Here is a 97,947-nt window from a genome sequence, read left to right as displayed (position 1 = left end):
AATCAAGGATGAGGTCACCTTGGTCAAAAATGACAAAAATTTATACTGGTCATCGGCGGCGAATAGAGGTGCCGAGGCGGCCAGTAAAGCATCTAAATATTTAATTTTCTTGCATTGTGATACTGTTGTTCTCAATCCTGGTTGGATAGATTTATTGGTGAGTGTTTCACAGGCTCGTAATTCAGGATTGGTTGGTATTGACCAAGCATCTTATTACCTACAGGGGCAGAAAATGGATTTTGTGCCTGAATGGTGCATGCTTACCACCCGAGATTGCTGGAAAGCATGTGGTGGTTTTCCCGATGAGTTGCCTATGATTGGGCATTCTTTTATTTATAGTTTTAATGCCAACCGATTGGGGTATTCACCTCAAATAATGAAAAATCCAATTGTTCACCATTATCATATCTTCTCTTTGGAGGACGTGAGCGTGTGGGAAAAAATGTTGGAAGGGGCTAGTGGTAATATTCCCAAAATACTTCGTGGTCTTCAAAGCGAAAGTTTAGGAAAATGAAAAGCTCTAGTTCATTAGAAAAATGCCAGTGTTCCAACCCGATTCCTGTAAATTGGAATGGGAGCGATGGACACTATGGCATATTTTGCAATCGTTGCGGCTTAGTCGCAGAATGCCCAGTTGTTGGTGGCTCATCTGGCTCGATTGGTTCTGGTGGTAGTGGAATGTCTCATGTCGATATTGCAGAACATCAGAATTTTATCAAAAAACAATATAGCTCAAGTAGTGCCAAAAATCACTAATGTCTTGTATAAATAAGGCATGAGAACATTTAAAGATTTCATGCGGGAAAATATGTCTGTTTTTGTTGGTCCGAGTGATCCCCGCACCAGTATTGCCCAGATGTATAACTTATTGACTGGTTTAGAACCAAAAGAAGTTGCAGATTCTCAGGATTTGTTGATTCAGTTGCGTGATTTAGTTGATGATATTCTAAGCGGGAAAAGATATTGATGGGTTATTTTTTGACTTCCACAAAGCATTTCAAGTTCCGGGTTGGATATATAAGGGATGATGTGTACACATCAGCCTTATAGCGAAAAAAGGAGTTCGTGAGGGGTGAAGTTGTATTTCTTGGCGGAAATCAAATAAGCCTTTGGTGCGAATCAGTATTAGTAAACTATGGGGTAAAGGATACGCCTGTTAAGCAAAAATGGGCGTATCCATTTTTTTTTGTTATTTTTGGAAGAACTATTATATATAATAATAGAAATAGTTCTTCAAGGAGAAAATTTATGAGGTGTAATACATGTTCTAATGGTGCCGCTTTTGGCAATAAGAGTTGTTTGAAATGTTTAGCCAAGGCAAGGGAAAGATCGAATGAACGATATAAAAAAATGAAGCAAGAGAGAAAGTGCAAAACTTGTTTCGGCTCTATGCAGGAGGAAAAAGGAATATATTGCAAAAAATGCAAACAAGAAAAAAAAGACACATATACAAGAAGAAAACAACAAGGATTGTGTGTGACATGCGGAAGCAACAAGGCAACTACAACACAAAAATGCGACGAGTGCCATCAGGCGTATCTTGTAAATGTTAATGCAAAAAAACAAAAAAGACTGTCGGAGGGGCGATGTGCTTATTGTGAAAACAAAAGAATAAATGGTCAAACTTGTTTAAAACATTATTTACAAATAACATCTCAATCGCATTTTAAAAACATCAGCAAAGCAAATGATTTGTATAATCTGTTTTTGAAACAAAATGGCATATGTCCGTATACTGGCAAAAAACTAACATTAGGAGTGGATGCTTCATTGGATCATATTGTTCCAAAATCTCGGGGCGGTTCTGAAGATGTTTCCAATTTGCAATGGGTATATAATCAAGTGAATTTTATGAAAATAGATATGTTTGAAAATGAGTTTTTGAACCTTGTTGAATTGATTCACGAGAATTTGGCTAAGAAAGCTTCTTGATAAATTTTTCCCATTCGGGATGAGTAAACATTACATGCTTGTGTTTAGCATATTGGTTGGCAAATCCGTGGCAAAATAATTCCTCGGGGTTCTGACGATCTTTGTGTGTCATCTTGGTTTGTTTTACCATTTTCGCCCACTCGTTTTTCAACTCTGAAGGCAATGTTTCCCATAATCGATGCCCCAATTCATGCAGGAAAGTGAATTCTCTTCCATAATTCCAGGGTGCTGCTATAGTAATTGTTTTCTTCTTTTCATCCATAACACCGATGTGATCGTTATCGCCGCTAAGAGTATTTCCAGATTGGAACTTGAATTTATAGCCATGTATCAATTTTTGATATTTTTTAGGCAATTTGCCTAATGTTTCTTTGATGTCTTTTTCGTAATTTTCTACAAATTGCCTGAATTCCATGTTGTAATATCTATGTTTTCTATCTATAATATTTGTATGCAAGACATTGAATATATGCGTAAATGTTACAATTCTAGACCTGTGGCACAAGTTCCCTATCCGGTGTGGGCACTAAATCCATGCATGGTGTAATACTGGTTTCACAATTGTATATTTTTGCTAAAATTCAAGCTTGTGTTCATAATTCACACTAAACTTTGGAATTATCTGGGGTAAAAATCACTTGTGTAAGCATAGGTTCCCAGTTCTTCCCGATGCGTGGGGGTAGCGAACTGCAAACAAGCCATAATTTCGAGAGTGTGTCCTGCATTTTGGCCCTGTTGAGGATTTCTTCTTTGACAGGGCTTTCTTTATTTGCAGACGGAGTATAAATATCATTATGAGTAAAATTAAGAAAAATGTGGGGAAATTCCATATTGAATTTCTCAATGCCGCACAAAAACTGGCATGGGCTGGATTTCAACAACATGATGTAATGTTTATGATAGGTCCAGCAGGTACTGGCAAAACATATCTTGCGATGGCTTTTGCCATTCATGAACTGCTACAAGGCAGTCATAAAAAAATAATTCTCACCAGACCTATTGTAGAAGCTGGTGAATCTTTGGGCTATTTGCCTGGAGATTTGCATGAAAAAACTGGGCCTTATATGCTTCCTTTGGTTGACTCCATGAAGAAGCTTGCTCCAAATCCTCTCCAACACGATACAGTAGCTGCTGCTATTGAGGTTGCTCCCCTAGCATATCTCAGAGGTCGCACATTTGATAACGCTATTGCTATTTTTGATGAAGCCCAAAATGCCAGTCGTATGCAATTAAAATTGTTTTTAACTCGTCTGGGAGAAAATAGCAAAATTATCATTACAGGTGACCCCAGTCAAAGCGATATCGGAGAAAGCTCGGGATTGATGGATGTTGTAAGTCGTTTAGATGTAGTTCCTGGTATTTGTGTCGTGCGATTCAAAGAGGACTCTATTGTGAGGCATCCATTAGTATCAGCGATGTTGGCCAAATTGGAGAGTTAATGTTCGATTCAGTTTTAAGCAAAATGATGTTTACAAGCTCAAGCTCAAGCTCAAGCTCAAGCTCAAGCTCAAGCTCAAGCTCAAGCTCAAGCTCCGAAACATCAGATTATTCCTATGTGGCAACAGGTGCAATATACATTAAAACAAACCCCTTTGATCCAACAGGATTAGAGGCTGTGTATTTTCCAACTTTGCAGGTTTATTGGGATGTGCCCGGTATTGCATCTCGATCCATAGACTTTTATTGGGATGGTTATGGAAAGAATGTTCACAACAATGATCCAGTGCTTTTTTGGTGGCGAGTAGAAAGCGAAGTAGTTGAGAATTTAGAAACTGTTTATATAGATAATTGTGGCCCATCTGTCACATGTTGTGACGGCACAGTGCCATCCACAAGCTCTGGAGGACATTCTAGCTCTACTTCGGGCTCTTCTTCAAGCCGTAGCAGTAGTAGCTCTTCAAGTTCATCACAGTCTTATGTAAATCTATATTATTATAGACATGCATTTTCCATATCTGATTGGGTTTCGAGTGGGGGCATGTATGAAATTACATTTGTTCACAATCTTCACTCTAATGGGGTTGTTGTCGAGATTTGGGATGAAACTACTTCGCCAGCAACATTAGTGGATGTTCAAAGTGTTGAGCATATTGATTCTGACACCATAAGGATTAAGATTCCTCTTGCTCCTCCTGACTATAGATTTAATGGTTTTATTGTTATTTTAGGAGGGGTAGAAAGCCCACATTTATTATTTGCCGAAGAGTTGCCTCTTGATGTGGATGTATCTTTCGTAGATTCAAATATTTCTAAAGAAACAACTGATGGTGAGGTTGTGAATTTAGGATTGATACCACCAGAGGCTCTTAGATCATTCCTTTACGGACCAGATGGACAAGAGTGTAGTGGTTTAAATCCTTACGAGCATATTAGAGTATTGGGAGCCAGTGGACATGTAAGCCCTCAGCCAAATTGCATGGGTGATTATTATTGTTCTGGTAAGTATGGCAAGGGACTGACATACACACGAGATGATGGGGCGTTTGTATTTTGGTATGATCCCGAAATTTGTAAATGGAATCTTAGCACACAAGTTGGTATACATGCAAATCCAGAGTGGCGTGACCCAGGTTATGGCATTGGAATTTGTGATTCCACACAACCACCCTATTTTCCGTGGATACCCTTTGGGAATTATTATGACCCTATGCCAGGGACTATAGGAAATCCACTTCCTACGATAGTGGCGGATTATCCACCAATTCCAAGTTCAAGTAGTTCAAAGTTAAGTTCAAGTAGCAGTTCAAGTAGTTCAAGTTCAAAAAATTCAAGTTCAAGTTCGAACTACTTGAGCTTGAACTTTTTACAATCAAGTTCAAGTAGCTCAAAATCAAGTTCAAGTAGCTCAACGTCAAGTTCAGGTGGTGGTGGTGGTGGTGGTTTTCCAGGGACAGTGTGGGGACCAGTTTGTACTGGCACTTGTGGCATGTATTATATTAGGTATTTGACCGCCGCAAACATTCAGGATGTATGCACCAAATTAAAGAAAATACAGGCAGATCGTCCATTGTTGTATTGGCGTGTTAAATCTATTAAAAAATATTTAAAGCCGCTGGATTCAAAAAATGATGTAATATTGGGGCAAACTGGACCCTGGATAGTTTGCGAAGATCAAGTCGGATGGCAAACAGTGCCCGAATGTTTAGAGTTCACACTTTCTACCGGATTAGGGGCAGGAACAGTAACCACCACTACAAGTGTCGATACTGCTGTTGCACCTATTTTTCATCGACCTGTTGGTTACACAATACCCCCAGCATCAATTACTACTACTTCAATAGCTGTTGCTCCTAATGTTAGCGGTGGTATAAAAACATTTTTCTTAACTGTCGATATTGTTGAGAGTGTTGTCAAAATTGAAATAGGCGGCACTTCACCTGCACAGTGGTGTTTGCCTCCTGGGGCTTTTTCAAATGCATTCAGTTTAGAATTTGACAGCAGTGGCGTATGTGAGCTAATTGGTGGTATTTTAATTACTGGGACTTCACCTGTGATTAGCAGCCACTATGATTGTGTGGCTTCTGGGTCTTTAAGCATAGATGGCTTATCTCTGTTGGCGTGTAGTGCATGGGAAGCAGTGGCCAATGGAACGGTTTTGATTACAGGAATGTCGAGTGTAGTGTCACCCGTGTGGGAGTGGGAAGCCTCAGGTGGTTTAGGGCTAAGTGGCGTATCTTCTGAAAAAGCAACATATATTCATCTTGCTGAAGGAGTGGTCGCTTTAATTGGCTCTGCAAATTCCAACATTGTCACAATGGATTATTTATACACATCTTCTGGCGAGTTGGAAATAAAAGGCACTTCTCTTGCTTATCCTGTGCCGTATGTGGTTGTTCCAACACCTTTCTCCTTGGGCGGGAGTGCTATAGTAGTTTCTTCTGCTTGGGCAGCTACTGCAAGTGGAACAATAACATTAGAGGGGGGATATTTTGGTACATTTACTCATGTGTCTGCTGGAAGTTTAGTGATTGGCGGAAATTCATTATTGGATATTAGGGCAGAAGGTGGCATAACAATAGGTGGAACATCCCTTGTGATAAGTTCAGCATATACATGGCATGCTTTGGGGGAGATAGATGTTGAAGGTTTGTCCGAAACAGATTGTAGCTACAAGGGTGAGTTTGATACTTTCGGCGGTGCAGACGTTGCAATTGTAGAAGCTCCAAAGTACCCTGATTCAGATTTGTACAATTCACAGCCAATTATTTGGTTGCCGCAAGAGAATGTATCCACTTCTTGTGAGTGCCAGCCAATTCCACAGATTTTGTATATGCAGCACGATTTTAATAGATTGTCTAAATTAAAGTTTTTCTTGCTTAAAAATAATTTAGTGTTTCCTAATGTTGTCAATTTATTGTATGGTGGGAATTTTGATCCCTATTGGCGGGGAACAAGTCATTTTGCTGGCGTAGGATTGGAAGAACACACCACTGAAAAATGGACATTGCAATATGAGTGGAATTGCACAAGTGTCATAGGAGATGTCAGCATAGCTGATTGGACTTGGCAATATGTGCTAACAGCACACAGGTTGCAGAATTTGCTTGGTACAACCAAGAACACATCAGCGAAATTGAGAGTAAATTTTGCGATCAATCCGTATTGCAACAAAACATTACAATTTGGAATAAAGTTTGAATTCTTCTATTATGGTGGTGGAACAGCCATCAATCCTATTACCGGAGAAGCAGCAGTAGACGCACAACTAGTAGATAATATAGGCTTGTTTGATGCTTCTGCTTGGGAGGGTAATACCGCCCTTAGGATTTATATTGGTAGCCAAATAGTCAATCTATCGATTCCGTCAATTCCAGTTTCTATTTTTACGGCTTAAATGCTATAATGTATTCGGAGGCACATATGGTTATTTTATTGGTTGTTATTCTTGTTTTGGTGTTGATAACATTGGCTCTTTTAGTTGCGGCATGCTTTTTGTTGGTCAAGCTCTCTAACGAATTGGGCGAATTGTGGGAAGTTGTGCAAGCCCAAAGATCGAACGTTAGTCGATTGATGAATTGGGTTGGTGGCGTGGGCGATGAAAACAGGGATCAATCTTGACTTTTGTCTGAGTTTTATGCTATCCTATAATCATGCTCATAGAATACAAAAAATTTAATAGCAAGCGTCGTTTTGGTATTGAATTAGAAGTCAGCAGCGTAAAAAATCAAGTTATCCGTGGTTCTTCCAAAGAATCAGTGTGGACCGATCAGTTTGGCTATCGTCATCCATGTATTAGCAAACAATACATTAGAGATATTATTGCCAAAAAATCTTCTCGGCACATTGTGGTAACAGATGGTATTTTTGGTGACGATTGCCCAGGATGGGCACAAACCAGCCAAAATGATTATTGGCATGTCAAGTATGACAGCACCTGTGGTCCGCTCGGCAAGAAAAAAGACAATGGTGGATGGGAAGTTGCTTCGTTTATCGCCCAGGGCCAGCGTGATCTTTTGCACATAGGTAATGTGGCAGATGCTTTGCGAAAAGCTGGTGTAGAAGTCAACAATAATTGTGGGCTTCATATTCACGCAGAAGTTAAAGATTTTGCCCCAGAGCAAGTTGCCGTTCTTGTTGCTCGATGGATTAAAATAGAGCCGTGGATATGCCAAATGCTTCCACCACATCGCCGCACAAATAAATATTGCAAATTATTGGGAAAACATTTTAAGTATGAAGGAGTATTTGAAACTCCAGAAGATTATTGGCGTTATATTAAGCCTTCAAATCTCAATGTACATGAGAATCCTCAAAAAAAATTGGCAATAAATTTGGTGAACTATGCGGCTGCCATAAGGGGTGAAGCAGGGCATGGGGGATATGATACGAGTCGTAAAACAGTAGAATTACGGATGCCAGAGGGCACATTAACCAGTTCGGAAATTATTAATTGGACATATTTATATTTGTGGTTTGTGGATTTTTCAAAAAACAAAATTATGCCGACTGATTTTTCCCAAGTACCTACTTTGGAGGAATTTTTGAGGTATTTGGGACTAGAAAAAGATAAAGGTGTTTATTTATTGTCGGATGAGTTATTTGAATTAAAAAAGTGGATATTGAATCGTATGGTTCAATGGGGTAATTTGAAGCACAAAAAAGAAGCACAAAAGAAGTTGAAATTTATGGAGCTATGAACACAAGAGGTTTGCCACTTGTGAATCATATATAATTAAAAAGGGAGGTGAGTTATGCTTTGGTTGATTGGATTTTTATTTTATGCTATAATTGTGGGATTGATTGCGAAAGCTATCATGCCTGCGGCTGCCCCTGTAGGGCTATTATCAACAATTGTGGTTGGTGTTGTTGGCTCTTATGTTGGAGGGCTTATTAATTTCCTGATTGGTAGAGGTGAATTTGGACAAACTTCTGGCATCATTCTTGGCATCGTTGGCGGCATTGTTGCCCTGTGGATATGGCGATGGTGGAACACGCAACAAGCTGGTGTTAGTTTTTGGAATGGCAAATGAATCAGGAAGTGATTGATAAGCTAAGAGAAAGATATGTTGATTTGCATCCTTTGATTTTTTTGAGATCAGTGGAGCATGCCAAAGACACAGGAGAGCTTTTTGAAATTTTAGAAAGTTTTCCTAAAAAATACCCTGTGGCTTGGGACGAACAAACTCGTTGCTGGGCTGTGGCTGATCCTATTCGATTAAATGAATTGAAAAAAATTGTAGAAAAGTAATGTATCTCTGCGAAGAATATCTTAAACGGCACGGTATCGATATACCTTATGTTAAACACATCCGATCAGGATGTGCTTTTTTCAAGCCCGCCGACAACAATTGGTATTTATTGACCATTAATTGGCAAGAGCCAACATGGCGTCCGGGGGTATATTATATAAAAACTTACGAGCCAATACATAACGGATACAGAGATGGTGTTTTGTTTGAACAATTAACTGAAAATAAATTGTTTTTGGATGAATATGAAGATTTTTTTCTCGAATGGAGAAAAAATGTTGTAAGACTGCCTTGGCAAAAAGAATTACGATTAATTACATGGGAAATTTGCCTCTATTGTTATGATGGTTTGTTGGCAAGTTATGTGTCAAAACAGGACTTTCTTTCCACTATAGACCCGAGTTTGTCTGTTGAATCCCGACTAGAATCTTTAGATAAAATTTTGATATATTTTCAAAATAAGTTGCCGTTGTTTGTAGAGGCGTTAAACATGGATATGAGAAGATATTCAAAGGAATATGCCAATTGGTTAGCGGAGTTAGTACATGGAAATACTAAAAATTCGCAATCCTAAGTCGAGCTTTTCCTACATTAAAATAAAGCCGCATCAGGAATTTTTCCTCCATTTTTCCTCCATATTTGGCAATAATCCAGCAGAGCAGATTCTGGATTTTACTTGGAATAGTGAATATTTGGAGTGTGAGGAAAATTTAAACAAAGATCGTCCCGATGGACCAGTTGATATGCGTTTTCGTCAATTATATCCAGATATCATGGATGATTGGGCGAAATATTCTTCGGTCGTGTTGGGCGAAATATGTGTTGTGCGACAGCACGGACAATCTAACATGGTGGTTGTTTTAGAACAATCTACACCCAAGGTCAATGATATACTTACAATTATCGACCCAGACAATATCACCCTCACATTACGTCCAAAACAAATTTTAGAAATAGTTTTATCGGGCAATAAGGGAACTTGTCATTATTGTGCAACTGGACTCTCAAGCTCGCAGTGTTTTTATCATAAAGTTGCTTGTGCCTCAATGGAAATAAATGAAGAGTGCATGAAATGCAATGGCACTAAAGAGGCAGAGGGAATCTATACGGTCAACATTGGCAGCGATCAAGAGCCGGTGCGAGTGATGCCTAAGGTAACAGGATGTGCAATGCATTCTTGGTATAGAAATTTTCTTGCTGGTGCTAATTGGCCCGCTGGTGCCTATAATGCTGGAAGGATTTATTGCGAAGGAGTAGAAAATGAAGGGCAAATTAATTTAAATCTCAAATTGCGAAGAAAAGACACAAAAAACAAAGGACTATCTATTCCATCTGTTCAAAATACAGTTGTTCCATATTGTAAAAATGTTATACTAGAAGAAATAGGTGGTGAATTTGAAGATTGTGAAACTGTAGAATATGTTGGCGAAAACAAAATTATTAAAACTGTAGATAATCGAATAATAGTTTGCAATTCACACGAAAGGAACGCTCGTTGCTCTGCCCATGCTAACTCGTATAATTAAAGAATCTTTAAAACGCCCAAATCCTGGTCAATTTGCCATTGAACCACAAGCCAACCACGCATTGGTTTGGATAGCATGCAGAGATCGTTTTAATACGTGTTATTTCACAGAAGATACAGAAGGTTTTTACGTGTCTCATTTGGCTGGCGATGCTGTAAAAGTTTCTGCTTTTATGTATAAAACGGAAGTAATATTGGGTGTTTCATATTCTGAGTTTGCCCCCACTAATCGAGATTATATTACTTGGATTGCTCCATCTTTATTCTGGAAAGATAATTTTATTCGACGGTCTTTGCTTACTTTGTTGCTGCGGGCTGGAACTGCCTATGATCCAAAAACTGATAATTATGAGGAAGCCTTGTATTCCAACAAATACCTTAAAGACAGCAAACCGGCTGTTATGCGGTTTCTTTTCGGTTTTACAGAATTTCCAAGTGCTGGCCCCGATTGGAGCACAGGATGGTGGGCTACTTTTGTGAATAAATCAACAGAAGAAGTCAGAAGGGCGTTGGTTTCAAAGAAGGTCAGCGAACCTTCTGTAGTAGGCCAAGGCAGCCTTTGGAGATAAACAATACTATCAGCAAAATTATGTCGCTCGGATGGAAGCCTCAATTTAATCTTGAAGAGGGGCTACAAAAGACGGTAGAATACTACCTTTCTTAGGTTTACAAAAATCCCTTCTGAAGTATAATAGGGGCATGGACTATTTCACAGCAGATACTCATTTTGGACACGGCAATATTCTGAAATATTGCCACCGGCTGCAATTCATGACAGATTCCGAACGGGCTGTTATGGCAAGCGGCGATCATAAAGCTATATCCCAGTTGAGGATAAGCCAAGAAAGCATTAGCCGAATGGATCGGGGAATGCTTGACCACATTAACTCTGTGGTGGGGGAAAAGGATCGACTTATTCATGTGGGAGACTTCTGTTGGGTGCGTGGCGACCCCCACCGAATAGCTGGTGCTTTCATCTATTACAGAAAGCAGATTAAATGTCGCAATGTTGTTTTGGTTTGGGGAAACCATGATCCTAAGCAATTTTCTGCGGGCAGAGAGGCAATTGATGCGTCCGGGTATTTTCGAACGCATGCCGATATGTTGTCTTTGAGAATTGGGGACAAAAATTATGTAGCGTCCCATTATGCTTATGCGATTTGGGATCGTCGCCACCACGGAGCAAGAAACCTATACGGACATTCTCATGCCCGTGCTGAGGCTTGGCTTGATTCCATTATGCCCGGTCGATTTTCAATGGATGTGGGCATAGACAATGCATTCAAACTTCTGGGTGAATATCGACCTTTTTCCCTTGATGAAATTGAATCCATAATGTCCACCCGATCTGGGTTTGGATTGTTGAGAAAAGGAGAAGATGATGAACGTGGGTGAGCAAACTGCACCAGTAGGTCAGTGTCCATGTATTATTGCTCTGCAAAGCAATGTTGATTTGATCTTGTGCAAGGATAAGGCGACGGCTCGAAAGCAAGCTCTAGCCTATATGGCAGAGTGGTATCAAGATGATTTGGATTGGTCCTATATGCCAGAATTTATCAAAGCATTCAATGATGCTGTGGATGATCTGGAAGATGAAAATAAATTCCAAATAGTTTGGAATATTTGGGAAGAGCATGCCAATGGTGAGTTTGAATTTATCAAAATTATTGATAAGATTCACACAGCAGAAGATATAGCGTTGGAGAAGTTGGCCGAAGACGAGGAACAAAATGACACCCAAGCAGAAGAAGTTTCTGACGGATTTGTGGTTTGATGAATTTATAGGGCAAAATAATTTATGCGGATTGTGTGGCAACACAGGTCGTATCGATACTGTGGGAAAAGTAACCTCACCAGCGGGTTTTCCTGCGGGCGGTGAGTTTTTTTGTATTTGTCCAAATGGCAGAGCAATGAAGGAAGCAAATGATGTCAAGCAAGCCAAAAAAAATTAGTGGCACCTTGGAGTGGGCAGTGGCAAATGTGAATTGCATCAAAGGCTGTAGCCACAATTGCCGCTATTGCTACGCACGCTCCCGAGCTATGCGGTTCAAGCAAATCAACACTCCCGAGGATTGGACTAAGCCGGAAGTCCGAGAGCATGATGTCAAAAAGAATCGAAAAAAAGAAGATGGAACAGTGATGTTCCCCACCACGCATGACATTGTTCCAGAAATGATTGAGCCTTGCGTCATTGTGTTGCGAAAACTTCTGGAAGCTGGCAACGATATTCTCATTGTGTCCAAGCCTCATTTGGAGTGCATTAAACGACTTTGCCATGAGTTTGAAGAGTATAAGGATCACATTCTTTTCCGATTTACTATTGGGGCATTTGACGATGCAATCCTAAAATATTGGGAACCAGGAGCCCCGAATTTCTTTGAGCGTATGGCTGCCCTGAAATACGCATTTGTAGCTGGGTTCAAAACAAGCGTAAGTTGTGAGCCCATGTTGGATGCTCCCAATATGGTTGAATTATTCAACACGTTGGAGTTGTTTGTCACCGATAGCATTTGGATCGGGAAGATGAACAAAGTCAGACAGAGAGTAATCATTGAAACAGAGGAAGACGAGCGGCAGGTCGCCCGTATTGAGGCTGGACAGACCGATGATAAAATATGGGAAATTTATGAAGCCTTGCAGGATCGCAAGGTTGTTAAATGGAAAGAGTCCGTAAAAGAGATTGTGGGACTTACTTTAGCAATTGAGCCGGGGACAGACGAATGAGTGGCATTGCTAAAATAACGGTGTATTTAATAGTGCTTATTCCGGCTACGCCGATTGGACTGTTGCTTTATATAGGTCTGGTCAAGTTATTTGAGCCACATAATGCGTTTTTGTGTTTGCTTTGTGCTTTCGGAGCAGCGTTTGTAGCATCGATTTTAGTTCTTTATTCCATCATTGGTGTGATGGTTTTATTGGCACTTCGCAAAAAGAAACAGACAAATGAATAGCGTTAAAATTAAAGAATTTTTGGACATTAGAAAACGTTGCAAAGCAGCAGGTGTTGCTGAACCACCGGAAGTATCAAATGCTTTAAAAGGTTGTGCGTTGATGCCTTCCGTGGTCGAATTGTCGGCAATGAGAAAAGAGTACAAGTTTTTAAGCAAAGGAATACAACAGAAGGTTGATTTTCCTGCGTTAAAACTAAGATTGCATCTGCACATTTATTGGGAAGAAGACGACTACGCCAGTTTTGAAATTGAGGGCGTGAACATCATTGATCCAACATTTTTGGAAAAAACGTTTTTTCAGGAACAGCAGCAAGCATTTGATGATATGGTTGGGCACAACGGTACGGTCGAGGATGCAATATGGCAATTAAAATTATTCAAGGATTTTAACAAGAGAGTCAAAGATTGTTGCCAAAAGGCAAAAAAGTTTGAAAGTAAATATCCTGGGTTTGATTGGTATAGAGACATAGTTGAAATTGTCGAACAATAGAGGAGGTAGTGATGCAAAGCTTAAAACAAGAGCTAGACAACATACTTTCTGGGCAACGCAAGCACCTACGTGTGGATGCAGAATTGATTGCAAAATCCAATGCCAGCCAATCACCCCAGGATGTATCCCAGCGTAATTGTCGTGCCTTGGATAGATTTGTGCCATTGGTCAACTGTCTCTCGGATGTGGCAAAATTCGTAGATTGGTTTTGGGGATATTATTATGGTGAAAAGAAATCAAAAGACGAAAAAGCACTGTTGGCCGAAAACGAAAAGCTGAAGGCCCAAGTGAAAAGGCAAGCGGAGGAATTAAAGCATTTGCAGGAAGTGGCAGCAGCAAGAAAAAAGAAATTAGAGAATTGGCTTGTGGTCATGCGTCGTTTGAACGACAAGGTTGAGTTGTTGAATAGAAAACAAAAAGTGCGGGAATACTTGACAAAGGTGGGCTAAAATGAAGATTTTTGAAATTATCACCACCCAAGAGCCGTGCAAACTGCAACATCCCATTATTGGGATTGTTGAATGGATAAACGATCCAACGCAAGGGTGGGTGTTGGTGTTTTCCGAAGGGCCAGAAAAAGGACAGTGTTTGGTTGTGGATGAGAGCGTGATTCTCGATGATACATGGCAAACAGCATGAACGCAAAAGAAATTCACAAATTGTTGTCGGATCAAGGTGTTCGCATTTTTTCTGTGCGGATACAAAGCAGCTATGGATTGGAAACGGAGTATTGGATACATCCCAGCCAGACCGTGCAGGAATGGCGTCTGGATGTTGCTGCATTTTTTGAAAGTAAATTTATTTCCGAAGACGATTTGCTCAATGAATTTCACACATACATGCGAGGTTTGGGATACATTGAAATGATGGATGTAGTTGCCGATACATTTGAAGGCGAAGTGCGAATTGTGCATGAGGGAGAACATCTTACGGCAAAAATGGTGCCCGATCCCGACCACCGAGAGGATGTGACTGGGTTTGGGCACCACGGGTGGGAATCAAAGTGAAAAGTTTTTCTGAAAGATGTAGAATAATGGATTGGTTAAAACACGTTGATGACCTGAAGGCTGGAAAAAGAGTCCAGATTCGACCCAAAGGTAATTCAATGGAGCCAAAGATCAGCAGCGGTGATTTGGTGACTATCGAGCCAATCAAAGAAAAAGACCACCGTATTGCAATTGTTGAAAAAGGTGATATAGTATTCTGCAAGGTGAAGGGGCATTATTATATTCACTTGGTAGAAGCTGTTAAACAAAAAATGGGTTGTGTGCTTTATCAAATCGGCAATAACAAAAAACACACCAATGGCACCATTGGTGCCGATAACATTTTTGGGAAGATAACAAAGGTGGAAAAATGAATATTGAAACCAGAAAAGAGCCCAAAGAGCCAGAGAATGCCGCTGAGGTTATGGCAAGGGCAGTCGAGTTTGCCAAAAAACGTACCGAATGTTTGGTGCTGGGCGGCAGCGAAGAAGCTGCATTGGAGGCACAACTTGCGTTGGTATGGGATGAATTTAAAGACACATCCTTGTCCAAAAATATTGGTCTTTTTTTTCCTGAGCCAATCAAGGATGATGCGACCGATCAACTCAGGCTCTGTATAAGGCTTATTTGTTGGGGCAACTTTCTGTTATCAAACTCCAAAGGTCATGATGAACGATACAGAAAAAACACAGTGCGAACAGTTGAGGGCAATTATTGACTGGCTTTATATGCAGTCAGCCGATTTGTTTCTCTGCGGAGAAATTATAGAGATTCACGAAGCCCGTGAGTTTCTTAGGGCAATAAAAAATGACCCCCAACATGGCTACGGAAACGATACCCTTGCTCAACATTTTTCCATGATTTGTCTCAATATCAAGCCTGCCATCGAAATTAGAATAGACAGGATGAACAATGCTCTTGAGAAAATCGAAGAAGCCCAGAAAAAGCCGGGAACATAGTTTTCCTGTACATTGGGAAGATGAAAGGACAAAATCATGAATTACCCGAAATTGAATGCCAGTCAGTGCGATGAGTTGGAAGCCATTATTGCTGAGTTGGATACTCGATTTGATGACGGCGAAGATTGCCTAATCCCCGCCGATACATCGGATGATATGTTGAAACTCTTGGGGTTGGATGCTGCAACCCCCGTATCCGACCCAAAATACGATATGCTCAAGGGCACCCTCCAGGCTAATCGTTCTGACTCCAAAATCTTCAAAACTGTTACGGCTTCAAAGCGGGTAATTTCCACAAAGAAGGTAAAACACGTCCCATTGCTGACCTCCATCGACAAAGCAAGCCATGAGGATTTGGAAATCCAAAAAGCACAACTTTGGAAGTGGATTTCAGATTGCACAGAGAAAGCCCCCAAGTCGGTTCGGGAAGGCAAGTTTTATGTTCTGGATGGAGAGAAATACAAGGGCAGCAACGTAACTTATCCCCGTGGCTATTTTTATCAGCAATGGAAATTGGATGGAGTTTCTATTCAATTCTATTATGAGAAGGGGGAATTGGTTTCGGCTGGTTTGCGTCCACGGGATGGAGAATATGGGGAAGATGTCACAGAGCAAGCCAAATATGTGAAGGGCATTCCCACAAAGCTCAAAGTTCCGATCACATGTGCCATTCGGGGTGAATTGATTGTTTTGACTTCCGATTTCCCCAAGGTTCAAGATTGGAAGCGACAACAGGGGGAAAAAGAATTTTCTAACCAACGATCAGCGGCAGTCGGTGGTATCCGACAATTCAATGATCCCGAGAAAACCAAATATCATTTGGTAACTTGCATTGCTCATGGGATTACGTGGAATGATAGTTCCCCTATTCCTTACAGTACCGAAACCGAAAAGGCTATTTGGGTCAATAAAAATCTGGGCTACGATTCAGCACATCCGAATGAGCCATGCATTCGATTTGTGCAAAGCAGAAGCTTTAATTTCTTTGATTTGGCAAAGATGGAGGCAGAAGTCCCCTCTCTGGATTATCGGGTTGACGGGATTGTGATTGGTGTAGAAAGCTTGGATGAACAGAGTCACTTGGGCACCCACGGTGATAAACCCGATGGTAATCCACGGGGCAAGATTGCTTGGAAATTCGCTGAGGAACGTGAGCCTGCAATCATTAAAGCCATTGAGTGGAATGTGGGTCGCACTGGGGTCATTAAACCCGTTGCTATTTTTGCTCCCATTCGCTTGGCCGACACGAATGTAGCCCGTGCCACGCTCCATAATCTCGGATTTATGATTCGTAAGAAAATTGGCCTGGGCACAGAAATACTTGTCCAAAAAGCCGGGAACATTATCCCCAAGGTGGTGGGTGTCAAATCTAATTCGTGTGACCCAACCTATCCCAAAACTTGCCCATCGTGTGGCAAGCCTACGGCCAGTATTCACACCCCCGCCAAAGGTAATAGGGAGGAAATGTGGGAACTTCGATGTGAGAATTCCGACTGTCCAGCGAAGCAATTGAGCAATTATTGTCATTGGTTTAAGGTCTTGGGTTGCCTGGGATTGGGAGAGGCAACTGTTGAAATGCTCATGTCCAGTGGTAAAATTACCACCAGAGCCGATTTTTATTCTCTTTCCGCCGCAGATTGCATGGCGGCAGGGCTTTCGGAGCGAGAATCACTGTTGACCGTGGCTGCCATTCATATGATTCACGATCCCGAACATATTGATGATAAAGAGCTTGCGACACAAATAACAGCAGCAATTAAAACCCCCAAGAAGGTGGATGCCTGGAAGTTCTTTGCTGCCCTGGGTATTCCCACAGCAGGGGAGGATTCGGGAAAATCTTTAATTTCTCACTTTCGGGGTATTGACAAGATACAGGCAGCTAGCGTTAATGAACTTGAGGGCACGGATGGGGTTGGTAAAAAGACAGCCGAAATCATTTATTCTTACCTGCAATTGCATTCGCAAGAAATCAACCGGCTGCTGCAACATTTTGACTTGCAACTTCCCAAAATCGGAAAACTAACAGGCGTGACCTTCTGCCTCAGTGGTAGTTTGCCGCAAGGTAAAACATTCTGGAAAGCAAAGATCGAAGAATTGGGTGGCAAGTGTGCTGGAAGTGTATCCAAAAAAGTAAAATATCTGGTGGCTGGAGATGGTAGTGGTGATAAGTCGGCTGAGGCAACGGCGTTAGGAATTCCCATCATTGATGTTGACACCTTGAAGAATTTGTTGTAATGTCTATTAAATCATCAACGCAGGTTGGTCCGAAGTGCTTGTCGTGTAAGCAAGTTGGTCCGAAGTGCAAAAACACTTTGGTCTGCGAGGGCTTTATGACAATTGCTTTGAAGAAAAAATCGTTCACTCTTCCGTCCCCTATTTCTACATCGGGACTGCAAGACGACCAAAGCACACAAGAGCTAAGGTTCGTCAAGCCAACCGTCGAGGCCAATTTGAAGCTGGCTCGCTCTTCGGCTTTAACTTTTCTCAAGTCTAATGAAGATGTAGAAAATAGCGAAGAATATTCCGATGCTTTGATGGGCTTGTGGAGAGCCGTGGAAAGCTGGACACCAGACTTAGCCCAGCAACATGAATGCACATGGTCTAGTTATGCTATTCGCTGTATGCGAAATGCCATTCTTGATGGATATAAACAAAGAAAAATAAAATATCATGAAGAGTTGGTAGACTTCACTGAAATGCAAATTGTTGATCCACGGTCTTCAAACGCAGACTTGGTAGATGAATTGTTCACCATGCATTCTGGCGATACATTTTTTACAACAAGAGCAAAACAAATTCTTCACGAACATTATATTGAAAGAAAAACACTGAAAGAGATTGCCAAGCAATTGGGGGTATCAAGTCCGTATATCCATCAATTGCTTCAAAAAGCAAAGCTGTTGATGCGAGAGAAGTTTGGTATTGCATTGCAGGGCTGATTTAGTTATAGTTTTGTCATGGAGGAACAAATATGAGAATTGGTTTAGAAAAAGAATTTTTTCTTTTAACAAAAGACGGCGAGCCTGTTTCTCTGGCTGCTGTAAATCCGACCGGGACTGGCGGGCATTCCTTACTTCGTTTACCACACGATGATTGCGGCTGGTTGGTTGAAGCAAGGGGCGAACCTTTTAGCAACCCTGTTGATGCCGTGTTTAGCTTAAAGGCAGAAATTTACAAGATTGAGCAGACGCTGGCAGAAATTAACGCCGAAACCTTCTTTGCTGGATTACCATTCAGATTGTCAGATGTGCCAATCATGAAGGTTCCTAAGACCGTAAGGTTGCAATCCGCAAGATATTTCACTAAGCCGTTGGTGAAGTATCAAAACTTTTATGGATACGAAACACACAAAAATGCAATGCTGGAAGGCACAGCGGGCGTACATGTCAGCTTCACCCAAGAGACCAGTTTTACAGAAGATGCTTGTGAGTCATGCGGACATTGCAAAGAACGTATCTACAACGTCAATTTTGATTGGCCACAAATTTTCTTGAAGTTGGATGCTGCATTTGCCGAAGAAATCAAAGAAGCTAAGCGACGACCGGGTTTCTACGAGATCAAGCACGATGGGCGGGTGGAATATCGTTCGTTGCCCGCAGATGTGGATATGGAAAAGCTGATTAAAATTCTGAAAACGGTGGTTTACACTTGATTGATTCTGAAGTATAATGGGAACATGAAACGAACATTATTGATTTTGCTGGCAATGTCGATCTGCAATTGTGCGTCTGCTGATATCATTCCTGCTGTCGTTGATTATCAATATCATGGCGAATTGAATGGATCGATGTGGACGTGGACAAAAATTACTGATCCTGGTTATGGAATGCCCGAGTGGTTTACAATTCCTTCCAACCAAGATAAGTGGCTTTTTATTCCGAATAACGAACAGTTGGACAGAGTAAAGCATTTGTGGTTGCAAGTAGAGTGGCAGAGTGATTCCAATGTAGTCGATCCTATTGTGTGGGTGCCTCAAGGATTTACTGTTACGGGTAGTGATTCTGTTCATTTTGCTAATACTTATGTCTGGGAGTGGATTATCACACCCCAGTCGGGTGCAGAGATTATTCAATTCCCCAACTCGTTTTCGTGGGCTGGTGTCACTGGAATTGATGTTGCCACGGATTGTCCCGAACCATCTACTATCGTTCTGCTTGGCATTGGTGCAATTTTCCTAATTTGCAGAAACAAATCATGTGTGAACCGGCTCCTTCCTGTGGGAGCCGCATAGGAGGTTTCCCTTTCTCCTTAAAAGGGGGTTACTGCTATCCCTTAAAGCGGGGTTAGTCTTTTTAACTTAAAAGGCGGTCTTCCCTCGACTATAAAGTGGGGGTTTTCATCTGGTTTTCTCCACATAAACCCGAGGCTTTTATCTGATTGCCTATAAATCAGAGGTTTCAGCAGGTGTCACCACAACACCTGGGCATTACTGGTTTCGCCTACCTAGCCAGAGGTTTTGTCAGGTGTCTCCACAACATCTGGGATTTGTCAGTTGTTCCTCAACACACTGGGACGCATCTGGTCGTCCTAACCACCAGAGGTTTTTGCCGGATTATCCATAAAATCCGGCATTTTTTTTTGGTTTACAAGGCAAGTTTCTGGAGTATAATGTAACAGGAGCCACTGACCGGATGCGGTTTAATAACATCATCTAGGCAGAAGAGGGCACGGTCAGTGGTTCTTTTGCACTCTTAAAAGGAGTAGACCATGAATAAGACAATTATTTTGACATTGCTGTGCTTTTGTGGTTGTGCCCCAGACTTGCACAAGGGGGTCTATGTCAGCGACAAGCATACCATCGAAGTTGCCAGCGATGCCACTTTGCAGGTTGATGGAAAGGATTGCATTCATTATACCACGCATCCAGAACAGACTTTGAAAGCTACTGTGGATGGAGTAGAAGTCGTCTATTATGTGGAAGTGCCGAGTTCCACTAAATTTGTTTTAACAGCCAAAACAAATATCGGCCACAATGATCTTTCGGGGGTTTATATCAAGGACGATAACAGCACAAAGCCGGTGCCAATAGATGAATTAAAACAATTAAAAATCAAAAGAAAAGTGTGTGCGGGGAAACTGGAGAAATTGGATACGGTGTTGTTGACGATGAGTACCCAAATTGCAACTAAAACACAAAAACTAAAAAGTTTGGGCATTAAATCCTCCGCAGATATAAAAGACACCGAAACCAGACAGCTTGCTCAAGATTTGGTCGCTATGACAAAGGATCGGGACAATCTTGACAAAGCAAAAAAAATTATTTCCACGAAGCTTGATGAAATAGACCGTGGGATAGAGCAGTTGGAAACCAATACATCGGAGATTTCCGACAAAGAATTGGAAGAATTATTAGCGAGTATCGCTGATAAAAGGGGTGGGCAACCTAAGACGCCGGTTGAGAGCATTGAATCAAATGACATTTTGACAAAAGCCCTGGGGAAATAATGCCAACCACAATTGACGGTGTTGAATTTGGTCGTGGAGATACCGTTTGGGTTTTACGTGGAGACTGTGCTGCCATAGATAAGCAGCCAGCAAAAGCAACCGTTGAAATGCTGTTTCCCAGCCCTGACGGCATATGTAGAAAAGGAACTTTGAGGTTTGAGAACGAGGAAAGGGAGGATTGGCGACTGAGTGTGTTTAGCACAAAAGAAGCCGCCGAGGCCGCATTGGCAGAAACGATTGTGATGTTGAAGCTGGACAAGGACGATGCTCATTTTATTTGGCATCATCTTGCTGAGGGTTTCGCAAAAGTAAAACAAGAGTTGGAGATTTTGCGTATTACGAAAGATCGGGAGTTGACAAAACTTGAAAAGTCGATGTTGCCCTCAACGTTGGTAAGATATTCAAGAGAGCAACTGCAAGAACAAATCGACCCGTGGATCAGCTATCTGCAACACTTCATTTGGTTGATGCGTATGATGAAGGTGGAGGACATTTCCAGAGAACAGGAAATGGTGTGGTGCTATGGAGAAAAGCGGGCACATGAGTTGATGGATGGCTTTGGGCGGGAATCTTGTTTTGGCAAACGAATTCGTGCTGAGGATGTCAAGCACATTGATGGACCATTGGGATAATTTGTCAATTTGTCAATCAACAATATGAGGGTTTTGCTACGCACGGCACGCCTCTTAACCATGTGCGGATTCTTCGGAATCAGAAGGGTTGTTGATTGACAAATTTAATGGAAGAGCAAGCTGGCAACCTCCGAGAAACGGCGACAGCAAACCCCGATAAGCTAATGTCTCCATTGGAGCGGGAATAGTGGCAAGGCGACTCGGAGCCATTTTTGGTTTACGCCGAAAAAAATCCGAAAAATAGGGATTGACAGAAAAAAATTTCAAGCTATACTCATATATATGAACATGACGCAGGGGGTAGGTACGGTTATCTTATTTGGCTCATAACCAAATGAAAGCGGGATCATCCCCCGCCCCTGCCACTTAATTTTTGAAAACATGATGCGGGGTGGAGCAGTCTGGTAGCTCGCAAGGCTCATAACCTTGAGGCCGTAGGTTCAAATCCTACTCCCGCCACTGAAGGAAAAAGAATAATGTCGAAGCAACAAAAACAACAGAAACAAAAGTGGCAGCATTGCTGCATTACTGGCGATCTGTTCTGAGTTGCACCGTGGCTCAGGACAAATGCCTGAGCCGGGTTGGTATTGAAAAGCCCCGTTCAGGTAAAAAACTGGACAGGGCTTTTTTTATTGGCTTTAGGAGCATTATGATGGACACAATTCCAAGGATTGATAATTTGCCACCCGATGATCCTGTTGCTTTGCAAGGACGGAGGGTAATGAAGTTGCTTCAACATTTGTTTGATAAATTTAATACTATACCACTCGATGCTTTGAAGGAATTGTCACAATTTAGTTCAAAATTGATGCTTTCAGGTGTGACTCCTGTGGCTTTGGGTGATTTTTCCTTTGTTTGCGTTGTGGCAACAGAAGGTAACATGCTTCTGGGTGTGCCATTGGATTTTGGAAAAAAAAGTTATTTGTTGGTGCTTATGGAAGCTATCAGGCTTCTAAGTTATGCAAAAGATTTGTATAACGACAAGATGGATGATGGCTTGGTTCCAAGAGCAAGAGCTTACATGGCAGAGTTTGCAAAAGAGTCTCTTGCCAACAACTGGACCTGGGGCGATGCTGTAGGTTGTTTGACAGTTTTGGAGGGTTATCCCAGGGGACTGGGGTCTCTTGATGAAAAGTATAAGTATGAATCAAAACCATTGAAAGAAAGGAAAAGTTCGTTCTTTGATATGTTTCCAAAGTGCGATCCGAGTTTGAATTGAAAATACGTGGCTGACGGGCCGGTTTGCCCTGGAATCCCTGATAAGGATTCCGTGTTGAGTTCGACTCTCAAAGCCACGACTTGAAAAAAATAGAACTTTGCTATTATATATAGGTAGAAAGGCAAGGTTCTATTATGAAAAAAGAGTTAAAAGAAAAAGCCAAACAATTGAGGAAAGAAGGTAAGTCGCTTGGTGAAATAGTGAATTTGTTGGGTGTGTCTAAATCAACAGCAAGTGTATGGACACGCCCCATAAAAATGTCGCAAACGAAACGCAAGAATTTAGATGGAAGAATAGGGTTTGCTGGCAAAGAAGGAACAAGAAAAAAATATTTGGCAATTAGGAAACAATATCAGCAAGAGGGGAGGGAGCAGGCGAAAAAGGGAGAGTTGCAGCATTTGTTGGGTTGTACGCTGTATTGGGCAGAAGGAACAAAAAGTAGAAATGTGGCAAGCTTGGCGAATACGGATGCGAATGTCATTTGTGCATTTAAAAAATTTGTGGATACCTACTTCCCAAAACAAAAGTATACAATATGCATCAATTGTTATTTAAACAATGGTCTATCAAAAAAAGAGATTGAAGATTATTGGCTTGGAATTTTGAAATTAGACCATAGCAGTTTGCGAAAGGGAGTTTTCAAAGAGGGAGAAGGTGGCGGGTATAAAAAGAATAAGCATAAGTTTGGAGTTTGTTCTTTAAGGGTGTGCGACACTCATATGGTGCAACACATTTATGGAGCAATTCAAGAATATTGTGGTTTTGTGAATGAAGAGTGGTTGTAGGGTTCGTAATTCAATGGCAGAATAACTGGCTTTTACCCAGTTTATCGGGGTTCGATTCCCCGTGGACCCACTTGTGATCTTTGACAATTTGGTTTATCCTTTGGGTCCATAGTTCAGCGGCTAGAATAGAACACTCTTAATGTTTTGACCTCGGTTCGATTCCGAGTGGACCCACTCAAGGTTTGTGGCCATAAAATCCTTTTCCCAGGGTTTCCTGCAAAGGTTGTGCTGCTGTAATAAAGATTGGCAATCTTTTCCTTATATGGGATCGTAGCTCAATTAGTAGAGCAACGGCCTTTTAAGCCGTAGGTTTTGGGTGCGAATCCCAACGGTCTCACTTGCAACTATAGTTTAAGGGGTCGTAATAACTAATTCAATTCTAGAACAAGGGTTGGCAAAAAGCGGCCTAAGGCAAAACGTTCCCGACACCGGAGAAATATTGGTTCGATTCCAGTTGGTTGCAAACATGGGGGTATTGGGGTTGTTGGCAGACCCCGGCAGTCTTTGAAGCTGCATGCGAAAGCACTCGGAGGTTCAATTCCTTCTGCCCCTGCTAAATGTCCCAAGTTGGCGATACGGTGGCCGATAACCTCGGTGAGGATGGACAGCCTCTAACCTCGGCAGTTTAAGCTGTGGAACACCGAAATATTTACCAAATTTTTGGGCTGTGAGGTAACGGTTAGCCTGACAGACTTTGAATCTGTTCGTGAAGGTTCGAATCCTTCCAGCCCAGCTATTTTGCCCCGTGGTGTAGTGGCCGCACGTCTCGCTCTGAACGAGAAAGATAAGGTTCGATTCCTTACGGGGCAGCTAAAGGAGAATGATATGAGCATCGAATGTAGCGAATGCGAAAGGGATTTGAGAGGTGGTCACGACCCCTCTTGCAGTCGATATAAGAAAATGATATGTTCCTGTGGGCATCTTTCAGAAGCACATGACGAAGAAGGCTGCTGCTGGGAATGTGATTGTGTAAATTTTGATGCAAAGGATGAAACATGCAATATCTTGTAAAGTTCAAGAAAAACATCAAGGAAAAGGTTAAGACACCAAAGATCAGTGTAGCCGCCGCTTGTGTGAGCGAAGCTTGGGATGAGGCACAAAAATATATGCCTCCTGGTTTTGAAATCATAGATGTTGTTCAAGCTCCGTCAAAAATCCATGATGTTGTGAGAGGGTAAAATGATAACCTTTGAAGAACGCTGTCAAACTGATCCACAGGGTGTAATACAAGACCTTGTGAAACAAACGACAAGGCAAGGTTTGGAGATTCATGGATTGAATGAGTTGATAACTAAACTTGCGGAAAATGCTGAGGTAAAAGTTTTGATTGAAAGTTTGAAATCAGCACCAAAAGAAAAGAAGAAAAAGGGAAAGAAAGATGAAGTCGGAAAAGATTAGAGCATATATTGCTCAATTAAGGGAAAAAGCAAGTCATACGCCTACCGGCAGCACATGGACTTGGGCCGTAGAACAAGAGCGTTGTGATGTTTATGATGAAGTGGCTGATGCTCTTGAGGAAATGTTGCGAGAGGAAGGATTGAACACGCCAATTGATGCTGAATTTACATATAAATACAGGGATGATTGGCAAGGTCCAAAAAGATAAGGGGCTACAAAGCGAGTCTAACGTAAAACCTACAATGGGTACGTTGGTAACTGAGGGTGCGACTCCCTCTAGCTCCACTGAATTGTCGGCAGAAACTAATCTCCGAAGGCTGGGGGTCTGATTGCAAATCAGATGTTAAGTGGTTCGATTCCGCCTGCCGACTCTTGAATGCTGTGGTGTTCCGAGGAAACGCCGTTGCCTAGCAATGCCACGCCCACACGACCCACAGCATTCAAATACAGCACCGTGGTCCAAATGGCTTAGGGCACTCGATTCCAAATCGAGGCGATCCGGGTTCGAGTCCTGGCGGTGCTGCTGCGAAGGAGTGTGGTGCAATGGTAGCATAACGGTCTCCAAAACCGTCGATCTTGGTCCGAATCCTAGCACTCCTGCTTATGAAAAAATTACTTGAAATTGGCGATAGGGTTAAGGTGTTGTGTCCCAAACGGGCGGGTGATGGTGTTATAATCAAAATCACTAAAACTGGCTATAACATCGATTTAGATCATGGAGGTGTGACATGGACTTGGCATTGTTATGTGGAAAAAATATAACCAGAGTACAAATAAGACGATTGCTTTTGTCAATTCAGAGAATTGCTTTCCAATCAGCAGCTTTTTGGGAAGATTTAGGATTGTATGTTGAGGACATTATATCGGAATTTTCGTTATATTGCGATGATTCCGTTGTTGATTGGAAAATGGACAACGTGCTTCAGGTTGGTATTCTTCCAAGAGGAGAGTCAGAGTGGGTGTCGATTAGGATTACGAAATATGGTGGCTAATCCCGAACGGTTAGGGGCCTGACTGTGGATCAGGTTTTAGCGGGTTCGACTCCCGTTAGTCACCCTGGAGAATAATCATGACTATTGGTGAAAAAGCACTGACAGAAGTTGCTGAAATGCTGACAGATAGTTGGCAAAGGCGTGCAAAGTTGAGGGCCAATGGATGGAAAAGGATATTAAATCCGCCATTGGTGAATAACGAGTGGTTTTGGGAGCATCCACTGTTTGGACGCTGGACAGAATCACTTGCTATAGCAAATTGGGGACATGTAAAATGAGTAATTGGAATTTAGCCAACGAAGCCAGAGATGGATTTCCTTGTGAGTCGTGCGGAATATTTGTTGGTTGTCGATTATATCACGATGGTCAAGAACATGTGGTAATTTGTAAAACATGTGCAGAAGACGGAAGTATTGATAAATTATCCAAAGAACGAAATATGGATTTTAGTCCTTGTGGTTGTGGAGGATGAGATGCAACTAACAAGAGAGCAGAAACTTGAAGTTGTTGAGCGTTTGTTTGATTTTAGTCCGAAGGGGATGATGGAGTGTTCTGATGTTTTGTGGCAGGAAGGGGATGATTTCAGGGAGGTTGAGGCAGCTATTGAAGAGTTTGGCGATCAAATGAAAGCCGTGGTAATGAATTGGTTTACAACGTCAATTTCTGAAGTATAATGAGGGCAATATGGAATCCAAATCTCCAATACAAATTTTGTTGGATGGGGTGGAGTGGGAGTCTCTTCCTGCCGAACCGCCAGAATTGGATGGTGAAGTTCCATTCGCCACACACAGAGGCGTTTTGGATTTAGGTGGCGTGAAGCTGAAAGTCTATCAACTGAGCGATGGACAGCGAGTGATTGACGCTGAAGATTTGGAAGCGTTATTTGGAGGAGGTGAATCGTGAAAACAGTAAGATTTGGTACTCCGCACCCAAGCACTGGTGAATTTGTTGAGGAATTTTCTGTTGAACAATTTGTTGAGCATTTTGTCATGGAAGGAAAGGATGACTTCTACGACAGGCACAATGGAATCGAAGATAGGATCAAAAGACTTGCCGAAGTGCTCGGCAATTTAGTTTCTACTTTGTCGGACAAGGGAATTCTTTCTGATAAAGAAATGTTGGAAGTTGTGTTGGGAAAATATCACTCTGATCGTCGTTGTCAGATTGTGGATTTTGAATGATTTTTGGGACCAAGGTGTTAGCGGCAGCATTCTTCCCTCTTAAGGAAGTAGGTGACGGTTCAAGTCCGTCTGGTCTCACTGTGGCCGTGTCCGAATGGCTTAGGAACTGGACTGTGAATCCGGGTATACGAGTTCGATTCTCGTCGGCCACCCTATGAAAACAACGCTACAGATTGTGATTGTTTTAACTATTCTCATCATTCTGCCATTGTTGTTGATGTTCAGCAACCATTCTGAGTGGGTTGCCTATATTTATGGGGTTGGGTGGCTTGCGATGTTGTGGAAGTATTTCTTCTACATTTCCGTAGGCGGCTGGGTAAAACACAGGGGTTTTTATTGGTTTAAACGAAAAGAGTTTACAACCTCTGTTTCTGAAGTATAATAGGAGCAGCCCAGGGAGAAATATGAAAGCAACTACCCCCCAAAGAGTGCATAAGCTTGGTGTCAAAGAGGCTGTTAAAGCAATTAACAAGGAATTGCGGCAGCAAAAGTGTCTCATCAAGATTTCGGGCTCTGAAAACAGGGCTATAAGCAATTTGCAGGATGCTAAATTGCTTACAAGGGTGGTGAGGAAGTTTGAGAAAGCTGGGTGGTTTGTTGATGTGAGGGAAACCAAGGGCATGACAACCTATTTGCGTTTTCGCACAGAGCCGACACAGCCGACACAGGAACGCAAGTGTGATTTTGGTGAAGTTGTGGCAAGTGGACCTGATGATTTTCGATAAAGGACAATAAAATGGATAATCCTACAACATTTTTGTCGTGGTTGCAGCATGAGCTAGACAGCATTGGCCCTGAAGATTTCAATGATCCCGTTGCCGAAGTGGACCCTAGCGACATAGAAATCGGAGTTGCCAATGATGAGGCAAAGAAAATGTATACTTTGCGAGACCTTTGTCATCGCAACGCTGACGAATTGATGTTGTCGGCAAAATACGAAAGAGATAAAGAGAAAGCAATTTGCTTGTGCCACAAAGCAGGAAACTATAAAACTATGGCGAATCTCTGGGATGGGATGCTTTGGCAGGCTATATACAAGCAGTATCCCGAAGCGGTGAACAAGGCCCGAGTGGGGATTAGAAAAGGCTTCATGGTTGTTGCTTCTGATAAATCAGCAGAGCCCAACGACATGTTGCGACAGCTTTTCGGCGGGCTTTTTGGTGGTTTCTCGCCTGGGTAAGGGTAAACCAAATGAGTAAAGTAGGCAAAAAGATCATCAAGGGGTTGAAGGAATTCAACGAAGCCTTAAAGAATGGCGACGATTTGACAAAAAAGTTTCGTTGCACTACATTGAGGCGAAAGAACGGGAAGATAGAGGTAACAAAGCATGGGACTGGCAGAACAGGCTGATGGATATTCTGGAAAAGTTAAAACTGCTTTGAAGAAGCTCAAAGTACGCACTGAAAGACGCCGTGCCAAGAAAAAACCAGACGTGTTGCCAGCTTACGGCAAATATAGTGGATATCAACTATGAATGGTGTGATTTGTGGGCCGGTTGGGTGGGGCGAATCTTCTAATCAGATGTTCAGAACCTTGAGTAATCCTTATTGCAAATTGACGATTGATGCTGGGGTTTCCGACATAGAGATATGGATCGGGGATGATAAGGGAAATTTTGTGCAGAAAGGGGTAGGGTTCTTGGAAACCAGTTTGTTGCCGGGGAAGTACACCGTGGAGTTTGGGCTTGGAAATCCGAAACATTGTTGAATTAACCAAGGACACAGTGGTGCGTTATGATAACCGACAAACAACGGGTGGGGTCATTCTTACGGAAACTTGACCGCCTATGTAAGGAACACGCAGTAAACATTCGGGGACACGTAGCTTTTTTTGATGAGGAGTGGGGTGATTGGTTGGAGTTGGTGTGTAATGGCGAGCGATCTGTTGTAAAAGCTGGGGAAGAAGTGCAAGAGTTTAACACAGAAGAAAAACTAGAGGAAATGCACAGAGATATGCTTCTGATGCGGTCTGATTTGTTGGAGTTTACAGAATTAGTGCTGAAAAAAAAGGTACAACAAAAGAAAAAACCAACATAGGTTGCTACATACCAAGGATTTATTTTTAAAGGAGATTATCCATGAGTATTCGATTGAAAGTATTCGACAGTGGCTTGTCGGAAGAAGCCCGGCGAGAAGTTCGACGGGTGGCTGCTTGTGCGTGGGAACGAGTCCAATCCAATCAAGCAAATTGCTCTATGGCAGATGACGATGAGGATTTCGATGATGAGGATGAGGATTTCGATGACGACGATGACGATGACGACGACGAATATGACGATTTAGACGACGATGACGATGAAGAGGAGTGGGAAGACGACGATGACGATGATGACGACGAAGAGGATTGGGAAGACGATGACGATGATGACGACGACGAAGAGGATTGGGAAGACGATGACGATGAATAACTAAACAAACTGAATAAAAAAAAGGAGAGGCAAAATTGCCTCTCCTTTTTTTATTGATTCATATTGCAATTTAATTTATTTTACGCTATATTTAAAATATAAACATTTATGAGGTATTATTATGATTTCAGCTTTATTATTAAGCGTAGTGCTTGTATCCGCCCAGCCACCGAGCATGGGTTTTACACCAACTCCACAGATGAGGATCGATCAAGTATATGGAGATATGGAAAGAAATAGGGCTGTGAGAACGCCCAGGACGCTTTATGATTATTATCCAGGCTTAGCTCGACAAAGTTATGCAAGGCCCTTTGATAATTATCCACCAATGTTCTGGTCTCGCCCAGTGTATCAGCCATATTATTATCGATATTATCAACCATATCCATCCTATTATTATCGTCCATCATATCAACCACATCACTTTCATAGGTAAATAATTATGAGTGTTAGAAACAGTCCATGTCCGTGCGGAAGCAATATAAAGTTCAAAAAATGTTGTTTGCCCAAACAACTGGCAGAGCAATTGCAAAAAGAAAGGTATGCTAAAATGTATACTGAGCCCTGCAAGTGTGGTTCGGGCAAGAAATTTGGCAAATGTTGTATGAGCAAACCAATAGTCATAGAGGGCTCTGGACCCGCCAATTCTGTTTCCGAAAGCAATGCTACAGGTCAGACTGGACCGCAAGGCTAAAATGGAATCAATAGCTGAATTGCAATATTTGCGTGCTTGGAAAAAGAGGCAGGAATTAGCTTGGCAGCCTTGTGGGTGTTCACATAGTTTGGCCACGAATCCAACGGCTTGTTGGCGATATAATATCACTTGTCAGAGATGTCGTGATATTGTGGAATTGGAAAAAATAATTTATTTATATGAAGCTGGACAGTCTTAAAGCCATATCAATGCAGTCATCCATGTTTAAATAACTATGGGTGCCCAATCTTCCTCCAAATAGAATATCTGGACTTTGCATAGCCTTGTAGAGTCCAGATATTTTTTTATTTTTATCATCAATCACAGGATAATCTGGAGCACTTGTGTTTGTTGCGGCTTGCGAAAACTCGTAGGTGATGACTGTTTTTGGTGAATTTATAAAATAAAAATGTTTGTGTTCTATGGTTCTTGTATAAACTGGTAATTCACCAGTGTGATTCATTTGAGCTACGCCTTGAAAATTGCCATCTAAAACGGTAGTTTGGAAATCTATAGTCCTATAATCCAATTCTCCATAACAAAAATCAAAGAATTCGTCTATTTTTCCGCTGTATACAAGTTTTTTTCCTATTTTCCTCCAATCATTTTTTATTTCTTTAAAATCAGTTCCCAACTGCACGGCTATACCATCTAACATTTTTTCCACTAGTGGCGTATAACCATGTATGGGCATGCCCTGATAGGGATCATCGAAGTATGATTCATCATACGACATACGAATTGGCAGCCTTTTAATAATAGAGGCAGGAAGTGTCTTGGGATCACGATTCCATTGTTTTTTGGTATAGTGATATATTAATGTATGGTAAATTTCCTCTCCCAATTGGCTTAAACACCATTCTTCCATATTTTGTGGGTTGTCGATAGGAATTTGACGTTTTGCTAATTCAGCCTCAACATCAGCAGGTGTGATACACCCCCATAATTGGTGGAATGTCATCATATTAAATGGCAAAGAAATAATTTTTCCATTGTAATTAGCTTTGACTTGATGACGATAATGATTAAATTCACTAAATTTGTTGACGAAATCCCACACATGTTTGTGTTTGGTGTGAAAAATGTGGGGTCCGAATAGTGAGACTATGATTCCATCCATAATTTCTGTGCGTACATGCCCGCCAACATGTTTTTCTTTCTCGATTACAAGCACAGATTGTCCTGCATCCTTGGCTTTTCTGGCAAAAGTGCTTCCAAACAAACCACTTCCCACTATTAAATAATCGTACATTCTTTTTTATCATAGTTGCATTTTTTTATAAAAGTTGCTATATTAAAAACATGAAAGACAAAGAGCCAGTAACGCCGTTGATTGGTGTTGGTACTACTTTGGAGGTTTCTGGACACCCGGCTGTAGTAACAGCTATTACTAAGGAAGGTGTGGAATGCAAAGTAGCCAAGCATATTGTTGTTTTAGATTTTGACAAAATAGTTTTGGCTTTACAACAACTAAATAATGTATGACACAACGAACACCTACAGTTGCTGATCGTACTACTAAATGGGGATTGTTCCGCCAAGATGCCAGCACATATGACGATGATACGGTATTGCAGGGTAATTGGTATGGTACAGAATTGGATGCTTTGACGGCATTGGAGATATTAAATGGTTCTTTGCCGATGTTGTTGAAAAACACAGTGATGGTCAAAGAGGTTCGAATAAATCCAGCCGATCAGAAGAAATTTCACGATTATGCTTCGCCTACTTAAATGAAATTATTTTGCAAACTTATTGGTCATAGTTGGGTTATGATGAGCCCTACTAGAAAGCAGTGTCATCGTTGCGGCAGGGAAGAGAGTTTGTATCTGTCTTTTAGCCGAGAACATGGATGTAGTCTTCCTGAGTGGAAAGCATCCCCAGATGAGGAATTAAAAACCGTCTGGAAATTCTGGAAATGATGGTTTACAAACAAAGAATCTGGAGTATAATAAGGGCATGAACACTACGGCATTATCCAAAAAATTTGAAGCGATGGGGGCACGGGTCAAGGTTGCGACTTTGGGCGACGACCCCCGCTTGCGGGCTGGTCAGCGATTCACCGCAGGATTGCCACGCAATCAGTCGGTAAGAGTCGATGTTCGCAAGGACAAAGAAGGTACTTACTTCGATCTCCAAGTGGGGAACGATGTCGAATTGCAGGTTCTGGATGTTCGTCCCAAGGACCGCCACCTGCTTCTGCTCACGAAGATTGACGACGGCAAAGGCCACGATACGAAGAGCAAATTCCTCTGTGGTCACGATGAGCGGGATTGGTTCACCGCTGCCATTCCCGAGACCTCCGGTGCGTCGAGTGTCCCCCAAGCGATGGAGGCCCTGAAACCCGCACAGGTTTTGCAGGCTCAATCGACCAAGAAAATGAAGGCCAGGGACAAGAAACGTCGCAAGACCGAAGCTTATATTCGTCAAGGTGAATGGTTTTTTATGCCCGCCAAAAACTTGAAGGTAGACAAAAGCCTCATTTTGAAAAACGAACCCTTGCAGCGTGGACGTGGCAAGCCGCACATGGCTGAGGAGTTGTATCGCATCGGTGGCACCACCGTTTATGTCAATGGCAGTCACCCCAATGGAATTACCGCAAAGGCTTACGCTGCTCTGCCGCTGGATCAACGCAAGGGTGTGTTGTGGAGAACGATGGTGCGTGACCCCGAGGTTTATGTGCGGGGCAAAATCCGCCACAGTGACCACAAAACCGTTCTCTTGGATGGTTGGTATCGAGTTTTGCCGAATGAGGAAACCAAAGCCAGAGCAATGCGACACGTTGCTTTCTTGGACTAGGAAACTACCAGATGAAAGTCAAAGAATTTACTGCCGCTCTTCATCAATTTGCAGAAGTGATGCGTGACGTTCAATGCAATGGTTTTGAGGACGACAAATGGACAGAACCACTGGCATCAGAGAGTTTTGATGCTGTTTTTATTCCTCTCGGTGATTCTGTCGAAGCAATGCTGCTTGTAGTCGAATAGCCTGCTCTGCCATGCGTAGAGACAGATCGAGAGCCGTCCCAAAAGGGCGGCTCTTGCATTAAATTTCTTCTATCTTTTTTCGCAATCTGTCTTTAGCCGCAGCTATTCGACTTTTGACGGTTCCTGGCGGAATGTGTAGCGTCTGAGCTATATCATCATACTTCATGCCATTTTGATAAAACATTATCAAAACCTCTTGATGGATTGGGTCCAAAGAAGCGATGGCACTTCGCACTTTTTCCGCAGTTTCCATGCGACTCATAACGTCGTGTGGATTTGGTTCCGAAGATTTTGGATGATCGTCATCAAAGTCTAAGGTAAGACTTTTGGTTTTTTTGTTTTTAATTGTTTTTCTTTGTCGATCTATAATGGCATTTTTCAAAATGGTGACCAACCATCCTCTTGTGTTTCTTCCAATTTCCATTGCTTGGCCGAATGAGCCTCTAAGGTTACGAGTGAGTTGCATTAGGACGTTTTGCATAACCTCTTCTTTTTCCTGATGGTTTAAGCCAGCTTGGAAGCCAAATTTATTCAAATAGCCTTCCAAGAAAGCTTTTACTAAAATTGGCCAATATTCACTGGCTTCTGGATCGCCGCTCTGGGCCTTAGAGAGAATTTTTTCTAATTCGCCAACATCGACACGAACAGCCTCCAGAAGCTCGACTGCTTCGGTCAATAACTGTTCGTTCGCTTTCCAGTTTTGGTATGATTGCATGATTGATAGATATGCAGCGACTTGTCCTTATTTTAAAACAATCTAATGCCTTATTAGAGCAAGAATTGCAGTTTTTTGGGGTTACATTCTGGCATTTCTGGAGTATAATGAGGGAGATAGTCTATTGGAGGAAAAATCATGAACGGCAAACAGCTTGTTAAACTTGGATGTCCTGAGGATTGTGCCCGTCTTGCGGTCGATGCTATTCGTGTAGCCCGAGAGGGCGGCGATGATCGCAATATCAAGGCTATCATGAAGACTTTCTTCACCAACCCTCAGGAATATGTCGGAGATAAACACTTCGGAGATTTAGCCAATCTTCTAATTCAAGAGCAACAGTTTGTTCGATCTGCTGCTATCCCCTACAAGGTATGGGGGTCGTTGGAAGAGGGTTGTGACGGACAAATGCAGCAAGCTTGTTCATTGCCGATGGCGGTTACTGCCGCCGTTATGCCAGATTGTCATGTTGGTTACGGACTGCCCATTGGTGGGGTTTTGGCTTTGCAAGGAGCCGTATGTCCGAATGCGGTCGGCGTCGATATTGCTTGCCGTATGAGCTTGTCAATCCTAGATATGCCAGTCAATTCCTTGGAAAAGAAATTTAATTTGTACAGGGAAGCGATTGCCAAGAGCACTCGTTTTGGTATTGGCGACGGCGGAAATGCGGTCTTCGATCAGCCCAAAAATCATCCGGTTATGGATGAGGATTGGGGAATTACCAGAGTCACCAAACAGCAAAAAGACAAAGCCTGGAAGCAGCTAGGAACTTCGGGTAGCGGAAATCATTTTATTGATGTCGGCATTCTGCAAATACAAAATTCGCCATCGCTTGCAGATATTGCTGGGCTGCTCCCTGGTGAGTATGTGGCAATTATGACTCATTCAGGTTCTCGGGGACCGGGGGCAGCAGTATGCCAAATGTATCACGGGGTTGCTCAATCCAAGTTGCCGAAGAAATATGACGATTTGAAAAATCTGGCATGGTTGGATTTGGCATCCAATGATGGGCAGGAATATTGGCTCGCAATGCAATTGATGGGTCGATTCGCTCAAGCCAATCATCAATTGATTCACAAGGCTATGGCTCAGAATTTGGGAGCCAAAGTTTTATTTAATGTAGAGAATCATCACAATTTCGCTTTCCTTGAAACGCATGATCCGAATCAAGGCGAGGTAGTGGTGCATCGTAAGGGAGCAACCCCTGCAAGCCATCGTATGCTGGGTGTAATTCCTGGTTCGATGGGCACGCCTGCTTATATTGTGGTGGGCAAAGGTAATCCGGCGAGTCTTTGTTCTGCTTCTCACGGGGCGGGGCGATTGATGTCTCGTAAAAAAGCCAAAGAAAAATATGTTTGGAAAGCTGTCCAAGGTAACTTGGATCGGCAAGGTGTCATTGTCTTGGACGCCACGGCAGACGAAAGCCCTGGGGTCTATAAAGATATTGATACAGTTATGGCGGCTCAATCGGATTTGGTTGAAATTGTTGCAACCTTTAATCCGAAGATTGTGAAAATGTGTGGCGATAACAGCCCCTCGGAGGATTAGATGGATCAACACATATATTATTCAATTGGATTTAGAGACGCCCTGGCTTCTATTTGTGCCCAAGCAAGGCTCACAAATGCAGAAGATGCAATCCAAAAGACGGCTGATGAATTGCTTAAATACGATCCAGATCAATGTCATGCTAAATGGATAAAGGAACACAAATGTGACTCAAGGCGAAATTGAAGCTGCTGTTTGTGGAGGAATTACCCGATTTGAACAGGAATTCATGGGACGGGGACCAAAAGAAATTCACACTCATTTATTGGGTGATTTTTTTGTAATCCGGCTTACAGGGGTGCTTACTGCTTCTGAAAAACATTTGGTAGAAAAGCAGAAAGAAAAAGGAGTTATTTTACTCAAACAAGTGCGGGTTCATTTGCTTGAAACGGCTCGGCCATTTTTGGAAGCATTGCTTGCAGAAATAACTGGCGTCAGGGTTTTGAGCATGCACCATGATATTAGCACAATAACCGGCGAAGAGGTTATTCTCTTTACGATGGAAAAATCACCGATAAAAAAATGAGCAAACCGCAACCTTATATTCGTATTATTGGCGACATACACGGCTATCTCAATTATAGAGGTGGTAGTCGTAGTTATTTTAACTTAATGGGTGCTGCCGAATACTCAGTGCAGCTTGGTGATTTTGGATTTGCTTGGAGCGGGCAGCCAGATTTTCACCAACAAGTAGCCAACATTGATAAAGCCCATCATGTTGTGGTTCTTGGCAATCATGATGATTATGACCATCGTGTTCAACACGCTCTTGGCGATTATGGCACTCATTCTTTTCCGCTCAAAGAGGGGAATTTTGAGTTCTTCTATATTCGTGGAGCCCGCAGTATTGATCGAGCAGAACGTATTCCCGGCATTAGTTGGTGGGCAGATGAAGAATTGAGTTGGACACAGGGGCATGAATGTGTGTTGGCTTATGAGAAAGCAAAGCCAGAAATAGTCTTGACACATGATTGTGCAGAAGAGATAATCTATTTATTGGCCCATACTGGCAAGGATCGTTTCTTGCAGGACTTCCGACCTAGTGTTACCAATAGGATTTTGCAATCCTGTTTAGAGCGGCACCGACCAAGGCTTTGGCTTTTTGGACATCATCACATCAATTGGGTACAAGAGTATAAGGGTACTACTTTTATGTGTTTGGATGGACATATGCCGTCGTGGGGTCATAATATGGGCTATGTAGATTTTGATGACATGGGCAATTTGCTTACACCAAAACCACTATAATGGTAGAATGTCTTGAAAGGCGTAAGAATGCCACTGGCGATTGTTCCTTTTGGAGGGATGACAAGGGGCAGTTCTATTATGTTGATGGGCATGGCCATATTGGCACATCGCACCCCGGCGATATGACTGCTTTGCTTCATTTGCCCGATGATGGCACTGTTTTGATTTGGGATCATCGAGGACGAAATTATGGTGAATATCCCATAGAGATTAGACGTGAAGCAGAAAAAAACAATCCAAAGCTTAGATTAAATTATTGTTAAATCATGAGTGAAGATGCACGTAGTGACCACAAAAAATATAAAGCGATAGTGCATGGCTATGTCAAACGGCTTTGTGCCGATTTTCCCAGTGATGCCAAGGAAGATTCCTTAGTCATTCTTTACAAGTCCTTCAAAAAATTCGTTGCTCAATATCCGACTTCTGAAGATCGAGAAAAATGGCTAGAAGAAATAGCCAGAAGAGATGCTGAGGCTCGTGAGTTTGCAAAAAAATTCATGGAAGACTTTAACAGAGAATGGCATTACGATCCTGAAAAAAATACGTTGTGGAATGAAATTGATGGAGAAATTATTCGCACGTCGTATGTTACGGAAAAGCCATCACTGCTCCGCAGGCTTTTGACATTCATAGGACTTTAGTGTTTTGTGAAGAGTAAATATAGGTGGAACCTTAACCAAAGGAGTTGTTATGAAGTATTTACTATTTGTTTTGTTGTTGTGCGTGGTTCCTGTGCAAGCCGCAGAAGTTGCCAAAAAAGCGGAATCTCCCAAATCGAAAGAAATGACTTATGCAGAAGCATATAAAGTCATAACGGTTTCTAAGAGACCGTTGTTTGTAATTCTCGGTGCCCCTTGGTGTCATTATTGTGAAAAATTGAAAAAAGAAGTTATTCCTAAGGTGAAGTTTGGAAAAAAAGTTTTGGTAATGGTGGATGCTGACAAGGATCAGGCACTCGCCAAGCAGCTATCCAATGAACAGCCAATTCCACAAATCATCAGATACAGATATGATCCGAAGGTCAAGGGTTGGTTGAGAACAAGATTGATGGGATATCGATCTATTCAAGAAGTGCAAGAGTTTGTGGACGAAACTGAAACCAAATAACTTTGTTCAAGAGGTGTTTTAATGGACAAGGATGCAGTCAAGGAACTGATTGCTAGAATTGTAGCCGATATTCAAGGCTGCAAAGCAACAGAACTTCCAGTTCACATTGCAAATCATGTAAACCCAACAGTGCGACAACAAGTTTTTGACAACAATTTCGATTTTCCAGATTTGTTGCAAGAAATGATTGCCGAAGGCAAGTTGGTGGAAGTGGAATATGTTCTGCCCAATATGACTTATAAATGTAAGTCATTTTTGTTGCCCGCTGGAACTATTCTTCCTTCATCGACCACAGGCGAAGGATATCAGCAATTGAATGCATAGATAATGTATGCAATTCAGAGAGTGGTTGTTAAAAGAGGATGATCTACGCACAGGTGCCAAGCTTGGATTATATCCTTCTATTTATGATGCGTTGGGTCAATATCCTCCCTTATATGTGACTCCTTCTTCGGCTGATTTTATTACTTATTTTGCTATGCAATATGACAAGAAGCCACTAAAATCTTTGAAGCCTGGATTTATTGATCCAAAAGATACTACGAGGGGCGATACAAAGATAAATATTTGGAAGATTCCAGATTAGTGTTCTATTTTCTTTAATTTTGTGTAATACTTGGGGTCTTCTCTCAGGTGGGCAACAGCAATTTTAAGAGCCTCAGCATCGTTTTTGATGACTTTGGTATCTTTTCCCATTTTGCCATTGTGTTCTCGCTCTACTTTTACACCCATTTCTAGTTGTTTTTTGTCTAAGCAAGCAATATCTACTTTTGCTTGTTTGGCCAAGTTTTTTATACAAAATTCTGAAAAAGTAATCATTATTTCCTCGATAGTTGTTGGAGTTTTGCCGCCGCATTATCCAGAAGTGCTTTGAGGCCAAAGTGTTTGGGCGTTACTCGCATGAGTTCTTCAAAAGTTAGCCAACCCGATTGCCCGCCTTCTTCCCACTGACTGTTTGCTTCTGGGCTTATAGGGAATTCGTGAGGAACAATACCAATATAATTCCAATAAAAGAAATTGCAAGGTTGTCCCTGTGGTCCTATTTTACTGTCTTTGTAAACATAGATTTCTTGAAGCCGAATGGGTCCGTTATAGCCTGTTTCTTCACGCAACTCTTGTTTGGCGTGATCTTGGGGAATTGTGCTATTTATTAATTCCTCCACATCGTTTAAGCCATATTCATCAAGGAAAATACCGCCACCAAAGATTCCAAATGTGCCTCCTTCATTGACAAATGCTCCCCGATGGTTGGCACCAAATCGACGGGTGCTTTGACAGAAGGGTAAAACACCCGATCCAGCATCTCCCCAGTAACGGCAACCACGCTTGTTGTTGTAGGCACCTTCTTGGAGCACATATTCTTGAAAGGTTAGCATACCATATTTACGAACGGAATATTATTTTCCGCACAATATTCTTCCAATAACTCATTGACGGATTTTAGCTGATTTTCCTGGGGTAAATAGATTTTGTAGAGTTGGCCTTCATAATCGCCAGCAAAGGCAGCATGTGCCGAGTTGCTGTTACGAAAAACTTGAACAAATTCGCACCAACGATCATTGATTCGTTTGATGGCAATGGGGATACTGCCATCTCCAAAATACTCTTTGGCGATGCGGTCAATCAAGTCTTCTTTGTGAACGTAATTCGGTAGCATATTCTATATTATAGTGATATAATACGTATCATGGAATACACATTAATAGGCGGCCCTCTGTTTTCTGATGGTGCATATTATGCATCAATGACCATCAAAAAACTGCTAAGAGATCAAAGAAATTGCTGGTCATTAGAAATTCCTGGCTATGCAGAGGAACATCTGTGTGTTCCTTTCTACGGCGATGATGATGGGGATTGTATTGGTTTTGACGAATTGGCTTCAATACCCGAGCTAGAGATTCAGCAAGGTCTTTTTGATGAGTGCTATTCTAAGCACGGCACATTGGTGATTGGTTATGAGTATGAAGAGGAATCCAACTTATTGCGATGGCATCAGTGGATTAAATATACCCGTTCTGTAACCTTTGTTTTTCGCAAGCGGGAAAACAACGTCATCAAAAAAGTGTGGATTTTTCACGATATTAAACCACATGACATAGAGATGTGTGATTCCATTCGGGGGCTTGACGACGTATCCTTGGAGTTTCATTTCGGCAGATTTGAGAATAGAGATTTACAACCGCCACTTCTGAAGTATAATGAGGGTACTAGGTCAGATAATTTGCCGTTCTAACTCGAAAAGGAGAACTTCATGTCCCGTCCGATGGCTTTTTTCCTGGTGTTTTGTGGTCTTCTGCTACTGATGGGGGGCTGCACCTTTATTTCTGGCTGGTCGAACTTCGACAATGAGGTGAGGTTGCGTAAGGGAATTCAGGGAAAATCCAATTCCAATGAAGCATCGTTTGACACGATGAAGAAGATTCTCAGCCAAAAGGTGCAAATCGCCAATATTGGGCAAGCCCAGTTGAAAGAGATTTACGCCGATTTGATTGAGGGTCGCAAGGGTGGGGCACTCTTCAAGACCGTTTCTGAGCAATATCCCGATCCTGAAAAAGCCATGTTTCTTTGGAAGGATTTGATGAATTCTGTGGAAGCGGAACGCAAGACTTTTCTGCGTGACCAAAAATCCATTCAGGATATGGTGGCTGAGCGGGAATCGCTTATTGCTGGGTTTATGTCTCGCCCGATGTTGAAGATGTTTGGCGGTGATACTATGCCTATGAAGCGAAAGGGACATCCCGAAGCCGATGGGACGCCTGCCGACCACCAATACATCTTTATTACATCTTCCGACACCCAGCGAACTTCCGAGACGGGCAAGGAAGACGATACCGATCTTGGCCTGGATGGTGGCAAAAAGAAGGCCGAGAAAAATGGCATGTTTGCTCCTGGCCAAGGGCCAGTGAAATAGGAGGTTGCCATGAAGTCTCCCAAAGTTCCCAAGGTTGCCGTGCGTAAACTGAGCAAGATCATTGCTGATTTGGAAGTTTGGCAAGGCACCTATGATATGGACGATTGGGACTTGGCTGGTGCTGCCAAAAGCCAATTGATGCGGTTGTTGCGAAAGTTGGAAGAGCAGGACGAATCGGTATGACCACTTATTACTGGGAAGCCGATTCTGGTTCTGGTCAATTTAGGGCAAAAGATGATTTTGAAGCCCGCCGCCGAAGACGATCAGACTGTATTGTGCTTTACAAGGAAAACGACACACCCAACGGCGATCCATTTATTATTGTTTGGGATAATAAAATGGATGAAAATGGGAGGTTTTTAGATGAGCAATGAATACCGGGTTACTCCAAAGGTCACGAAGACTTCCCTCAACAAGCTCAGAAGAATAATTAGCTTGTTGCATGATTGGCAAGATCAATATCCTTTTATGCTCCCTGGTTTGCCGATGGGTAGCCCAATTAGCTTGACCATTGATGCCCTGAATGCAAGTCGGCAGCTTGGGGATATGTTGAAACAATTGGAGCGAGAATATGAGCCGAACGAAAAAAGGTAGCAAGGGACCGGGATACGAACACTGGAAATCCCGATTGAAACGGCAAGGCGACCAACCCGGCAAGAAAACCAAAGTCGTCACACATCAAAGAGAGCGTGCTATCGCAAAGCGGGATTTGAAGAAAGAAGAATAATGGACAAAATACCAGACTTGTTTGCTTGGATGGGTGAAGACGAATTAGGCAGTGGTGATGTTGGGATTAAACAGGGATTTACGCCTTGTGGCTTGATTCCGTTGGTGTCGGTTGATGTCAATAAGATTGCTCAGCCGCTCATCGCAAATCAAATGCAAACCCAATCCAAGGCTTATAAAAAAACTATTCGTTTAATCAGGTTTGTTGCCCAAGAAGTAGTTATCACGGTGGAACCATGAAGTGTCAGTATTTTTACAAAGCCTGGATTATGGAGCACCACTGCCAAAGTGAGGCTGTGGCTAAATTGACAGCCTATGGCAAAACTACTTGTTTGTGTGAAAATCATCTTCGAGAGCGGCGTGCTATGGCGGGAGAAGATTGTACGAAGATAGAATACCTAGAGAAAACATCATGACATCAGAATCGTCCCCATTAGATGAAACTACTTTGAAGCCGCCTGCAAAAAAGCGGCAAAAGCTTTCTCCCTTGGCTAAAACAATTCTCAAGAATGCATCCCTTCGTGCCACTCATTGTAAGGCATTGAGAGAGTTGGGCATAAATCTTGATTTGGTTATGCCCGACAACACGAAAGGTTTGCGAGTTGAATTGTTTGCTTATCATGTGTTAGAAAATCCAGCACTTACTGTGGAGGAATTTCCAGAGGCTTTGAAGGTGGAATTTGGCGAAAAAGCCAGGACGGTTGCCATTCTTATCAATAATTTTATTGTTGATAAAATACGACTCAGGCATTTGCCAAAGCCGAGGAAAGAAAAAGACAAAGAAAAAGAAAGCAAACAAGCAATTAAAGAGGTTCTTGAAGAAACTCTCGATGATTGTTATGCCGAAGAAATTGAGGAAGAAGAGGTTGCGTAAAATGGAACCATATCAGTCACAAATCGAAGAGGCATTTGACAGTGCTTTTGGTCGCACTCCATTGCGTCAGCGATTGGATGATATAGAGGGTGAAGTCAGGGAGTTGGTTCGTTTCACCGATCTTCGCAATCTGAAGGAAGAAGCTGGTGATGCCCTTTGTAGCCTGATTCAATTATGCAATGAATGTGGCTGGGATGCGGGACATTTAATTCAGGCTACATTGGCAAAGATTGAAGATCGCAAACTGCAATATCGTTCCCTGGGAAGAAAGATCAAGGTTGCTATTCTTGGTGGAGCTTTCAATCCAGTTACAAAAGCCCACATTCGCATTGCCCAGTTTGTTTTGAATACCAGTCGGACTTTTGATGAAGTGTGGTTGATGCCGTGCGGTGAACACCATATGTTTGGCAAGGAAATGGCTTCTGCCGAGCATCGCCTAAACATGGTGGAAATTGCTTGCGAGGCAGATGGTCGTATCAAACCATTTGATTATGAGATTAGAAACAAACTCAGTGGCGAAACTTACCAAACTGTTAAGTTATTGTTGGAAGAAGATTTTGCCAAAAACCAATATGATTTTTCTTGGATCATTGGCATGGATAATGCCAATGAATTCGATAGGTGGGTTAATTACGAACACCTTGAGAAAATGATTCGCTTCATAGTGGTGCCAAGGGATGGTGTGGAGCGAGACCCCGATATGGGTTGGTATTTGAAGCCACCGCACATCTTTTTGGGTCATACGGATGGAAAGATTGGTGAAGTATCTTCCACGATGGTGCGGGAATGTTTGAAAAATGGCATAAGCCTAAATCAAAAATTATTGGATGAAAAGGTGTTGGAATACATTAGAGAGCATGAATTATACGGGATTTATGATCTCGAAAATTTGTAGGGTGCAACATGGAAGAAAAACTAGCAAATGCTTTAAATGATCTCATTGAGACTGTGGAAGCATATTATGAAGTTGAGGAAGATGCAGAGGTTGTATCCTCTATCAGCAAGGCGAAATCACTTCTGTTAGAGTGGGAACGGGCGAAGCCAAAATGACTCCAAAAGAACATATTACACAAATGGATATTTGGGCAGGCCCAGAACATATTGCTGAATGGCTGCCCAAAAGAGAAGATATTCCCAAAGAGTTTTGGGGAGAAAACAAATACACAAAAATTGTCCACAAGTGGTTTTTCTCCGGGGCAGAGGATGTTGTATTTATAGTGAAAGAAGGCATCAATCAAAGTCGTGCCCTTGCTCATATCAAGGCTTGCCTAATGTCTTTTGATCCCGATCATGAATGGAAAATTGCCGGATGTGCCTATCTTTTGTCTATTTGGTTTGAAGTAAAATGATAACTGCCACTCTCCAAGTTTATGAAGCCTATAACGAAGAGATTGTTCACAGCACTTTTGACAAGGATTTTTCCGACGAAGATGCTTTGAACAGATATTTGGGCGAACAAAACCAACATCCATTTCTAGGCATTAAAGTAATAAAGGAAAGGAGGTGAGCCATGATTAAACACAAAAAAAAGTTTGGCATTTATCATTGGGACACCTTTGATAATGAAACTATTTTGATCGATGAGGCCAACACGCAGCAGGAAGCAGAGGATAAGGTGCAGAAGCGTTATGGAGACCGCATTCGATCTATAGGTGCCGATCAGGTCGATATTGTGGACAAAAAAGGCAATATTGTCAAAAAGTTTTCAGTAGGATAATTATGACCGCTACTCGACAAGATATTGAATGGTGGATTAAAACTGCTCAAAACAAGGGAGCATCCCACGTTGTCGTAGTTCACGATACTTTTGATGGTGATAATTTTCCGCTTTACATTATGCCTGGGGAAGACCCAACGGAAGTATTTCATGAAAAATATATCAAAGGTCGGAAACCACCCGAGGCAGCTTATGCTGCTGATGAGTGTTATGACCTGAGATTGAATATTCAAGAACAGTTACAAGAACGCAGGGCACATCACTGGGAAAAATGGCCCAGCTTAGGACCAATAGACCCAACCATATCTAGAACCGAAGGAGAACCACATTGAACATCATCAAGGAATGGATTATTCCTGTGAGTGCGGTTTTGCTTATTGTGATTGCCCTTGTAACCTATGTGGCCATAAGTGCCCATCTTCAATGGCACGAACAATATGGTGCAAAGCCGGGCACAGTTGAGTTTAAAACAAATGTCGGAGGCAGCGGCAAGATGGCGGTGCGAGACCTGGACAATGCCGAACAGGAAGTACAAACGGAGTGTAACCATAACTGGGATATGATAAAAGCCATTAAAGGGATGGAGATTAAAGGCTTTGATGGATACCCCAAAGTGACGATTTTGAAGAAAACGCCCTGGTGATAGTTTTCCTGTACATTGAGGGATTGAAAGGGTCAAAAACATGAATTTTGGACTTGTCAGAGTCGCCGCTGTATCCCCTAAAGTTAAAGTAGGCAATGTTGCTGCCAATGTTGCCGAAATCAAGCAGGCGATATTCTATTTTACGAAAACTGATCCTGCCGAAATCATTGTTTTCCCCGAATTATCCATTACAGGATACACTTGCGGCGATCTGTTTGGGCAAACCAAACTTCTGGATGCTGCCGAAGCTGGGTTGTGGGAAATAGCCAACAGCGTCGAAAAAAACCAATTGGTTGTGGTTGGTCTTCCTTTCCGTGTAGGCAACGCTCTTTATAATTGTGCGGCTGTTCTTTCCAATGGACAAATTTTGGGCATTGTGCCCAAGCAGCACATTCCCAATTACAAAGAGTTTTATGAATCCCGTTGGTTCAAAGCTGCAAAAAATATTTCAACCCTCATTCCTTTCCCAAGGTATTGTGAGGGACGACAATATATGCCAAATACTCGATTTGGCACCGACCTTTTATTCCGTGCTGGGGAAGTGGTTGTAGGAGTCGAGATATGTGAAGATGGTTGGATGCCTATTCCTCCATCTTCTCATCAAGCAATTGCTGGGGCGAACATTCTGCTCAATCTGTCTGCCAGCAATGAAGTGGTGGGCAAGGGTGATTATCGAGCCCATCAGGTTGTGCAAGCCCAGTCGGGACGTTGTATTGCCGCTTATATTTACGCTTGTGCCAGTCCCACAGAATCCACCAGTGATATTGTGATGGCCGGTGACTGCATCATTGCGGAAAATGGATCGATTTTGGAACGGGTGCGATTGGAGCCCCACGCTTCTATCATTACTGATGTTGATGTTGAGAAGTTGCAGAACGAGCGACGACAGACCATCAGTTTTGCCACTTTGGAACCCGACCAGACCTATCGCTTTATTGATTTTAATTTACGTGACTCAAGTGATAGTCGTCCATTGAAGCGGCACGTTGATGCTCATCCCTTTGTCCCCGCCGACAATGCTCAATTGAATGATCGTTGTGAAACAATTTTCAAGATTCAGGTTCTGGGCTTGCAGAAACGATGGGATCAGATGTGTGGACACCCGATGTATCTTGGGCTGTCCGGTGGTTTGGATTCCACATTGGCTTTGCTGGTTGCCAAGGCTGCTGGGGTTGATGTACGAGCTATTACTATGCCCGGTTTTGGCACTACCGACAAAACGCTAAATAATGCAAAACGATTGGCAAAACTACTAGATGTGCCTTGTGAAACCATCGACATTCGGAAAACTTGCTTGAATATTTTCAAGGACCAAAATTACAAACCCTTTGACATTGATGTTGACCATTTGTTGCTTTTCCCTGAAGCTGTGGATGAATTTCAAGAATTACTCCAAGAAATACCACCCAACAGCAAAGACTTGAAGTTTGAAAACATTCAAGCCCGAGTGCGGACACTGGAATTGTTCTCCCGTGGATTTGTTCTGGGCACTGGTGATTTGTCCGAAATGGCTCTAGGCTGGAGCACATATAACGGCGATCACATGTCCAGCTATAATGTAAACTGTGGTGTCCCAAAGACTTTGGTAAAATTTTTGGTGGGATGGATTGCCAGGAATCGGTATTCCAAAGGTGATATTGCTATCCCCGGAAGCGTAGCCGAAGTTTTGATGGATATTGTCAACACTGTTATTTCGCCTGAGTTGCTTCCCGTTGGACCGAACGGAGAGGTACAGTCGAGTGAGGACTTCCTGGGTCCATATGAATTGCACGATTTCTTTCTCTATCATTTTGTGCGAAATGGCTTTAGTCCAGAAAAGATTTTGTATTTAGCAAATCAGTGCAAGTTTGATGTGGATTACTCGCCAGAGTTTATCAAAAACACACTTCGCACATTTTTGAAGCGATTTTTCCACAATCAATTCAAACGAAATTGTGTACCCGATGGTCCCAAGGTTGGAACGGTGAGCTTGAGCCCTCGGGGAGATTGGCGTATGCCGAGTGAAGCAGACCTTGCTTTGTGGGGAGTAGGATAATGGACACAATACAACATTTGTGGGAGGCAAGCAAACCATTTGGCCCAATCGTCTTGGGAATGTTGGCGATTTGTGGTATGATGCTTGCTATGAAGTTATTCCAAAAGTTTTTGGAATGGCTGGAAAGGTGGTAACATGATTAAAATTCAACTCAAATTGACGCAAGCAGTTTTGGAACGGTTGCTTCAAGATGACGCCCAGTTGGAGGCTATTGTTGGTGAACAACTTCTAACCAATCTTGCAGATAGCTTGAAGGATAGGATTTCCAAAAGCATTACCGAAGGCATTGATTTGCAGGGAATGCACATTGGCAATGTCACCGTGAATGAATTGGTGCGTGCCCAAATCAGAAACGAAGTGGGTAATTACTTGCGGATTGAGGCCCCTGTCATTCGGCCTATGATTATAGAGGAGGTGCAAAAACAGCTTCCGGGCGTCATTCAAAGTCAGGTTGCCTCGGAATTGAAAAAGGCGGCATCAAGAGTGTTAGAAGGCAAATAAATTGCGGCGGGTAGCTCAGTTGGCCAGAGCATCAGCCATAAACAAGCTGAAGGTCGCAGTGTTCGAATCCTGCCCCGCTGACTTAGGAGGAAATGATGAAAGTAATTCTCATTGAAGACAAAGACGCCAAATCTTTGTTGGAAAAATTGGAGTTCGCCAAATTAAAGGAAGCAGGTTTTTTTAATTATGAAAAACCTGGGGAGCCACTAACTTCAGAGCAAATACACCGAGTGTTTCATTTGGTGGTGACTCGATGGTTGCAAGAACAAGGGGCAGATAGACTTTTTTTACAATGAAACCATTTCGCTATTTCCAAATTCGATGGAGGGAGCCCCTTGGTTTATCTGAGTGTCCTTACCTTTATCGTTGGACATTCATTTTTTTTAATTTTTCCATCCGAATCCATCACTGGATCAGAAGCGACGATAAACGATATTTTCACGATCATGCTTGCGATTTTGTGTCGATCATCCTCAAGGGTCATTACACGAATGTGACTCCCGAAGGGCGATTTGAAGTCAAAGCTGGTTCGTGGTGGGTATCCAAGGCTGACAAACGACATTACTTGGATATTCCCAAGGGCGGGGCGTGGACAATCCTGTTTTGCGGCAGACCATATCGCAAATGGGGATTTTGGGTCAATGGGCACCTGTGGCGTCCATTGCGTTATTTTCATAAGTTTGGTGTTCCTGCTTGCGACGTACAATAGGGAGAAAAATTATGCAAACGTTAGTAAAAGAACAAGTGCGGCTGCCGGAAGAGTGTGAAAAATCAGATTTGGATTTGGCTAAGGCGGCAGATGAATTGTTGGGCTATGGCCGAATGAAGAAAAAGATAGAAGCACAGCTTGCCGATAGCCCCGCTCGGAGGCTTATTGTGGCTCTGAACGCCTTGGATGTTAGACCATTCACACAAGAGTCGGTGCAAGCCTACAAAGAAGCAAGAATCAGCAATGTAGAAAGGCCACCTGAGTACAAAACAACATTTAAAATGTTGCATTTTTTGGACAATTGTATGGGTTCTACATTGCTTGCAACGATTGCGTATTGGATAGTGGCTGGCATTACAGCAGCAATTTGCAATCGTTTTGGTGTCTCTTTGCCAGTTTGGGCCATTGTTGTGGGCTGTGTGCTGGGTGGCTCATTCCTTTGTGCGTTGTTGCCCTATTTGATTATCTATAATTTCATAGCCCCAGAACAGTTGGTGGCAAAATGGGTTCGTTATTCGCTTGACCAATACAAAAATGATATGCCAGAGTTTGCTTTGCAAACAGCGGTGGATATTAAGAAGCGATGCCCAGAAGCAAATTTTATTGTTGAAGAATTTGATGTAAAAAAGCGACCGAAGATACAAGACCCATTCCTGATTGTTTTTACACCAAGTGGACAAGAGTATTACATTGAGGTGTGGGGAGAAAAAGAGTTTTCCAAGAAACGTCCAGAAGAACCAGTGCAATGAACCGATTTGTTGCTAGGGCCGAGGCTGGAAAGGGCTGGAAGATTTGGAATCGAAAAACCAAACGTCCTTGGGGAAATTTTTATCAAGCATATCCAGAAGATTTGCTTGAAGAGTTGAATGGAGAGCGGCGTCCAGAAAAAATAGTTGAACTAACAAGAAAGTATCAAACATGCAAGTAATTTATGCTGGCGAAGCTGCTCCCGAATCTTTCAGCAAGTCGATTTTTCTTGCCGGTCCCACTCCACGCCAATCCCCGGCGTTAGCCATAGAATCGTGGCGACCGAAAATGTTGGAAGCCCTGGAGAAGGCAGGCTACGATGGCGTAGTATTTGTCCCTGAATCACGGGATGGAGTTTGGCTAACTGATTACATGGGACAGATTGAGTGGGAACAATCGTCCATGAATATGTCGGACATTGTTTTGATGTGGGTGCCCCGTGAAATGCACAATATGCCAGCACTCACCACCAACATCGAATTTGGGATGTTGGTTAATTCTGGCAAATTATTTTATGGTCGTCCTGATGGGTCTCCACATACCGCTTATCTGGATTACATGTATCATAAAATTACTCATTCCTATCCACACAAAAACATAGATGAGTTGGCCCAAGAGGTTTCTGACATTCTGAAAGAGGGTATTTCCCGCACAGGTGGTGAACGTTGTATCCCTCGACATATTTGGACCACTAAACATTTTCAAGATTGGCTAAAGCAACTGAAGGCAGTTGGCAATCGTTTGGATGATGCCAAGGTGCTATGGAATTTTCTGTTGAAAAACAATTTTCCATTTTGTTTTTCAATTTGGGTGAATGTATGGGTCGAGGCAGAACAGCGGCACAAAGAAAACGAAATCATTGTTTCTCGCACTGATATTTCCTCCATTTGTGCTTATTACAAGGGGGAAGGCCGAGTTGGCGAAGCCGAGGATTGGCTGGATACGGAAATTCTTTTGGTGCGTGAATTCCGTTCGCCAAATCGCACAATTGATGGATTTGTCCACGAATTGCCGAGTGGCTCATCATTTGGTAATGATAATCCACGAGAGGTTGCTGCTCAGGAATTGGAAGAAGAAACAGGTATTTCCATTAGTCCCAATCGCTTTGTGGAAGCCAAAAGTCGGCAATTGGCGGGAACCTTTAGCACCCACAAAGCCACTTTGTTTACTGTTGAGTTGACAAAGATGGAAATCACGGCAGCAAAGATGAATGCCGGGCTTGGAGAAGTTCACGGAAATAATGTGACGGATTCAGAGCAGACCTACTTGGAAGTCAGAACCGTCCACGAAATACTGGAGAGCAATCTTTGTGATTGGACAACGGTTGGCATGATTATGGAGGCCATTCGATAAAAAATGCACAAACCTTGGAGAATGCTGGGCACGAAGCGGTGGTATAATTTTGACAATGACTTGAGATTATACCACGGCACATCCAGTGTTTTTATACCATCAATTACAAAATATGGTTTGTTGCCGCCATTGAAAAGTTTGTCAGAACGAGTGGCAGACGCAATTCGCATGTATGGTTTTGAGGCAGATGAAAAGCTGTTGAAAGCTTGTGTGGATACTGTGTTTTGGAACGAAGAAGGAGCAATTTGTCTTCACCCTTCACAGATCAGTGCAGCTAGATATTCTCGACATTATAAAAATGGTGGAGAATTGAATGATTTGGTAAAATACAAACTCGAAAAAAAGATACGCAGAAAATTGCCCAATTTGCATCCCAATAGTTTTCCAATAGTTGTAGAAGTTGTTTTGCCGGTAAGTTGGTTAGAAAAACATGATGGGGAATTTATTCAGAGAATGCACAGTTGTGCTCGTCGGATGGCGGAACTTACGCACTATACTGCTGATGAGGAAAAGGATCATTTTATTCAAGGGGCTGGCGAATTTAGGTTAATGAAAAAAATTCCACCATCAAGAATTACCAGAATCATGGAAAGCTTGGGAAGGGGATTTTAATGGATAAAAAATGGGAACATATTTTTGGGGTATTTGACGCATGGATGACTTCGTATGAAAGTCATGTAACTTGGCCCGAGTGGAAAATTCAAAAACGAGTAATTCAGCATTTGGCTGAATTAACATTCGTTGCTTATCATATTGATTGGCCAAAGTTTTGGGGAGACACAGAAAATAAACTTGAGCATTTAGAATGGAAAGAACAAAAAGAAATAATTGCAAACGCTTTTGATATAAAATATTGTGAGCGAAGACATATGATGGATAAGCCCAAACGGGCGGCTGTTTCTTTCGAGGTATGAAATGAAATTTCCACATAAAGCAACAAAAAAGGGTGATGTTTGGGTTCACGATTTCCATGATGTGTTGTCGGATTTTTTTAACGATCATGAAATGTTCTCCACTGATTTGGCGGGTCTAGCGTATCATCCTGTTGGAAACACCAAAGATGATGGCAATTTCATAGTCATCGAACATCGCAAGAATCATCGCCCTCGCTACGTTGGACAATTCTGTGTGAGCGAAACGAAAATTAAAAGCAAGGCATGGAAATACAAGGGTAGGAAATACGGATATTGTATTTACCAAGCCGCAGATGACAACATAGGTGCAAAATGAAAGAAGCATTTATAAAAACGGTGCAAGATCGATTTTGTTTTGATTTGCGGGAAAAAACCAAACATTTTTTCTTGAGCTACCTTCTTGACAATTGGCTCGCTCTTACAGATGTGTTTGAAGCCGATATAAAACAAGCTGATATCGATCAGTATGTCAAGGAAGTTGCCGCCGTTACTGGCAGCGAATGCACAGAGGATATGGCACGGCTGGCTATTTGTCTGGATGTATTGGGGAAAATATGCAAGCCGATGGAGCCCTGGACCCCTGAGCAAATGGAACGAATAGCACAGCTTCGTAAAAAATATGCCAGCGTAATTTCACAAGGAGAGTAAATCATGGATCAAAAACAGCTATTCATTCCAGAGAAAATCAAGGTGGGCTTCCAAAATAGGGAGGGCACCTATACCAAGAAATTGGCATATGTGATTTATTATGACCAGAAAGGCGTTCTCAGGAAAGAGAAATCTTGGCAGTCTTGGCGGGATAAAAAGATTGATCCAATTGAGTGTTCCAATGTGCCAACCGAAGGGTTTGTTTTGAATAAGGGTGTAGGAGGAGCCCGACATTCATATGGTTGGAATGCTCGCAATGAATATATTCGGGTGTATGATCCCCGAGATTTCGAGTTTGAAATTTCAGTTGCTAATTTGCTTTTCATTCTGCGGGAATGCGATTGTAGTCGGGGCAAAGGACTTGAAGGAAAGTTTGTTTTTGCTTGGGATGGGACGGAGTTGGTTTTGCTGCCCGCATGTTCTCAGGATTATAAAAATTCGCAGAATTTCACCGAGCTTCAGGGGCAGGGTGTTAAGGCCAAGGATTTGATTCCGGGGGCATCTTACACAACGAAGAAACAGGGGGTTCTGATTTATTTGGGCAAGTTCGATTGCCATTATACTGTGGAATTGGACCATAAGGGTTTTCCATCTAATAAAACACCTCTCAAGAAGTGGGTGTTTGTCAAAGTTGGCAAGGAAGATTTTGTGCTGTTGGATAATGTAAAATCTTTGGCAGTTTGTAATTCGTCAACACCTGTGCCGAATTATGCTGAACTTATGGACAAGTTTGCCAAATCTATCTACGGCAGCAAAGTCGCAAGATTATTTACAAAAGAATACGCTCCAAAACCCAGAAAAAATTACTGGGATTACGATTTTTGGTTTGCAAAACTTCCCAATGAAGAGTATGTGGAGTGTGCGACACACTACAAATATGATGATCCCACAAAAGTAGATTATGTGGAGACTAGAGAGAGAGTTTTTCTCAAAGACGGTGTGTTGCACCACGAATGGAATAGTCGCTATACTTACCGACCAGGAGATCAACGCCGTTGTGGCAGTGAGTCTTGGATTGAGCCAACAAATTTGCATTTGTATGTAGAGTTGGAAAGTGGTTCTCAGTTTAGATTTTCAGAACGTCGCCTATTACAAGAAGGAGAAGCAGATGGCTAAGAAAACAGATCAGAAAACACTTGACCTAATCAAGGAAGTCAAGCGGAGGAAGGAAGAGATTTCCAAGATTGAAAAACCCAATTGGATTACCAATTGTTCATTTGGCTACATTGAAGGCAATGTGGCAGGTCGCACCAATATTCATGTTGAGGCGAGTGTGAAGAACCTCATTGGTATGGCTGCATTTTTAATGGACAAAGAACGCACGTATGCAACGGCTGCGGCTGCTATGGAGGTAGACGCCCCATTGTTTACGTGGGATGGTTTTTCAGTTTCGGACTGGGTTGCAGACATCAAGGCAAGAATCAACAAGGTTCAAATTGCTTCTAAGAAAAAGTCTCTAGAAACACTTGAAGGGCGATTGAATGCAATTATCAGCCCCGAACTGCGGGCTGAGCTTGAGTTGGAAGCCATTGCCGGGGAGTTGGGATAATGAATCTTGATGATTGCACCAAATCTCATTTGATTGATTTGGGCGAACACGCCATGTATGTGATTTTGAAGGTTTGCCCAAATCTTCACGATGTGGTGGTACTTCACCATAATGGCGAATATCAAGATATTGATTTTTATTTCAAGGATGATCCCAGAAAAGATGAGGAAGGTTATCTTGGTTGTGGGATCGAGGAGTTCACAATGGACTCAGAGACTTACGATCAATTGGCAACAATAACCAACATTATATGTGCTTGTCTGGGAGTCAAATAATGGGTTGCCATCGTTGTGAATATGTGATGTTTGGAGCCAAATTCAAATACAATGAGTTCGAGACTCCCGATGACGACTATGAGCTAACTGAGCCATACGATGACAACGCATACCAGGATAAAGTCACTAGTTGCAATGGACTGACACTGGTGACGGATGGCATGAATGGCAATTATATTTACTTTGGTGAAGTGATTGCAAAAGCAAGGGAAGAAAGCGAAGGAATAGAAGTTAGTTTTGAAGTTGAAACGCTGCAATCTGTTATTGGTGTGAAAAGAATTGCAATTATTGCAGCAATTAAAAAAGAAGCCGAGAAACTGGGCATCACTTTGCCGCCATTTGATGTAGGGTTGCATGTCTTTACTCATTGGCATTAATCGTGAAGGAAATGAAAATGAAGGAAGCAACAGAATTATCGATATCTGTGCGTCAATTTGCCAAAAATAAGGACGTGGTTTCAAACGGAAATTTACCAGCATTTTTGGTAATTGCTTTGGGCAATTTCTCCCAGGCAGTATTAAAAGCCTGCGAAGATGCTGGGATGCTTGTAGACATCAGTATGGAAATATCATCGGAAAGCTCGTGTAAGGGGCCTGATGACCACCACGATTGAGTTTACAACCTCCATTCCTGAAGTATAATGTTGTGGAGGTGAAAATGATAATTTGGTTTGCCCTGATAATCCCCATTCTGGCTGCCCCTTTCCTGTACTTCGGGTTTAAACACCTAATTGTATGGTGGGAATTGCTTATTCCAGTGGGGGTATGCCTCATCTTCATCGCTTTGATGAAATGTGGTGTGGAAACCTGTCTTACTGCCGATACGGAATATTGGACTGGCTATGTTACGCAAGCCAAATTCCAAGAGCGATGGACAGAGGAGTGGGACGAATATATCCCCGAACAAGGGCATACTGAATATAGCGGAAGTGGCAAGAATCAAACGAGTCGTTATGTTGTGGATGTTCCCGCTCATTGGGAACACCGCATTGTCCACCACCCTGATGAGTTTTGGATGGTTGACAACAACGGACTTACCCGAAGCATCAGCCGTGATTATTACCATCAGTTAACAAAGCTGTGGCACAATAAGCATCATCAAAATGTGATTCATGTCAATCAAACTTCCCGTGGCGATGGTGGAATCAATTGGACGAATTGGGATCAAAAAAGAGACACAATGATTGTGTTGACAACTTCCCATCAATATGAAAATCGTGTGCAAGCCTCGCACTCTGTTTTCAAATTCCCCAAGATAGAAGATAAAACAGACTTATTTGATTATCCCAGCCTAGAAGATGAAACTAATGTGCCCAGCATTTTGGGGGTGTCCGAGAGCGATCCCGCAAATCGTTTTCTTTGCACCCGTAATGCTGAATTGGGACAAGAGAAACAAATTCGAATGTGGATTTTAGTTTACAATGACAAATCTTTGCAAACCGCCATCGATCAAGAGTCGTTGTGGATGGGGGGCAATAAAAATGAATTGGTAGTTTGCATTGGCACTAATGCGAAGCAAGAAATCAAATGGTGCTATGTTTTTTCATGGACGGAAAGTGAACGGCTCAAAATCGATGTGCGGCAACACATACTGGGGCAGAAGAAGCTGGATTTGATGGATGCAGCCGTGTATATGAGCAACGAATCCTGCAAACAATTTGCCAGAAAGCATTTCAAAGATTTTAGCTATTTGACAGTTGATCCACCCATGTGGTCAATTTGGACCACATACATTGTTACGCTTTTGATTACGGCTGGTTGCTCAACTTGGTCAATATTTAATCAATTTGATGAGAATAACCCGACAGGTAATGGTGGCTATGGTCGCCGTTGGTCATACTAGGAGATAAAGATGGACGACACACTGCTTGCGTTATTGAAGGGATTGCCCAAAGATCAATTGCAATCCATTATCGATGCTGGTCAAAAACTATTGGGAACCCCCAAAGATCATCGATGCCACTGTGAAGAAGAGGATGGTGGGATTGTGCTGACGACGGGTGAAGAAGAGAGGGAAATTCCTGAAAATGTAATGGATGAGTTGCGTGAATTGTGGAGTGACACGCAAGATACGGAATATCTTACAATTACTTACCCCACAGAGCTTGAGGTACAAATTGATTGTAATGGTCACTCGGGCGATTTTGAAGAGGATATCGAACTGGATATCAATGTAAACGATATGCCAGACGCAGCAGATATTTTGCGTGATAACAAAGAAGTCAAAAAAGCCGCCGATGCACTCCACGCAAAAATGGAAAAATTCCTCAATCGAGCCCAGGCAGTGGCAGATGAATACGGCAAGGATGTTGATGACATAATTGATGAATTCTGATGAAAACACTTTTTGTTGTAGGCACCTATGACGATTCGGGTGGACGGCCATCTTCCTATGGCAGGAAGTTTGTCGATGAGTGTTTGCGACAAGGGAGTGTTTTAGAGTATCAATTCTACAATGGTGGCAAGTTCGAAGATTTGGAAAGAATTGTATTCAGGGATTTTGATACCATTTTTTGGCTTGCCGATGTTCCTAATGACAAACCCAAATTGGTTAGGGAAATCAAAAAGAATCATCCAACTTGCATGTTGGTGACATCCAAGCGAAACGATGCCAGTAAGTATGGCCCTTTGCATCTGGTTTCTAGAGCCCTGCAAACAAAAAGTAATTTGTTGATAGAGCTTCAAAAGAACAATGGTTTTGTTTCTGCCGCTGTTTTAGACCCTCTCGGCAATTGCTTTCTTAAACAAACTCCCTCCATTGCTGTGTTGGCATCGGCATTGTTCAAACGTCTTAGTGTGCTACGAGGCTTTACAAGACAGCCCAGTATGCGGATTGGCGAAGCCATCCCGTTCCCAGAAACAGAGTGGCAAACAGAATTTTTTGATATGGTGCGTAGACACGCTCAGAGATTTCATGAGCTTGTTGCCGCCGAAACGGAAAGATTTTTGGGCAATGTATCATTTCGTTGCTTGAATGGATTTCCATCTTTTCGACACAAGCAAATAATTTTTGTATCTAAAAGAAATATTGATAAGCGAGGGATTGATAGAGACGGATTTGTTGCCGTTGAGAAAGCAGAGGGATATGTCGCTTATTACGGCACAGATAAGCCCTCTGTGGACACGCCAATTCAACTGGCTCTTTACAAATTGTTTCCCCGCATCAACTTCATGCTTCATGGCCACACTTATGTGAAAGGTGCTCCTACAACAACACAAATTGTTCCTTGTGGAGCTTTGCAAGAAGTGAATGAAATTCAGGCTATTGTTCCGTCAGACTGTAGCTCCTTCTGTGTCAATCTTTTGGGACACGGTAGCTTGTACGGAGCAGCGAGTTTGCAGATGCTTTATGACATTCCTTATGTTGCTCGCCCGCTGCCGGAATATCAAGAGTAGGACACTACTACATTCTCATCGCATTGATATTGTGCGATCTCTGTTTCTATAAAATTCGTGGCAAGTTCAATTGCTGTGGATTGCCATGTTAGTTCTCTTTCAAACCATACTCGGTTTGTGGTATCCACATAATTGTAGACCGGGGCTTTGCCATCAAAGCCTGTAAGGTTTACTTTTTTTATTACCACTTTTTCTAAAACGCCTTTTCGTGCCTTGGCAATAACATAGAGTACAGACCCTATTCCAAAAGGAAATGTATAATATTCGGTGACTTTAATTGGAAGAGCACAACCTTTAATGGTTATTTTTCCAGTTGCTGTGTAGTCGGCCATGTTTCTCCACTTATTCAGACATTGGTTGCCCCATTTTGGGCAATATTATGTATGTGATCTAATTGACTTTGTAATTGGGATAGTTTATTGTTTGATTTTTCAATTATTGTTAATGCCATAATGCCGCTCACTGGAGGCAAAACAGGAGTGATATTGACTGTTTGATTTAATAGATTCTGTAATCTTGATAATTGGTTATTGGCATTGCTGTATTTGATTTCACTGCCAAAAATAGGTTTAACTTCTGCCATACTGTATTTAGGGGGTAGGGGCATAGATTTAACGGGTTTACAACGGGCTTTTCTGAAGTATAATGCCTGTATGAAACAACGCAGATACCGCAAACGGGTGCCGGGAGACCCAGATTGGGTTACTTCAGTCCCTCCAAAAGAGGAACATGTCTGTATGTTTGTCGTTGATTTTTCTAATGGACCCAAATCTGAACCCGTTATCTGCGGCAAAGCTGCTGATGTGTTGTTGTGGTGGAATAAAGACAAACAACCACTGGCTATGTGTTTTGACCACTATGAAGAACGAGCACGGGGACGCAGAACACTAAATGAATATGGAAGGAAAGATCATGGGTGATGAACCTATTGAGGAAGAGCCTATTGAGGAATTGCGTGAATTGGAGAAATTGATTGGCACAGAAGCCACCGAACAATTTCTCAGAGAGACGGTAGACACATATTTTGGCCCGTCGCCCCAAGAAGCTAGCGAAGAAGAAAGACAAAACATCGCCAGACTTTGCCGGGAAGGTAAAGTTGAGGCAAAAGACCCTAGTGCTCTTGATTCCATGTTGGATGCCATCAATACTGGCAAAGAGCCTGATTGGAATGTAACTAAAGTTGAATTGGAAAGCAGCTTTGGGATACATTGGGCCACCGTCTCGGCAGGCTTTGGAGAAGTGGTTTTTTATCTCAAAGATGGAAAACCACATTGTGACTCCGAGGGCATGAGCAAGCAATTCGTAATGAGCGTCCTTGCCAAACTTGTAGACTCAGCAACTTTCAACTGATTATGTGGGAGTCGTTTAGTTGGCTGCCGCCTAAGTGTACATACTACGGCAGGACGCATTGATATTGTTGTTTTGGACATCCGACGAAAGCTGGTCGGAAAGAAGATGCAAGGATATTGATGCGTAAAGACAGTGGTTTGCGGAACCAAAGACGTAGGTTCGATGCCTACCCCCCACGCTTCTTTTAGGACATTAAATCATGAAATTAAAAGAATGGATTCTCAAGATAACCTCTGATGGTTATGGTGGTGCTTGGGCTGTCTATGAAATCAATTCTTCCGGCATTTTCCGAGATACGTTTTTTGGACCAATGCCCGTCAAAATACCGCCAGAGGTTGAACTGACAGAGGAAGAGCAATCCCTCCACATTGAGGGTTTTGACGAATGTTGCAAATGGCTGGATTCGGACTTTACAAATCCAGGCACTGAAGTATAATGGCATTGTCAGATACACCTCGGTGTATGGCAGCGGCGTGGATGGACACGCTTCGCAATGAGGGTAGGCGAAAGCCTACTGGGTGACACGAGCTATCCGGTAGTGCCCGGTGAGTGTAGGTGACTACTTCGTGCCTTCCCCGCAAGGGAAAGGACAAAGCGATTAGACCCTGGCACCGACCCAACGAAGACACGGCACTTGATACGTTGGGGAAATAACGAAAAATTGGTGTTCAAAGTTCGTAGTTGGTACTCAAGCCCAACCTGCCATTTTTTTTGGTTTACAACGGCGAAATCTGAAGTATAATGATGACCGATGACAGGCACGTATCCAAATTCGAGACATATGGGTAGATTTTGGGTGCGAAATGGCTTGATGCTCAAGTTACTTTGGGTGTTGCAACATTCGGGTAATAGCCGGTTCGATTCCGGGTCGTCGGACTTAGAAAAAAATTTTTCGGAATTTGGGCTTGATTTTTTCTCGAACGTACTATATAAAGGAGGTAGTGAGATTTGGAGCATTGGTCGAGGGTTTGGGTTTTACCCAACCGCCTAAGACAACCAACCCATCCAAGTTTCGCTATTTTAAGGGTCAAATGATGAGTAATTTCTTCGGAACAACAAGACGACCGGCACCTGAGGGTACAACAATACCCACAGTGGCGGTACGTCCAGAAGTCGAAGATAATACCGCCATTTGACCCTGAGCTAGACAAGGCTCAGGGGCAAAACCTTGAGCCGGAAGAAAATCAAAACCCGGATCAAGGAAACTTGAGTCCGGGTTTTTTTATTGACAAAGGGGAAATAAAATGCGTTTGGCATCAGTGAAAATTGGTTGAAGTTCAAGCCGATCTACCGCTACTTCTCCGAAGAACATTTTGATTTTTCGGATGAGGCGGCGATGGAAGCTTACCTCTGGGAAACCCGAGGTATAGGCAATATGAAAATCAACCTTTTTGATAACAAAATAAATGGATACGTGGTCGGAAAACACTGGATGGATGTAGTGGTTAAAATGTGGAGAGAAGACATCAAACGAAAACTTCTTTTCAAACACGAACTTTACAACGATCCAGAGTTGAAAGACTTCGCTTGGTGGCTCGATAGAGTCCTCAAGTAAAACCTGTGGGTGTAGGACGACGAATACGCTTGGTAAGCAAGTAGTCGTAAACCCTCCGATCTTTGACAATTCGGTTAAATTTCCAAATGCATGTAACATGCATGGGGTGATTCTTTCACTTTTTTAGGGGGCTTGCTCCGAAATAAAGTAGGTGTAGAATCAAAAGGGAGATGGCCACCTGATTAGATTCGGCTACGGCTTCGTTCCTTAGAAGAGTGAAAGAATCATCCCATGCATTTCTGCCCTGTTGGACTAACGGTTATGTCGTCAGCCCTTCAAGCTGAAAATTACGGGTTCGAATCCCGTACAGGGTACTTTAGTTATGGCCCGTTCGTCTACTGGCTAGGATAGCTGTTTTTCAGGCAGCGGAAGACGGATCGAAACCGTCACGGGCTACTATATTATTTATGGCCGCATAACTGAGTGGTATTTAGTGCCATCCTTACACGGTGGAAACGGGTGTTCGATTCACCCTGCGGCTACTCATGCCCCGTTGGACTAACGGTTTATGTCGTCACCCTCTCAAGGTGAAAATCATGGGTTCGAATCCCATACGGGGTACTTTTAAGAAAGCAGAGAGGAAATGTGGGTTCGAGTCCCACTTGGTTGCGAAAGCCGCTGGTCGTCTAATTGGGAGGACACCTCTCGTTTTTTTTCGTCTTATGCTATAATAAATTTATGAAATTCAAAATAGGTGATCGAGTTAAAGTCGTTACGTCGTCGTCAGAGTGGAAAAATGAGACAGGTGTCGTGCTCGACTTTATAACCAATCCTGTGCTTGTGTTTTTGGTGCAAATAGATGGCTCCAAAACATTACTAACACTTGCAGAAAGTGAGTTGGTTTTAGCTGAAGATAAAAAAGATTATTTTATGGAAGCACTGATATGAAATTCAAAATCGGTGATAAAGTTAAAGTCATTGGAAATAGTATTTGGACAACCACTATAGGCGTTGTTGTAGGGTTGCCCACAAAAACGACAGTTTATTATTTGGTTTCATTAAAATTCGTAACAGTCTTGCCAGATTTAACAAGTTTTAGTGGAACATGTTCTTTACAGTTTGCAGAAAATGAATTAGCATCGGTTGCCGAAGAAATTGATTATTTTATGGAAGCACTTATATGAAATTTGAAATCGATGACAGGGTTGTTGTTAAATATCCATCGAGATTTCCAAACAATCTTGTGTGGCTGGGACAGCAAGGCGTTGTTATAGGGGTTGCTTTGCCACTTGTTTTCGTGAGAATAGAAGATTCGCATAACAAATTCTGGTCGTTAGGCTTTAGGGAAAATGAGTTGGAATTGGTTTCGGTCGAAAAAGAAATTGATTATTTTATGGAAGCGTTTGTATGAAATATAATTGGTTGAGAAAAGAACATCTAAAGCAAAAAATAGAAGATGTGGCAGCATTTATCAAAGCCGACTTGGAAAAAGATGGCATCGATATTGACCAGGGTTTAAATGATGCAATTGATAAAGATGCTGCTGATTTTATGAAAAATTCCGAAGGAATGGAAGTCAGATTCTGGGATAATGGGGAAACCTTGAATCATATGAATGGATTTGTTAAAATAAAAAATGATGAAATTGTTGGCTGGATGCCTCTTTGGCAAAGTTAATTGATATGAAGAAATTGCTGGCAGTCGGTGATCGAGTTAAAGTGTTGTGCCCTATACGAGCAGGTAATGGTGTAATAATCAAAGTCACGAAAACTGGTTATGCTGTTGATCTGGATCGGGGTGGGGCCACTTGGACTTGGCATTGCTATGTGATAAAAATTGCCGCTGTGAAAGTGGCAGAAGAAAAAGATTATTTTATGGAAGCGTTGATTTAGTTTCGGTCTGTGGTGTAATGGCGACATACGAGTTTTGGGAACTCGGGTAACAAGTTCGATTCTTGTCTGACCGACTGTTTGCAGGGTATAGTGAAGCCTAGTATCACGCTTGCTTTGGGAGCAAGAGATCGTCGGAGCGAAGCCGACTACCCTGACTTCGGGGTGTGGGGAAGTCCAGTATCCCATGTGCTTCGGGAGCACAAGAACGTCGGAGCGAAGCCGACCACCCCGACTTTTTTCTACAAAATATAAATTTAGTCACCTAAAATGAGTTGAATCTTACTATATAATATAGTGAGGTTCAAATGTATAAAAATAAAGAAGATCAAAAAGAGTTTCAAAGAAAACATTTTCAGAAAAATAAAGCAATTTTTAGAGATCGAAATAAAAACAGAAAACAAGCAAACAAACTGTATGTGGAGCAATACAAAGAAGCACATGCTTGTACTTGCGGAGAGTCGTGTGTTGCTTGTTTGCAACTTCATCATCTTGGAGATAAAGACACTTCTGTGGCAACGGCTATTCAGGGCTTTGGTTTAGAAAGATTGAAAAAAGAGATTGCTAAATGTGAAGTGGTTTGTGCAAATTGTCATAGAAAAATTCATCGCAATGATTGTCCACCCACAACAAGTAATGTAAAAAGGCAGAGAAACAGAGCGTTTGTTAGCGAATATAGAAGAACGCATTGTTGTGAAGAGTGCGGAGAAAAAGAAGAGTGTTGTTTGGATTTTCATCACGATGGGGAAAAAGAAATCAATATTACAAGGGCTGTTTGTGATTGGGGATTGCCCAATTTAAAAAAAGAAATAGCAAAGTGTAAAGTGCTGTGTGCTAACTGCCATCGTAAAATACATTACCATTGGGCAGTTAGAAAATAACAGGGCGTAGGGAAATGGTTTATCCCGCAAGTCTGGGGGACTTGAAATTGCGAGTTCGATTCTCGCCGCCTTGACTTTGGTCGCATAGTTCAGTTGGGAGAACGCTCGCTTGACGTGCGAGAGGCTCGCAGGTTCGATCCCTGCTGCGACCACTGAGGAGAAAATTATGAGAATTGATTGCAATGTTGTTATTTGGGGATCACAGAATGCAGTTTACAGTAAAGAGTTGGAATTAGAAATAATTCCGCACACTGGCGATGGCATTGTTTTTCCTGGCATGCATCCTGATGTGGCTGGGGAGGATTGGTGTCTTCGTAATGCTGATTTGCTTATTTATTCTCCGTGTGATGGTAAATTATCTGAAGTGTCTTTCGACGTTGAATGTGACGAAGAAGGAAAGTTTGCAAAAATAGAAAATATTTTAGCCGAGAATGGCTGGAAGAAAGTTGTTTAGTATGGGCGTCTGAGGAGAAAAAATGAGTGATAAGCGATGCGACGAGCCAGGGTGGGGAGGATACCACGTCAAGGCAAAGGATTTGATAACTGGTGAAATGTTTATGTTTCAGGATATGGATGCTTTTTTGTTGCACGGTCCATATTGGAAAGTAATTGGACATGAGCATGAGAAGCAACTTGTTTTAATCAAGGATATTAGAACAGGGTCTGAGAGCAAAGCACATTACGATCAATTGGTGCGTGTTCGACCTTTTGCCTACAAATTCATCAGGGAGGAGTGCTTAAAGGATTGGATTTATTATAAAGAATGGCCTTATGATGAAGAGGGTCATTTTTGCGAGCCTTCCAGAGATTATTCTGGATGGAAAAGAAATGGGCCGTTGGTATAACGGGATTACGTCGCCCTTGCACGGCGAAGACAGGAGTTCGACTCTCCTACGGTCCACTTTTGCGTCCATCGTATAGTGGTAATACCTGACCCTTCCAAGGTCAAGCTGGGAGTTCGATTCTCCCTGGACGCTCTTTGCCACCGTAACTCAGTTGGTAGAGTAGCTGATTTGTAATCAGCCTGTCGTGGGTTCGATTCCCTCTGGTGGCTCTAAATCGTATTTTCTCTAATATACATTTGTCATCCGAACCATCGCTGCGGAGCAATCCGTAGAGGAAAGTCGGAACATCATCACTTTTAAGGTAGGAGAACTTTGTTCGTCCGAACTACCGAGGATGCAACTCAAACAGACTGAGGGCGTGAGTGACCCTGAGAAGTCGGGTAGAGGCAGTCGAAAGACCACAGCAATGTGAGATAAATGATGGTTGTAAACAGAATTCCGCTTATGAGATGACAAATTTTGGGCGTGAGGTGTAACGGTTTTGCATCCTTGACTGTCGATCAAGGGGTAGCGGGTTCGACCCCCGTCACGCTCGCTTTTGGAGAAAATCATGCATAAAAAACAAACGGTAAGATCAGTTTTTCGTAAAGCTGTGTTCAAAAGAGATCGATATGCATGTAGGGTCTGTGGCCAACCTGGGAAATGTAGTCAAACTGGCGAATTTGAAGGTTTAGACATTCCAAGAGCCAAGTTGGATGCACATCACATCACTGACAGGGATGCGATGCCGAATGGTGGCTATGTGGCGGAAAATGGCATTAGTCTTTGTGAGGGTTGCCATAATAAAGCCGAATCGGGCGACCCCTTGCCAGATCAGCTTTACGAATTAATTGGATCATCACGAGAACTTGCTATTGAAAAAAGCATGAAGTTGATTTAGAATGGCAGTTGAAGGAAAATCATGGCATGGGCTTTGGTGACAATATTGTTTGCGAATTTGTTGTTACGAATTATATTTCCAGACATTATGGATGAGATAGACGACGAGCACCCATCTGTAATACCGCTACCAAAGGTATAAATCATGGTTGATGTATTCAAATATTTTGGCGGAAAAAAAGCAGTCCAAAACAAGTTTGCTCACACCGTCAAAACAAAAATAGATGCCATTGATGACGACAAGCTTTTGCAAGTTATCGCAAAGAAATTGCGAGAAGAACCGCCATCGTTCAGCAACATTATGTCGATGGTTGGAATGAAGCTTGAGGATGTGTTTGGCGATTTCACAATTCCAGAAGAAGATGTTGAAGGACTAAAGGAGTTGATGAAAGAGCAAGGATGTGCAATCCCTTACAAAGAATTTGATGAAGTGCAAAAGTTGAAACTTTTTGTATTGCTTTATGCATTTCAGAATTTGGATGATTCGGTGTCATAGTGTAGCGGCCCTGCACACCTGCCCGTCGAGCAGGAAGTACGAGATCGACACTCGTTGGCACCGCTAAGTACCCGGTGTTCCGCTCCCATATTTTGGTGACGAACATAATGGCCGGGTCTGCCGCTGTAACTCAATGGTAGAGTGCCACTTCGGTAAAGTGGATACGTGGGTTCGATTCCCACTGGTGGCTCTACTAAATGTTTAATATTTTTTGTTAAACATTTGGTTTATTACTCATATATAGCATGGAGGTTATATATGAGAAAATGTAAAAAGTGTGGTGAGGAGTTTCCGCTCGAAGCAATAGTCGATGGAAAAGCAAGAAATTTGCAGCGTCGTAAGTTTTGTTTATCTTGTTCTCCGTTTGGCAGACACAACACAAAGAACTTGGAATATGAAACGATAGATGCAACTGCCAAGTTCGTTCCATCAATATGCAAAAAACACGGTGCGGTGGAGTTTGTGAGAGATTGCAAGGGATATCGATGTAAAAAATGCAGATCGGAAGCTGTGACCAAGAGCCGTGTAAAAAGAAAAGAAAAATTGGTCGCTCACTTTGGGGGAAGGTGTGAGCTTTGTGGTTACAACAAATATCAGGGCTCATTAGAGTTTCATCATGTTTGTGATAAAAAGTTTTCACTTTCGCAGCAAGGTTTGTGCAAAAGTTGGGAAGTTATGTTGTCGGAAGCAAATAAATGCGTTTTGGTGTGTGCTAATTGCCATGCCGAAGTTGGCAATGGCGTTACAGAAGTTCCAGAACACTTGCTTAAAAGGTGTTATGATAATCGGGGGAAAAGCTGATTAGGTATATGCGTCGGCCTGTTAAGCCGAAGGTAGTGAGTTCGATTCTCACTTCCCCCTCTCTTTACAAATTCAATTGTATTTGTTATAAGGATGTTTCTATGAGAATTGGTGGAAGAGACCTGTTGAACAAATACGGGACAGCACTAGCTGTAGCTGAGGCTCTTTTGCGAGGAGAATTAAATTCTAATGAAGAGCAATTTGTTGAGGATGTAGTTTCTCCGACCATTATGCAAGCTGCGGTGTTGCGACAATCAATTACAGTGACGCAACAAGTATCTGGATTGCTGCCAAGGCAGCCGATGCAACTGCCACGGCAGACAAAATTGTTAGAAGCGAAAGTGATACGATAATATTCCGAGGTACGCCAATTGGCAGGCGGCGATGCTGTTAACATCGTGTAATCCGTTCAATCGGTATGGAGGTTCGAATCCTCCCTTCGGAGCTTAAAACAAAGGAAGTTAAATGACTGCACTTTGCAAAATTTTAGGTCACAAAGTGGGTTTTGATGACATTGGTGGCGGCACCATGTTTCAGGTTTGCACCCGTAAGGGATGCACCTGGGTAGGACGCTGTGTTTACGATCATTTTGCAGATACAGCGACAAGAGAGGAAATTGCAGGTCTCAACAAAAAGCATGGCATTAGAAAAATATTGAATCATGAATCCAAACAAGCAACAATGGATTGAAGAAACACAGCGATTCCAGTGTATTGCTGGCGTGGAAGTAAGTTCGGCTGAGGAGTTGGGAGACGAATGGGATGAATTTTCCAACAGCAGAAAGATGCGTGAGTTAGAAAAAATAAAAACACACAACACGATTGCCGAAGTGGCAAGACGCATGAAATAAAAGGAATGTTGTCTGTCTTGGATGATTACGGAATATTGTCACAAGACCTTGGCCAACGAATGCTACGGCAACTAGGCATGAATTCAATTCGTTGGCTTTTGGGACGTTAGTTCAACGGATAGAACAGTGGCCTTCTAAGCCTCCGATAGAGGTTCGATTCCTCTACGTCCTACTACATTTTGGGTAAAAATCATGAAATTCGAATCAGTTTTAGAAATTAATCACATTCGTGATATGTTAAATGACATGGGCAACAAAACCATGAAAGAAAATGAAAAGGCTATTTTTTTTGAAATGGCGGATCGTCTTAGAAAAGTAATTGTCAATGAAGAAATAGATTTTGAAGGCGTGTAACTGAGTGGTTTAGTGCCATCGTCACAAGGTGGAAACGGGAGTTCGATTCTCCCCATGCCTACTTCTGCCCGCTACCTCGGCGGGGTCATAACGGTGCTGAGAGTCTTGATTGTGCTGGACAACAGTATGAGTTGATAACACAATTCGGACTCTTGGCAGAGGTATTAAATTACTTCTTTTATACGACAAATGAAAACGATCCTTGAAAGACCTTTAATAGGTAAAGTTTTAGTTTTACCACGTTCATCGGCTGCGGAATTCAAATATGAAGAGCCCTGGTGCTGCATTAGCATTGCTTCAACTGCTGGTGAATTGCCGACAATCGACACAAACAATAGAATTGCTTTATTGCAATTGACTTTTGAGGATTTGGATGCTATACCAGGGGCAGCATGGGCAGCCGCATTCCCTCAAAAGGCTGGCAACGTGTTCAAAGAGGAACACGCAGAAAAAATACTTGATTTTGTTTGTGAGAATTGGGATAAAACGAATTTATTGATGGCACATTGTTATGCGGGAATGTCTCGTTCAGCCGCAGTAGGAAAAGCAATTGCATCAATTATGCAGCCTCGATTTGAAGCGGATTACAAGTTTTATCCGATGTGCAACAAATTGGTTTATGAAACCATCATGCGGGTGTATCAAGAAAAATTTGTAGCAACATAATGTATGCACAGATAACAACACGTTGTAATATGCTTTGTCGGCATTGTTGTTTTTCTTGTGGACCTGATGGTGAGGATATGCGGGCTCCGATATTTGAGCAAGCCGTGCAATTGGCTGTGCGTAATGATAACGAGCTTTGCATTGGTGGCGGGGAACCGACGATACATCCAGAGTTTGATTATTTTTTAGAATTTGCAATGCAGCATAAGTGTAGGGTTTGGATTACCACGAATGGCAAACGCACTGACCAAGCATTGCGACTTTTAGAATTAGCCAAAACAAGAAAAATAGAATATGTGCGGTTATCATTGGATGATTATCATGAACCCATAAGTCGTACTGTTCGCAAGGCTTATAGAAAAGCAGCAATGAGGGGCAGGATTGAAATAGCGACTGTGAAGGTTGTTTATCCCATAGGAAGGGGACGAAAATTAACAACAGGCAAAATATTGTTTCCTCCAACCTGTGATAGTGGCATTTTTATCAAGCCGAACGGAGACATATACCAATGTGCTTGTTTGGGGGCTCCTAAAATTTGTGATGTTTGGAGTTATCAACCCATAAGAAAAAGTTGTTATAATATTGAGTATCGGAAATCGGGGTGAGGTGCAATGGTTGCACGCCGACTATCGGGGATTTACTCCCAGGGGACGGAGGAAGCAAGTTCGATTCTTGCCGCCTCGACTGAAAGGAAATTAAAATGGCAATAATTAAATGTGGAAGATGCGAGTGGGAGGGACCGCCTGAAAAATGCAAGGCGAGCATGAATCCTTATCACGATATGTATTGTCCTGAGTGTGGGACATCGAATCTTGACACATCAGAGCTTAATGCCGAGTGGCGGTTGCAGGGCAGAAAGTATGGTTATGGCGATGGCAACGTTTTGAATACAGGGAGCTAATGATGGATGAAAAAATGTATGCGGCAGGTGTTGAAATTGATTCGCAGGAAGTTTTTTGGAACGTTACGTTAGTGCCCAAGGAAAACCCTGGCGACAATTATGACAGCAAATATGCCGAATTGCAGTGGGGCTGGACGGCTGGGATGAGCGAGGAAGATTTGAAGAACGTAGCAGACGATGCACCCAAGGGATATGATTATGTAAGATTGCTCCCAGATCAGGCAATAGATTTAAGGAATCAACTGGATGCTTGGATAAGAGCAACAAAACCTCGACCATTGCACATGCTGACTCCTGAAGAAAAGGCAGACATTGAGGCGTTTATGCCCGATGGACAGGATTTGTCAAAACAAATTGCAGAGGAGCTTTCAAAGGAAAATGAATGAGTCCCAACAGGCATTTTCTGAGGCATTGAAGTACATCAGCACAGTATTGTATATACTTGTGGGTTGTGGGTTGATTTTGGGAATTACTCTAGTTTATCAATTGGTTTGGAGTGGCACTAAAATTCATGCATTTAAGCCATTTGATTCCATAAAGGATCGCAAGAAACCAGATGAACATTGACGAGAAAACAACTTATCACACTTCGACGGAATGGCTATTGCCTTTTATGCGTTGTGTGTGCCCAAGATGCCAGCAAATAGCACACGATGAGATAGCGGGGAGATTGTGGTTATTTGGACACAGTTTGCCGCTTGCAGCCCCTGGCAAGCATGCAAAAATAAAAATCACAGTTGAAATCGAGCACGCTCAGGTTGGGGATGAGGATTCTGTTTTTCAGGATGGTACGAAAGCTGGAGAAGTGAAATGATTTCTGTGACTTTGCTGTATGTTATTCTAGGATTCATTCTTTTAACTGCTGGTGTGGTTACTTTAATAATTATAGTGGAGCACATAGGCGGAACCCTTGGGGACAGCAGTTTGGTTCCTGGTTGTTTGATGTGGGCTATTATTATTTTGGCATTTATTATAGGAGCAGGATTTGCCCTGAAATTGATAACATGAGTGGAGAACGATTACGCAGACAGCGACGAAAAATGTTTGCTGCTAATCCTCATTGTTTTTGGTGTGGCAAACTTATGCGATTGGTAGAATTGCCCCGTGGTGGACCGATGCCCAGTGATGCTGCCACCATCGATCATCTGTATAGTAGATTGCATCCTCGAAGGCTTATGTTTTCTGGTGAGCCACGCCGGGTTTTAGCTTGTTCCAAGTGCAACAATGATCGGAGCAGAGAAGAAACAAAAATTATTTATTTGAAGCAACAGCAAAAGCAATCGGGCAGTTTGCCGCTGGAGTCTTTTGGGTATATGGAACGAAAGCGACGACTGGAAATGCTGAGAATTAAAGCAGAATCCAGTTTGCAAGGATTGGTGGCTGTAATGGGGAAACCTGTTAGGGAGAAAAAGCATGAGTATGCGGTCGCTTGAAAAACTTGGAGAATATCTTACAAGATATTTTTGGGTTCCCACTTGTTGGAATCGAAAACCAGGACCGGGGCAAGTGGTATTGAATGCTCCTGAAGAGGATCGTGAGCAATTTAGAAAGTTAAAATCGGATGATGTTGCCAATTTTATTGACCCTGGTTTAGCAGCATGGGAGGCGATGCCAGAAGAAGAAAAAGATCGACATCGTTTTGATGAAGAAAACAAAAGATTGTTGCGAAGTTTTGATCGAGAGATTGAAAAGCACAGAAAATTCACATGTTAGAACAAATTATTATAAGCACTTGTCCAAATAGGGCATATATTCATCAAACTTTAAGAGCCATAAAGGCAGATGATTTGCCAATTTTTTTGGTTATGGATTCTTTGGAAGATTATCTTCCTGAGTATAATTTCACCAAAGTGCTTAAAACAACCAATGATGGTGACGCCAAAGAGCGTGCTTTGCGAAACTATTGTCGATGTTTAATGCTGGCAGAAGGCAAGAATACATTGATATTAGAGGATGATGTGGAGTTGAGGGATGATTGGAGAAGAGACTTAAAGAGATTTGTTGCTTATGTGGAGAGAGTTTATTCAAAGTATGTTTTATCTATTGGTGAGCATTGGTGTCCTCTCGGTGGTTTCCAATCAGGAGCAATGGTGCGGGGGCCATTACAGATAGATTTTGGTTTGGTGAGAGAGCCAGTGCAAACAATCATAGACAATAAAGCATTGCTTTGTTTAGCGGGCACTCAAGCACGGTATTATCCTAAAACTCTACCGATAAAAGAAATAGTCAGCACTATATTAAACGGATTTAAAGAGACTCCTATTTTATATGACTTGTTATTAGGTAAATATTTGTTTGAGACACAAACTAAAATATTTATTTCCCAATATCCATTGATTAGGCACATTGGTCAAGAAAGCACTTTAGGAACCGAGATACATGCCCCGTTGGACTAAGGGTTATGTCGTCAGCCCTTCAAGCTGAAAACTGCGGGTTCGAATCCCGCACGGGGTACTGCCATTATGGTGTAAAGGCAAAGGAAAGTAGTGTTGTGAAGTGGGAGAAAATGCTATTTGAAAGTTTTTGGATAACAATTGCAAAAGCTATAAAAAACGTGAGCCAGCAGAAAGGCTGGACAGGTCCAAAAAATAATATATAATAGAATCATCAAACTTAGTAATAACATGGAATCGTAGCCGTGGTAGCACGCTGGCATAAGCATTTGCAATTGGAGCCAGAAGTACAGGTTCAAGCCCTGGTAATGGTACTTTTGCGGCGGTAACTCAGTTGGCAGAGTCTCAGATTTCCAATCTGATGGTCGAGAGTTCGAGCCTCTTCCGCCGCTCTGTTTTATATGTGCCGGGAATGGGAAACTCCGTGGCGAGTAACCACGCCCACCCGGCTCCATATGGGGGTTTAGCTCATTCAGGAGAGCGTTTGGCTGGCAGCCAAAAGGTGGCGGGGGCAGAGCCCGCAACCTCCACTAACTTTTGAAATAAAAATTCATTCGAACCTTACTATATAATATAGGAGGTTCGAATGAAAAAACAGTATAATTGGGAATTAATGCAGCGATGTTACGATGCGGGGAATAGTTGGCCAGATGTGGCAAAGGTTTTCGGCGTGACGTACAATGGACTAATTCGGAGGGCAGTAAAGCAGGGCTGTTTGAAAAGTAGGTCATCAACTGCTGCAATGAAATCGGCTTCCTCAAAAATATCAGCATCAATGAAAAGGGTACATGCAGAGGGTAAGCATCCCGGCTGGCTGTCGGTAAATTTAAACAAAGACAATAGAACGTATCCAGAACAGTTTTTTTTAAACGCCTTAAATGAAAGTAGTTATTTTTCTCAATTCATTGTTCTTGAAAAATTGCAATTCTATCAATATGTATTTGATTTTGCGATTGTAGAATTTAAAATAGATATCGAGATTGATGGGCGGCATCATACTGATAAGAACACTGTAGAGAAAGATAAAAAAAGAGATGCTAAAGCTTCGGCGGAAGGGTGGAAAATTTTTAGGGTCTCTTGGGACGAATTACGTTCTGCTCCCAAAAATATAATAAAGGAATTAAAAGAATTTGTTGAGCAGTTCGAAAGCACAGAGAAATACACTATTGGAGTAATACAGGTTGAGCCTACTGGTATCAGGTCATTTCGTGCCGCAAAATTCAAGATAATAAAAGCTGACAGCGTGAAGCCGAAAAGAGAGAAAAACAAATATTATCCAATAGAAAGTATCCGCAAAGTCAAACGACCCACGAAAGACGAATTGCTGTTATGGGTGTGGCAGAGACCTACAACAGTAATAGCGAAGGAGTTGGGAGTCAGCGACAAGGCAGTGGATAAATGGTGTAAGTGGTATGGGATATCAAAGCCGCCACGAGGATATTGGACAAAGGTGAGGTCAAAAATCGTCCCCTGAGTGTGAAAGATCGCACGTCAGCCTACGAAGCTGGAGGAGTAGGAGCGTTACCTACAGGGGATACTACTTGAAAGGTAAATTATGGGATGGTTTAAAAAGAAGGTAATACCACCACCTGTTCAACTGCCTATTCAACAATATGAATGGGTAATTGATTGTGAAGCGATGCAGCTTGGCATGGATTATATGCATATGATTGATGACGAGCTATACAAATTGGCCGTTGGCCATATAACACAGAAAGACAGTCATGGCAATCCGCTTATTACAGTTGAGGATATGCGGTTTGCTGGTGAAAAAATACTAAATGATATTCGAGTAGGTGGGTGTGATGGATAGCACGCAAGCCTCCGAAGCTTGAAGAGCGGTTCGATTCCGCACCGACTCACTTATGCCCTGTGAGTGTGATGGACGCACGTCAGTCTTCGAAACTGAAAGGAGAAGTTCGATTCTTCTACGGGGTACTTTGTGCCTATGATGTAATAGTTGCATACGAACTTGCCGAGTTCGGTGTCGGAGTGCGAATCTCCGTAGGCACTCTTTTGGAGAAATCAAAAATGAATTTCAATGCCGATACTAGATTCTCTGATTTAGATCACAATTTGCTTATTGCCAAATATCGTGACAGAGAGGGAAATTTGTCGGTTATTTATAGTGGTGGCAATTATCCATCCAAGTATGTTGTTGTATCTTTTAACAAATATAACTATTGCAATAATGCTGCCGGTTATATATCACTTCGTGATGCTTGGAAGTTGTTTGTAGAAATTGTTCAGGAAGATTTAAATGCGGCTGTAACTTAATGGCTAAAGTGCTACCTTGCCAAGGTAGAGAGTGCGAGTTCGAATCTCGCTAGCCGCACTAATTATGCAATTCAGTCTAAAATCAATGTTTATTGTAACTTTCGTGGTAGCTTTGCTCTGCGGATTGACCAGGACTGTTTATCTATTGAGCACTGATCCAGATAGAACAATTCCTGTTGTTGGCATTGGAATTGCCGAATGTCTAATGCTATGGCCTGCAATCGTATTGTTAATACGTTGGATAGGAAAACATTACAAATAAAAGTTATCAAAAAGAGACATTAATGGTGGTTTAGCTCCCATAATTAAGCCATTCGTTGAGTAGAACTTGTCGTTGTTTACATTTTAAGCATTGTCGCCACTTAAACTCACCAGATGTATCGTGTTTGTATTCATGCCATTCATGTTCACATTTTGGTTGCAATTCTTTTTTGCCAAATAGTTTTCTAATGATGTTCATCAGTGGCTCCTTTTTACATAGTGATTCTCCGAAATTTATAAGGTATCTTTTAGTATATAGGAATAATAAGCGGGTATCGTATAGTGGTAATACCCAACGTTCCCAACGTTGAGCGGCGAGTTCAATTCTCGCTACCCGCTCTGTTAGTCGTCGGGCCTCTGCCGCAAGGCATGCACACTTCGGCGGCTCATGGGCCACAAGTGTAACGGGTTTGCACGCTGTCCCCGCAAGGCGGAAGACGGGATTCAACTTCCCGGTGGTCCACTAATGCATTAATTGTTACTCATATAATATATGAACACATTTGTTATTAGTGATTTGCACATAGGAGACGGGGGACCGAGAGATAATTTTGCCATTGGTGGCAGAGAACAACAATTGAATTCGTTTCTCGATTATGTTGAGAGACAGTATGGTAAATTAATAATTTTGGGTGATTTATTTGAATTTTGGCAAATGAATCCAAGCAAAATTATTATGCAACATTTGCCATTATTAGATCGACTGGCACGAATGGATGCTATTTATGTTGTCGGCAATCATGACGATGATTTACAGCATTTTATTGGAACCGAGTTTTTAACCCATCCTTTTTTCAATAAGATGTGTGGGTCATTTGAGCAAAATTTTGGGGAGAAGTGCTTTAAGTTTATGCATGGGCATGAAGTTGATGCATCTAATTCCAGTGACACACCATACCGAGGAAGAATTGTTAGTATTTTGGCTGGAATGGCAAAAGACAGAAACAAATCACCTTTATTCAAAAGTGGTGATTTTGTAGAAGATAATTTAGAAAAAATTATTGATGGTTTTCTCGGCAGGTGGTTTAGAATTGTCAATGAAATAAAAGCCATCCTACGATTAGGAGGGTTTGGATTTTCCACAACCCCCGCACAAAACCCCAATAGAATTAAAAGAATACATTGTTTGTATCGCCAAGATTGGGCATCGCATAATTATGATGTTTTAGTAACAGGACACACTCATCGTCCTGGTTTTATTGGTGGTTGGTACATCAATAGTGGTACTTGGGCAAGAAAAACAAATACTTTTGTGCAAATATCTCCGACAGGCGATGCAGTTTTATTTGACTGGGTAAAAGAAAATCCAGTTCCAAACAATGTTGCATTGGAACTGGATTTGAAATTGTATTATAAAATGTCTTTAAATGCCGGGATCGGGACCGAAATACAAAACTGTTAAAATATCAAAGCCTGGGGCTGCACCTTCTCCAGTATAAGCTGGAAGGTTTTCTAAAATCTTAGCTTTGTTACAATATAATTTCATTGTATTTATAGCAGCTTGTCCAGCAACAACAAAAATTTCTCCATTTTTTACTTTATTTGGCTCAGGCGGTCCCCAAGCGTAATTAGCATATTTCCCTACTGAAGGCATAGAGGTGGATCGATCATTCTTGCGTTGTTCTTTTAGATCATCAAGATATGTTTGATTGGGGGTGTCTACAATATTGTCTGGGCTGTTTGTGCCCTGTAGAGTTGAGTTTGGTCCAAAAGCCTCACTTGTTGGCGGTGTAAGGTTGGTTTGAAATACAATTACCGGGAATGGAAGTGCCATGTTTAATTTCTCCTTTTAAGTTATATATGGCTTTGACATAAATTTTTTTTCATGATATAATGCGGCGGACGGACATGCATTCGTGTGTTGTCGGAGTTTGCGAGAGATCGCATTGAGCATCCACCGAAAGGGAGTTGCCGCTACGGGGCCACCAGGGAAGCATATGCCGAGAGAAAACCAAGCCCAGACGCTAAAATGGACATTGCTAACCCATTTTGTCTGGATGGATGGTCGCAAGACACATTCCTTTAGGTAGACCTACGGTTATGATGGGTTCGATCTCCCATTGGCTCCACTATGAAAGTCATTGTAATTAAAAACATTTGGCACATAATGAGTTCCACTCCTTTGTTGGGGCGGGCTGGCGAGATTGTTTCTGAAGATGCTTACAATCATAAAATATGTGTCAAATTTGATAAATTACCCCATGAGATGCATAACAAATGCTTTGACATCCCTGATTATGCTGTATTACCATTGGAAAAATTTCCAATTTACCAAAGTGCTGTAGCGAAGCTCACTTTGGAAGAAAGAGAAGTTTTAGGGATAGTTACTCATATATAATGCAAAGGAGCATTCCTATGAAAACTTTTTTATTTATTGCGATCATGTTAACAGCAAGCTCTTTGTTTGCTGGAGATAAACTGGGTACTGGTGAGAGCTTCTATGATAAGCTAGCAATACAAGCTGCTCTTGCTCAAATTGATGCAAGACAGGCCCCCAAAGTTGAAGCCCCTAAGCCCAAAGTTGAAGCCCATAAGGTTTCAGTTCAGCAGGCAGAACAAGTGGAGCAGGAAATTCAGGGCATGGTAAATACTGTTGGCCGTGTATTTGTTTTTTGCAAAGAAGCCTTTGTAGAAGCCGAAAAGCAAAAACAACTCATGGCAGAGAAAGAACAGATTAAAGTCACGGCCCCGGTTAGTTTTGTTAGTCGCCGTCGCCCGGTTGCAAGTGGAAGTAATTGTCCTGGTGGTAATTGCCCAACACCCACAACCCAAACGGTCGCACCGTCACAGGAAGCCCCTACAGAACTTCCATTACCAGTGCCAACAGTGGAAAAGATTGTAAAGCCCGACCCTAATCTTGTGCCAAATCTCAAGGGCAATACTTTGAAACCACAGAAGGAAGTAATTGTAAAGCCCGATCCAACCCTTGTGCCAAATCTCAAGGGCAATACTTTGAAACCACAGAAGGAAGTAATTGTAAAGCCCGACCCTAATCTTGTGCCGAATTTCAAGGGAACCAAAGCACCAAAGCCTGGGGCGTATGGTGATGAACAGGTATCGCCTTCTGAGCAACAGACTTATGTTGAGCAGGCAGTAGTTACACGGGGAAGAAGATTGGGACGAAGATTGCGAAACCGCCGTCTACGTTTTGCGGAGCAAGCTACACCTAACATGCCAACGTTGGCACCGCCTGTAGTAGAAACACCCACAGAATCAGACACGATTGATGTGCCTGTTTATTATGAGGTGTCTCCAAGACCAAGATTCTTTAGACGATAGAGCAGGGGTCTTCTAAGCCTCAGACAGGGGTGCAATTCCTCTACGCCCTACTTTGTCCTTGTAGCGTAATAGGATAACGCATCTCTTTCCTAAAGAGACGATTAGAGGTTCGAGTCCTCTCAAGGACGCTTATTAGTCTTGTTTTCAGAATAAAAAATTGATAAAATGCTGGGGTGGCTAGATTGGGATGCACTTCCCCTGTAAGGAAGCTAATGAGGGTTCGAATCCCTTCCCCAGCCCTGCTCTCTGCCAGTGGCAGTAGGGCCAGCAAAGGCTTCCGCTGAGCCAGCCTGGACAAATCAGCGGTATGCCTTGGTAGCATAGTGGCCATGCACCATCTTGGTAAGATGGATCACGAGGGTTCGATTCCCTTCCAAGGCTCTTGGAGTTTATAATGGTATCGGTAAGTCACATCTTGAATTTTATGGCATGTCATGGATATTGCGTTTCCTTGGCATTTTTTCCAGAGGATGGTAATGGCACTGGTTACGCTGCCGAGTTTACTTACGAAAAACCAGTAATGCCAGAGAAAAAGAATTCATGCGGCATGTATCAAACAGCCGTTATGAATGCTGCCGAAAGATTATTTCAGCAAGACCCAGAAATTGCAAGGAGATGGGCAGAGGAAACGCTAAAATGTTTATACAAGGACAAGACATGACAATATTAGAAAAATGGAAATCCAAAGGTGTGCTTGATGAGATAGAGGATGAAAAAACTCAAGCAATTGTGGCATTTATGTTGGAGGCCCGAGAAAAAACTCGCATAAATTACACACAACTTGCAAGTGATATTTTCGGTGTGCAGCAGCTTCCCAGCCAAACTGGATTGGTATATTATTACAATCAAAGAGAAGAAAAAGATTATTTTATGGAAGGCATGAATGGTTAAGACATGATTAAAATTTTCAAATATATTTTCGATAAATTGTTTCATAATGATTTGGACGATGACGACAATTTTGCGTTTTATGACGACATTGATCCAGCAACAGGCTTTCCTCTTGATTCGGATATGTGACATATGAGCAAAGAAGACTGCGGAAATTCAAAAAGATATAAGGGTGTTCGCCCACCTAGATGTAATGGCGGAAAAGGCTGTGATGCTTGTCGCAAGATACGAGATCAGAATTTGGACAAACTCATTGAATTGATTAGGAGATCATAATGCTTTTTAAATTTGAAGGAATGGATCAGAATGGAACTGAAATCAAGGACGAATTAGAGGCAGAATCGAAAGAGTCAGCATTGGCACTCATCAAACAAATGGGTTTTTTCCCAACGAAGCTTTCGCAGTCAAAAGCTAAGCCCAAGGCAAAAAAGAAAACACCGATTTCTGGGGCATCTGGTTATTCATATCCACCTTCCGGTTATTCATGTCCATCGGAGCCAGAGGTTCCTAAAAATAAATTTTTTCAACTCGATGGAATGGATTCCCACTCGGCCTTTTTAAATGGCCTGTATACGGGGATTGTTGGCATAATTGCCGTGGAGGTGGTTGGTCTTTTGTTATGGTTAATTTTATGAAAAAAGAAGTATAATAGAATTGCTTGACAGAACTCAATCCAATCAATACAATATTCCAAGGAGGTAACTATGGCGTATTGTTTGTTTTGTACTCAGGGACATATGACCAAAAAGGAGTTTCGAGAGGAGTGTTCCTCTGGGAAATGGCTGCCAATACTTGTCATGCGAACAGAAGAAAAGATTATTGTCCCCATATTCGACACAGCGTTGATGGCTGGGCAATTTGTCAAAAGAAATTTGCCCCAAAATTGGTTGTGCGGGGTGGTAGACCTGCAAGTGAAAGACGCTCAATTGATGGATGATCGTGGATGGGAAGCTATCAAGTTCACTTTTCCAAGAAAACTGAAGGATGTGGTCGATTTTGATGTGGAGATATTGGAGTTTGAATTGAATCACAAATTGAGAATTGATATATGAAATTACCGCCAAAAATAACCTATACCTTTAAATGCAGAAGAACAGCCTCTCCGTATGATGCGTTTTATGAGTCTTTGGAATCTGCTTTGAAAGAAAAAATTTCAAAGCAATCAAAGAAAGTTATTGCCGATGCCTTGAAGGCGTTGGGTGGTCCTGGCACAACGGTTTCGGTGTGCAGAAAAGCCTTTGATATCATTGAGGATGCTGATACTGGGCAGCGAGACGATATAATCGACCAAATGCCCGAAGAACTTTGGGAAATGTTTACAGAGAAGTTTTGGAAATGAAGATTGGTATTTTAGAGATTTTGACATTTCCAGCAAGCTCATTATCTGAGTCTTGTTATGGTGCGTTGGTGTCGAGGCAGTATTCAAGCATAATGCCTCAAACAGTGTCCTATTGGTGTCGCAGCTTGGGGCACGAAGTTTATTATAACACCTATTGGGGTGTGGGCAACATTCTGAAAAAACTGCCCAAAGACCTTGATTTTGTTTTTGTTTCTTGCCCCACTCATCTGAGCCATCTGGCTTATATTGTGGGAAAATTTTATAAAAACAGAGCCATTACAGTTTTGGGTGGGCCACACGCCAAATGCTATCCAGAGGATTCTTTAAGATTTTTTGATCTTGTTGTCAAGCGTTGTGACAAAACAACAATTCAATCAATATTGAATAAGGAATACGCAAAAGGCACCACAATCGACACAGAGTTTGCAAAGCTTGAGTTTCCGAGTGTTGAGCAACGGTTTCCAGAAATAAAAAAGTCTTTTATTTTAGACAGATCATTTTTGTCTGTTGTACCTTATTTGACTTCCGTGGGCTGCCCCAATAGATGCCCTTTCTGTGTGGATTGGAATTCTGAGTATTCTCCGCTTTCGATAGACCTAATCAGGGAAGATTTTTATTTTTTGTCGAAAACAATTCCTTCTGCAATAATTGGTTTCCATGATCCAAACTTTGGAACTAATATTGATGAGGTTTTGGATTTGATGATTTCTATCAATTTCCAAAACCCCTATGTGATGGAATGCTCGCTGGATAGTTTGACCAGCACTGTCGTCAAGAAACTCAAGAAAACAAATTGTGTTTTGATAGCTCCTGGCATTGAGTCTTGGACAGCTTATTCCCAGAAATCTGGGTGTGATAAATGCGATCCAATGGAAAAATTAGAGCATATTGTGGGGGTGCTAGAGAATTTAAAAGAGGTTACAAATTATATTCAGTCTAATTTCATATTTGGCTTGGACACTGATGAGGGAGATACTCCACTTCGGCTCACAAGAGAGCTTTGTAGTCGAGTACCATCTATATGGCCTAATGTGAATTTGCCTATGGCTTTTGCCGGAACGCCTTTGCATAAGCAACTGATGAAGCAGGATAGACTTCTTCCGATGCCATTTAGCTTCTGTGTCAACCCATATTTAACTATTGTGCCAAAAAATTACGACATCGAAGATTTTTATCTTCGATTCACAAATTTCATTGCCTTTGTGACCAATAGGGCAAGTCTTTCCAAGAGGATTCAGGGACGGGCTTTGTTGGAAAAGATTGTGCATGTTTTTCGGTCGGGGGCTATGAAACTAGACTTGGTGCAAATGAATAGGATTTTAAAAGAAATTAGAAAAGATAAAGGATTCAGAAGATTTCACTCTGGTGAAAGTAAGATACTTCCCCAATATTATCTAAGAAAAACACAAGAATTTTTTGGGCAGCTTTATTCCATGTTCTCGCCAGAGGAGCAACACTGGCTTCTTAACCCTTTGACTTTTGTAGACCAATGACTTATAAAAACTTTTCAGAAATTATTAAACGAATTCAAGCTCAACAAAAATTAATTCATTCTGCATACAAGCTGAATATTGATCTTGTCGAGTTTAACACAGATTTGTATAATGTTGTTGATTTGTTGCTTGAAGAAGTATATGGCAAGGAAGGAAAAGGTTGGTTTGATTGGTTTATTTATGAACGGAATGGCAATCCCGATCTGAAAGCATGGGATGCAGATAAAAAACCAATATGCTATTCTGTAAAATCTTTGTGGGAATACTTAGAAAAGAACTGTAAATGAAAATTGGTCAATTAGTTTACGTGATACAGGATTCCTGGGTATTCAAGGCAAGGATCGTCAGTTTCAACGCCAATTACCCCAATGATCCAACATGTGTGCAAATAGTTTTTCCTCATATGGATGAGTTGTTTTTTGTTGATAAAGTTTTTTCCTCACACGAAGATGCTCAAAAGGAACTGACAAAATGATGCCTGAAACAGCAGAGCAATGGTGGACACTTGTGGAACAATACCACGATGAATTGCGGGAATTAGTATCCACATTTCATCCTTGCAACCACACCTACACAGATTTCGCCATTACAGCAGAGGTAGCGGAAGCCATTTGTGAGCAGGCAAGGGCTGCAATACGAGCAAAAGATGCTGATGATCCGATTGAAAGATTTGAGCAATACCGCACAGAAAAAAATCCCAAATTAGCCAGCTTGTTGAATGAAACATGGTTTGGGATGCCAGAAAGCACAGAGGTGCGATCTTATCCTGGCTTTGGTGTGTTGTGTAACTTATGCTCTGAGGCTTATGTATTGCAAGAGGACGATTGTGCAACTTATTGATTTAGCCCCAGGTCATTTTTTTGAACGCAGCAGTCATTCCGACTACAGCGGACTAGCCGGTAAAAAAGGCACAATTTATATTAAATTGGATAATAATAATTCATGCGGCTGGTGTGAAGTCGTAGACACATCCATATGGCAACATGCTTCGATATTGTTTGAAGTTGAGATTGTTGATTACGGTCCAGTTATGGATGTTAGAGATAAAAATTGTTGAAAGGAAGTGATATGGGCAGAAAGAAAAAAGAAGTTTCGCATTTGCCAACTATGGCTCCGCAGAAGTTTTCTTTTGATACAGACACTATTGTGTATTTGGCAGCATTGCAATACAGTGTAAGAGAAGCCATTCAACAACGTATGCTTGAGACAGCAGACAATCCTATATGTATGCCCGTCTCGCTTGCTAGAAAAGTGGTGAAAGAGTTTGGTTTACAAAAATATGAAATATTAGAGGATAAAAAATGAAGATTCGCACTGGTTTTGTTTCAAATAGTTCATCAAGTTCTTTTTGCATTATTGGAATACGCAACAGATTTGCTGATCGTATTGTCGAGGCATCAGGGGTGTTTGCCGCCCTTCGTGAAAAGGGATGTGAAGCGGGCTATGAAGTTTGTGGTGTTGAGGATCACGACGGATTGACTTTCGTTGGTGCCGAGGGTGAGATTTATTGGGCTGGTATGGCAGCAGAACCATTGCTGAAAACCATGACAATCCCAGCCGCTTGCGAACACTTCAGGAATTTGATAAAAGAAAAATACAATATCGATCTCCCTTTGCAAAACATTGTGTTTCATTATGGCGAAATCTCAACAGGCTGATTGGCAAACCAATAGAGATAAAAAGAGAATGCCCAAACAGGGCAAATTTTGGTGCGATAAATGTGATGCCCAATTAGTTCACGAAGGAAAAAGGTGTATTAATTGCGGTCATCGAAACGGTGCTATCAAAAGAAATAAGAAAGGCTAAATCATGCATACTTGCAAACATTGCAACAAACAAGTTGAGGATTCTCATTATTGTGAAGTCGCCGGAAGAACCATTGCCTACAGCGAAGATAATAGTGATGATTTTTTGCTTTCGGCAGCAATTGGCTACGCTACTGACAGTGCCTTATTGGGCGGATTGTTGGGCGGCGATATGGTTGGCGGTATTATTGGCGACCTTTTGAGTGACTAAAATGAGAGACCAAGTATCCGTTGATCGAGAAGCATTACTTTGGTTGTTGAGCAAAGTCAAAAAATTGCCTGTTTCCCCATCCAGAGATTTCTATGAAGAAGAAATGCTCGAAAGATTGGAAAAGAGATTTAACGATGAAGATAAAGTATGGAACTCAAAGGACGTGGAAATAAACGACTAACGCTTCTTTTTGCTTTTTTTCTTTTTGCCAACTACGTGATGAATGTTGGTAAGTGCATTAGCTGCACCGGCACTGATTGGTGTAAAATAGAGCGGCGGATATTGAGCCACGCCATAACTCGGTGGGTATATACCGAGGCTGGTTCTTAGTCCGTTTTCTTTAAGCCATTGTCTGAATGATTGCATAAAATATATAGGCAGCTAAAATGAAACTTTTTGCCGTTATCAATGTTGAAAAAGGAGAAATTTTTCATATTGAGTCAGATAAGAACATTGCAGAGGCAATAGCTGCTGGGGAGAGAACATTTGGCTGGACGATGACAGTCATGGGATTAGATTTATCTCAACAATCCGTTTGGGCTATTTTGGATACTTTGCCACCCTCTTATTCTAAGAATGTCATATATCAAGTTTACGAAGAAAAAGTTGAATACGAGGGTGCGTGCAAAGTAACCAAAAACATACAACATTTGTGCGGTACTAAAAAAATAGCCCGCAAATATGGAAAACACGGATATGCTTCGGTAACAGCAGTAGAAGTAGAGCAGCCTTCAAGGAATGGTATTATACATCACATCAAAAGGTGGTTCCCATTCAATTTTTTGATTACCATCTTTAATTAGTGATTCTATATTTACTAATCTTTGGGCAAAGAGTTCAAGGTTCGACAAAATCGATTCTTTGTTTTGGAACAAGACTGCCGTCTCTCGTTGTAGATTTTCAAGGTCTTGGGCATAGATTCGTTGTTTGTCGTGATAAAGCACTTCTCTCAATAATGCTTCACACCACAGTCCCCAGGAATAGATATTGGGGGTGTTTCCAGCCTGAATGTCGGCAATTGCTTGTTGGGTCGCAGCTACGGTTTGCTCAAAGATAAAGATTTTTTTCATATGGTATTTATCCATTTGAAGTGCTATAATAATTTTGGAGGAATCAAATGGATACTTTAGGAGAACTTGATAGCATTGCAAGACAATTTGTTGAAACATATGAAAAAATGTCTCTAAAGGATTCTACTGAGGATGCCATCTATCGACATCGTTGGTGGCGGTTGGTAGCCAGTTATGATGGAATCGCAAAACAACTCAAAGAGATAATTGTGGACTTTGATAATAGTGGTGGTTGGAAATAACAGGAGAAATAATGACTGTATTTGAACGATTGCAAGATGTGGCGTCTCAAGTTTTTGGGGCCAAATTAGAGGAAGTAACCCTCGAAAGCAATTTGATTGATGATCTGGGTGCGGATTCTCTAGATTGGGCAGAAATGGTAATTGAAACCGAAGAGGAATTCAATATCACAATTGACGAAGATGAATTTAAAAAACTATACACTATTGGTGATATAATCAATTATCTCAAAGAAAATGGAATCGAAGATAAATAGCCATTGTCATTGGTGCGATCAACCATTGGTATTTGCCACAAAAAATTTGTTGTGGTATCAATGCGGTCGTATGACTCACCGTGATGGAGACGCCGGTTTTACCTGTTCGCACCAAGGAAGATTGGATAAAACTCGTTGCCGGGCAGATAATGGAAAACCTATGGGAACGTTTAAAGATTATCTTGCAAAAATATGAATAAGTATTTGGTGAAATTTGATGTGTGGGTGAGTGTTTGCAAAGATGCATTTTTGCGAAAGCATTGTGCTATGATGGTATTTGCAGATACTGGAGAAGAAGCACAAGAAAAAGCTCAAAACCTTGCCAGATTAGTTGTTTACCCAAATTTCCATCACTTTGATGGTGAAATAGGATGGACTCAAATAATTGATACGGTAGAAAAAGCGGTAGAGGTTTTTGGTGATCCAAACTTTGTAAGCAAAGCAGTCGTTGAAAAAATGTGCGAACCAGAGGGTTTGGGTGTGGTGAGAGTTATGGACCCGTAGCTCAGTTGGTCAGAGCAGCAGACTCGATTGTGATGCAACTCTAAACAAATACATTTTGCAGGAGTTGTTTCATTGGGTTGCTATGAGTTTTTAGATGATTATATCATTTGAAGGCACATAGTAGAATTTGTCAAATTCGGGGAAAACTAAGTTCTGAAAAGAATATGTCAATCCCGAGCCAAGCCACCAAAGTGGAAGGTGTAGAGACTGAATGGCAAACACGAAAGTGAAGAGACAGTCCAGACCACAAATCGCAAGAGTGGCGAAAGTCATAGTGGTATGCATAATCTGTTGGTCGTAGGTTCAAGTCCTACCGGGTCTACTTGAGAAATGAATGGGAGCGAGGCCAAATGGTGAGGCAGGCGGTTTATACCCGTCGTTATGGGCTGATTACCCAAAGATATAGGGTTCGATTCCCTACGCTCCTACTTTTGCGTGATGGTGTATTTGCGGGTGCTGTTGCCTTTGTTGCGTCCCTTGTATGTTGGTAGTTGAGAATCGCAATTTGGGCAAATTATTCTTATGTTTGGAACAGACCAATCATTGGCATGTCCGTTTATGTGATCCACAGTGAGTGTAATTGGTTTTCCGTTCCAATCATTGCCAGATTGCCCGCAAATCATGCAGTTGTTTCCATGTTTTCTTATAATAAATTTGCGTAAAAATCTCGTATTACCACTATGGTCTGGTGAATAATAATATCCATTTTTACTTTTTTCTGTGAAGTTAAAGTTGCTTTGACATATTTTTGAACAGTATGCACCACGCCCACTAACTTTTCCACCGCACATTTTGCATATTTTTTTATTCTTTGATCGCTTGGGAGAGATGGCGTTGTTGAAAGTGGCCGCACACGAAAGAGAGCAAAATTTTGGATTGTCTGTTGATTTATCACAGGCTTTACATTTCATAGTTTGTTTCCTAATATAATAGTATATAGTGAGACGAACTTACATTTTAAAGCAAGATAAACTTTTTTTATTTAATTCGACTCCGAAGCAGAGCACTTATGTTAGAAGTTGGCGATTTTGTTGTGAGAAATGCATCTAACTGGACTCCAAGCGATTTTGATGCATGGGGAGCCGGGGAAGGTGTAGGCATCATACTTGAAATCATTGACAGTGAAACAATTGATGTTCGTTGGCCGGGTGGTCGTTGTTATCAAAGGCCAGATGAGCTAATCAAAAAGGAAATTTAACCGAATTGTTTATGCGGTAAAATCTGTGAATCCGCCTTCTGGGTTATTATCACTTAGATCAACATGTGTTAGTGTATAAGCGTGTCCCAATGCTGTCTCACCTGCCGTAAACCTACCATTGCTTAGAGAAGCCATCGCTGCGTTAATTTCTGAGAGATAATTCAAATACTGTGGCCCACCACCGGGAGTTGTCCAAGTTGTTAAAAAAACCAACTCATCATGGATGATTATAAAACCAGGACTTCCGCTGTCGCCACCAATAATTTTGCTGTAAAGCAATTGTCGCTGACTGTTTTCTGGGTAGTATACGCTATGTGTACTAACATAATCTCCTACCAATGCTTCTTTAAGCTGATTGGTTGCCACTCCTGGTATGCGATCCAATATCAAACTACCAGTCCCAGGCCCGAATGATGGTAAATAGTTTGCCCAATTAGTCGGCAAGAGTTTTGCAAATTTGATTGTAGGTGGTATATCACTGTCAAGCACTCCTATTGTTATGTCTGAGAAGTACATATCAGCATAATTTGGTGGCCCGATACTTTGTGTAGCAAGAACAGTTTTTTCTACAACTTGGTCATCATCGGTAATGTATCGAATAACCGTACCGGCTCCAAATTGGTAGTGTTCAGCAAAAGCAATGTGTCGTGGACTTATCAGTGTTCCTGCTTGATTTTTTCCTCCATTGCTGTTCCACGGTGATATACAACTCACATTACTTATTCCACTTAGCCAACAATTTGTATTTCTTACATAATGCGGAGTAGTGTGATCCATTGTAGTGAATAGTGGAAGACAGCTTCTGGTTTTGCCAGCGATTCTTGTGTCCACATTGTCGGAGCAGTGTTTTCCCAGGCTGCCATCGACATAACTAATAAATATTTCTGTGGTTCCCCCTCCTACTCTGCTAATCGGTGCAGTGGTTTGTTTTGTTAATCCCTTCCATGTAACATTGAATTTTCCAGTTCCGTTTCCTACCTGAGTGATTGTGCCATTTTGGTCAATAGTGGCAATGGACACATCGGCAGAAGAATAATAGAGCGGGCTATCATCGCAGCCTATTCCTGGTGTCACAAGTAAATTAGTTAGATTATCATAAGTGGCATCTACATATTCTTGTAGATTTAAATCTTTGACAGTGCGTGCTGTGGAAGAACTTCCTGATATAAGGTTCGTATATGGAGAATTGGATAATTCAAAATCTAAATCTGTAGAATTTTTTGATCTTAGTTTCTTCCCAGTGCCATTACCGAGTATTCTCATTAATAGGTTATCTCCATTGCTTGAATATTAGCTCCCCAACGAATATTTGTTGCACTAACTCCGGTTACGGTAATTGTTAGTGCTTTGTTGGTATCGTCCGCAGCAATTGTTGGCGATGTCCAAGCTCCTGGGTTGATATCAACACCAACAGTTTGCACAGACCCCTCTAATGATACTGTGCCACTAACGTTTTTGATAATAACCTGTCTGATAAAATAAGCACTTGTTCCATCGCTTTTACGAGCGGCGATTTGAATAAAACATGAATAGGATTTATTAGTTGCACAAATAAAACGATTTGCGAGATTTTCGACAGTTCCAGAAGGGGATAATCCAGTAAGTGTCAATTGTGTTGGTGTAGCATTTGTTGTGGCTACACGCATAACAATATTTGTATATTGGCAGTCGCCGGTGACAGAGAATCTGCCACTTGCCAAAGCGTCTTGGTATCGTTTGTTTGCCAGCGAATATGAACCTTGTGCATGAGCACCGGATGCCGATGCGGTTGTGGAATTACCTTCGGCGTGACTGGCACCTCCCGATGCGGTTGTGGATTTACCTTCGGCGTGACTGTTGCTTCCCGAAGCCGTGGTTGTATCACCTTCTGCATGGTCACGGGAACTAGATGCGGTGGTTCTATAACCTTCGGCATGACTCCAATCTCCAGAAGCCGTGGTCTGCTCGCCTTCAGCGTGGCTATTTTCCCCAGATGCAGTGGTTTTCAAACCTTCGGCATGACAACAAATTGATTGGGCTTTATTTAGCATGCCACTTGTAAATGAACACAAATCGCTGGATTCGTTTGCAATGCCGTGGGTAAAAGAACCTTTACTAACGGAGTTGAGCACACCACACGCAAAATTATAGGGCAATTGATCTATGGCAGCCAGATATGAGTAATCGCTAACTATTGTATCATTTGCCTGAATTATGGTTCTATCATTAACTGCATCGTATATTGGTGCGGCGGTCGAAGAAAAATCTGTTCTGACATTAGTTGGACTTATAACTACAATTAGAGTGCCTTGTGGCAATGTGAGTGTTTGATCGCCAGCTATAAAAAAAACATTGTCTTCATCTTCGCCATAAGCATCATCAAATCCCAGAATAGGATATAATTTACAATTTAATGCACTAATTGTATTATTTTGTCCAAATTGGAATCCATATCCACCAATGGTGGATGTTGTAGCTGATATGAATGATAAGAAGCTTCCGCCCGCCGTTGTGCCATCGCCTATTCTTAATTCTTTGGTATCGGTGCAATAAGCAAATTCACCTGATTCTAGAACGATGGCGTTGATTTCTGCTACCGTTCCTAAACGTGGGATAAATACTCCAACTACATCTCCATTGCTATCTAATCCTGCATAGCCATTTGCAGCGTTTTTCATGTTGGTGCGTTCGTAATCAGTATCGTCGTAAGTAGCGGCTGATCCCAACACCGTCACAGCATTCCCATCGATATCAAATGGGATTGATGCCACGAGGTCTCGCAAATCGTTTGCTCCAATTAATCCGTTGGAATTGTCTGCAAAGCTGTTGTTTAGTAAATAATCACGAGTTCGTGTCGTATCTGGCATAATTTTTTTCCTATCTGAATATTTTTAATAAATTTAGCAGTAATGCATATGCTTGGCACACTGTTATAGATGGAACATAAGCTCCTTTTATATAAATTGGTGTGGCACATAGGTTTAGGGATGTGCAGTAATAATTTTTTCCTCTACACACAACCAATGTTGGTGTTTTTTCAAAAGCATTATTAAAAGCATTGCTGAATTGATTGCTCACTACTTATTTACACTTGTTGTTTGTTTATTTTTTTCAGATTGACAGACAAAACCTTAGAACATATAATCGAGTCAAAGAGGTGTAATATGAGGTGTTTAGTTACAGGTGGTGGTGGCTTTATTGGCGGCAATCTCGCCAAAAGACTTCTCGATGAAGGTCATGAAGTCACTGTAACCGCTATGGGTGGCGAAACCATCGACCCCAGAGCTAAAGTTACATATTGTGGGCTTCGTGGAATTGATCGGTTTGCTACCAGCGACAAGGATGTTGTTTTTCATCAGGCGGCAAACAACGATACGTTATGCCAAGATGAAGTCGAAATGATGAGAATCAATTACGAAGATTCTGTATATTTACTCACGAGAGCCAGTGAATGGGGTGTCAAGAAATTTATTTATGCAAGTTCTTGTGCTGTCTATGGAAGCTCCCCAGCACCATATGTTGAAGGCATAACCGAAGAGAATCCTCTTAATGCATATGGAAGATCAAAGCTAAGATTTGACCAATATGATTTCTTCAAAAGGCTTCCCACTGATTTAAGGAAAAATGTGATTGGTCTTCGTTATTCAAATGTCTATGGTCCTGGCGAAGATCATAAGGGCCACAGGATGAGTATGATTGGACAAATGATTCGCAAAGTCATGAAAGGACAGCCAATCAAGCTTTTCAAATGGGGATTGCAGCGGCGAGACTGGGTTTATATTGATGATGTGGTAAATGCCAATATGCTGGCAATGCAGTCGGATGCGAGTGGTATTTTCAACATAGGTTGTGGTTGTGCATACAAATTTATTGAAGTTTTAAGTGCGATAGCCAAGGAAACTTATAGTGTGATAGAGCCTGAATTTATTGACTGTCCATTTGCTGACGCATATCAGGATTATACGGAATGTTGTATTGAGAAGGCCAAGGCAGCATTTGGTTATGTTCCTGAATATGATTTATACCAAGGTATCAAAAAGTATTTGATGGCTTTGCGGAATAGATAGTGGCATGAAAAAGAAGCGAAGTTTTATAGACCTTGGCATAAGTCTCACAACCGTTATTGCATATACTTTGCTTTCTATTTTCACAACAACGATAGGATTTTTCTGGAACAGGCTTCTTTGTCATTGGTGGAAGAAGTGGAGGAAAAAAAATGACAGTGCGGGAAATGATATTAAAATTGATTGAATTTGATCTTGATTTGGAAGTGGGCATAACAGATGGGGTGTTGGTGAATTGTTATACCACGAACAATTTGTGTTTTGCCGAGTTTGAAGATAGCGACAAAACAATTTTAGATATTGGCATTGGTCATGATTTGATTTAGGGCGACTGATGCTATATAATTATTATGGAATTCCGAGAATGGCTTCTTGAAAACGCTGGTGCCCCTGGTTCAAAACAATCTCTTTATCCCATGTCATATGGAGGCATTGGGCTCTACCCACCATCAGATTTGATTACGTGGTCTGCTGATGCTGTCACTTACATGCCAATCGAGGATCGTAAATTAAAGTTTGCTTGGGGCAAGGGCATGTTATCTAAACCAGAGGGTTTAGAAATACAAGCTCCTGCTTATGAAAAGTCACACGAAGAGACTGGTAAACCTAATTTTATTTGGGGCAAAGGCATGCTTGCCAAGCCAGCCGCATTGATAGACACTATTAAAACTCTTCATACGCAAGATCGGGATGGGGTTGGTCTAAAATTTATTTGGGGCAAAGACATGCTATCCAGACCAGATGGCATTGACATTTAATTTTCTCATCATTATAATCGGGGCATGTTATGCGAACTATGCGAAAATGAAGATGCCTATAATTTTCATCATTGTATTCCACGTACTCTACATGGCAAGAAGCGTATAAAAAAGGCATATACGAAAGCTGAACTAGCTTGTGGTTTGCATTTGTGCAAAACTTGTCATAAGACTATTCATGAATTTGCCTCTGAAAAAGAGCTTGGGGAGCGGTATAACACCAAGAAAAAACTTCTTGAACATCCTCAAATCAGGAAATATGTTAAGTGGAAAAAGACCCATTGATAATATTTTTTGTTTGCGATAAAATACCGACAGTCAGGAGAAGATCATGAAAATCAGACAAGGTTTTGTGTCCAATAGTTCAACTAGTTCTTTTTGCATTTTTGGCGTTGGTTTCATCTCCATAGCAGATGTTGCAAAGGCTTTGGGATTAAAGCCACAGATGGTAAATGGATGTGAGCACGAATTTGATCGTGCTAGTGCTTTATACTGCCCAGAGTGTGGAGAACATACCTTTGTAAAAGAGGATGAAGATGATTTGGCAAACAGGGCAGAAGAGGTTTGCGAGTTGCATGGGTTGGGATTTCAGAATTATACTGGTGAATGTGATACGGAAGAACAAGTATTTGTTGGAAATTCTCCCAGTGGAAAGGGACAAGTGACAATTGACAGGATGATTGCCACTAACAAGGCTTGTTTGGAATTATTTGGGAAAGAGGCAATTTTACACAGTGGGGAGTACGCCTGCTAATGAAAATTCGCATAGGTTTTGTGTCTAATAGCAGCAGCATGAGTTTCATTGTTGCGGTCAAAAAGAGGGGAAAATGTCCACATTGTGGGCAAAAGCCGGATACTTTGCTCGACCTTGTTGAGCGTGGTGGTTATGAAACATTTCTGCACGCCAAGGGACAAGATGATGTTCTTGCCTATATGAAGAGAGAAATGGAAGAATATTTTGAGGATAATGATGGCGAAGACAACACAGAAGAAGTAATCCAGAAGGTGAAGGAACTCTCAAAAAACACCGACTTTGATGTGGCGTGCATCAACATCAGTCAGAACGATGATTATCTTCAAGGTTTTATGGACGAAGAAGAGAAAAAAGGCAACGTAGTAACAATTTACGCATAAGGAAAAAAACTATGGCTAAAGCGACCCCGATGCCCACCAAAACAGAAAAGTACCCATATCCCAGCCGTTATGGCAGCCATGCTTCTATGGTAGATGCTGCCATGACTGAACAATTGGGAAATGAAAAATTAGTCGTCTGCAAAGACGAAAATGGATACTATATTACTGAGAAGAACAGATTGGACGACAATTGTGACGCCAATCGTTATGGCAGTAGCGATGCCAGAGATATGAAGAAATGGGGAGTAGAACCGAATGAGCCAGCCGTCAATCAGGTATAAAGGATAACAAAATGCATGATTGGGGATATTATCCAGGCGATGAAGTTTGTCATGGTGGCGGTGATGGCATTGCTGCCATTATGAGAAATATGGACAAGCCGCCGCCTCGCAATTCACTGAAAAAAGAGGAAAAACTTACGATGCCCGATACTCTCTATTTTGTAACGTGGTGTGATCCTAAAAAATATAATGTTGGCAATGAGCAAGAGTACGAGTGGTTTCAAGATGAAAAGAATGCCTTGGCCAAGGTAGGGCAATTGACACTCGACAAACAAGAACATGTTGCCATGCATATTTATTTAAGAAAGAAATAAACAAATATGGATTTTGCAGAAATACAAGAACAAATTAAAAAAATAAATGAACAGTTGGCTGGAATAGTCAAAAGGGTAGAAGATCGCACAGAAATCAATGCGATTCAGGATCGTTTATCAAAGGTAGAAAAAGCTGCTCAGCAAGCCAAACAAGATCAGACAGCCGCAAGAGTTATGGCTGCCCTTCGTAGAGATCAGGGATAACAAACACTAGTGTTTGGTGCCTTATGGACAAGTTATATGTTAGCCAAAAAGAAATAGATCAGGCTATTGATAATCTTCTCTATCAAATTCGCCAATCTGAACAACACTACAAATATGTAGTGGGCATTCGCAACGGCGGCGTTAATGTTAGCGAACCAATTGCCAAAGCATTGGGGTTGCCACATAAAAGCGTAGGCATTAGTTGCTATGGCGATTCTAAGGTTTTGCACGAACCGATCATCAGTGATGATTTTCAGTGGGAGCCAGACGGATTGTTAGTAGATGATCTGATTGATTCGGGGCGTAGTGTCATTGCCTTTAAGGCTCATTTTGGCGAAGCAGATGTAGCTGTTGTCTTTTGGAAAGAGGGAACGATAATTCCTGATTATTATGTGTATAAAAAGCCACATCATTGGGTGGTATTTCCTTGGGAGGTGGAGTAAATGGAATTTCTGAGAGTTGTATATGATGACCGTGAAAAATATCCCTGGATAGTATATGCAGGTAATTATATTTACAACAAATGTCAAACGCATCGGGGGGCAATGTGGCATCTGAGGCGTTTGACAAAAGTTCTCGAACATTATCAAAATGCACAGACTTACTAATCCCAAGATGGAGTATTATCGTCATGTTTATCGCAATAGTCAGTTGTGGTTAGGCGACGATTTAAAAGATAAACGGGTAATGCTATACTGTGAGCAGGGATTAGGCGATAATATTCAGTTTCTTCGTTATTTGCCCCGACTACAAGCATTGGGCTGCCATGTAATTGTGCATTGCTCATCTATTTTGCATCCTCTTTTACCCTATGCAGGAGCAAAAGAATGGCTTGATAAAGACAATGAAATATTGCCAGAGCACGATTATCACGTCTTGAGTTTGGATTTGCCATTTGTTTTATCAAGTGCTTTTAGTCGGTCAACACCTGGAGCAATGCAGCGGTGGTGGATGGGAGAGAGTTTGGATGAATATATGCCACAAATCAACAAGGACATTCCCCAACCTCCCTATATTCACTTTAATGAAAAAGAGGAATTGCCATCTGGGACAAATGTAGGTATTTGTTGGTCTGGAAATCCGAATCATTACAACGATGATGATAGGTCGTGTCATTTGAAAGAATTCAAAGGAATTAAAGGAAGGTTGATTAGTTTGCAGAAGGACATCTGCCCAAAATGGACGACAGGGGCAGAGGATATGGAGTTATTGAGTAATGGGCTGAATGATCTGCTGGACACTATGCGGCTTATTAATGCTGTAGATTTTGTAGTCTCGGTGGATAGTTTGGTGATGCATTTGGCGGGGGCATTGAACAAAAAGACATATTGTTTGTTGGGCGACAATCCTGATCCTAGATGGGGCAATAATCTTTGGTATCCTTCTGTTACATTTTGTCATAAGTCTAAGATAGGAGAATTGACATGACAGATTCTTATTATATTCCTGCTCCAGAGGGTGGATTTGCTTGTCAGGGGTATCTTTTGACATGTTCCAAATGCGGCAAGAAAATCATTGTTGAAACAGTTATAAACGGCACCAATCACAATGTGTCCGTGATGGCCATTTGTGCTGATTGCGTAGAGTTAAACAATAAATTCAAGGAAGGCCAGCCTGAGTTGGCCAAGGAAATCCAAGACAAGATTGATGCGTTTAAGGAAGAAAAATGAACATTAGCAAAATGACCTCAGCAGAATTGTATGCTTTGGCTGCCAAGAAGCACGAAGAGGAGGAAGCAGCCGAAAATTGCGTGAAGAGAGAGGGGTTTTTGAAAGAGGATTTATATAGTTATGACAAAACTGTGGTTAGTGAATTAGAGGAATCGGGATTTCTAGAGTTTTGGTTATATACAGCAAAAGAAAAAGAAACAATTATTTTTAATAGCTTTGCATTAGTTCTCAAAAAAGGCACTCGATTTGTGTGTTTTATTGATAATGGCAAAGAATCCTGGTTTGATGATGTAAATTATGGCATCGAAGAAATGGATGCTTATTGGGCAGGAAAATATTTGGAAAATGTTCGAGATGTTACGGCTGCCAATACCTAATAATTCTTAGGTCTTGTGGGAAGAATTTAACTTCTCTTTCTTGCGGGTTTTGTTCGGATTGAGCATCTTTTCTGGCCACCACTTGGATAATGGCTATCTGATTGGGGTCGATTTTCTTCATATCTTCAAAATCGGCTGCAAATCCCATTACACTCAGATCATTTGTGTCTCTATTGGAATCTAGTTCGATTTCTGATACCGCCGATTCCAGGGATTGCATAAAGGCATAGATTGCTTCAGCAGTCTTAATATATTTGTCCATTTCTGCCTCTTCAACCTCGCCCTCTGCCATTGATTTATAAATATTGCGGGGCAAATAGGACTTGAGGACACTTCTTATTTCCGAATGATCCCACGGCTCGTATAGAGCGTCTGTAGCCATATCCCAGACCGTATGGGCGGGCACCAAGCCTCTGGCCAATTCTGTTACCAACTTCATCTGGTCATAGATTTGGCGGGCTCTGTTCATATCATGGGTTGTGGACACCATTCGGGGGTTGTCATATTGAGATTTTCCCAATCCCCAGTTATTTTGACCTAATTCTGATCTGCTTTTTAGACGCCCAGAAGCTCTAACGGCGGAAAGGTTAGTGGTGACGTGGTAGAGGTTCCAAGTCTCAAAATCCTGGTCCTCATCGGGGCTGAACATATCTTTATCTAGGAATGGTGCGGCCTTACGATAATAGCCCGGTTCATGCATAAAGGGGAACTCCCTTTGGGGAGGGCGAAGAGAAGACCAATCAGATTCAAGGAATTTTCTAAAATTCATTCTAAAGTATATATAAAGACATGAAGACATTTGCTGAATTCTCGGAATCTCAATTTGGGCAACAACGAGACATGCCAGCGTGGCAAATAGCCCAAACCACAGAGAGAATGGTGTTACCACATCTGCGAGCTATGGGTTTAACAAAAGTGCCAGTTGAATTAAAAGTCGCAGCAGTTGATATTATTTTAAATTTCTTGGGTTTAAAAGTAAGTGATCTTCAACAACACAGTAATCAATAACGGAGAAAAAATATGAGTATGCAAAAGAATTACTATGCTTTGAAATTAGCGGGATTATTAAAAGAGCAAGCTGGCCCACCGATGGGCGGCGGTCCAGAAATGGGCATGGGCGGCGATGCTGGTGGCGGGGAACAAGGCGGTGAAGGCGGCGGGGACGACCCGGCAGCTTTATTGGATCAGGCTATTGATCTTTTGAATAAGGTTAAGGAAGCACTTGGTGGCGGTGCAGGGGCAGAGCCACCCCCAGATCAAGGAGCCGGGGCACCACCTCCACAAGGAATGTAAAATTTTAGGATTAGGGAAAACAAAAAACCCAAGCCAAAAAAGCTTGGGTTTTTTGTTTATATCATTTTGAGTAGCGGCCATTTTGTTTCCATAAGAAGAAACGTTCCGTCATGAAGAGGCGTTTCTTTTTTGATCGCATAGTTTGCCCTAAAATAATTTACAGCCCTTTTGACATCATAATGTTTGTCATTGTAATCATCAAATATAATATGTGTTTCATGCCTATGTGTAAGCAGCCTTACTAATTCAATATCAATTAAAATATCTTCATAATGATGAGAGCCGTCAATAAGAACATTGCCAATGTTCATTTTGTCTATTTCCTCTTGTTTTCCTTTAATTGATTGTAAAAAATCAAATGAGGTCATTTCAAAATGAACAATGTTTGTTAAAGCGGCCTTGTGAGACAAAAAGTTTGTTTTTTGACGGGAAAGTTTTTCATTTCGTTGTACGCCGCTTATTTGTGTTGTGTGTCCATCCTCAATAAAAGGATCAATAGTATAGATTGTCTTATTTGGGAACTCTTTAGCCAATAGACAAGGACCATCGCCATTATAAATGCCGATTTCTAAATAGTTATAAGGGCTATGTTTCAAGTGTTCTTGAAAATAGCGAAAAGAAACGGCACACAACATATGGCATCCCTATTTACCACAGATTCATCCAGCATACGGTTACAGCAGCCACATAGGCACCCGAACCGCTGCATAGCTGATTGACTTTGGGGCAACTTGCATAGAAATATCGCCATGTAGCTGTTCTGTAATTTCCGTCACGATCTTTGCATCGCATAATAATCTCCTTGATTGGTGGTTATAATATTTACACTTCTTGTTTAAAAAAAAATTGTGTTGTCTAAATATTTTATAGGAGGACATTATGGGTTGTTGTGGATGTAGAGCTAAAGTTAAAAGAAGAAGAGGTTCACCTCATCAAACCAAACGTCCTGTGTTGAATCCTAAAAAAATCAAGGGAATCAAGTGAATTTTAGAGAATATATTTTTAGAGAATATATTGAAGCGAAGCCGTGGAAAGCAAAGCGGGCTGATATTATCAAATTTTGGCAAGGTTTGCGTCCTAATATGCCTTTGCGTCCCACTCCAGTGAACAAGCAGCATAAGGGTACTAAATTCAGAGAAGATGGATTGCGTATCACGGGTTCGCCAGATTTTATCAATGGCGTATTGAGTCGATTAAAAGACCTTCTGCAATACGATACTTTTCCTGGGACGAAGTTAGAAATAGAATATAGGCAGATTGGACAAGAGCAAGGATTGCCTGTTTATGTGTGCTATCTACATGTCATAGACAGAAAAAGTTAAACAAAGAATTTTCTGGACAGTGATGATGAGGATTTTTTTCTCGTTGCAATAGGACAAGCATCTGACACCCATGTTGTCTCATTATCTTTTGTCATTCTTCCCAAATAGCCTCCACTGATTGTGCAACGATTTTGTCTCCTGAATACGCATGAATTGCACACACTTATTGAATCTTGATGGGTGCGAAATACAACTTGGGGCATTACTGGTATTATAAATTTATCTGCTGGAAAACGACTCAATATTGTCAATGTATTATCCCCATATTTTTTTGATGGGTCTGTGTTGTGATAAATTATAGACCATTCTGGATATTGTTCTAAGAAATGTTGCAAAACCAAAAGAGCATCATCGTTTCCAGGGCTTTTTAATGCAATCCATTTATTTACATTTTTGTGACATTTGTATAGCAAATTATATTTTAATGGGTTGATTAAAAGCAAATCGCAATTGGCGATTTCTAAGTTTTCATAAGCAAATATTTCTGTTTTACAAAATGTATAATTTATTTTTCCTTTAATTTTTTCTATTTCTTCAAACATTGGATTATATGAATAAACAACTAAACTAACAGGTTGTCCAATTAATAAAGCCATTGTTTCTTCTGTAATTTTTTCCCCAATTTCTGCTACGTTGCAATTTTTTGCCAAGCTTCTTAATTCATTGTTGTTTATACTCGTGCCAAAACCCATTAGTGGTTTGCCGCCGCTCGAACTAGAGCCTGAGCTTCCTGAGCCACTCGAACTGGAACCGCCTAAGCTTGAGCTTGAGCTTGAAGGTGATGAAATTTTCATCACTGGCAAGCTTGAGCTTGAGCTTGAACCCTTTGAGCTTGAGCTTGAGCTTGAACCCTTTGAGCTTGAGCTTGAGCTTGAACCCTTTGAGCTTGAGCTTGAACCCTTTGAGCTTTTTGAACTTGAACTTGAACTTGAACTTGAACTTGAACTTGAACTTGAACTTGAACTTGAACTTGAACTTGAACTTGAACTTGAACTTGAACTTGAACTTGAACTTGAACTTGAACTTGAACTTGAACTTGAACT

Annotated in this window: 173 protein-coding genes, 41 tRNA genes and 1 pseudogene (1 of these 215 only partly in view); 197 read left to right on the top strand and 18 right to left on the bottom strand. The window is 41.7% G+C overall.

The features are described from left to right. The 4 genes from M0R80_01600 to M0R80_01585 form a co-directional block, all read left to right on the top strand. On the top strand, positions 1–514 hold the 3' portion of the coding sequence (locus M0R80_01600; protein ID MCK9458320.1) for a glycosyltransferase. It extends 224 nt beyond the left edge of the window; only the last 514 of its 738 coding nucleotides appear in the window; the start codon falls outside the window, past its left edge; the stop codon is at positions 512–514. After that, positions 511–756: a hypothetical protein gene (locus M0R80_01595; GenBank protein ID MCK9458319.1), complete on the top strand. Its 246-nt coding sequence runs from the start codon at positions 511–513 to the stop codon at positions 754–756. The genes M0R80_01600 and M0R80_01595 overlap by 4 nt, the downstream gene beginning before the upstream one ends. Before the next feature lie 19 nt (positions 757–775). Continuing rightward, a complete protein-coding gene (locus M0R80_01590) occupies positions 776–967 on the top strand; it encodes a hypothetical protein (GenBank protein MCK9458318.1) in 192 nt (63 codons plus the stop codon). A 98-nt stretch (positions 968–1,065) separates the two neighbouring features. Continuing rightward, entirely contained in the window at positions 1,066–1,932 is an 867-nt protein-coding gene (locus tag M0R80_01585; GenBank protein MCK9458317.1) for a hypothetical protein, read from the top strand. Here M0R80_01585 and M0R80_01580 read toward each other — a convergent pair. Continuing rightward, the gene (locus M0R80_01580; protein ID MCK9458316.1) at positions 1,916–2,347 is read right to left on the bottom strand and encodes a hypothetical protein; all 432 of its coding nucleotides are present in this window, start codon (positions 2,345–2,347) and stop codon (positions 1,916–1,918) included. The genes M0R80_01585 and M0R80_01580 overlap by 17 nt on opposite strands. A 379-nt stretch (positions 2,348–2,726) precedes the next feature. On the opposite strand from M0R80_01580, the gene M0R80_01575 reads away from it, so the two are divergent. From M0R80_01575 to M0R80_01315, 53 genes are all read left to right on the top strand, one after another. Next, on the top strand, positions 2,727–3,371 hold the full coding sequence (locus M0R80_01575; protein ID MCK9458315.1) for a PhoH family protein: 645 nt from the start codon (positions 2,727–2,729) through the stop codon (positions 3,369–3,371). Beyond that, positions 3,371–6,766, top strand: coding sequence for a hypothetical protein (locus M0R80_01570; GenBank protein MCK9458314.1), 3,396 nt, complete (start codon positions 3,371–3,373; stop codon positions 6,764–6,766). Before M0R80_01575 ends, M0R80_01570 begins: the two co-directional genes overlap by 1 nt. A 26-nt stretch (positions 6,767–6,792) precedes the next feature. Continuing rightward, positions 6,793–6,990, top strand: coding sequence for a hypothetical protein (locus M0R80_01565; GenBank protein MCK9458313.1), 198 nt, complete (start codon positions 6,793–6,795; stop codon positions 6,988–6,990). A 32-nt stretch (positions 6,991–7,022) separates the two neighbouring features. Further along, on the top strand, positions 7,023–8,069 hold the full coding sequence (locus M0R80_01560; protein MCK9458312.1) for an amidoligase family protein: 1,047 nt from the start codon (positions 7,023–7,025) through the stop codon (positions 8,067–8,069). Between the two features lie 54 nt (positions 8,070–8,123). Continuing rightward, the gene (locus M0R80_01555) at positions 8,124–8,402 is read left to right on the top strand and encodes a GlsB/YeaQ/YmgE family stress response membrane protein (GenBank protein ID MCK9458311.1); all 279 of its coding nucleotides are present in this window, start codon (positions 8,124–8,126) and stop codon (positions 8,400–8,402) included. Further along, positions 8,399–8,620, top strand: a complete 222-nt coding sequence (locus M0R80_01550) for a hypothetical protein (GenBank protein ID MCK9458310.1) — start codon at positions 8,399–8,401, stop codon at positions 8,618–8,620. The genes M0R80_01555 and M0R80_01550 overlap by 4 nt, the downstream gene beginning before the upstream one ends. Before the next feature lie 110 nt (positions 8,621–8,730). Continuing rightward, positions 8,731–9,195 (top strand): hypothetical protein, encoded by a 465-nt coding sequence (locus M0R80_01545; GenBank protein ID MCK9458309.1) that lies wholly within the window; start codon positions 8,731–8,733, stop codon positions 9,193–9,195. Next, on the top strand, positions 9,167–10,147 hold the full coding sequence (locus tag M0R80_01540; GenBank protein MCK9458308.1) for a hypothetical protein: 981 nt from the start codon (positions 9,167–9,169) through the stop codon (positions 10,145–10,147). Before M0R80_01545 ends, M0R80_01540 begins: the two co-directional genes overlap by 29 nt. After that, positions 10,128–10,715: a hypothetical protein gene (locus tag M0R80_01535; protein ID MCK9458307.1), complete on the top strand. Its 588-nt coding sequence runs from the start codon at positions 10,128–10,130 to the stop codon at positions 10,713–10,715. The genes M0R80_01540 and M0R80_01535 overlap by 20 nt, the downstream gene beginning before the upstream one ends. 130 nt (positions 10,716–10,845) lie before the next feature. After that, positions 10,846–11,541 (top strand): hypothetical protein, encoded by a 696-nt coding sequence (locus M0R80_01530; protein ID MCK9458306.1) that lies wholly within the window; start codon positions 10,846–10,848, stop codon positions 11,539–11,541. Next, positions 11,525–11,920 (top strand): hypothetical protein, encoded by a 396-nt coding sequence (locus M0R80_01525; protein MCK9458305.1) that lies wholly within the window; start codon positions 11,525–11,527, stop codon positions 11,918–11,920. Before M0R80_01530 ends, M0R80_01525 begins: the two co-directional genes overlap by 17 nt. Further along, positions 11,877–12,098 carry a hypothetical protein gene (locus M0R80_01520; protein ID MCK9458304.1) on the top strand — a complete coding sequence of 74 codons (222 nt, stop codon included), beginning with the start codon at positions 11,877–11,879 and terminating at the stop codon, positions 12,096–12,098. Before M0R80_01525 ends, M0R80_01520 begins: the two co-directional genes overlap by 44 nt. Further along, positions 12,070–12,870 (top strand): radical SAM protein, encoded by an 801-nt coding sequence (locus M0R80_01515; protein ID MCK9458303.1) that lies wholly within the window; start codon positions 12,070–12,072, stop codon positions 12,868–12,870. Before M0R80_01520 ends, M0R80_01515 begins: the two co-directional genes overlap by 29 nt. Beyond that, on the top strand, positions 12,867–13,097 hold the full coding sequence (locus tag M0R80_01510; GenBank protein MCK9458302.1) for a hypothetical protein: 231 nt from the start codon (positions 12,867–12,869) through the stop codon (positions 13,095–13,097). The genes M0R80_01515 and M0R80_01510 overlap by 4 nt, the downstream gene beginning before the upstream one ends. Further along, positions 13,090–13,587 carry a hypothetical protein gene (locus tag M0R80_01505; protein ID MCK9458301.1) on the top strand — a complete coding sequence of 166 codons (498 nt, stop codon included), beginning with the start codon at positions 13,090–13,092 and terminating at the stop codon, positions 13,585–13,587. The genes M0R80_01510 and M0R80_01505 overlap by 8 nt, the downstream gene beginning before the upstream one ends. An 11-nt stretch (positions 13,588–13,598) precedes the next feature. Then, the gene (locus M0R80_01500) at positions 13,599–14,036 is read left to right on the top strand and encodes a hypothetical protein (GenBank protein MCK9458300.1); all 438 of its coding nucleotides are present in this window, start codon (positions 13,599–13,601) and stop codon (positions 14,034–14,036) included. Between the two features lies 1 nt (position 14,037). Continuing rightward, a complete protein-coding gene (locus M0R80_01495; GenBank protein MCK9458299.1) occupies positions 14,038–14,226 on the top strand; it encodes a hypothetical protein in 189 nt (62 codons plus the stop codon). Beyond that, entirely contained in the window at positions 14,223–14,594 is a 372-nt protein-coding gene (locus M0R80_01490; protein MCK9458298.1) for a hypothetical protein, read from the top strand. Before M0R80_01495 ends, M0R80_01490 begins: the two co-directional genes overlap by 4 nt. 26 nt (positions 14,595–14,620) lie before the next feature. Then, on the top strand, positions 14,621–14,947 hold the full coding sequence (locus M0R80_01485; protein ID MCK9458297.1) for a S24 family peptidase: 327 nt from the start codon (positions 14,621–14,623) through the stop codon (positions 14,945–14,947). Beyond that, a complete protein-coding gene (locus M0R80_01480) occupies positions 14,944–15,291 on the top strand; it encodes a hypothetical protein (protein ID MCK9458296.1) in 348 nt (115 codons plus the stop codon). Before M0R80_01485 ends, M0R80_01480 begins: the two co-directional genes overlap by 4 nt. Beyond that, complete coding sequence (locus M0R80_01475; GenBank protein MCK9458295.1) at positions 15,239–15,532, top strand: hypothetical protein; 294 nt, start codon at positions 15,239–15,241, stop codon at positions 15,530–15,532. The genes M0R80_01480 and M0R80_01475 overlap by 53 nt, the downstream gene beginning before the upstream one ends. A gap of 36 nt (positions 15,533–15,568) precedes the next feature. Continuing rightward, positions 15,569–17,767, top strand: coding sequence for an NAD-dependent DNA ligase LigA (ligA, locus tag M0R80_01470; protein ID MCK9458294.1), 2,199 nt, complete (start codon positions 15,569–15,571; stop codon positions 17,765–17,767). 95 nt (positions 17,768–17,862) lie between these two features. Beyond that, a complete protein-coding gene (locus M0R80_01465; protein MCK9458293.1) occupies positions 17,863–18,471 on the top strand; it encodes a sigma-70 family RNA polymerase sigma factor in 609 nt (202 codons plus the stop codon). A gap of 32 nt (positions 18,472–18,503) precedes the next feature. Continuing rightward, positions 18,504–19,184, top strand: coding sequence for a hypothetical protein (locus M0R80_01460; protein MCK9458292.1), 681 nt, complete (start codon positions 18,504–18,506; stop codon positions 19,182–19,184). Between the two features lie 24 nt (positions 19,185–19,208). Continuing rightward, positions 19,209–19,763 carry a PEP-CTERM sorting domain-containing protein gene (locus tag M0R80_01455; protein MCK9458291.1) on the top strand — a complete coding sequence of 185 codons (555 nt, stop codon included), beginning with the start codon at positions 19,209–19,211 and terminating at the stop codon, positions 19,761–19,763. A 476-nt stretch (positions 19,764–20,239) separates the two neighbouring features. After that, positions 20,240–20,977 carry a hypothetical protein gene (locus tag M0R80_01450; GenBank protein MCK9458290.1) on the top strand — a complete coding sequence of 246 codons (738 nt, stop codon included), beginning with the start codon at positions 20,240–20,242 and terminating at the stop codon, positions 20,975–20,977. Continuing rightward, positions 20,977–21,609, top strand: a complete 633-nt coding sequence (locus M0R80_01445) for a hypothetical protein (GenBank protein ID MCK9458289.1) — start codon at positions 20,977–20,979, stop codon at positions 21,607–21,609. Before M0R80_01450 ends, M0R80_01445 begins: the two co-directional genes overlap by 1 nt. Positions 21,610–21,994: 385 nt before the next feature. Continuing rightward, positions 21,995–22,068: transfer RNA gene (locus tag M0R80_01440), tRNA-Met, on the top strand. A gap of 94 nt (positions 22,069–22,162) precedes the next feature. Continuing rightward, positions 22,163–22,828, top strand: coding sequence for a hypothetical protein (locus M0R80_01435; GenBank protein ID MCK9458288.1), 666 nt, complete (start codon positions 22,163–22,165; stop codon positions 22,826–22,828). Positions 22,829–22,962: 134 nt separating this feature from the next. After that, complete coding sequence (locus M0R80_01430; GenBank protein MCK9458287.1) at positions 22,963–23,613, top strand: hypothetical protein; 651 nt, start codon at positions 22,963–22,965, stop codon at positions 23,611–23,613. Beyond that, positions 23,613–23,683 (top strand) — tRNA-Lys (locus M0R80_01425). Before M0R80_01430 ends, M0R80_01425 begins: the two co-directional genes overlap by 1 nt. Positions 23,684–23,715: 32 nt before the next feature. Then, positions 23,716–23,787, top strand: a tRNA-Lys gene (locus M0R80_01420). A 90-nt stretch (positions 23,788–23,877) separates the two neighbouring features. Next, positions 23,878–23,950, top strand: a tRNA-Lys gene (locus M0R80_01415). 131 nt (positions 23,951–24,081) lie between these two features. Continuing rightward, a tRNA-Gln gene (locus tag M0R80_01410) sits at positions 24,082–24,166 on the top strand. A gap of 108 nt (positions 24,167–24,274) precedes the next feature. Continuing rightward, positions 24,275–24,346, top strand: a tRNA-Gln gene (locus M0R80_01405). A 6-nt stretch (positions 24,347–24,352) separates the two neighbouring features. Next, positions 24,353–24,423 (top strand) — tRNA-Gln (locus M0R80_01400). Between the two features lie 185 nt (positions 24,424–24,608). Further along, a complete protein-coding gene (locus M0R80_01395) occupies positions 24,609–24,791 on the top strand; it encodes a hypothetical protein (protein ID MCK9458286.1) in 183 nt (60 codons plus the stop codon). Position 24,792: 1 nt separating this feature from the next. After that, positions 24,793–25,011: a hypothetical protein gene (locus M0R80_01390; protein ID MCK9458285.1), complete on the top strand. Its 219-nt coding sequence runs from the start codon at positions 24,793–24,795 to the stop codon at positions 25,009–25,011. Continuing rightward, positions 24,992–25,219 carry a hypothetical protein gene (locus tag M0R80_01385; protein ID MCK9458284.1) on the top strand — a complete coding sequence of 76 codons (228 nt, stop codon included), beginning with the start codon at positions 24,992–24,994 and terminating at the stop codon, positions 25,217–25,219. Before M0R80_01390 ends, M0R80_01385 begins: the two co-directional genes overlap by 20 nt. A 240-nt stretch (positions 25,220–25,459) precedes the next feature. Further along, a tRNA-Trp gene (locus M0R80_01380) sits at positions 25,460–25,534 on the top strand. Positions 25,535–25,540: 6 nt separating this feature from the next. Further along, a tRNA-Trp gene (locus M0R80_01375) sits at positions 25,541–25,611 on the top strand. Between the two features lie 384 nt (positions 25,612–25,995). Then, a tRNA-His gene (locus tag M0R80_01370) sits at positions 25,996–26,067 on the top strand. Positions 26,068–26,080: 13 nt separating this feature from the next. Then, positions 26,081–26,281, top strand: a complete 201-nt coding sequence (locus M0R80_01365) for a hypothetical protein (GenBank protein ID MCK9458283.1) — start codon at positions 26,081–26,083, stop codon at positions 26,279–26,281. Positions 26,282–26,398: 117 nt separating this feature from the next. Further along, a complete protein-coding gene (locus M0R80_01360) occupies positions 26,399–26,677 on the top strand; it encodes a hypothetical protein (GenBank protein ID MCK9458282.1) in 279 nt (92 codons plus the stop codon). 10 nt (positions 26,678–26,687) lie between these two features. After that, a complete protein-coding gene (locus M0R80_01355) occupies positions 26,688–26,906 on the top strand; it encodes a hypothetical protein (protein MCK9458281.1) in 219 nt (72 codons plus the stop codon). Beyond that, a complete protein-coding gene (locus M0R80_01350; protein MCK9458280.1) occupies positions 26,903–27,184 on the top strand; it encodes a hypothetical protein in 282 nt (93 codons plus the stop codon). Before M0R80_01355 ends, M0R80_01350 begins: the two co-directional genes overlap by 4 nt. A 5-nt stretch (positions 27,185–27,189) precedes the next feature. Continuing rightward, positions 27,190–27,262 (top strand) — tRNA-Lys (locus M0R80_01345). 2 nt (positions 27,263–27,264) lie between these two features. Continuing rightward, positions 27,265–27,336: transfer RNA gene (locus M0R80_01340), tRNA-His, on the top strand. Positions 27,337–27,588: 252 nt separating this feature from the next. After that, a complete protein-coding gene (locus M0R80_01335; GenBank protein MCK9458279.1) occupies positions 27,589–27,909 on the top strand; it encodes a hypothetical protein in 321 nt (106 codons plus the stop codon). 11 nt (positions 27,910–27,920) lie between these two features. After that, entirely contained in the window at positions 27,921–28,364 is a 444-nt protein-coding gene (locus M0R80_01330) for a hypothetical protein (protein ID MCK9458278.1), read from the top strand. 147 nt (positions 28,365–28,511) lie between these two features. Beyond that, positions 28,512–28,658, top strand: coding sequence for a hypothetical protein (locus M0R80_01325; GenBank protein ID MCK9458277.1), 147 nt, complete (start codon positions 28,512–28,514; stop codon positions 28,656–28,658). Positions 28,659–28,917: 259 nt separating this feature from the next. Then, a complete protein-coding gene (locus M0R80_01320; GenBank protein MCK9458276.1) occupies positions 28,918–29,220 on the top strand; it encodes a hypothetical protein in 303 nt (100 codons plus the stop codon). 41 nt (positions 29,221–29,261) lie between these two features. Next, positions 29,262–29,591 (top strand): hypothetical protein, encoded by a 330-nt coding sequence (locus tag M0R80_01315; GenBank protein MCK9458275.1) that lies wholly within the window; start codon positions 29,262–29,264, stop codon positions 29,589–29,591. An 869-nt stretch (positions 29,592–30,460) separates the two neighbouring features. Here M0R80_01315 and glf read toward each other — a convergent pair. Further along, positions 30,461–31,537: a UDP-galactopyranose mutase gene (gene glf / locus M0R80_01310; protein ID MCK9458274.1), complete on the bottom strand. Its 1,077-nt coding sequence runs from the start codon at positions 31,535–31,537 to the stop codon at positions 30,461–30,463. A gap of 50 nt (positions 31,538–31,587) precedes the next feature. Here glf and M0R80_01305 point away from each other — a divergent pair, with 50 nt between their 5' ends. From M0R80_01305 to M0R80_01290, 4 genes are all read left to right on the top strand, one after another. After that, a complete protein-coding gene (locus M0R80_01305) occupies positions 31,588–31,770 on the top strand; it encodes a hypothetical protein (protein ID MCK9458273.1) in 183 nt (60 codons plus the stop codon). After that, positions 31,767–32,018, top strand: a complete 252-nt coding sequence (locus tag M0R80_01300; protein ID MCK9458272.1) for a hypothetical protein — start codon at positions 31,767–31,769, stop codon at positions 32,016–32,018. The genes M0R80_01305 and M0R80_01300 overlap by 4 nt, the downstream gene beginning before the upstream one ends. A 226-nt stretch (positions 32,019–32,244) precedes the next feature. After that, positions 32,245–33,084, top strand: a complete 840-nt coding sequence (locus tag M0R80_01295; GenBank protein MCK9458271.1) for a hypothetical protein — start codon at positions 32,245–32,247, stop codon at positions 33,082–33,084. An 11-nt stretch (positions 33,085–33,095) separates the two neighbouring features. Further along, a complete protein-coding gene (locus tag M0R80_01290; protein MCK9458270.1) occupies positions 33,096–33,272 on the top strand; it encodes a hypothetical protein in 177 nt (58 codons plus the stop codon). A 58-nt stretch (positions 33,273–33,330) separates the two neighbouring features. Here M0R80_01290 and M0R80_01285 read toward each other — a convergent pair whose 3' ends face one another. Further along, positions 33,331–33,987: an RNA polymerase sigma factor gene (locus tag M0R80_01285; GenBank protein MCK9458269.1), complete on the bottom strand. Its 657-nt coding sequence runs from the start codon at positions 33,985–33,987 to the stop codon at positions 33,331–33,333. A gap of 138 nt (positions 33,988–34,125) precedes the next feature. Here M0R80_01285 and M0R80_01280 point away from each other — a divergent pair, with 138 nt between their 5' ends. From M0R80_01280 to M0R80_01245, 8 genes are all read left to right on the top strand, one after another. Next, positions 34,126–35,532 carry an RtcB family protein gene (locus tag M0R80_01280; protein ID MCK9458268.1) on the top strand — a complete coding sequence of 469 codons (1,407 nt, stop codon included), beginning with the start codon at positions 34,126–34,128 and terminating at the stop codon, positions 35,530–35,532. Beyond that, positions 35,533–35,718, top strand: coding sequence for a hypothetical protein (locus M0R80_01275; GenBank protein ID MCK9458267.1), 186 nt, complete (start codon positions 35,533–35,535; stop codon positions 35,716–35,718). It begins immediately after the preceding gene. Further along, entirely contained in the window at positions 35,699–36,058 is a 360-nt protein-coding gene (locus M0R80_01270) for a DUF2294 domain-containing protein (GenBank protein ID MCK9458266.1), read from the top strand. Before M0R80_01275 ends, M0R80_01270 begins: the two co-directional genes overlap by 20 nt. After that, entirely contained in the window at positions 36,055–36,780 is a 726-nt protein-coding gene (locus tag M0R80_01265) for a metallophosphoesterase (GenBank protein MCK9458265.1), read from the top strand. Before M0R80_01270 ends, M0R80_01265 begins: the two co-directional genes overlap by 4 nt. A gap of 266 nt (positions 36,781–37,046) precedes the next feature. Further along, positions 37,047–37,421, top strand: coding sequence for a hypothetical protein (locus M0R80_01260; protein ID MCK9458264.1), 375 nt, complete (start codon positions 37,047–37,049; stop codon positions 37,419–37,421). A 49-nt stretch (positions 37,422–37,470) separates the two neighbouring features. Beyond that, on the top strand, positions 37,471–37,887 hold the full coding sequence (locus tag M0R80_01255) for a thioredoxin family protein (protein MCK9458263.1): 417 nt from the start codon (positions 37,471–37,473) through the stop codon (positions 37,885–37,887). A 21-nt stretch (positions 37,888–37,908) separates the two neighbouring features. After that, on the top strand, positions 37,909–38,211 hold the full coding sequence (locus M0R80_01250) for a hypothetical protein (GenBank protein ID MCK9458262.1): 303 nt from the start codon (positions 37,909–37,911) through the stop codon (positions 38,209–38,211). A gap of 7 nt (positions 38,212–38,218) precedes the next feature. Next, positions 38,219–38,473 (top strand): hypothetical protein, encoded by a 255-nt coding sequence (locus M0R80_01245; GenBank protein MCK9458261.1) that lies wholly within the window; start codon positions 38,219–38,221, stop codon positions 38,471–38,473. Here the strand turns inward: M0R80_01245 and M0R80_01240 are convergent. Genes M0R80_01240 through M0R80_01230 form a run of 3 tightly spaced genes read right to left on the bottom strand, consistent with a single transcriptional unit; the run spans position 38,470 to position 39,544 of the window. Then, on the bottom strand, positions 38,470–38,706 hold the full coding sequence (locus tag M0R80_01240) for a hypothetical protein (GenBank protein MCK9458260.1): 237 nt from the start codon (positions 38,704–38,706) through the stop codon (positions 38,470–38,472). The two genes, M0R80_01245 and M0R80_01240, sit on opposite strands and share 4 nt — an antisense overlap. Then, positions 38,706–39,263 carry an NUDIX hydrolase gene (locus M0R80_01235; GenBank protein ID MCK9458259.1) on the bottom strand — a complete coding sequence of 186 codons (558 nt, stop codon included), beginning with the start codon at positions 39,261–39,263 and terminating at the stop codon, positions 38,706–38,708. Before M0R80_01235 ends, M0R80_01240 begins: the two co-directional genes overlap by 1 nt. Next, positions 39,257–39,544 carry a hypothetical protein gene (locus M0R80_01230; protein ID MCK9458258.1) on the bottom strand — a complete coding sequence of 96 codons (288 nt, stop codon included), beginning with the start codon at positions 39,542–39,544 and terminating at the stop codon, positions 39,257–39,259. Before M0R80_01230 ends, M0R80_01235 begins: the two co-directional genes overlap by 7 nt. A gap of 30 nt (positions 39,545–39,574) precedes the next feature. On the opposite strand from M0R80_01230, the gene M0R80_01225 reads away from it, so the two are divergent. From M0R80_01225 to M0R80_01070, 32 genes are all read left to right on the top strand, one after another. Beyond that, the gene (locus tag M0R80_01225) at positions 39,575–40,120 is read left to right on the top strand and encodes a hypothetical protein (GenBank protein ID MCK9458257.1); all 546 of its coding nucleotides are present in this window, start codon (positions 39,575–39,577) and stop codon (positions 40,118–40,120) included. A gap of 18 nt (positions 40,121–40,138) precedes the next feature. Beyond that, positions 40,139–40,798 carry a hypothetical protein gene (locus M0R80_01220; protein ID MCK9458256.1) on the top strand — a complete coding sequence of 220 codons (660 nt, stop codon included), beginning with the start codon at positions 40,139–40,141 and terminating at the stop codon, positions 40,796–40,798. Positions 40,799–40,807: 9 nt separating this feature from the next. Beyond that, a complete protein-coding gene (locus M0R80_01215) occupies positions 40,808–40,981 on the top strand; it encodes a hypothetical protein (protein MCK9458255.1) in 174 nt (57 codons plus the stop codon). Continuing rightward, a complete protein-coding gene (locus tag M0R80_01210; protein MCK9458254.1) occupies positions 40,978–41,172 on the top strand; it encodes a hypothetical protein in 195 nt (64 codons plus the stop codon). Before M0R80_01215 ends, M0R80_01210 begins: the two co-directional genes overlap by 4 nt. After that, entirely contained in the window at positions 41,162–41,392 is a 231-nt protein-coding gene (locus M0R80_01205; GenBank protein MCK9458253.1) for a hypothetical protein, read from the top strand. The genes M0R80_01210 and M0R80_01205 overlap by 11 nt, the downstream gene beginning before the upstream one ends. Before the next feature lie 132 nt (positions 41,393–41,524). Beyond that, positions 41,525–41,764 carry a hypothetical protein gene (locus M0R80_01200; protein MCK9458252.1) on the top strand — a complete coding sequence of 80 codons (240 nt, stop codon included), beginning with the start codon at positions 41,525–41,527 and terminating at the stop codon, positions 41,762–41,764. A 172-nt stretch (positions 41,765–41,936) separates the two neighbouring features. Continuing rightward, positions 41,937–42,398, top strand: a complete 462-nt coding sequence (locus M0R80_01195; protein MCK9458251.1) for a hypothetical protein — start codon at positions 41,937–41,939, stop codon at positions 42,396–42,398. A 1-nt stretch (position 42,399) separates the two neighbouring features. Then, the gene (nadD, locus tag M0R80_01190) at positions 42,400–43,293 is read left to right on the top strand and encodes a nicotinate (nicotinamide) nucleotide adenylyltransferase (protein MCK9458250.1); all 894 of its coding nucleotides are present in this window, start codon (positions 42,400–42,402) and stop codon (positions 43,291–43,293) included. An 8-nt stretch (positions 43,294–43,301) separates the two neighbouring features. After that, the gene (locus tag M0R80_01185) at positions 43,302–43,448 is read left to right on the top strand and encodes a hypothetical protein (GenBank protein ID MCK9458249.1); all 147 of its coding nucleotides are present in this window, start codon (positions 43,302–43,304) and stop codon (positions 43,446–43,448) included. After that, positions 43,445–43,747 (top strand): hypothetical protein, encoded by a 303-nt coding sequence (locus tag M0R80_01180; protein ID MCK9458248.1) that lies wholly within the window; start codon positions 43,445–43,447, stop codon positions 43,745–43,747. Before M0R80_01185 ends, M0R80_01180 begins: the two co-directional genes overlap by 4 nt. Positions 43,748–43,908: 161 nt before the next feature. Then, a complete protein-coding gene (locus tag M0R80_01175) occupies positions 43,909–44,115 on the top strand; it encodes a hypothetical protein (GenBank protein MCK9458247.1) in 207 nt (68 codons plus the stop codon). Between the two features lie 2 nt (positions 44,116–44,117). Further along, the gene (locus M0R80_01170) at positions 44,118–44,447 is read left to right on the top strand and encodes a hypothetical protein (GenBank protein MCK9458246.1); all 330 of its coding nucleotides are present in this window, start codon (positions 44,118–44,120) and stop codon (positions 44,445–44,447) included. Further along, entirely contained in the window at positions 44,444–44,758 is a 315-nt protein-coding gene (locus tag M0R80_01165) for a hypothetical protein (GenBank protein MCK9458245.1), read from the top strand. Before M0R80_01170 ends, M0R80_01165 begins: the two co-directional genes overlap by 4 nt. A gap of 40 nt (positions 44,759–44,798) precedes the next feature. Continuing rightward, entirely contained in the window at positions 44,799–46,793 is a 1,995-nt protein-coding gene (locus tag M0R80_01160; GenBank protein MCK9458244.1) for an NAD(+) synthase, read from the top strand. 135 nt (positions 46,794–46,928) lie between these two features. Continuing rightward, entirely contained in the window at positions 46,929–47,294 is a 366-nt protein-coding gene (locus M0R80_01155) for a hypothetical protein (protein MCK9458243.1), read from the top strand. Positions 47,295–47,298: 4 nt separating this feature from the next. After that, a tRNA-Leu gene (locus M0R80_01150) sits at positions 47,299–47,375 on the top strand. Between the two features lie 11 nt (positions 47,376–47,386). Next, complete coding sequence (locus M0R80_01145) at positions 47,387–47,590, top strand: hypothetical protein (protein ID MCK9458242.1); 204 nt, start codon at positions 47,387–47,389, stop codon at positions 47,588–47,590. A gap of 164 nt (positions 47,591–47,754) precedes the next feature. Next, a complete protein-coding gene (locus tag M0R80_01140) occupies positions 47,755–48,003 on the top strand; it encodes a hypothetical protein (GenBank protein ID MCK9458241.1) in 249 nt (82 codons plus the stop codon). An 11-nt stretch (positions 48,004–48,014) separates the two neighbouring features. Next, entirely contained in the window at positions 48,015–48,752 is a 738-nt protein-coding gene (locus M0R80_01135) for a hypothetical protein (protein MCK9458240.1), read from the top strand. Between the two features lie 169 nt (positions 48,753–48,921). Beyond that, entirely contained in the window at positions 48,922–50,103 is a 1,182-nt protein-coding gene (locus M0R80_01130; protein ID MCK9458239.1) for an NUDIX domain-containing protein, read from the top strand. 21 nt (positions 50,104–50,124) lie between these two features. Further along, a complete protein-coding gene (locus M0R80_01125) occupies positions 50,125–50,715 on the top strand; it encodes a hypothetical protein (protein MCK9458238.1) in 591 nt (196 codons plus the stop codon). Then, positions 50,715–51,017, top strand: coding sequence for a hypothetical protein (locus M0R80_01120; GenBank protein ID MCK9458237.1), 303 nt, complete (start codon positions 50,715–50,717; stop codon positions 51,015–51,017). The genes M0R80_01125 and M0R80_01120 overlap by 1 nt, the downstream gene beginning before the upstream one ends. A 1-nt stretch (position 51,018) precedes the next feature. Then, positions 51,019–51,333 (top strand): hypothetical protein, encoded by a 315-nt coding sequence (locus M0R80_01115; protein MCK9458236.1) that lies wholly within the window; start codon positions 51,019–51,021, stop codon positions 51,331–51,333. Further along, a complete protein-coding gene (locus M0R80_01110) occupies positions 51,330–51,665 on the top strand; it encodes a hypothetical protein (protein MCK9458235.1) in 336 nt (111 codons plus the stop codon). The genes M0R80_01115 and M0R80_01110 overlap by 4 nt, the downstream gene beginning before the upstream one ends. Before the next feature lie 3 nt (positions 51,666–51,668). Further along, on the top strand, positions 51,669–52,781 hold the full coding sequence (locus M0R80_01105) for a hypothetical protein (protein ID MCK9458234.1): 1,113 nt from the start codon (positions 51,669–51,671) through the stop codon (positions 52,779–52,781). Continuing rightward, positions 52,774–53,214, top strand: a complete 441-nt coding sequence (locus tag M0R80_01100; protein MCK9458233.1) for a hypothetical protein — start codon at positions 52,774–52,776, stop codon at positions 53,212–53,214. The genes M0R80_01105 and M0R80_01100 overlap by 8 nt, the downstream gene beginning before the upstream one ends. Then, positions 53,214–53,489: a hypothetical protein gene (locus tag M0R80_01095; protein ID MCK9458232.1), complete on the top strand. Its 276-nt coding sequence runs from the start codon at positions 53,214–53,216 to the stop codon at positions 53,487–53,489. The genes M0R80_01100 and M0R80_01095 overlap by 1 nt, the downstream gene beginning before the upstream one ends. Next, entirely contained in the window at positions 53,489–53,866 is a 378-nt protein-coding gene (locus M0R80_01090) for a hypothetical protein (GenBank protein ID MCK9458231.1), read from the top strand. The genes M0R80_01095 and M0R80_01090 overlap by 1 nt, the downstream gene beginning before the upstream one ends. A 17-nt stretch (positions 53,867–53,883) precedes the next feature. Further along, a complete protein-coding gene (locus tag M0R80_01085) occupies positions 53,884–54,102 on the top strand; it encodes a hypothetical protein (protein ID MCK9458230.1) in 219 nt (72 codons plus the stop codon). 38 nt (positions 54,103–54,140) lie between these two features. Beyond that, positions 54,141–55,331, top strand: coding sequence for a hypothetical protein (locus tag M0R80_01080; GenBank protein ID MCK9458229.1), 1,191 nt, complete (start codon positions 54,141–54,143; stop codon positions 55,329–55,331). Between the two features lie 9 nt (positions 55,332–55,340). Further along, entirely contained in the window at positions 55,341–55,823 is a 483-nt protein-coding gene (locus M0R80_01075; protein ID MCK9458228.1) for a hypothetical protein, read from the top strand. Next, positions 55,823–56,884, top strand: coding sequence for a class II aldolase/adducin family protein (locus M0R80_01070; GenBank protein ID MCK9458227.1), 1,062 nt, complete (start codon positions 55,823–55,825; stop codon positions 56,882–56,884). Before M0R80_01075 ends, M0R80_01070 begins: the two co-directional genes overlap by 1 nt. On the opposite strand, the gene M0R80_01065 is transcribed toward M0R80_01070, so the two are convergent. Then, positions 56,875–57,216, bottom strand: a complete 342-nt coding sequence (locus M0R80_01065; GenBank protein MCK9458226.1) for a hypothetical protein — start codon at positions 57,214–57,216, stop codon at positions 56,875–56,877. The two genes, M0R80_01070 and M0R80_01065, sit on opposite strands and share 10 nt — an antisense overlap. A 14-nt stretch (positions 57,217–57,230) precedes the next feature. Then, on the bottom strand, positions 57,231–57,467 hold the full coding sequence (locus M0R80_01060) for a hypothetical protein (protein ID MCK9458225.1): 237 nt from the start codon (positions 57,465–57,467) through the stop codon (positions 57,231–57,233). Between the two features lie 70 nt (positions 57,468–57,537). Between M0R80_01060 and M0R80_01055 the strand changes: the two genes are divergently transcribed. The 56 genes and pseudogenes from M0R80_01055 to M0R80_00780 all read left to right on the top strand — a co-directional run bounded on the left by M0R80_01055 (position 57,538) and on the right by M0R80_00780 (position 74,624). Beyond that, positions 57,538–57,804: a hypothetical protein gene (locus tag M0R80_01055; GenBank protein ID MCK9458224.1), complete on the top strand. Its 267-nt coding sequence runs from the start codon at positions 57,538–57,540 to the stop codon at positions 57,802–57,804. Further along, complete coding sequence (locus tag M0R80_01050; protein MCK9458223.1) at positions 57,782–58,234, top strand: hypothetical protein; 453 nt, start codon at positions 57,782–57,784, stop codon at positions 58,232–58,234. Before M0R80_01055 ends, M0R80_01050 begins: the two co-directional genes overlap by 23 nt. 4 nt (positions 58,235–58,238) lie before the next feature. Further along, positions 58,239–58,412: transfer RNA gene (locus tag M0R80_01045), tRNA-Arg, on the top strand. A gap of 21 nt (positions 58,413–58,433) precedes the next feature. Continuing rightward, positions 58,434–58,670, top strand: coding sequence for a hypothetical protein (locus tag M0R80_01040; GenBank protein MCK9458222.1), 237 nt, complete (start codon positions 58,434–58,436; stop codon positions 58,668–58,670). 834 nt (positions 58,671–59,504) lie between these two features. Then, the gene (locus M0R80_01035) at positions 59,505–59,789 is read left to right on the top strand and encodes a hypothetical protein (protein ID MCK9458221.1); all 285 of its coding nucleotides are present in this window, start codon (positions 59,505–59,507) and stop codon (positions 59,787–59,789) included. A 241-nt stretch (positions 59,790–60,030) separates the two neighbouring features. Then, a tRNA-Glu gene (locus M0R80_01030) sits at positions 60,031–60,103 on the top strand. 95 nt (positions 60,104–60,198) lie between these two features. Continuing rightward, positions 60,199–60,271, top strand: a tRNA-Val gene (locus tag M0R80_01025). 5 nt (positions 60,272–60,276) lie between these two features. Then, positions 60,277–60,350 (top strand) — tRNA-Glu (locus M0R80_01020). A gap of 117 nt (positions 60,351–60,467) precedes the next feature. Then, positions 60,468–60,677, top strand: a complete 210-nt coding sequence (locus tag M0R80_01015; protein MCK9458220.1) for a hypothetical protein — start codon at positions 60,468–60,470, stop codon at positions 60,675–60,677. Next, on the top strand, positions 60,674–60,913 hold the full coding sequence (locus M0R80_01010; GenBank protein MCK9458219.1) for a hypothetical protein: 240 nt from the start codon (positions 60,674–60,676) through the stop codon (positions 60,911–60,913). Before M0R80_01015 ends, M0R80_01010 begins: the two co-directional genes overlap by 4 nt. Continuing rightward, positions 60,910–61,140 carry a hypothetical protein gene (locus tag M0R80_01005; GenBank protein MCK9458218.1) on the top strand — a complete coding sequence of 77 codons (231 nt, stop codon included), beginning with the start codon at positions 60,910–60,912 and terminating at the stop codon, positions 61,138–61,140. Before M0R80_01010 ends, M0R80_01005 begins: the two co-directional genes overlap by 4 nt. Continuing rightward, positions 61,137–61,406, top strand: coding sequence for a hypothetical protein (locus M0R80_01000; GenBank protein MCK9458217.1), 270 nt, complete (start codon positions 61,137–61,139; stop codon positions 61,404–61,406). The genes M0R80_01005 and M0R80_01000 overlap by 4 nt, the downstream gene beginning before the upstream one ends. Continuing rightward, complete coding sequence (locus tag M0R80_00995; protein MCK9458216.1) at positions 61,394–61,621, top strand: hypothetical protein; 228 nt, start codon at positions 61,394–61,396, stop codon at positions 61,619–61,621. Before M0R80_01000 ends, M0R80_00995 begins: the two co-directional genes overlap by 13 nt. A gap of 3 nt (positions 61,622–61,624) precedes the next feature. Next, positions 61,625–61,695 (top strand) — tRNA-Pro (locus M0R80_00990). Positions 61,696–61,926: 231 nt separating this feature from the next. Further along, positions 61,927–62,499, top strand: coding sequence for a hypothetical protein (locus M0R80_00985; protein MCK9458215.1), 573 nt, complete (start codon positions 61,927–61,929; stop codon positions 62,497–62,499). Beyond that, a tRNA-Pro gene (locus M0R80_00980) sits at positions 62,500–62,573 on the top strand. A 4-nt stretch (positions 62,574–62,577) separates the two neighbouring features. Continuing rightward, positions 62,578–62,651: transfer RNA gene (locus M0R80_00975), tRNA-Val, on the top strand. Positions 62,652–62,665: 14 nt separating this feature from the next. Next, a complete protein-coding gene (locus tag M0R80_00970; protein ID MCK9458214.1) occupies positions 62,666–62,953 on the top strand; it encodes a hypothetical protein in 288 nt (95 codons plus the stop codon). A gap of 22 nt (positions 62,954–62,975) precedes the next feature. Continuing rightward, the gene (locus M0R80_00965; GenBank protein MCK9458213.1) at positions 62,976–63,344 is read left to right on the top strand and encodes a hypothetical protein; all 369 of its coding nucleotides are present in this window, start codon (positions 62,976–62,978) and stop codon (positions 63,342–63,344) included. After that, a tRNA-Ala gene (locus tag M0R80_00960) sits at positions 63,330–63,400 on the top strand. Before M0R80_00965 ends, M0R80_00960 begins: the two co-directional genes overlap by 15 nt. 5 nt (positions 63,401–63,405) lie before the next feature. Further along, a tRNA-Gly gene (locus M0R80_00955) sits at positions 63,406–63,476 on the top strand. Between the two features lie 4 nt (positions 63,477–63,480). Further along, a tRNA-Thr gene (locus M0R80_00950) sits at positions 63,481–63,553 on the top strand. Between the two features lie 252 nt (positions 63,554–63,805). After that, a tRNA-Asp gene (locus tag M0R80_00945) sits at positions 63,806–63,879 on the top strand. A gap of 15 nt (positions 63,880–63,894) precedes the next feature. Further along, positions 63,895–64,224, top strand: a complete 330-nt coding sequence (locus tag M0R80_00940; protein ID MCK9458212.1) for an HNH endonuclease — start codon at positions 63,895–63,897, stop codon at positions 64,222–64,224. Between the two features lie 144 nt (positions 64,225–64,368). Next, positions 64,369–64,719, top strand: a complete 351-nt coding sequence (locus M0R80_00935; GenBank protein ID MCK9458211.1) for a hypothetical protein — start codon at positions 64,369–64,371, stop codon at positions 64,717–64,719. After that, positions 64,710–64,782: transfer RNA gene (locus tag M0R80_00930), tRNA-Asp, on the top strand. Before M0R80_00935 ends, M0R80_00930 begins: the two co-directional genes overlap by 10 nt. A 56-nt stretch (positions 64,783–64,838) precedes the next feature. Continuing rightward, positions 64,839–64,909: transfer RNA gene (locus M0R80_00925), tRNA-Thr, on the top strand. A gap of 68 nt (positions 64,910–64,977) precedes the next feature. Continuing rightward, positions 64,978–65,520 carry a hypothetical protein gene (locus M0R80_00920; GenBank protein MCK9458210.1) on the top strand — a complete coding sequence of 181 codons (543 nt, stop codon included), beginning with the start codon at positions 64,978–64,980 and terminating at the stop codon, positions 65,518–65,520. After that, positions 65,507–65,580 (top strand) — tRNA-Asn (locus M0R80_00915). Before M0R80_00920 ends, M0R80_00915 begins: the two co-directional genes overlap by 14 nt. A gap of 41 nt (positions 65,581–65,621) precedes the next feature. Continuing rightward, positions 65,622–65,873 carry a hypothetical protein gene (locus M0R80_00910; protein ID MCK9458209.1) on the top strand — a complete coding sequence of 84 codons (252 nt, stop codon included), beginning with the start codon at positions 65,622–65,624 and terminating at the stop codon, positions 65,871–65,873. 3 nt (positions 65,874–65,876) lie between these two features. Beyond that, a tRNA-Asn gene (locus M0R80_00905) sits at positions 65,877–65,965 on the top strand. Between the two features lie 20 nt (positions 65,966–65,985). After that, positions 65,986–66,210, top strand: a complete 225-nt coding sequence (locus M0R80_00900) for a hypothetical protein (GenBank protein ID MCK9458208.1) — start codon at positions 65,986–65,988, stop codon at positions 66,208–66,210. Further along, complete coding sequence (locus M0R80_00895) at positions 66,182–66,370, top strand: hypothetical protein (protein ID MCK9458207.1); 189 nt, start codon at positions 66,182–66,184, stop codon at positions 66,368–66,370. Before M0R80_00900 ends, M0R80_00895 begins: the two co-directional genes overlap by 29 nt. 100 nt (positions 66,371–66,470) lie before the next feature. Beyond that, positions 66,471–66,542: transfer RNA gene (locus tag M0R80_00890), tRNA-Arg, on the top strand. Between the two features lie 20 nt (positions 66,543–66,562). Beyond that, entirely contained in the window at positions 66,563–66,724 is a 162-nt protein-coding gene (locus M0R80_00885; GenBank protein ID MCK9458206.1) for a hypothetical protein, read from the top strand. Then, positions 66,715–66,785, top strand: a tRNA-Val gene (locus tag M0R80_00880). The genes M0R80_00885 and M0R80_00880 overlap by 10 nt, the downstream gene beginning before the upstream one ends. A gap of 128 nt (positions 66,786–66,913) precedes the next feature. Then, a complete protein-coding gene (locus M0R80_00875) occupies positions 66,914–67,390 on the top strand; it encodes a hypothetical protein (protein ID MCK9458205.1) in 477 nt (158 codons plus the stop codon). Between the two features lie 29 nt (positions 67,391–67,419). Further along, positions 67,420–67,995 carry a radical SAM protein gene (locus tag M0R80_00870; protein ID MCK9458204.1) on the top strand — a complete coding sequence of 192 codons (576 nt, stop codon included), beginning with the start codon at positions 67,420–67,422 and terminating at the stop codon, positions 67,993–67,995. Then, positions 67,988–68,074 (top strand): annotated as a pseudogene (locus tag M0R80_00865). The gene M0R80_00870 and the pseudogene M0R80_00865 overlap by 8 nt, the downstream one beginning before the upstream one ends. 216 nt (positions 68,075–68,290) lie before the next feature. Then, a complete protein-coding gene (locus M0R80_00860) occupies positions 68,291–68,677 on the top strand; it encodes a hypothetical protein (GenBank protein ID MCK9458203.1) in 387 nt (128 codons plus the stop codon). Between the two features lie 170 nt (positions 68,678–68,847). After that, on the top strand, positions 68,848–69,105 hold the full coding sequence (locus tag M0R80_00855; protein MCK9458202.1) for a hypothetical protein: 258 nt from the start codon (positions 68,848–68,850) through the stop codon (positions 69,103–69,105). Continuing rightward, on the top strand, positions 69,102–69,299 hold the full coding sequence (locus M0R80_00850) for a hypothetical protein (GenBank protein ID MCK9458201.1): 198 nt from the start codon (positions 69,102–69,104) through the stop codon (positions 69,297–69,299). The genes M0R80_00855 and M0R80_00850 overlap by 4 nt, the downstream gene beginning before the upstream one ends. Then, the gene (locus M0R80_00845; protein ID MCK9458200.1) at positions 69,296–69,724 is read left to right on the top strand and encodes a hypothetical protein; all 429 of its coding nucleotides are present in this window, start codon (positions 69,296–69,298) and stop codon (positions 69,722–69,724) included. The genes M0R80_00850 and M0R80_00845 overlap by 4 nt, the downstream gene beginning before the upstream one ends. Then, on the top strand, positions 69,705–70,004 hold the full coding sequence (locus M0R80_00840) for a hypothetical protein (GenBank protein ID MCK9458199.1): 300 nt from the start codon (positions 69,705–69,707) through the stop codon (positions 70,002–70,004). Before M0R80_00845 ends, M0R80_00840 begins: the two co-directional genes overlap by 20 nt. Next, positions 69,998–70,687: a hypothetical protein gene (locus M0R80_00835; GenBank protein ID MCK9458198.1), complete on the top strand. Its 690-nt coding sequence runs from the start codon at positions 69,998–70,000 to the stop codon at positions 70,685–70,687. The genes M0R80_00840 and M0R80_00835 overlap by 7 nt, the downstream gene beginning before the upstream one ends. Further along, positions 70,673–70,745 (top strand) — tRNA-Glu (locus tag M0R80_00830). The genes M0R80_00835 and M0R80_00830 overlap by 15 nt, the downstream gene beginning before the upstream one ends. A gap of 258 nt (positions 70,746–71,003) precedes the next feature. Next, a tRNA-Gly gene (locus tag M0R80_00825) sits at positions 71,004–71,076 on the top strand. Positions 71,077–71,141: 65 nt separating this feature from the next. Beyond that, positions 71,142–71,214 (top strand) — tRNA-Ala (locus tag M0R80_00820). 56 nt (positions 71,215–71,270) lie between these two features. Next, on the top strand, positions 71,271–72,158 hold the full coding sequence (locus tag M0R80_00815) for an endonuclease domain-containing protein (GenBank protein MCK9458197.1): 888 nt from the start codon (positions 71,271–71,273) through the stop codon (positions 72,156–72,158). An 81-nt stretch (positions 72,159–72,239) separates the two neighbouring features. Then, positions 72,240–72,497 carry a hypothetical protein gene (locus tag M0R80_00810; protein ID MCK9458196.1) on the top strand — a complete coding sequence of 86 codons (258 nt, stop codon included), beginning with the start codon at positions 72,240–72,242 and terminating at the stop codon, positions 72,495–72,497. Then, a tRNA-Arg gene (locus tag M0R80_00805) sits at positions 72,475–72,546 on the top strand. Before M0R80_00810 ends, M0R80_00805 begins: the two co-directional genes overlap by 23 nt. A 5-nt stretch (positions 72,547–72,551) precedes the next feature. Further along, a tRNA-Arg gene (locus M0R80_00800) sits at positions 72,552–72,622 on the top strand. A 93-nt stretch (positions 72,623–72,715) separates the two neighbouring features. Next, the gene (locus tag M0R80_00795) at positions 72,716–72,961 is read left to right on the top strand and encodes a hypothetical protein (protein ID MCK9458195.1); all 246 of its coding nucleotides are present in this window, start codon (positions 72,716–72,718) and stop codon (positions 72,959–72,961) included. Further along, a tRNA-Gly gene (locus tag M0R80_00790) sits at positions 72,947–73,019 on the top strand. Before M0R80_00795 ends, M0R80_00790 begins: the two co-directional genes overlap by 15 nt. A 471-nt stretch (positions 73,020–73,490) precedes the next feature. Further along, a tRNA-Gly gene (locus M0R80_00785) sits at positions 73,491–73,561 on the top strand. Positions 73,562–73,715: 154 nt separating this feature from the next. After that, entirely contained in the window at positions 73,716–74,624 is a 909-nt protein-coding gene (locus M0R80_00780) for a UDP-2,3-diacylglucosamine diphosphatase (GenBank protein MCK9458194.1), read from the top strand. On the opposite strand, the gene M0R80_00775 is transcribed toward M0R80_00780, so the two are convergent. Beyond that, positions 74,586–74,996, bottom strand: a complete 411-nt coding sequence (locus M0R80_00775; GenBank protein ID MCK9458193.1) for a hypothetical protein — start codon at positions 74,994–74,996, stop codon at positions 74,586–74,588. The two genes, M0R80_00780 and M0R80_00775, sit on opposite strands and share 39 nt — an antisense overlap. A 297-nt stretch (positions 74,997–75,293) precedes the next feature. On the opposite strand from M0R80_00775, the gene M0R80_00770 reads away from it, so the two are divergent. From M0R80_00770 to M0R80_00690, 17 genes are all read left to right on the top strand, one after another. Then, a complete protein-coding gene (locus M0R80_00770) occupies positions 75,294–75,560 on the top strand; it encodes a hypothetical protein (protein ID MCK9458192.1) in 267 nt (88 codons plus the stop codon). Positions 75,561–75,577: 17 nt separating this feature from the next. Beyond that, on the top strand, positions 75,578–76,501 hold the full coding sequence (locus M0R80_00765; GenBank protein ID MCK9458191.1) for a hypothetical protein: 924 nt from the start codon (positions 75,578–75,580) through the stop codon (positions 76,499–76,501). Positions 76,502–76,555: 54 nt separating this feature from the next. Beyond that, a tRNA-Arg gene (locus M0R80_00760) sits at positions 76,556–76,629 on the top strand. Between the two features lie 39 nt (positions 76,630–76,668). Then, a tRNA-Thr gene (locus tag M0R80_00755) sits at positions 76,669–76,740 on the top strand. Positions 76,741–76,810: 70 nt separating this feature from the next. Beyond that, a tRNA-Thr gene (locus M0R80_00750) sits at positions 76,811–76,882 on the top strand. Positions 76,883–76,895: 13 nt separating this feature from the next. Next, positions 76,896–77,162, top strand: a complete 267-nt coding sequence (locus M0R80_00745) for a hypothetical protein (GenBank protein MCK9458190.1) — start codon at positions 76,896–76,898, stop codon at positions 77,160–77,162. Beyond that, positions 77,159–77,392 carry a hypothetical protein gene (locus M0R80_00740; protein MCK9458189.1) on the top strand — a complete coding sequence of 78 codons (234 nt, stop codon included), beginning with the start codon at positions 77,159–77,161 and terminating at the stop codon, positions 77,390–77,392. The genes M0R80_00745 and M0R80_00740 overlap by 4 nt, the downstream gene beginning before the upstream one ends. Before the next feature lie 275 nt (positions 77,393–77,667). Further along, on the top strand, positions 77,668–78,027 hold the full coding sequence (locus M0R80_00735; protein ID MCK9458188.1) for a hypothetical protein: 360 nt from the start codon (positions 77,668–77,670) through the stop codon (positions 78,025–78,027). 69 nt (positions 78,028–78,096) lie between these two features. Then, positions 78,097–78,444 (top strand): hypothetical protein, encoded by a 348-nt coding sequence (locus tag M0R80_00730; protein MCK9458187.1) that lies wholly within the window; start codon positions 78,097–78,099, stop codon positions 78,442–78,444. Continuing rightward, the gene (locus M0R80_00725; GenBank protein MCK9458186.1) at positions 78,441–78,731 is read left to right on the top strand and encodes a hypothetical protein; all 291 of its coding nucleotides are present in this window, start codon (positions 78,441–78,443) and stop codon (positions 78,729–78,731) included. The genes M0R80_00730 and M0R80_00725 overlap by 4 nt, the downstream gene beginning before the upstream one ends. Continuing rightward, the gene (locus M0R80_00720) at positions 78,728–80,224 is read left to right on the top strand and encodes a radical SAM protein (GenBank protein MCK9458185.1); all 1,497 of its coding nucleotides are present in this window, start codon (positions 78,728–78,730) and stop codon (positions 80,222–80,224) included. The genes M0R80_00725 and M0R80_00720 overlap by 4 nt, the downstream gene beginning before the upstream one ends. Continuing rightward, the gene (locus tag M0R80_00715; GenBank protein ID MCK9458184.1) at positions 80,221–80,511 is read left to right on the top strand and encodes a hypothetical protein; all 291 of its coding nucleotides are present in this window, start codon (positions 80,221–80,223) and stop codon (positions 80,509–80,511) included. The genes M0R80_00720 and M0R80_00715 overlap by 4 nt, the downstream gene beginning before the upstream one ends. Positions 80,512–80,695: 184 nt before the next feature. Beyond that, the gene (locus M0R80_00710) at positions 80,696–81,064 is read left to right on the top strand and encodes a hypothetical protein (GenBank protein MCK9458183.1); all 369 of its coding nucleotides are present in this window, start codon (positions 80,696–80,698) and stop codon (positions 81,062–81,064) included. Further along, on the top strand, positions 81,051–81,281 hold the full coding sequence (locus tag M0R80_00705) for a hypothetical protein (protein MCK9458182.1): 231 nt from the start codon (positions 81,051–81,053) through the stop codon (positions 81,279–81,281). Before M0R80_00710 ends, M0R80_00705 begins: the two co-directional genes overlap by 14 nt. A gap of 11 nt (positions 81,282–81,292) precedes the next feature. After that, positions 81,293–81,529 (top strand): hypothetical protein, encoded by a 237-nt coding sequence (locus M0R80_00700; protein ID MCK9458181.1) that lies wholly within the window; start codon positions 81,293–81,295, stop codon positions 81,527–81,529. Next, complete coding sequence (locus M0R80_00695; protein ID MCK9458180.1) at positions 81,526–81,882, top strand: hypothetical protein; 357 nt, start codon at positions 81,526–81,528, stop codon at positions 81,880–81,882. Before M0R80_00700 ends, M0R80_00695 begins: the two co-directional genes overlap by 4 nt. A gap of 151 nt (positions 81,883–82,033) precedes the next feature. Next, the gene (locus tag M0R80_00690; GenBank protein ID MCK9458179.1) at positions 82,034–82,240 is read left to right on the top strand and encodes a hypothetical protein; all 207 of its coding nucleotides are present in this window, start codon (positions 82,034–82,036) and stop codon (positions 82,238–82,240) included. A 177-nt stretch (positions 82,241–82,417) separates the two neighbouring features. On the opposite strand, the gene M0R80_00685 is transcribed toward M0R80_00690, so the two are convergent. After that, positions 82,418–82,606 (bottom strand): hypothetical protein, encoded by a 189-nt coding sequence (locus tag M0R80_00685; GenBank protein MCK9458178.1) that lies wholly within the window; start codon positions 82,604–82,606, stop codon positions 82,418–82,420. Between the two features lie 20 nt (positions 82,607–82,626). On the opposite strand from M0R80_00685, the gene M0R80_00680 reads away from it, so the two are divergent. Then, a complete protein-coding gene (locus M0R80_00680) occupies positions 82,627–83,043 on the top strand; it encodes a hypothetical protein (protein ID MCK9458177.1) in 417 nt (138 codons plus the stop codon). Here the strand turns inward: M0R80_00680 and M0R80_00675 are convergent. Continuing rightward, positions 82,972–83,310 carry a hypothetical protein gene (locus M0R80_00675; protein MCK9458176.1) on the bottom strand — a complete coding sequence of 113 codons (339 nt, stop codon included), beginning with the start codon at positions 83,308–83,310 and terminating at the stop codon, positions 82,972–82,974. The two genes, M0R80_00680 and M0R80_00675, sit on opposite strands and share 72 nt — an antisense overlap. A gap of 47 nt (positions 83,311–83,357) precedes the next feature. Here M0R80_00675 and M0R80_00670 point away from each other — a divergent pair, with 47 nt between their 5' ends. From M0R80_00670 to M0R80_00650, 5 genes are all read left to right on the top strand, one after another. After that, positions 83,358–83,552, top strand: a complete 195-nt coding sequence (locus M0R80_00670; GenBank protein MCK9458175.1) for a hypothetical protein — start codon at positions 83,358–83,360, stop codon at positions 83,550–83,552. A gap of 11 nt (positions 83,553–83,563) precedes the next feature. Continuing rightward, entirely contained in the window at positions 83,564–83,806 is a 243-nt protein-coding gene (locus tag M0R80_00665; protein ID MCK9458174.1) for an acyl carrier protein, read from the top strand. Then, complete coding sequence (locus M0R80_00660; protein MCK9458173.1) at positions 83,787–84,002, top strand: hypothetical protein; 216 nt, start codon at positions 83,787–83,789, stop codon at positions 84,000–84,002. The genes M0R80_00665 and M0R80_00660 overlap by 20 nt, the downstream gene beginning before the upstream one ends. Continuing rightward, on the top strand, positions 83,999–84,310 hold the full coding sequence (locus tag M0R80_00655; protein MCK9458172.1) for a hypothetical protein: 312 nt from the start codon (positions 83,999–84,001) through the stop codon (positions 84,308–84,310). Before M0R80_00660 ends, M0R80_00655 begins: the two co-directional genes overlap by 4 nt. Before the next feature lie 336 nt (positions 84,311–84,646). Continuing rightward, positions 84,647–84,738 (top strand) — tRNA-Ile (locus tag M0R80_00650). Here M0R80_00650 and M0R80_00645 read toward each other — a convergent pair. Beyond that, a complete protein-coding gene (locus M0R80_00645; GenBank protein MCK9458171.1) occupies positions 84,736–85,221 on the bottom strand; it encodes a hypothetical protein in 486 nt (161 codons plus the stop codon). The two genes, M0R80_00650 and M0R80_00645, sit on opposite strands and share 3 nt — an antisense overlap. 98 nt (positions 85,222–85,319) lie before the next feature. Here M0R80_00645 and M0R80_00640 point away from each other — a divergent pair, with 98 nt between their 5' ends. After that, entirely contained in the window at positions 85,320–85,508 is a 189-nt protein-coding gene (locus tag M0R80_00640; protein MCK9458170.1) for a hypothetical protein, read from the top strand. 9 nt (positions 85,509–85,517) lie between these two features. On the opposite strand, the gene M0R80_00635 is transcribed toward M0R80_00640, so the two are convergent. Both M0R80_00635 and M0R80_00630 read right to left on the bottom strand, forming a co-directional pair. Further along, a complete protein-coding gene (locus M0R80_00635) occupies positions 85,518–86,771 on the bottom strand; it encodes a hypothetical protein (GenBank protein ID MCK9458169.1) in 1,254 nt (417 codons plus the stop codon). Further along, a complete protein-coding gene (locus M0R80_00630) occupies positions 86,771–88,354 on the bottom strand; it encodes a hypothetical protein (GenBank protein MCK9458168.1) in 1,584 nt (527 codons plus the stop codon). Before M0R80_00630 ends, M0R80_00635 begins: the two co-directional genes overlap by 1 nt. Before the next feature lie 297 nt (positions 88,355–88,651). Here M0R80_00630 and M0R80_00625 point away from each other — a divergent pair, with 297 nt between their 5' ends. The 13 genes from M0R80_00625 (at position 88,652) to M0R80_00565 (ending at position 94,289) form a co-directional block, all read left to right on the top strand. Next, positions 88,652–89,554, top strand: coding sequence for an NAD-dependent epimerase/dehydratase family protein (locus M0R80_00625; GenBank protein MCK9458167.1), 903 nt, complete (start codon positions 88,652–88,654; stop codon positions 89,552–89,554). A 149-nt stretch (positions 89,555–89,703) separates the two neighbouring features. Beyond that, positions 89,704–89,877, top strand: coding sequence for a hypothetical protein (locus M0R80_00620; protein ID MCK9458166.1), 174 nt, complete (start codon positions 89,704–89,706; stop codon positions 89,875–89,877). Between the two features lie 24 nt (positions 89,878–89,901). Then, entirely contained in the window at positions 89,902–90,309 is a 408-nt protein-coding gene (locus M0R80_00615; protein ID MCK9458165.1) for a hypothetical protein, read from the top strand. 24 nt (positions 90,310–90,333) lie between these two features. Then, positions 90,334–90,594, top strand: a complete 261-nt coding sequence (locus tag M0R80_00610; GenBank protein ID MCK9458164.1) for a hypothetical protein — start codon at positions 90,334–90,336, stop codon at positions 90,592–90,594. Between the two features lie 46 nt (positions 90,595–90,640). Further along, entirely contained in the window at positions 90,641–91,063 is a 423-nt protein-coding gene (locus M0R80_00605) for a hypothetical protein (GenBank protein MCK9458163.1), read from the top strand. Next, a complete protein-coding gene (locus M0R80_00600) occupies positions 91,063–91,443 on the top strand; it encodes a transposase family protein (protein ID MCK9458162.1) in 381 nt (126 codons plus the stop codon). The genes M0R80_00605 and M0R80_00600 overlap by 1 nt, the downstream gene beginning before the upstream one ends. A gap of 11 nt (positions 91,444–91,454) precedes the next feature. Further along, positions 91,455–91,724, top strand: coding sequence for a hypothetical protein (locus tag M0R80_00595; GenBank protein ID MCK9458161.1), 270 nt, complete (start codon positions 91,455–91,457; stop codon positions 91,722–91,724). A gap of 11 nt (positions 91,725–91,735) precedes the next feature. Continuing rightward, the gene (locus tag M0R80_00590; protein ID MCK9458160.1) at positions 91,736–92,038 is read left to right on the top strand and encodes a hypothetical protein; all 303 of its coding nucleotides are present in this window, start codon (positions 91,736–91,738) and stop codon (positions 92,036–92,038) included. A 6-nt stretch (positions 92,039–92,044) separates the two neighbouring features. Next, complete coding sequence (locus M0R80_00585; protein ID MCK9458159.1) at positions 92,045–92,242, top strand: hypothetical protein; 198 nt, start codon at positions 92,045–92,047, stop codon at positions 92,240–92,242. 23 nt (positions 92,243–92,265) lie between these two features. Continuing rightward, positions 92,266–92,685, top strand: coding sequence for a phosphoribosyltransferase domain-containing protein (locus tag M0R80_00580; GenBank protein MCK9458158.1), 420 nt, complete (start codon positions 92,266–92,268; stop codon positions 92,683–92,685). Between the two features lie 172 nt (positions 92,686–92,857). Further along, positions 92,858–93,670, top strand: coding sequence for a hypothetical protein (locus M0R80_00575; protein ID MCK9458157.1), 813 nt, complete (start codon positions 92,858–92,860; stop codon positions 93,668–93,670). Next, positions 93,667–93,912, top strand: a complete 246-nt coding sequence (locus M0R80_00570) for a hypothetical protein (GenBank protein MCK9458156.1) — start codon at positions 93,667–93,669, stop codon at positions 93,910–93,912. The genes M0R80_00575 and M0R80_00570 overlap by 4 nt, the downstream gene beginning before the upstream one ends. After that, a complete protein-coding gene (locus M0R80_00565) occupies positions 93,909–94,289 on the top strand; it encodes a hypothetical protein (protein MCK9458155.1) in 381 nt (126 codons plus the stop codon). The genes M0R80_00570 and M0R80_00565 overlap by 4 nt, the downstream gene beginning before the upstream one ends. Here M0R80_00565 and M0R80_00560 read toward each other — a convergent pair. Next, positions 94,270–95,058 carry a hypothetical protein gene (locus M0R80_00560; protein ID MCK9458154.1) on the bottom strand — a complete coding sequence of 263 codons (789 nt, stop codon included), beginning with the start codon at positions 95,056–95,058 and terminating at the stop codon, positions 94,270–94,272. The genes M0R80_00565 and M0R80_00560 overlap by 20 nt on opposite strands. 20 nt (positions 95,059–95,078) lie before the next feature. Here M0R80_00560 and M0R80_00555 point away from each other — a divergent pair, with 20 nt between their 5' ends. Together M0R80_00555 and M0R80_00550 are read left to right on the top strand one after the other, a co-directional pair. Beyond that, positions 95,079–95,297: a hypothetical protein gene (locus M0R80_00555; protein ID MCK9458153.1), complete on the top strand. Its 219-nt coding sequence runs from the start codon at positions 95,079–95,081 to the stop codon at positions 95,295–95,297. Between the two features lie 12 nt (positions 95,298–95,309). Beyond that, on the top strand, positions 95,310–95,582 hold the full coding sequence (locus M0R80_00550; GenBank protein MCK9458152.1) for a hypothetical protein: 273 nt from the start codon (positions 95,310–95,312) through the stop codon (positions 95,580–95,582). A 56-nt stretch (positions 95,583–95,638) separates the two neighbouring features. Here the strand turns inward: M0R80_00550 and M0R80_00545 are convergent, their stop codons facing one another. Continuing rightward, positions 95,639–96,217, bottom strand: coding sequence for a class I SAM-dependent methyltransferase (locus M0R80_00545; protein MCK9458151.1), 579 nt, complete (start codon positions 96,215–96,217; stop codon positions 95,639–95,641). 345 nt (positions 96,218–96,562) lie between these two features. Between M0R80_00545 and M0R80_00540 the strand changes: the two genes are divergently transcribed. Next, a complete protein-coding gene (locus tag M0R80_00540) occupies positions 96,563–96,904 on the top strand; it encodes a hypothetical protein (protein MCK9458150.1) in 342 nt (113 codons plus the stop codon). Here M0R80_00540 and M0R80_00535 read toward each other — a convergent pair. Further along, on the bottom strand, positions 96,901–97,596 hold the full coding sequence (locus M0R80_00535) for a hypothetical protein (GenBank protein MCK9458149.1): 696 nt from the start codon (positions 97,594–97,596) through the stop codon (positions 96,901–96,903). The two genes, M0R80_00540 and M0R80_00535, sit on opposite strands and share 4 nt — an antisense overlap. A gap of 22 nt (positions 97,597–97,618) precedes the next feature. Next, positions 97,619–97,947 (bottom strand): hypothetical protein (locus M0R80_00530; GenBank protein ID MCK9458148.1); only part of this gene is annotated, 329 nt, incomplete at its 5' end.

Source organism: Pseudomonadota bacterium (genome assembly GCA_023229365.1).
GTDB lineage: Bacteria > Myxococcota_A > Polyangia > JAAYKL01 > JAAYKL01 > JALNZK01.
Note: the sequence above shows the minus strand (reverse complement) of the source record. Positions and strands in the feature narration are given on the sequence as shown.

What these genes read in the sequence shown, in the direction of transcription:
- M0R80_01595 (MCK9458319.1), top strand. Translation starts at nt 511, where the DNA reads ATGAAAAGCTCTAGTTCATTAGAAAAATGCCAGTGTTCCAACCCGATT.
- M0R80_01590 (MCK9458318.1), top strand. Translation starts at nt 776, where the DNA reads ATGAGAACATTTAAAGATTTCATGCGGGAAAATATGTCTGTTTTTGTT.
- M0R80_01580 (MCK9458316.1), bottom strand. Translation starts at nt 2,347, where the DNA reads ATGGAATTCAGGCAATTTGTAGAAAATTACGAAAAAGACATCAAAGAA.
- M0R80_01575 (MCK9458315.1), top strand. Translation starts at nt 2,727, where the DNA reads ATGAGTAAAATTAAGAAAAATGTGGGGAAATTCCATATTGAATTTCTC.
- M0R80_01570 (MCK9458314.1), top strand. Translation starts at nt 3,371, where the DNA reads ATGTTCGATTCAGTTTTAAGCAAAATGATGTTTACAAGCTCAAGCTCA.
- M0R80_01565 (MCK9458313.1), top strand. Translation starts at nt 6,793, where the DNA reads ATGGTTATTTTATTGGTTGTTATTCTTGTTTTGGTGTTGATAACATTG.
- M0R80_01560 (MCK9458312.1), top strand. Translation starts at nt 7,023, where the DNA reads ATGCTCATAGAATACAAAAAATTTAATAGCAAGCGTCGTTTTGGTATT.
- M0R80_01555 (MCK9458311.1), top strand. Translation starts at nt 8,124, where the DNA reads ATGCTTTGGTTGATTGGATTTTTATTTTATGCTATAATTGTGGGATTG.
- M0R80_01550 (MCK9458310.1), top strand. Translation starts at nt 8,399, where the DNA reads ATGAATCAGGAAGTGATTGATAAGCTAAGAGAAAGATATGTTGATTTG.
- M0R80_01540 (MCK9458308.1), top strand. Translation starts at nt 9,167, where the DNA reads ATGGAAATACTAAAAATTCGCAATCCTAAGTCGAGCTTTTCCTACATT.
- M0R80_01535 (MCK9458307.1), top strand. Translation starts at nt 10,128, where the DNA reads ATGCTAACTCGTATAATTAAAGAATCTTTAAAACGCCCAAATCCTGGT.
- M0R80_01530 (MCK9458306.1), top strand. Translation starts at nt 10,846, where the DNA reads ATGGACTATTTCACAGCAGATACTCATTTTGGACACGGCAATATTCTG.
- M0R80_01525 (MCK9458305.1), top strand. Translation starts at nt 11,525, where the DNA reads ATGATGAACGTGGGTGAGCAAACTGCACCAGTAGGTCAGTGTCCATGT.
- M0R80_01520 (MCK9458304.1), top strand. Translation starts at nt 11,877, where the DNA reads ATGACACCCAAGCAGAAGAAGTTTCTGACGGATTTGTGGTTTGATGAA.
- M0R80_01515 (MCK9458303.1), top strand. Translation starts at nt 12,070, where the DNA reads ATGATGTCAAGCAAGCCAAAAAAAATTAGTGGCACCTTGGAGTGGGCA.
- M0R80_01510 (MCK9458302.1), top strand. Translation starts at nt 12,867, where the DNA reads ATGAGTGGCATTGCTAAAATAACGGTGTATTTAATAGTGCTTATTCCG.
- M0R80_01505 (MCK9458301.1), top strand. Translation starts at nt 13,090, where the DNA reads ATGAATAGCGTTAAAATTAAAGAATTTTTGGACATTAGAAAACGTTGC.
- M0R80_01500 (MCK9458300.1), top strand. Translation starts at nt 13,599, where the DNA reads ATGCAAAGCTTAAAACAAGAGCTAGACAACATACTTTCTGGGCAACGC.
- M0R80_01495 (MCK9458299.1), top strand. Translation starts at nt 14,038, where the DNA reads ATGAAGATTTTTGAAATTATCACCACCCAAGAGCCGTGCAAACTGCAA.
- M0R80_01490 (MCK9458298.1), top strand. Translation starts at nt 14,223, where the DNA reads ATGAACGCAAAAGAAATTCACAAATTGTTGTCGGATCAAGGTGTTCGC.
- M0R80_01485 (MCK9458297.1), top strand. Translation starts at nt 14,621, where the DNA reads ATGGATTGGTTAAAACACGTTGATGACCTGAAGGCTGGAAAAAGAGTC.
- M0R80_01480 (MCK9458296.1), top strand. Translation starts at nt 14,944, where the DNA reads ATGAATATTGAAACCAGAAAAGAGCCCAAAGAGCCAGAGAATGCCGCT.
- M0R80_01475 (MCK9458295.1), top strand. Translation starts at nt 15,239, where the DNA reads ATGATGAACGATACAGAAAAAACACAGTGCGAACAGTTGAGGGCAATT.
- ligA (MCK9458294.1), top strand. Translation starts at nt 15,569, where the DNA reads ATGAATTACCCGAAATTGAATGCCAGTCAGTGCGATGAGTTGGAAGCC.
- M0R80_01465 (MCK9458293.1), top strand. Translation starts at nt 17,863, where the DNA reads ATGACAATTGCTTTGAAGAAAAAATCGTTCACTCTTCCGTCCCCTATT.
- M0R80_01460 (MCK9458292.1), top strand. Translation starts at nt 18,504, where the DNA reads ATGAGAATTGGTTTAGAAAAAGAATTTTTTCTTTTAACAAAAGACGGC.
- M0R80_01455 (MCK9458291.1), top strand. Translation starts at nt 19,209, where the DNA reads ATGAAACGAACATTATTGATTTTGCTGGCAATGTCGATCTGCAATTGT.
- M0R80_01450 (MCK9458290.1), top strand. Translation starts at nt 20,240, where the DNA reads ATGAATAAGACAATTATTTTGACATTGCTGTGCTTTTGTGGTTGTGCC.
- M0R80_01445 (MCK9458289.1), top strand. Translation starts at nt 20,977, where the DNA reads ATGCCAACCACAATTGACGGTGTTGAATTTGGTCGTGGAGATACCGTT.
- M0R80_01430 (MCK9458287.1), top strand. Translation starts at nt 22,963, where the DNA reads ATGAAAAAAGAGTTAAAAGAAAAAGCCAAACAATTGAGGAAAGAAGGT.
- M0R80_01395 (MCK9458286.1), top strand. Translation starts at nt 24,609, where the DNA reads ATGCAATATCTTGTAAAGTTCAAGAAAAACATCAAGGAAAAGGTTAAG.
- M0R80_01390 (MCK9458285.1), top strand. Translation starts at nt 24,793, where the DNA reads ATGATAACCTTTGAAGAACGCTGTCAAACTGATCCACAGGGTGTAATA.
- M0R80_01385 (MCK9458284.1), top strand. Translation starts at nt 24,992, where the DNA reads ATGAAGTCGGAAAAGATTAGAGCATATATTGCTCAATTAAGGGAAAAA.
- M0R80_01365 (MCK9458283.1), top strand. Translation starts at nt 26,081, where the DNA reads ATGACTATTGGTGAAAAAGCACTGACAGAAGTTGCTGAAATGCTGACA.
- M0R80_01355 (MCK9458281.1), top strand. Translation starts at nt 26,688, where the DNA reads ATGGAATCCAAATCTCCAATACAAATTTTGTTGGATGGGGTGGAGTGG.
- M0R80_01335 (MCK9458279.1), top strand. Translation starts at nt 27,589, where the DNA reads ATGAAAGCAACTACCCCCCAAAGAGTGCATAAGCTTGGTGTCAAAGAG.
- M0R80_01330 (MCK9458278.1), top strand. Translation starts at nt 27,921, where the DNA reads ATGGATAATCCTACAACATTTTTGTCGTGGTTGCAGCATGAGCTAGAC.
- M0R80_01325 (MCK9458277.1), top strand. Translation starts at nt 28,512, where the DNA reads ATGGGACTGGCAGAACAGGCTGATGGATATTCTGGAAAAGTTAAAACT.
- M0R80_01320 (MCK9458276.1), top strand. Translation starts at nt 28,918, where the DNA reads ATGATAACCGACAAACAACGGGTGGGGTCATTCTTACGGAAACTTGAC.
- M0R80_01315 (MCK9458275.1), top strand. Translation starts at nt 29,262, where the DNA reads ATGAGTATTCGATTGAAAGTATTCGACAGTGGCTTGTCGGAAGAAGCC.
- glf (MCK9458274.1), bottom strand. Translation starts at nt 31,537, where the DNA reads ATGTACGATTATTTAATAGTGGGAAGTGGTTTGTTTGGAAGCACTTTT.
- M0R80_01305 (MCK9458273.1), top strand. Translation starts at nt 31,588, where the DNA reads ATGAAAGACAAAGAGCCAGTAACGCCGTTGATTGGTGTTGGTACTACT.
- M0R80_01300 (MCK9458272.1), top strand. Translation starts at nt 31,767, where the DNA reads ATGACACAACGAACACCTACAGTTGCTGATCGTACTACTAAATGGGGA.
- M0R80_01295 (MCK9458271.1), top strand. Translation starts at nt 32,245, where the DNA reads ATGAACACTACGGCATTATCCAAAAAATTTGAAGCGATGGGGGCACGG.
- M0R80_01290 (MCK9458270.1), top strand. Translation starts at nt 33,096, where the DNA reads ATGAAAGTCAAAGAATTTACTGCCGCTCTTCATCAATTTGCAGAAGTG.
- M0R80_01285 (MCK9458269.1), bottom strand. Translation starts at nt 33,987, where the DNA reads ATGCAATCATACCAAAACTGGAAAGCGAACGAACAGTTATTGACCGAA.
- M0R80_01280 (MCK9458268.1), top strand. Translation starts at nt 34,126, where the DNA reads ATGAACGGCAAACAGCTTGTTAAACTTGGATGTCCTGAGGATTGTGCC.
- M0R80_01275 (MCK9458267.1), top strand. Translation starts at nt 35,533, where the DNA reads ATGGATCAACACATATATTATTCAATTGGATTTAGAGACGCCCTGGCT.
- M0R80_01265 (MCK9458265.1), top strand. Translation starts at nt 36,055, where the DNA reads ATGAGCAAACCGCAACCTTATATTCGTATTATTGGCGACATACACGGC.
- M0R80_01260 (MCK9458264.1), top strand. Translation starts at nt 37,047, where the DNA reads ATGAGTGAAGATGCACGTAGTGACCACAAAAAATATAAAGCGATAGTG.
- M0R80_01255 (MCK9458263.1), top strand. Translation starts at nt 37,471, where the DNA reads ATGAAGTATTTACTATTTGTTTTGTTGTTGTGCGTGGTTCCTGTGCAA.
- M0R80_01250 (MCK9458262.1), top strand. Translation starts at nt 37,909, where the DNA reads ATGGACAAGGATGCAGTCAAGGAACTGATTGCTAGAATTGTAGCCGAT.
- M0R80_01245 (MCK9458261.1), top strand. Translation starts at nt 38,219, where the DNA reads ATGCAATTCAGAGAGTGGTTGTTAAAAGAGGATGATCTACGCACAGGT.
- M0R80_01240 (MCK9458260.1), bottom strand. Translation starts at nt 38,706, where the DNA reads ATGATTACTTTTTCAGAATTTTGTATAAAAAACTTGGCCAAACAAGCA.
- M0R80_01235 (MCK9458259.1), bottom strand. Translation starts at nt 39,263, where the DNA reads ATGCTAACCTTTCAAGAATATGTGCTCCAAGAAGGTGCCTACAACAAC.
- M0R80_01230 (MCK9458258.1), bottom strand. Translation starts at nt 39,544, where the DNA reads ATGCTACCGAATTACGTTCACAAAGAAGACTTGATTGACCGCATCGCC.
- M0R80_01225 (MCK9458257.1), top strand. Translation starts at nt 39,575, where the DNA reads ATGGAATACACATTAATAGGCGGCCCTCTGTTTTCTGATGGTGCATAT.
- M0R80_01220 (MCK9458256.1), top strand. Translation starts at nt 40,139, where the DNA reads ATGTCCCGTCCGATGGCTTTTTTCCTGGTGTTTTGTGGTCTTCTGCTA.
- M0R80_01215 (MCK9458255.1), top strand. Translation starts at nt 40,808, where the DNA reads ATGAAGTCTCCCAAAGTTCCCAAGGTTGCCGTGCGTAAACTGAGCAAG.
- M0R80_01210 (MCK9458254.1), top strand. Translation starts at nt 40,978, where the DNA reads ATGACCACTTATTACTGGGAAGCCGATTCTGGTTCTGGTCAATTTAGG.
- M0R80_01205 (MCK9458253.1), top strand. Translation starts at nt 41,162, where the DNA reads ATGAGCAATGAATACCGGGTTACTCCAAAGGTCACGAAGACTTCCCTC.
- M0R80_01200 (MCK9458252.1), top strand. Translation starts at nt 41,525, where the DNA reads ATGGACAAAATACCAGACTTGTTTGCTTGGATGGGTGAAGACGAATTA.
- M0R80_01195 (MCK9458251.1), top strand. Translation starts at nt 41,937, where the DNA reads ATGACATCAGAATCGTCCCCATTAGATGAAACTACTTTGAAGCCGCCT.
- nadD (MCK9458250.1), top strand. Translation starts at nt 42,400, where the DNA reads ATGGAACCATATCAGTCACAAATCGAAGAGGCATTTGACAGTGCTTTT.
- M0R80_01185 (MCK9458249.1), top strand. Translation starts at nt 43,302, where the DNA reads ATGGAAGAAAAACTAGCAAATGCTTTAAATGATCTCATTGAGACTGTG.
- M0R80_01180 (MCK9458248.1), top strand. Translation starts at nt 43,445, where the DNA reads ATGACTCCAAAAGAACATATTACACAAATGGATATTTGGGCAGGCCCA.
- M0R80_01175 (MCK9458247.1), top strand. Translation starts at nt 43,909, where the DNA reads ATGATTAAACACAAAAAAAAGTTTGGCATTTATCATTGGGACACCTTT.
- M0R80_01170 (MCK9458246.1), top strand. Translation starts at nt 44,118, where the DNA reads ATGACCGCTACTCGACAAGATATTGAATGGTGGATTAAAACTGCTCAA.
- M0R80_01160 (MCK9458244.1), top strand. Translation starts at nt 44,799, where the DNA reads ATGAATTTTGGACTTGTCAGAGTCGCCGCTGTATCCCCTAAAGTTAAA.
- M0R80_01155 (MCK9458243.1), top strand. Translation starts at nt 46,929, where the DNA reads ATGATTAAAATTCAACTCAAATTGACGCAAGCAGTTTTGGAACGGTTG.
- M0R80_01145 (MCK9458242.1), top strand. Translation starts at nt 47,387, where the DNA reads ATGATGAAAGTAATTCTCATTGAAGACAAAGACGCCAAATCTTTGTTG.
- M0R80_01135 (MCK9458240.1), top strand. Translation starts at nt 48,015, where the DNA reads ATGCAAACGTTAGTAAAAGAACAAGTGCGGCTGCCGGAAGAGTGTGAA.
- M0R80_01130 (MCK9458239.1), top strand. Translation starts at nt 48,922, where the DNA reads ATGCAAGTAATTTATGCTGGCGAAGCTGCTCCCGAATCTTTCAGCAAG.
- M0R80_01125 (MCK9458238.1), top strand. Translation starts at nt 50,125, where the DNA reads ATGCTGGGCACGAAGCGGTGGTATAATTTTGACAATGACTTGAGATTA.
- M0R80_01120 (MCK9458237.1), top strand. Translation starts at nt 50,715, where the DNA reads ATGGATAAAAAATGGGAACATATTTTTGGGGTATTTGACGCATGGATG.
- M0R80_01115 (MCK9458236.1), top strand. Translation starts at nt 51,019, where the DNA reads ATGAAATTTCCACATAAAGCAACAAAAAAGGGTGATGTTTGGGTTCAC.
- M0R80_01110 (MCK9458235.1), top strand. Translation starts at nt 51,330, where the DNA reads ATGAAAGAAGCATTTATAAAAACGGTGCAAGATCGATTTTGTTTTGAT.
- M0R80_01105 (MCK9458234.1), top strand. Translation starts at nt 51,669, where the DNA reads ATGGATCAAAAACAGCTATTCATTCCAGAGAAAATCAAGGTGGGCTTC.
- M0R80_01100 (MCK9458233.1), top strand. Translation starts at nt 52,774, where the DNA reads ATGGCTAAGAAAACAGATCAGAAAACACTTGACCTAATCAAGGAAGTC.
- M0R80_01095 (MCK9458232.1), top strand. Translation starts at nt 53,214, where the DNA reads ATGAATCTTGATGATTGCACCAAATCTCATTTGATTGATTTGGGCGAA.
- M0R80_01090 (MCK9458231.1), top strand. Translation starts at nt 53,489, where the DNA reads ATGGGTTGCCATCGTTGTGAATATGTGATGTTTGGAGCCAAATTCAAA.
- M0R80_01085 (MCK9458230.1), top strand. Translation starts at nt 53,884, where the DNA reads ATGAAGGAAGCAACAGAATTATCGATATCTGTGCGTCAATTTGCCAAA.
- M0R80_01075 (MCK9458228.1), top strand. Translation starts at nt 55,341, where the DNA reads ATGGACGACACACTGCTTGCGTTATTGAAGGGATTGCCCAAAGATCAA.
- M0R80_01070 (MCK9458227.1), top strand. Translation starts at nt 55,823, where the DNA reads ATGAAAACACTTTTTGTTGTAGGCACCTATGACGATTCGGGTGGACGG.
- M0R80_01065 (MCK9458226.1), bottom strand. Translation starts at nt 57,216, where the DNA reads ATGGCCGACTACACAGCAACTGGAAAAATAACCATTAAAGGTTGTGCT.
- M0R80_01060 (MCK9458225.1), bottom strand. Translation starts at nt 57,467, where the DNA reads ATGGCAGAAGTTAAACCTATTTTTGGCAGTGAAATCAAATACAGCAAT.
- M0R80_01055 (MCK9458224.1), top strand. Translation starts at nt 57,538, where the DNA reads ATGAAACAACGCAGATACCGCAAACGGGTGCCGGGAGACCCAGATTGG.
- M0R80_01050 (MCK9458223.1), top strand. Translation starts at nt 57,782, where the DNA reads ATGGAAGGAAAGATCATGGGTGATGAACCTATTGAGGAAGAGCCTATT.
- M0R80_01040 (MCK9458222.1), top strand. Translation starts at nt 58,434, where the DNA reads ATGAAATTAAAAGAATGGATTCTCAAGATAACCTCTGATGGTTATGGT.
- M0R80_01015 (MCK9458220.1), top strand. Translation starts at nt 60,468, where the DNA reads ATGAAATTCAAAATAGGTGATCGAGTTAAAGTCGTTACGTCGTCGTCA.
- M0R80_01010 (MCK9458219.1), top strand. Translation starts at nt 60,674, where the DNA reads ATGAAATTCAAAATCGGTGATAAAGTTAAAGTCATTGGAAATAGTATT.
- M0R80_01005 (MCK9458218.1), top strand. Translation starts at nt 60,910, where the DNA reads ATGAAATTTGAAATCGATGACAGGGTTGTTGTTAAATATCCATCGAGA.
- M0R80_01000 (MCK9458217.1), top strand. Translation starts at nt 61,137, where the DNA reads ATGAAATATAATTGGTTGAGAAAAGAACATCTAAAGCAAAAAATAGAA.
- M0R80_00985 (MCK9458215.1), top strand. Translation starts at nt 61,927, where the DNA reads ATGTATAAAAATAAAGAAGATCAAAAAGAGTTTCAAAGAAAACATTTT.
- M0R80_00970 (MCK9458214.1), top strand. Translation starts at nt 62,666, where the DNA reads ATGAGAATTGATTGCAATGTTGTTATTTGGGGATCACAGAATGCAGTT.
- M0R80_00965 (MCK9458213.1), top strand. Translation starts at nt 62,976, where the DNA reads ATGAGTGATAAGCGATGCGACGAGCCAGGGTGGGGAGGATACCACGTC.
- M0R80_00940 (MCK9458212.1), top strand. Translation starts at nt 63,895, where the DNA reads ATGCATAAAAAACAAACGGTAAGATCAGTTTTTCGTAAAGCTGTGTTC.
- M0R80_00935 (MCK9458211.1), top strand. Translation starts at nt 64,369, where the DNA reads ATGGTTGATGTATTCAAATATTTTGGCGGAAAAAAAGCAGTCCAAAAC.
- M0R80_00920 (MCK9458210.1), top strand. Translation starts at nt 64,978, where the DNA reads ATGAGAAAATGTAAAAAGTGTGGTGAGGAGTTTCCGCTCGAAGCAATA.
- M0R80_00910 (MCK9458209.1), top strand. Translation starts at nt 65,622, where the DNA reads ATGAGAATTGGTGGAAGAGACCTGTTGAACAAATACGGGACAGCACTA.
- M0R80_00900 (MCK9458208.1), top strand. Translation starts at nt 65,986, where the DNA reads ATGACTGCACTTTGCAAAATTTTAGGTCACAAAGTGGGTTTTGATGAC.
- M0R80_00895 (MCK9458207.1), top strand. Translation starts at nt 66,182, where the DNA reads ATGAATCCAAACAAGCAACAATGGATTGAAGAAACACAGCGATTCCAG.
- M0R80_00885 (MCK9458206.1), top strand. Translation starts at nt 66,563, where the DNA reads ATGAAATTCGAATCAGTTTTAGAAATTAATCACATTCGTGATATGTTA.
- M0R80_00875 (MCK9458205.1), top strand. Translation starts at nt 66,914, where the DNA reads ATGAAAACGATCCTTGAAAGACCTTTAATAGGTAAAGTTTTAGTTTTA.
- M0R80_00870 (MCK9458204.1), top strand. Translation starts at nt 67,420, where the DNA reads ATGCTTTGTCGGCATTGTTGTTTTTCTTGTGGACCTGATGGTGAGGAT.
- M0R80_00860 (MCK9458203.1), top strand. Translation starts at nt 68,291, where the DNA reads ATGATGGATGAAAAAATGTATGCGGCAGGTGTTGAAATTGATTCGCAG.
- M0R80_00855 (MCK9458202.1), top strand. Translation starts at nt 68,848, where the DNA reads ATGAACATTGACGAGAAAACAACTTATCACACTTCGACGGAATGGCTA.
- M0R80_00850 (MCK9458201.1), top strand. Translation starts at nt 69,102, where the DNA reads ATGATTTCTGTGACTTTGCTGTATGTTATTCTAGGATTCATTCTTTTA.
- M0R80_00845 (MCK9458200.1), top strand. Translation starts at nt 69,296, where the DNA reads ATGAGTGGAGAACGATTACGCAGACAGCGACGAAAAATGTTTGCTGCT.
- M0R80_00840 (MCK9458199.1), top strand. Translation starts at nt 69,705, where the DNA reads ATGAGTATGCGGTCGCTTGAAAAACTTGGAGAATATCTTACAAGATAT.
- M0R80_00835 (MCK9458198.1), top strand. Translation starts at nt 69,998, where the DNA reads ATGTTAGAACAAATTATTATAAGCACTTGTCCAAATAGGGCATATATT.
- M0R80_00815 (MCK9458197.1), top strand. Translation starts at nt 71,271, where the DNA reads ATGAAAAAACAGTATAATTGGGAATTAATGCAGCGATGTTACGATGCG.
- M0R80_00810 (MCK9458196.1), top strand. Translation starts at nt 72,240, where the DNA reads ATGGGATGGTTTAAAAAGAAGGTAATACCACCACCTGTTCAACTGCCT.
- M0R80_00795 (MCK9458195.1), top strand. Translation starts at nt 72,716, where the DNA reads ATGAATTTCAATGCCGATACTAGATTCTCTGATTTAGATCACAATTTG.
- M0R80_00780 (MCK9458194.1), top strand. Translation starts at nt 73,716, where the DNA reads ATGAACACATTTGTTATTAGTGATTTGCACATAGGAGACGGGGGACCG.
- M0R80_00775 (MCK9458193.1), bottom strand. Translation starts at nt 74,996, where the DNA reads ATGGCACTTCCATTCCCGGTAATTGTATTTCAAACCAACCTTACACCG.
- M0R80_00770 (MCK9458192.1), top strand. Translation starts at nt 75,294, where the DNA reads ATGAAAGTCATTGTAATTAAAAACATTTGGCACATAATGAGTTCCACT.
- M0R80_00765 (MCK9458191.1), top strand. Translation starts at nt 75,578, where the DNA reads ATGAAAACTTTTTTATTTATTGCGATCATGTTAACAGCAAGCTCTTTG.
- M0R80_00745 (MCK9458190.1), top strand. Translation starts at nt 76,896, where the DNA reads ATGGTATCGGTAAGTCACATCTTGAATTTTATGGCATGTCATGGATAT.
- M0R80_00740 (MCK9458189.1), top strand. Translation starts at nt 77,159, where the DNA reads ATGACAATATTAGAAAAATGGAAATCCAAAGGTGTGCTTGATGAGATA.
- M0R80_00735 (MCK9458188.1), top strand. Translation starts at nt 77,668, where the DNA reads ATGCTTTTTAAATTTGAAGGAATGGATCAGAATGGAACTGAAATCAAG.
- M0R80_00730 (MCK9458187.1), top strand. Translation starts at nt 78,097, where the DNA reads ATGGCGTATTGTTTGTTTTGTACTCAGGGACATATGACCAAAAAGGAG.
- M0R80_00725 (MCK9458186.1), top strand. Translation starts at nt 78,441, where the DNA reads ATGAAATTACCGCCAAAAATAACCTATACCTTTAAATGCAGAAGAACA.
- M0R80_00720 (MCK9458185.1), top strand. Translation starts at nt 78,728, where the DNA reads ATGAAGATTGGTATTTTAGAGATTTTGACATTTCCAGCAAGCTCATTA.
- M0R80_00715 (MCK9458184.1), top strand. Translation starts at nt 80,221, where the DNA reads ATGACTTATAAAAACTTTTCAGAAATTATTAAACGAATTCAAGCTCAA.
- M0R80_00710 (MCK9458183.1), top strand. Translation starts at nt 80,696, where the DNA reads ATGATGCCTGAAACAGCAGAGCAATGGTGGACACTTGTGGAACAATAC.
- M0R80_00700 (MCK9458181.1), top strand. Translation starts at nt 81,293, where the DNA reads ATGGGCAGAAAGAAAAAAGAAGTTTCGCATTTGCCAACTATGGCTCCG.
- M0R80_00695 (MCK9458180.1), top strand. Translation starts at nt 81,526, where the DNA reads ATGAAGATTCGCACTGGTTTTGTTTCAAATAGTTCATCAAGTTCTTTT.
- M0R80_00690 (MCK9458179.1), top strand. Translation starts at nt 82,034, where the DNA reads ATGCATACTTGCAAACATTGCAACAAACAAGTTGAGGATTCTCATTAT.
- M0R80_00685 (MCK9458178.1), bottom strand. Translation starts at nt 82,606, where the DNA reads ATGCAATCATTCAGACAATGGCTTAAAGAAAACGGACTAAGAACCAGC.
- M0R80_00680 (MCK9458177.1), top strand. Translation starts at nt 82,627, where the DNA reads ATGAAACTTTTTGCCGTTATCAATGTTGAAAAAGGAGAAATTTTTCAT.
- M0R80_00675 (MCK9458176.1), bottom strand. Translation starts at nt 83,310, where the DNA reads ATGAAAAAAATCTTTATCTTTGAGCAAACCGTAGCTGCGACCCAACAA.
- M0R80_00670 (MCK9458175.1), top strand. Translation starts at nt 83,358, where the DNA reads ATGGATACTTTAGGAGAACTTGATAGCATTGCAAGACAATTTGTTGAA.
- M0R80_00665 (MCK9458174.1), top strand. Translation starts at nt 83,564, where the DNA reads ATGACTGTATTTGAACGATTGCAAGATGTGGCGTCTCAAGTTTTTGGG.
- M0R80_00660 (MCK9458173.1), top strand. Translation starts at nt 83,787, where the DNA reads ATGGAATCGAAGATAAATAGCCATTGTCATTGGTGCGATCAACCATTG.
- M0R80_00655 (MCK9458172.1), top strand. Translation starts at nt 83,999, where the DNA reads ATGAATAAGTATTTGGTGAAATTTGATGTGTGGGTGAGTGTTTGCAAA.
- M0R80_00645 (MCK9458171.1), bottom strand. Translation starts at nt 85,221, where the DNA reads ATGAAATGTAAAGCCTGTGATAAATCAACAGACAATCCAAAATTTTGC.
- M0R80_00640 (MCK9458170.1), top strand. Translation starts at nt 85,320, where the DNA reads ATGTTAGAAGTTGGCGATTTTGTTGTGAGAAATGCATCTAACTGGACT.
- M0R80_00635 (MCK9458169.1), bottom strand. Translation starts at nt 86,771, where the DNA reads ATGAGAATACTCGGTAATGGCACTGGGAAGAAACTAAGATCAAAAAAT.
- M0R80_00630 (MCK9458168.1), bottom strand. Translation starts at nt 88,354, where the DNA reads ATGCCAGATACGACACGAACTCGTGATTATTTACTAAACAACAGCTTT.
- M0R80_00625 (MCK9458167.1), top strand. Translation starts at nt 88,652, where the DNA reads ATGAGGTGTTTAGTTACAGGTGGTGGTGGCTTTATTGGCGGCAATCTC.
- M0R80_00620 (MCK9458166.1), top strand. Translation starts at nt 89,704, where the DNA reads ATGACAGTGCGGGAAATGATATTAAAATTGATTGAATTTGATCTTGAT.
- M0R80_00615 (MCK9458165.1), top strand. Translation starts at nt 89,902, where the DNA reads ATGGAATTCCGAGAATGGCTTCTTGAAAACGCTGGTGCCCCTGGTTCA.
- M0R80_00610 (MCK9458164.1), top strand. Translation starts at nt 90,334, where the DNA reads ATGTTATGCGAACTATGCGAAAATGAAGATGCCTATAATTTTCATCAT.
- M0R80_00605 (MCK9458163.1), top strand. Translation starts at nt 90,641, where the DNA reads ATGAAAATCAGACAAGGTTTTGTGTCCAATAGTTCAACTAGTTCTTTT.
- M0R80_00600 (MCK9458162.1), top strand. Translation starts at nt 91,063, where the DNA reads ATGAAAATTCGCATAGGTTTTGTGTCTAATAGCAGCAGCATGAGTTTC.
- M0R80_00595 (MCK9458161.1), top strand. Translation starts at nt 91,455, where the DNA reads ATGGCTAAAGCGACCCCGATGCCCACCAAAACAGAAAAGTACCCATAT.
- M0R80_00590 (MCK9458160.1), top strand. Translation starts at nt 91,736, where the DNA reads ATGCATGATTGGGGATATTATCCAGGCGATGAAGTTTGTCATGGTGGC.
- M0R80_00585 (MCK9458159.1), top strand. Translation starts at nt 92,045, where the DNA reads ATGGATTTTGCAGAAATACAAGAACAAATTAAAAAAATAAATGAACAG.
- M0R80_00580 (MCK9458158.1), top strand. Translation starts at nt 92,266, where the DNA reads ATGGACAAGTTATATGTTAGCCAAAAAGAAATAGATCAGGCTATTGAT.
- M0R80_00575 (MCK9458157.1), top strand. Translation starts at nt 92,858, where the DNA reads ATGGAGTATTATCGTCATGTTTATCGCAATAGTCAGTTGTGGTTAGGC.
- M0R80_00570 (MCK9458156.1), top strand. Translation starts at nt 93,667, where the DNA reads ATGACAGATTCTTATTATATTCCTGCTCCAGAGGGTGGATTTGCTTGT.
- M0R80_00565 (MCK9458155.1), top strand. Translation starts at nt 93,909, where the DNA reads ATGAACATTAGCAAAATGACCTCAGCAGAATTGTATGCTTTGGCTGCC.
- M0R80_00560 (MCK9458154.1), bottom strand. Translation starts at nt 95,058, where the DNA reads ATGAATTTTAGAAAATTCCTTGAATCTGATTGGTCTTCTCTTCGCCCT.
- M0R80_00555 (MCK9458153.1), top strand. Translation starts at nt 95,079, where the DNA reads ATGAAGACATTTGCTGAATTCTCGGAATCTCAATTTGGGCAACAACGA.
- M0R80_00550 (MCK9458152.1), top strand. Translation starts at nt 95,310, where the DNA reads ATGAGTATGCAAAAGAATTACTATGCTTTGAAATTAGCGGGATTATTA.
- M0R80_00545 (MCK9458151.1), bottom strand. Translation starts at nt 96,217, where the DNA reads ATGTTGTGTGCCGTTTCTTTTCGCTATTTTCAAGAACACTTGAAACAT.
- M0R80_00535 (MCK9458149.1), bottom strand. Translation starts at nt 97,596, where the DNA reads ATGGGTTTTGGCACGAGTATAAACAACAATGAATTAAGAAGCTTGGCA.